Source organism: uncultured Tenacibaculum sp., from assembly GCF_947495995.1.
Taxonomy (GTDB): Bacteria; Bacteroidota; Bacteroidia; order Flavobacteriales; family Flavobacteriaceae; genus Polaribacter.
The window spans coordinates 1-115,343 of sequence record NZ_CANMAX010000008.1 but is presented as its reverse complement, the minus strand read 5'-3'; the positions used below and the strand labels follow the sequence as shown (position 1 = coordinate 115,343).

The following is a 115,343-nucleotide window of genomic DNA, read 5'->3' as shown; positions in this document are numbered from 1 at the left end:
TTTTTGGTAGTATTTTAACAGAATGGTGTTGTTTTTTTTGTATATTTAAAATGTAATAATCCAAATTCCCTTACTTATGCCAAGAGCAATGTTTGAATACACTAAAGTTGTGTTACAAAAAGTAAGCTTCAATACAGAACTTTTTTGTAAAGAATTAGAAAAAGCAATGAAAAGATTACTACCATACGAAGTCGATGAATTAGTTATTTGGTTAAGGCAGTATACTGCTAGCAGACCAGAACTTTATGTATGTATGGAAGTTATAGATAACAAATAAAAAAAAGAAGCTTTTAAAGCTTCTTTTTTTATTTACAATTAATATTTAATTCATTCTTCTATTTCTACGTTCTTTAAAACGTTTGATCATAGATTTATTGAAACGATGTTCTAAAATTTCTAACTTCAATACCTTTTTAGCAGGTAAGAAATTCATTAAATTGTTATGAAACGAAACTTTAATTTCTTCGTGTGAAGCTTTTATTTTATGAAATAACTTTAAATATTTCTTAGCTTCATCTTCACTAACATTTTCTAAACCTCCTGAAGATTTTATTTTATTACGTATATCTTCTTTTTCTTGTTTAAAGAGTTTACGTTTTGCTTTTTCGAACTTATTATATAAAGGCCAAAATTTTTCAGCTTCATTTTCAGAAAGGTCAAGATGTTCTGTAATAAAAGCTATTTTTTGAGCTTTCATTCTATCAGATCTATTATGCTTTTGTGCAAATCCAATTAAGGACAAGCTTACTAAACATATAAAAAGTATTTTTTTCTTCATTTTTATCTGGTTAATTTATTGTATTTCATCTAAAACTGATGAATTACCAATATTATCTAAATAATCTTCTATTCCGTTATTTTCAAACTCATAAGATACTTCCTCAGAAAAATCTTCATCATCAAGTAATAAAGCAAGATCATCTGTGGTAACATCACTATTTTCAAACCATTCATCAATAGTAACCATTGCCGTTTCTTCTTCACCTATATTTATAGTGTAATTAAAAGTAACTAGTAAAAGAATTGCGGCTGCAGCAGCAGAAGTAAACTGTATAATCCTTTTTCTGAAAGAAATTACTTTAAGATTACTTTTTTGTTCTTCATTTACTTTTGCTAAGATGGTTTCTTCTAAATTATCAAAATAATTACTAGGAGTTTCAAAACCACACTTTTCAGGTAGTTCTTCTACGATCATCTTACTGATAAGATCATTTTCCAAATCATTAAAATAATTTTTTGGAGTAGAAAAATCACCGTTTTTACCTATGTTTAGGTTTAAAAAATCTTCGTTATGTTGCTCTTTATTTTCCATTACTATTAGTAAGACTAAAAAAACACATAAAGGTTTAATTATAGTTTTTAATAAATTCTTGAATCTTTTTTACCGCATGGAAATAAGAAGCTTTAAGCGCACCAACAGATGTGTCTAAAACTTCAGAAATTTCCTGATATTTTAAATCATCAAAATATTTCATATTAAAAACTAATTGTTGCTTTTGAGGAAGTGTAGCTATAGCTTTTTGTAAGATCATTTGTATTTCATCTCCAGAAAACCAGTCATCACTTTTTAAATTCGAAACAGCTTGTTGTTTATATTCAGAAATATCTACATTGTTCTGTTTTGCTCTTTTGTTTATAAAAGTAATGGCTTCGTTAGTTGCTATTCTATACATCCAAGAATACAATTTGCTTTCTCCTTTAAAATTATCAATACTTTTAAAAATCTTTATAAAAGTATTTTGCAATACATCATCAGCATCATCATGTGATATTACTATTTTTCTGATATGCCAATACAGTCGTTCTTTGTATTGCGATATCAGATTTCGAAAGGCAGCTTCTTTCGTCGCTACATTTTGTAATTGCGATGCTAATGTAATTTCGTCAGTCAAATGAATTGGTTTTTCATTATGACCTTAAAATTAAGAAAAGGTTTAATCAAAAAATAATTATTTTCTTCGAGAATATCCAAATAAGCGTTTTTCAACAATCATTTCAGCAATTCCTGATGGTAATAATTCTTGCCATCCATCTTTACCTTCTTGAATCATTTTTAACACTTCTCTAGAGAAAATCGATAAAATTTCAGGATCGAATTCTTCGATATCTACAAGTCTACCGTTAATTTTAAAGAATTTATATAACTCTTTAATTCTAGGATGTACTTTTAAATTTCCTGAAGTAATGTATTCGTTGGTTTCTTTATCCTTATACGGATAAAGGTATATTTTAAGATCTTTATAGAATAACTTTCCGAAAGCTTCTAAAATACCACCACTTACGTTACGGTAATATTTCTCATCAAAGATTTGAACAAGATTATTTACTCCCATAGCAAGTCCCATTCTTTCTTTGGTAAATTCGCTAAAGTATTCTACTAGTCTATAGTATTCTTGATAATTTGTAATCATTACATTCTGACCTAATGAACATAATAATTCAGCACGGTCTAAGAAATCACGTTCATTAATTTCTCCTTCAGCTCTTAAATTACTTAAGGTAATCTCGAAAATAAATTGTGTTTTTTCTGGGTTTACCTTTTTCTCATTTAAGAATTTAACTTTAGACTTTTCGTACATATCCATGTTAACTTTAGTAACAGGTCTAAAGCTACCACGTAAGGCAAGAATATTCTTTTTATATAAAACTTGAGCAGGTAGTAAGTTATTTCCATCAGGACCAAACATTACAGCGTTTGTCATACCATTTTTAACAAGTTGTAAACTCATTAAACGATTATCAACATACATAAAACGCGGTCCAGAAAAGTTAATCATATCGATTTCTAACTTATCCTTATCAATATTATCGTAGAAAGATTTTAAAAGCTCTTTAGGGTTATCATTTAAATAAAAAGCTCCATAAATTAAGTTTACACCTAGTATTCCTAAAGTTTCTTGTTGCAATTTTGCTTCAGTTTCTTTAAAACGTAAGTGTAAAACGATTTCGTTATAATCTTCTAAAGGATCTAATTGGAAGCGAATACCAACCCAACCATGTCCTTTAAATTTCTTAGCGAAATCAATAGTTGTAACAGTGTTAGCATAACTGAAGAATAATTTTTCAGGATGCTTTTGACGATCTAATCTATCTTCAATTAAATTAATTTCATGCCTAAGCATTTTCTTTAATCGAGACTCTGTAACATAACGTCTATCGTCTTCAATTCCATAAATAGCATCAGAGAAATCTTTGTCATAAGCACTCATTGCTTTTGCAATAGTTCCTGAAGCTCCACCAGCTCTAAAAAAGTTTCTGGCAGTTTCTTGTCCAGCACCGATCTCAGCAAAAGTACCATAAATGTTAGCATTTAAATTAATCCTAAGCGCCTTCATTTTAGAAGTAGGTACACTGCTTATTTTTTGATCTCCCTTTAAGGTAATAGCCATTTTAGTTGTTTTTGTTTACGGTGACAAATGTACTGAAATTTGAAAGTACCAGTCAATTTTTATATTATTTTTGTACTAACAATGAATGATAAAAAACAGTTAAAAATTACATTTCTTGGTACAGGTACTTCTACAGGTGTGCCAATGATAGGTAGTAAGAATCCGGTTCGATATTCAGAAGACGAAAGAGATAAAAGGTTGAGATCTTCAATAGTAGTTTCATGGAAAGATGAAGGAGAAGAAATCAATTATATAGTAGATTGTGGTCCTGATTTTAGACAACAAATGATTAAAGCGAACATTGAGTCTATAAAAGGAATACTATTTACACACGAGCATGCAGATCATATTGCAGGCTTTGATGAAATAAGACCTTATTATTATAGGATGGGACCAGTTCCTATTTATAGTGATGACCGAGTTTTAAAATCACTACAAAAGCGATATGAATATATTTTTACTACTGAAAATAGATATCCTTCTGCTCCAGAAGTAAAATCAACTGTAATTTCAGAAAAAGATAGATTAAAATTTCACGGAGTAGATATTATACCTATAAAGGTAATGCATGGAGATTTACCTATTCTAGGTTATCGTTTCGGAAACATTGCATATTTAACGGATGTGAAATATTTACCAGAAGAAGAAAAAGAGAAGTTAAAGGGTTTAGATGTTTTGGTAACTACAGCTCTACGATTAGATAGTCATAAAACACATGCAACCTTAAAAGAAGCTTTAGAATTGGTTGAAGAATTACAGCCCAAACGAGCTTATTTTAGTCATATTAGTGAGCTTTTAGGTTTTCATGCAGAGATTGAAAAAGATTTACCAGAACATGTTTTTTTAGCGTATGATGGTTTAGAAGTATTCAGTGAAGAATAGTATAAGAATTTTCTTACTACAAATATTGGTTAATTAGCAGCGGATATAGATTTCATAATTTTCTTGATGATTAATGCTACTACTTTTGAAGTGTAAATAATTAATCAATTAAAAATATGAAAAAAGTTTTTTTAACAATTGCTGTGGTATTATTTGGATTAACAGCTAAAGCACAAAGTTCAAATGAAGGAGAAAATTCGCCAACTCAAAAAGGAAAGTTTATCATAGAAGCGAATACTGGTTCAGCGACAACTGGTAATACTGGTTTCTATTTAACTTCGGTAAACGGAAGTACAACATTTTCTGTAGGTTTAGACGGAGGTTATTTCGTTATGGATGATTTAGCTCTTAAAGGAGGTTTAGGATATAATGACGCCAATGAATCTTTTGTTTATAAAGTTGGAGCAGAATATTACATCGAAGGAACATTTCCAGTAGGAGTAGATTTTACAGGAACATCATTTACAGGAGGAAGTGCAAACTGGTTAGGAATTCAAGGTGGTTACGCTTATTTTATTGGAGATAAAGTAAGTATAAAACCAACGGTAAGATACAATATCGGATTAGACGATCAAGATGGAGTATTTCAAGGATTAATCGGTTTTGCTTTATACTTGTAAGAAAATTTAGAGATAATAAAAGTTTGTAAATAAAAAAGACCAACAAAATTTGTTGGTCTTTTTCAATGTATAAGTTTTTAATATTAATTATCTTCTAATGAGAAATTGATAGGGAAACCATATTTTACAGAAACTGGCTTACCGTCTTTCATTGCTGGAGTAAATTTTGGTAAGTTAGAAACAACACGAATTGCTTCATCGTTTAAAATTTTACCTCCTTTAGGACCTAAAGTTTTAATGTTTGTTACATTTCCTTTAGTGTCTATGATAAAACGAACCCAAACTTCACCTTCTTGCTTATTTAATAAAGCTTCATCAGGATATGCAAAATATTCTTGAATGTGCTTTATCATTTCGTCATTAAAACAATCTAATTGGTCTTTATTACCACTATTACAACTTGGGAAAGCAGGAATAGCATCAACAGTAGCGAATTTTTGAGCTTGTCTCAATTCTTCTCTTGATAAACTGTTTTTTAAAGCAGCAAGATTTGTTTTAATTTTTAAAGACTTACTAAGGTTAGTAGGATTTTGTACAGCAGAAATTCCAGAACTCCCTAGTTGGTTAGCTTCTGTAGCAGCATCTTTTTTTCTTCTTTTAAGAAAACGCTTTTTAGAAGCAGAAACTCTCACACTAATTTGTCTAGACTTTTTATCTTTTTTATTTTTTGTTTGCTTAACAGTACATTTAGTAATACTGTTTAAATCGTCAACTAATTTCTCGTCGGTATCACAAGTCTCATCTTGTTGAGCCCATGCCAAGGTAGATACCATCATCAGTGTTACATAAAATAATTTCTTCATAAGTTGGGATTTTTATTTACCTTAAAATTTTAACATCAATTTACATGCCAAATTTTAAGTTTAGACTGATTGTTATTTAAAAACTTACATCAAATTACGTAAATTTAAATCAAAAAAAGTGTTAAACCTCGATAAACGGTTGATTTTTAACTTTTATTGAGCAGATTCAATAGTTTATCGGCACTAAAAAATGGAGTGGTTTTTCCTGAATTAAGCTCAATAATTTCATTTTTTAATTGAGAATTTACCTCAGGATGCTCATAAAAACGTCTTTTTAATTCTTGTTCAATTGTAGAAAACAGCCAATGTTTGTTTTGAAGATTTCGTCTTTTATTGAAATACCCGTTTTCTTCTGATGATTTAATATAGTTTAAAATCATTTGATAGATTTCATCTATTCCAGAATTTTGAAGTGCACTTGCAGTTAAAACTTTAGGTTGCCATCCGTTTTCTTTAGGCGGATATAAATGTAATGCTCTATTGAATTCAACTTTGGCAATTTTAGCATTTTTTACATTATCACCATCAGCTTTATTAATTACAATAGCATCGGCCATTTCAATAATTCCTCTTTTAATTCCTTGAAGCTCATCACCAGCACCAGAAAGTTTTAGTAAAAGGAAAAAATCAACCATAGAATGAACGGCAGTTTCACTTTGTCCAACACCAACAGTTTCAATAATAATTGTATCAAAACCAGCAGCTTCACATAAAATAATACTTTCTCTAGTTTTTTGTGCAACTCCACCCAACGAAGTACCAGAAGGAGAAGGACGAATAAAAGCATTTTTATCAGTGACCAATTGTTCCATTCTAGTTTTATCTCCTAAAATACTTCCTTTGTTTATAGAACTACTAGGATCTACAGCTAATACAGCAACTTTTTTTCCAAGTTGTGTTAAATGTTTTCCAAAGCTTTCAATAAAAGTACTTTTTCCAACACCAGGAACTCCTGTAATACCAACTCGTACCGATTTATTTGCATAGGGTAAACATGCATTTAAAATTTCATTAGCCTTTTCTTGGTGCTTCTTATTTGTGCTTTCTACTAAAGTAATAGCGCGACTTAAAAATGTAATATCACCTTGTAAAATTTTAGCAACAAATTCTTCGGTTGTAGCACGCTTTCGTCTATTTAATTTTATTCTTTCAGCAGAATTCTTACTGGTAGTTTCTGGTTGAGAAACACCTTCTTTTTCTGATAGGTTTGATTTTGAATTATTTGCCATTAAACAAGGTATACATAATACTATTTGTAAATTTAGAAATAAAAAATTATTCAAAAATGCAACGCATAAAAAAATGTGTCGTCTTTAAGACAAGAAATCAATAAATGAAATCAACTAAACAGTTTCATCAAAAGCTAATAAATGCTTGTAAACGGCAAGATAAAAAAGCTCAACTAGAACTTTATAGAAGTTATAGTAAAGCAATGTTCTTGATTGCTCACAGGTATGTGAAAGATAAATTTATAGCAGAAGATGTTATGCAAGAAGCATTTGTAAAAGCATTTAAAAATATTAATAGTTACAAAGCTGAAGTTGCATTTGGAGCTTGGTTAAAAAGAATTGTGATCAACCAAAGTATAGATGAATTAAAAAGAAATAGATTAGAAATGGTTTCGATAAATGAAGAGGTATATCAAACTATTGATGAGAATGAAAGTTGGGAAGTTGATAATTCAATTACAACACAAATGATCATTGAAGCGATAAATAATCAGAAAGAAAAGTATCGATTAGTACTTACTTTATATCTATTAGAGGGTTACGATCATAAAGAAATTTCCAGTGTATTAGGAATTACAGAAGTAACTTCTAGAACACATTTAATGAGAGGTAAAAAATTAATAAAAGAATACTTAAAAGTTAAAAACTATGCCGAAAGATATTAGAAATTTAGTTGAAGACTTTCAAGAAGAAAATTTAGAGTTATCTAATAATCATGAAGATAGATTTTTAGATAAGTTAAACGAAGCTTTTCCAGAGAAAAGAAAATCATACAGTTGGCTTTACAAAGTGGCTTCAATTGTAGTTTTATTAGGTGTAGGATTAACATTCTATATAACTCAACCAGAATCTAATGGAGAAGAAGTAGAAGTTAAAGAAGAAATAAGTTTAGGAGACATTTCTCCTGAAATGAAAAAAATAGAAAACTATTACTTAACGGCTATTAATTACGAAATAGCCAGTTTAGATATTACATCAGAAAATAAGGCCTTATTAGATGAGTATTTTGAGAAGATAAGTAAGCTAGATGTTGATTATAAAAGGTTAAACCAAAAACTTAAAAAAGAAGGAATAACCAAAGAAACAATCAACTCGTTAATTACAAATCTTCAATTACGCTTACAACTTTTAATTCAGTTAAAAGATCAAATTAATGATTTACAACCTAAAGAAAATTCAAATGAGAATCGTATCATATAAAATAATAGGATTGATTTTAGTACTAGGTACTTTTCATCTACAAGGACAAAAAAAAGATAATGACTTTAAAGAGGAGTTTAATGTAAAATCAGATGTGGTAATAGATATTAATACTAGACATTCTGATATTCAAATTCATCCATGGAATAAAAACAAAGTTGTTGTTGAGGCATACATGATGGTTGAAGGAGAAGAAGTAACAGAAGAAATGAAAGATCATTTTTACGCTAAGTGGAATTTCGATGCTTTTGGAAACAGTGAAAAAATTACAATCAATTCGAGGTCAAACTCAAGGATAGACTTTAATACGTTTAATTTTGATAATCCTGATTATACATTTATTGTTGATGATTTATCAGATTTCTCTATAGGAAGTTTAGATGTATTAGACTCAATTGATTTTATCATGCCGCCTTTACCACCAGAGCCACCAATGTTTACAGGAGTTATAGCACCACCAGCTCCTCCTGCACCACCAATGTTCTTTTTTACAGAATTTGATTTTGATGAATACAAGAAAGACAAAGATTATTTAAAACGATGGAAAGAAGAAAATAAAGAAGCATTAGGGAAAAATGCTAAAGTTAAAGTAGGAGACAAGTTAATTTCAATTTCTACAGACGATTCAAATATTACAATGTCTGGTAGACAAAATGGTAAAAACGATTTAAAGTTTTTTATCGAAGAGCATGAAGCGCATCAAAAAGAAAGAGAGAAAAAGGCCAAAGAGTATCAAAAAAAGATGAAAGAGAAAATTGAAAAGCAATTGAAGAAGGCTGAAAAAGCAATGAAAAAGAATCGAGAAAAATTAGAAAAACAACTTAAGAAATTAGAGAAAAAGAAGAAAGAACGTATAAAAATTCAAAAACTTTTAAAAGATAGAAGTAAGTTGAAAGTTAAGCGATTAATTATAATTAGAGCTCCTAAAGATGCAAAATTTAATATGAATGTAAAATATGGAGAATTAAGTTTTGCAAAAAAATAAAAAGCAGTAAACAAACTATATAAAATTCAATTTTAAGGTTGGCGATTTTTTAATCATCAGCCTTAATTTTTTTAATACAATTTTATATGAGAATAGGTATTTAAAAAGTAGTGAAATTGATGTTTTAAATTAAACATTGTATCTAAAATGAAATAAGCGTAAGCCATTGATATTACTGTGATACATGTTTAATTTTAAACATTGCGAATTTGATGAATATTTAGAGAAACATAAAATTACTTTTTAAATAAAATTATGATTTAACTTCATTAAAAGTACCTATATTTACATTTCAAAATAGTGTAATCTAATGGAGCTATACAAAGAAAATCAACTAAAGATCTATAACTCACTTTCGAAGTCAAAAGAAGTATTTAAACCCGTAACAGAAGGGAGAGTAGGTATGTATGTCTGTGGTCCAACAGTATACAGTAATGTACATTTAGGTAACTTAAGAACATTCATGTCTTTTGACATGGTATTTAGATATCTTTTACACTTAGGTTATAAAGTAAGATATGTAAGAAATATTACTGATGCTGGACATTTAGAGAGTGATGCAGAAGAAGGAGAAGATAAGATAGCAAAGAAAGCACGTTTAGAAGAAATAGAACCAATGGAAGTTGTACAGCGTTATACTGTAGATTTTCATACCATAACTGCAAAGTATAATTTTCTTCCACCAAGTATAGAACCAACTGCAACTGGACATATTGTAGAGCAAATCGAAATGATTAAAGAAATCATGGATAAAGGTCTTGCTTACGAAGTTAATGGATCTGTATATTTTGATGTGCTTAAATACAATGAAGAAGGAAACAATTACGGAATTCTTTCAGGAAGAAATGTAGAAGATGCAATTCATAATACAAGAGCTTTAGATGGGCAATCTGAAAAGAAAAACCCACAAGATTTTGCACTTTGGAAAAAAGCAGATGAGCGTCACATTATGCGTTGGCCTTCACCTTGGGGAGAAGGATTTCCAGGATGGCATTTAGAGTGTTCTGTAATGAGTTCTAAATATCTAGGAGAACAAATTGATATTCACGGTGGAGGAATGGATTTAAAATTCCCGCATCACGAATGTGAAATAGCACAATCTCATGCTTGTTCAGGTGTTCAACCTGTAAACTACTGGATGCATGCTAATATGTTACTGTTGAATTCACAAAAAATGTCGAAATCAACAGGAAATAGTATTTTACCAGGAGAAATTTTAACAGGAGAAAATAAAGTTTTAAGCAAAGCTTTTGGTGCTGGTGTTGTACGTTTCTTTATCATGCAAGCGAACTACAGAAGTATTTTAGATTTTTCTAACGATGGATTATTAGCTTCTGAAAAAGGTTATAATCGTTTAATGGAAGCTGTATCATTATTAGATGCAATACAAACAGGAGGAAGTTCTTCTTTTGATGTTGCTAAATGGAAACAGGAATGTTATGATGCAATGAACGATGATTTTAATACTCCTATTGCAATAGCAAAACTTTTTGATGCTGTTAAGTTTATCAATCAATTAAAAGATAACAAAGCAACGATAACAGAAAGTGATTTGACTTTATTAAAAGAAACAATGAACGCGTTTGTATTTGATATTTTAGGATTAGTAAACGATGCTAAAGATGAAGGATCAAATAAATTAGATGGTACTGTAGAGCTTTTAATTAAATTAAGAAAAGAAGCAAGAGAAAATAAAGATTGGGCTTTATCGGATAAAATCAGAGATGAGTTGGCTGAGTTAGGAATTCAGTTAAAAGATGGTAGAGAAGGAACAACTTTTACTGTAAACTAGTCGTTTTGTTAAAAAAAATTCTCATCTTTCCGTTCGTGTTATTAATTCGTTTTTATCAAACGGCAATATCACCATTTACACCAGCTACATGTAGATACAATCCGACATGTTCTTCTTACACGTTAGAAGCATTAAAAAAACACGGGTTATTTTATGGTGGTTGGTTAGGAATAAAACGAATCTTTAGTTGTCACCCTTGGGGAGGCAGCGGTTACGATCCGGTACCAGAAAAGAAACCAAAAAAATAAAAACTGAACTTACTTACAATACATGAATTTTTTAGCAATTACTTGGAACCAGAATCCCGAAATCTTCAATATAGGAGGTTTTAGTGTTCGTTGGTATAGTTTAATGTTTGTAATAGCATTTATATTAGGAACACATTTGATGAAGAAAATTTATACAGAAGATAACATTTCTCATGATAAAATGGATCCTTTATTCATGTATACGTTTATATCTATGTTAGTTGGTATGCGTTTAGGAGAAGTTTTCTTTTACAGTTGGCCAGACTATCAAGATAATCTTTGGAAAATTATTTTACCTTTTGAAAAAAGAGAAGGAGCAGAAGCCTTCTTTGGTTTAATTAAAGGATGGAAGTTTACAGGAATTTCAGGATTTGCTAGCCATGGTGCTGCAGTTGCAATTCCAATAGCTTTATACTTTTATGCTAAAAAGCATTTACAAAAATCATGGTTGTTTATTCTAGATAGAATGGGAATTATGGTAGCTTTAGCTGGATTTTTCATTCGAATGGGAAATTTCTTCAATTCAGAGATTTATGGAAAACCAACCGGAACAAGTTTTGGAGTAATCTTTAAAAGAGCTGGAGAAAAATATCCTGTACATCCAACACAGTTGTACGAAGCATTTAGTTACTTAATTCTATTTTTTATTCTGTGGAGGTTATATTGGAAAACGGATAAAAAGAAGAAAGAAGGATATTTATTTGGTGTATTTATGATTGCTTTATGGTCGCTTCGATTCTTCATAGAGTTCTTAAAGAAACCACAAGTAGATACTAGAGAAGATTGGATTTTTATGTTCAATACAGGTCAAGTACTTAGTATTCCTTTAATCTTAATAGGAGTGTGGTTAATGTTCAGAAAGCCAAAAACTACGAGTTAGTTTCAATAATATAAATTAAAAAAATGCAGAAATACTTTTGATATTCTGCATTTTTTTTTGCTATTTTTCGTTATTGATTTTATCAACTAAATTTGAATTTTAGTTTATTATAGTTAATTTATTATCAGTGTAGATGAAGCGTAGTATTTATTTTCTTGTATTTTTTTCATTTTTAAATAGTTATTCTCAAGACAAAACAGAAAGACTATTAAAGAAGTTAGATGAGAATATCACTCAAGATGTACGCATTGCAGTTTTAGATACCTTAACCAATGAAATGATTCGAAGTAATCATCCCCAGCAATTACAATATTTACAACAATATGTAGATTTAAATTTGAAGATAGAAGATTACGATCAAGCTGCCCAAAAATCTAGGTTTGTTATTCAAAATTATATTAATAGAGGAAGTTTAGATTCAGCATCGTACACTATAAAAAGTTTACTTCAGTATAAAGGTAAATTCAAAAAGAAAAGTTCAGAAGCACATATATTATTGAAAAGAGCCGCTTATTTCTACAATAAAGAGCAATTAGATAGTGCTGCTTTAGATTATGATAGATCGGGGACACTTTTCTTAGCAAGTAAAGATTCTATTTTTGCTGCGGATTCACGTTTTTTTGCCGGACAAGTTTATTTTGATCAAAACAATTTTTTAAATAGTGTTCGACGTTTTGAAGAAGCGTATGAATTGTATAATAAACTAGGAGATGCTAGTTATGCAAACTATGCGTTAAATGAATTGTCGAGTTTATACGGTAAAAATGGTTTTCACGACAAAGCTATATATGAAAGAAAAAGAATCTTAGCAGGAGCCAAAGCTATGAAAGATCCTTTAGCTATTTCTTATGCGTATTCGCATTTATTCACTTCAAACATTAAGAAAAATGAAATCAATGAAGCTAGAAAGTATCTAGATTCTTTGACGGTAGCTTGCAAAGAAATTAAAAACGAAAAGAGACAAAATGGTTTTAATATTCAAGTTTCTAAACTGAACACAAAATATTATCTGAAGACAAAGAATTTAGATAGTATGTATAAACATTTAAAAGATTTTGAAAACAAACTTAAAGCTAGTGGAGGAGGTAATCAATTTAATAAGAATGCATTTTTATCTTATTCAGGTCAATATCACAAGGCAAAATCAGAATATCGTTTAGCAGAAAAATTCTATAAGAAATTATTAGACAAAGATAATAGGTTAGGCGATGTGCAATTGAAAATGCAAGCTAATAAACAGCTTTCTGAAGTGCTTGCTGTACAAAATAAATTAGAAGAATCGTATCAATATTTAAAAGCCTACACACAGGCAAAAGATGCAGAAGAAAGAAGAATTACAACAAATACTTTTCTATACTATCAGTCGGAGTTTGAAACTGAACGAAAAGATAACGAGATATTTAAAAATGAAACCGAAATTGCTCTACTTGAAAAAGATAGAAAGTTAAATGAGGCGAAAAGAAATATTTTATGGATCGTTTTAATAGCTGTATTGTTATTATCTGCTGTAGCTATTTATTTAATTTGGCTAAGAGGTAATTTAAAGCGTAAAGCTTTAGCAAAGAAATTAGAAAAGAATCAGAAAGATTTAGAAGAATTTACCAATCAACTTTTAGAGAAAAGTAAAGTACAAGAATCTTTAACACAAGAACTAGCCAAGTTAAAAGAAGAAATAGGAGAGCAGAAGTCTATCGTTAAAATACAAGACTTAACTACTACTCGAATTTTAACATCTGAAGATTGGTATGTGTTCAAAGAAAAGTTTACCAAAGTACATCCTACATTTTTTGTGAAGCTTAAGAATAAAGGTTATAAACTAACAAAGTCAGAAGAGCGTTTATTGGCTATGGAAAAATTGTATTTAGATACAAAGCAAATAGCATCTATGTTAGCAATTTCTGATGATAGTGTTGTTCGAAGCAGATCACGACTACGTAAAAAAGTAAATGCGCCTAAAGGAAGTTCAATTTTAGAATATTTAGAAGCTTCTTAACTTCATTTTAAGTTTTTGTTTATCAATGTGTAAAATAATTTGTCCGCTTTTTGTCCGGATAAATCCTGTCTTTTTTCACAGTTTATTTACTTCCTTTGTATTGTAATAACAGGCTAGTGATATTTTCATTGGTCGGGGGGAGATAAAAACTATTTACTATTAAACATTTTTATATGTTATTTACTAAAAAGAAACAGAGACGATACAAAGTTAGAAGGGCGAAAATCAAATTTTTACTATTACCAATTTTATATAAAGGAAGGTTTTTGTGGCTATCGCGAGTTAAGCTAGAAAAAGCTTTCAATGGATATAAAATGATGATTATAGGAATTGAAAGAGTTTAAATTGAAGGGAGTTTATTTTAAACTTAAGTGTCAAGATATTGTAATTATGTGTTTCTAAATAGAATATTCTTGGCACTTTTTCTTTTATAAAAACTTTCAATTATTAAAGTGTAGTTATTAAGATTTAATACTTAGTAAATAGTCATTTAATGCAGTTTCTTTCCCTAAATTTAATTTCTTTTTTAATCGAAAACGAGTTGATTTAACAGCTTCTAAGCTTGTATTCCTAAGATTCGCAATTTCTGTTCTAGACAATCCGATTTTAACATAAGAACAAATTTCAAGATCTGTTTTTGTAAGTGAAGGATGTGTAGTTTTTAATAGTTTTATGTAGTCTTTATGTAATACAGTTAAATGCTTTTTTAAAAGAATGATTTTTTCTTCTTCAAAATTACTGGATCTTAAATCACTTACGATTTGTTCTAAAGAAATGCTATGATGATCTGGCTTAAGATTAGCTAAATTTTCTTTTCTTTCAAGATCTAAAATTGTTTCGTTTTGTGAAAAACGTGATTCTTTTTCTGTTGGAAATAATTCATTATCCAACTGTTTAATTTCAGTAGACAATTGCATTTCCTTTAAACGAACTTTTTTCTTTCTTAAGTATCTAGTTATGTAGAGTATTGATACACTAATGATTAAAATAGAAATTAAGAGAAATACAGCATACAACTGTTTTTGTAATTTTTGATTTTTAGCTTCAATAACTAATAACTTTTGTTCTTCACTACTAAAAATACTATCCTTTAAGCGTTGTTGTTCTTGTTTGTACAAAATTTCGATCTCTTTAAGTTTTTTGGTGTTTTTTAAGTTGAAAATTTCGTTGTTAATTTCTGTATAGGCAACTACATCTTTTAGAGCTAAATCATACTCATCCATAGCTTTATAAATTTTACTCCGGATAACATATCCTGTATGAAGATTTTGTCTAGATTGTTCTTTATCGGCTAAATCAATAGAATTATTTACGTAACTAAGTGCTTTTTCATACTCTTTTAAACGTAAATATGAACTGGCAATATTTGCCTGTGTACTAATAATAGATCGCTTTTTTTTAATCTTTTTTACGTATTCTAAGTAATTTAAATATATAGTTAAAGCTTCTTGATGATTTCCTTGTGCGCCTAATAAAGTTGCTTTATTACTTAAAGCTTGTTGTTTACCTTCATAATTATTATCTAAATCAAAATATATTATAGCTTTACTAATGACATAAAATGCAGAATCGAGTTTATTTAATCTTTTATAGCTGCCAGACATCATATTGTAGTTATTGCCTAAAGCTTTAATTCTATTCTTTTTGGTATTGATTTCTATCGCTTTTTTAAAGTATTGAATCGATTTTTTATATTCTTTTTGAAATCGATTAACCATAGCGATATTATGGAATAGTGTAGCTATTTCTGAAGAATCGTTAAGTTCGGTGAATATATTTTTAGCAATTAAATAGTTTTCATAAGCAGCAATGTAGTTTGATTTCCTTCTTTGGTATATTCCTAATTGACTTAAGGCTTTTGCTTTTTGTCTTCGTTTATCATAATTTACATTTTTAAGTAATGTATGTATTGCATTATAGTACTCTTTTACTTTATTAAAATCTCTCCTCTTTTGATATTCTGATATTTCTAAAAGTGCTTCTATTTTTAAAGAATCTGTAGCAGCAATTTTAATGTTATGTTCTAATCGTACTAGCGTAGTATCTATCTCTTGTGAATAGAGGAGTAACGATTGGATAAGAAATATGAATACAATAGATTTTCGCATTTTTTTTTAAAGGTTTTTAGTATTGGCAAGTGTGTATGTTTTTTATGCTATAGAATAAATTATAAACGTTAGAAAAAAGAAGATCAGTTTAATATTTAAAACTGATCTTCTAACATAGTCCCTCTACTAATTAAAATCCTTCACCTGGAGCTTCAGGAGAAGAAGCTTGTGCTTTTTTAGGGTTAAGTATTAAATACGTACCTAAAGCAGTTAAAGCTGTGTATTTACCGTAATTACCTAATTTTTCAATGGCTTCTTTACGAGAAATTTTATTTTGTTCTTGATTTTTTTTCATGATTCTTATTAATATATTTTGCTACTATTCTAGAATGATCTTTTTACTAACTTCTGAAGTCTCAGATTGTAACTTAACGATGTAAATTCCAGATGATAAATTGTTTAAATTGATTTTTGAAGTTTGATTTGCTTCAATTGTAGTTGATGTTACTTCTTTTCCTAAAATAGAGTACACTTTTACATTTGCATTAGAAGTAACACCTGTGATTGTAATTTCGCTTTTCGTAGATTTGAAAATAGAAACAGTTTCGTTGTTTATAATCTCATCATCTGTACTTAAAACTTTAGCTGAAGTATGTAAGTAAAATCTTCCAGCACCATTAAGTTTCTCTTCTACTTTTACAGTAAAACCACCTTCAGTTAAATCTGTATAAGTGTTCGTTAATTTATCTTCAAGATATATATTCGAATCAGAAGGTAAATTGTTCATTTCTACAGAAAATACGATTTCTTTTCCTGCTTCAGCAACTACACCCACAGGAACAATAATTTCCTCATAGTTACTTATTGGTAAAGATTGAATTGTGAAATTATCTTCAGTATTTCCTTCAATTAATTTTGAATACACATCAAGATCAGCACCACCAAAGTTACCAACATCGTATCCTGCATCTAAACCTTTTGTTGCAGTTTCACTATATAAAATTCGAGTTGAAACTTTTGTAGCATCTGATGCAATACTTAATTTAATTTCAGTGTTTGAATTAGTAGTAACTAATCTTGTAGATGCTCCACCAGACACATCTAAACCTCTTTGAACTTTATTAAAAGCTACATTTCCTACACCAGTAGTAGTTCTAATAAAAAATCCTTGTCCAGGTGCTAATTTACTTTCAGCATCAGCTAATGTTTGAGCTGTGTATTTATTTTGAGTAGCATCCCAAGTATATACAGCAACGAAAGAAGAATCGAACTTAGCAAAGTTATCTTGTATAAAGTTAGCTCCAGAGTTTTCGTTAATTGGCATATACGCAGTATATGGATTACCAATAGCATTCCATTGATCTGCTGCAACAGTTTCTGTTACGTCACTTGTTTCAATAGTTCCCGTAAAAGAAACACTTCCGTCTGTAGCTCTAGAAATAGCATAACTCTTACCTAATTCAAATGTTAATGTTCCAGAACTTAAATCAGTTGTAGTATAATACACCCATTTTGCTCCATCAGCATTACTATCGTCATAATATGCAATAGCATATCTACTTGGAGAAACAGTATTGTTAATACGAATATCGTTTGCTGCATTTTCAGCAAAATCTTTAATACTTTGTCCGCTAACAGGAGCTGTAATAACATTCCATTGGTTTGCTAATAAACCATTTTGTTGAAATGTAACCTGACCAGAAGCTGAACCTTCTACAATAAAAACACTACTATTACTAGCACTTGCAGTTAAAGCAATTGTTCCACTATTGTTTAAATCACCGTTAACAGTTAAAGCTCCGTTTACATCAACTGTAAGATCAGCTCCAGAATCTATTGTTAAATCATTTACGCTAAGGTTACCCGTATTTAAAATAGGATCGTTAGCTACATCTGGAATAGTAACGTTATTTGAAGTACTTGGAATTGCAGAAGTATTCCAGTTAGAAGTAATACTCCAAAAAGCACTAGAAGCTCCAGTCCAATTTACATCACTAAATAAAGAAGCTCCAGTTGAGTCGTAAGAATCTCCAGTAATTTGTGTTCCAGGATGGTTTGTACAATCTGGAGAATTTGACCCAGATGTTGGTCCACAAGCTGTATAAAATTGATCTAAGAAAGTACCTCCGATTTCAAAAGAAACATTAGGATCTTTAGTTACGTCGTTATATTTTATTTTGATGCTGTATAAATGCGTAGGAGTACTAGTAACATTACTAGCCACACCAGAAACATTAAATGCATTAATACTAGCATTTTGTTGAAATGATGTAGATACTCTTGAGCTAATGTTATCATTTACAATAAATAAATTATAAGCTTCTAAAAATCCACCTCCGAAGCTAGTATCTAAAATACAACCAGTTGGAGTTTCCATTGAGAAATTACCACTAGCATGTACATTTTCACCAAAAGCTTCTGTATTGTAATTGAAGTAAAGCTGACCAGAACCAACTATGAAATCGGTATCTGAAGCTATATAAATATCTGCTTCATAATAATCATCTACACCATCATTTGTATTTCTTGCATTTACAAAAGTGAATGAAATGTTCTGTGCATAAGTATTGTAACTTATAAGACAGATTAAGAAAAGTAATAATTTTTTCATTTTAATATGGGTTATTTTAATACTAAGTTGATTTTATAATTTTTGAATGTTTATAATCTTCATAGACATTCCGTTGAATGATTTTTCTATTTTAACTCTAGTCAACCAAAAGAAATTTCCATGGTATCGTATTGGTAGATAAGTGAATTTTTTTGCCTCTTGTCGTACTTTAAATCTTTTGTTTTTAAATAATTGCATACTTCTAATTTTTAAAAATGAGTTCCTTTTCCTATGTTCATATTTAAAATATTTGTGATATCTGTATTCTGGATTTGCCCATTCATATCGTTATCTTCTCTTAAATAGCCAGAGTTTCCAAGTGTTTGAATGATCAGATTTATATCTGAAACTTGTACTTGTCCGTTTTCATCATTATCTCCAGAAACCATCGCGTAAATGTTATCGCCACCATTTTGATAAACCAGGTTTAAAGCACTATTGTTACCAGATACATTTGTAGGGTTTGTAAAATCTACATTTGTATTAGTTTGCGATAAGCTAATAGCACTAGCTGTAATAACAGTTAAGTGATTTCTATGCGTAATTGAAACATCGTAATCTCCAGCATTGTCAGGGAAAAATAGGGTAGTGGAGTTACGTATTGGGTCTAATATTTCTCCATTTCTTAAAACAAGAAAAGAACTAGAGTTTTTAATTATGGTATTATCTGATTTGTCTCTTAATTCAATTTGAATCCAATCAACAACTGCTTTTTCACCAGTTACATCAAAAAGAGATGCATCACATTTGATTTCAGTGTTGTATGGACTCGTAGTTGGAATGAGGTCTTGAGATCTTAAATCGTCTCTCATTAAGTTTTCTTCTCCAGTAACAGGAAGTGTCATTGGACCTTCTAAATATACCTTAGCAGTAAACTCAATAGCGCAAGCATTTAAAATATCATCAAAACTTGTGAAATTTCCACTATCAGCATAAAATGAAGTAAAATCTGGTTTTGTTCCGTACAAAGCATAGTTCACTAATCCACAAACATTTGTAGTATTAGGAATGTATAACGACCAGTAACTTACATTTACGTTTTTAAGCGAAGTAAGATTTACACTTTGTAAGTTGTTTTCCGCTAGATAAATATCAACAGCATCAGCATCAGCAGCATTTACAGAAGTTAAATTCTGTAAACCATCAACATTCAATAATCCGTTATTCGCAATATTAAAACGATCGATGTTTGTTAAAGATTCGAATCCGTTTAAAGAAGTCAAAGCAGTATTATTATTGATAACCAAAGTACCGATTGTTGTTATGCTTGGAAAGCCAACCATGTTACTAAGACCAGTATTTGTAAGCGTAAGTTTATTTAAAGTTGTAAGATTTGTAAGACCAGCTACAGAAGTAAATCCGCTACAATCTTTGATATATAGATTATCAAAATTTTGAAAATCATTTAATCCATTAAAAGATGAAAAAGAATTACAAGCATTAACACTTAAGTTATCTGTAGCATTTGCTTTTAAACCTGTAAAAGAAGTAAAGTTGTTACATGAATCTATAGTAATACTAAGAATGTTAGTAGCATTGTTAAGTCCTGTGAAATTTGTAAAATCACTAGAATCTTCTATTTGAATATTGTTGAAAGAGATTACATTATTTAATCCAGTAAAATCGGTTAACGAATTACAAGTATCAACAGAAATATTGTTTATAGAAGTTATGTTTTCTGCTCCTGTAAAATCTTCAATTATTAAATTTTTTAAAGAGAAACTAGTGTCAATAGCATCTAAAGAAGATATACCATTTAAAGAAGTTAAAGCTGTACAGTTTTCTATTTCAAAAGTTGAAACTTGTTCTAAATTACTTAACCCGTTTAAATTTATAACTGTTGAAAGTCCGCTTATTTTTAATCTAGTCAGATTTGTAACGTTTGGAAAAAAACTAAAGCTTGCTAAAGAAGATAAGTTTGTAAGAAATAGTTGATCTATAGTACTAATATTTTCAATTCCTTGTAATGAAGTAATATTGCTACTATTTTGAATTGTCAAGTTAGTAACTGTATTTAAGGAATTTAAATCATTAAGATTTAAAAGATTTGTTTCTGTTATAGATATGCTCTTTGCAGTAACAATATTATGTAAACCTTGAAGTGTAGATAAATTATTAAACCCTATAGTAATATTGAAATTTACATTTTCAAAATGGCTGAATGCACTTAAATTACTAAGACTATTATTATTACTTATAGTTAAAGAGTTTCCTATTGTTGTAACATTATCTAATCCTGAAAGTGTATTAAGAATATCATTACCTGAAATAGATAAACCATTACCTACAGTTTTTAAATTACTTAATTTAGATGTATCAGTTAATAGATCATTGTTGTTAATAGACAAAGAACCTCCTGTACTTTCAATACCAGCAAGTCCATTAAGGTTAGTTAATTTGGTACTTGATATTGATAATATATTTGTAACTGTTTTTATTTTGTTATTTAAAGCAGATACATCTGTAATATTATTTCCTGATATTACTAAATTTCCTGTAATAGTTTCGCAATTAGGATAATTAGCAATAAAGTCATTAATATCTGACTGAGATGTTAAGTACACAGAACCTGATGGACATTGTGCATTTACTGTTACGTTTAAAAAACATAATAGTAAAAATAAAAATGGTAGAACTCTTTTATACATCATCATACTAAATCTAATATTGGGTTGTTTGAATTGTTTGTTTAGAATTAAACTTGTTTACTTTTTCCTAAATTTTTAAGTACTAGATTCGAATTTTGGATCTGTTTATTCATATCTACATCATTTTTTTTGTAACCTGAAATTTCAATTTGTGAAATGGTAACGTTTATATCTGCATATTGGATTTTCGGGTTATTATTAATATTTCTAACTGGCATTGAATAAAAACCATCGCCCATGTTTTCTAAAGCAGAGTCCCCACCCTTTACGTTCACGGTCGAAGTAAAACCTAATGAAACCCCCATTTCATTCAGACATGATACCGTTTTGTAAGCTATAGTTAAGTAATTAATATGGGCGATAGAAACATAATAATTCCCTATCCAAGAATTTTCCGAAACAAGAGAAGTATTTGTAATACTTCTGTTCTTAAATAAAATTGATTTTTGAAATAAAATTTTACAACTTTCATTATCATTCGAAACATTTAATAATGGCTCAAAGTTTAGAAGAGGTACATTAGTATATCGTTTACTTATAACAATATTTATAAGAACGAATAAAATACTAAGTATGTAATTTTTTAATTTCATGTTATGTTCAACTATTTTGTTTTAAACATGGTGCAATAGTATTTGAAATTTTTAGTTTGAAAAAGAAAATAGGGGGTGCAAAAAGGGGTGCTAAATACTTAAGTAATTAATTATGAGTGTTTTATTTTTTTGTTACTGAACCTTTTGATGAACCCTAATTATGTGCTTTTTTTCAATTAAAGTATTTGTGTAGAATTCATAATAAAAACATTTTAAGTAAGATTTTACTTTCTTTTGAGTCTGAAATGAGAAGGTTTTAGAGTTTTAAAATTTGTTTTTACGTAGTAAAGAGATGTATTTTAAGAAATACAAAAACAATTTTTTAAAACAGTTTGATTTGGTGAAAAATTATTACGATTAAAATTGAAAATTAGATCATTTTGAAAAGTAACTATTCCTAGTTTTTTTATTACAAAAACAACAAGAGATAATGTAAATTTATAATTTACATTATCTCTTGTTGTTTACTTTTCTTTTTAGAATTGTTCTTTTTTATCAATTCAGTAATCTATTTTGAATTTATCTTAGTTACAATTTCCAGCTTGTATATCTGAAATTGTTGGATTATTAGCATTATTGCATACATGATATGATGTATCGATAGATCCGTTAATTATCAAATTTGATAAGGCACAAAAGTTTTGTAGATTAATGTTACCACCATTTCCTTGTCCGTTGCACGAGCCATAAGTTCCAATTCCTATCCAATTTACACTGGTTAAGTTTTCTAAACCATCTAAAGTTGTTAACGCATTATTATCTCTTATAAAGAGAGCATTTAAGGTTGTTAGATTAGTTAAAGTAGTTAGGTTTGTTAAATTGCTATTACTTTCTAACACTAAATATCCAGCCTTTTTTAAATTTTCTAAACCTGTTAATGCAATTAATGAATTGTTTTTCTTTAGATTGATACTACTGATTGTTACGGAACTGTTAGACAAAATAGTATCCATACCTTCTAATGAAATTAACGATGGACAATTTTCAATTTTAATATCAAAGTATGAATTAAAACTAGTTAAACCTTCAATGTTTTTAAATGATGAACAATCTTGAACATCAATTGAGTTAACAGATTGTAAGTTATCTAACCCAATAAAATTTTGAAGTAGTGGATTTCTTAACAAGTAGAAATCATAATCAATATTAACTAAATTAGATAAACCATTTAGCGTAGTTAATACATCACAATTATAAATAGCTAAAGATTGTATATCAGATATACTTTGCAGTCCATTAAGTGATGTAATAGTATCGTCGCTTAAATATAAATTGCCTGAAACAGATAAGTTTTCCAATCCTTCTAAAGAAGGTAACCCAGTACTTAAAAGATTAAAATTTTGTACTTTTTGTAAACTTGATAAAGGTTGTAAACTATTTAAAACTGCTCTAGCGCTGTTGTCTTCATGAATTGTTAAATCACCTTGAATTTCAGAATATCCAAAAAGTCCAAAGAAGTCTAATTCTTGTTGATTTTTAATCGTAACATTTCCTACATAAATTCCTCCAGTAGTATTTTCACATGAAGAGATAGTTCCTAGATCTGTAATTGAAGTTGAACTTAAATTTAAAAGTATTTCATTTGTTATGTTATTTGTATTCAAGTCAAAAACAATCATTGCATAATTAGCAGAATTACAATACAATAAATTTGTGTTTATTATTCCGTCAGTAATGTAGACTGAATTGTTAAAGTCAAAAGAATCTGAATTTTGATTATATATTACAGCATAACCATTCGTCATAGGATTTCCAGAACAATCTTTTATAGTTGCCTTTAAGGTTGCATTTGATAATTCTGATGATAATGAAGGAATTATTATTTGTACTGAGGTATCTGAATTATATGGCCCTACAGATTGTGAGTGTATTATTTCTGAGGCACAAGTATCATTTCCATAAATATCAATAGTTACTTGTTCGTTTTTAGGAAATAAACCACATTCTTCTCCAACATCATTTGTATATCCAGAGTAGATTAGTTGTCCAGTTAATTCCCTAGTAATTTCAAAATAGTGATTTGCAATAGGATTTATTGAATTTAGTGTTGTATTCTCATGTTGTACTGTAAAACACACATTGATATCATCGATAGGAACGTCACAATTCCACCATGTAAAATGAGAAACTTCAGCTATATATTCGTTTCCTACTTTAGTTGCGATTCCTTCTTCTTTCCAATAACCTACTTCTTCATCAAAATACCATAAAGGTATCTCAGTAGGAGGGTTTGGTGTACTTGTCGATACAGGAAACTTTAACACAGCAGGAGATGTTTCAGCAATATTTAATTCTTCTCCACTTGGAGAATATAAGTTTATCGCCAACATTCCATAAGTTTCCATTGCAGAGGCAGAACCATTTTCGCGTTGTCCAAATAACATACCTGGCATTTGAGTAAACGTTGATTCTTGATTAGGTGCCACATAATGAACAGAAACATTAACTTTTCCGTTATATGAATTACCATTTGAATCAATAAAATCACCTCCGAAGGTTACACTTGAACCATTTGATAAACTAACTTCTGCTGAATTACCAGAAGAAAAATCACCAACTATATTTTTTTTCAGTAAAGTAATTTGAACATCATTAGTACTATTAGTCTTTGGAACCAAGGCTCTGCTGGCTTGAATGTATCCATCTTTTGAAGCTTTTATAAAAGCAAAATTCTCATGAACAGAAACATTTGAGAATGTAAAAATTCCGTTATGATCTGTATAAGTACTTTCATTACCTATGGTTATTAAAACGTCTTTAATATTTTGGCCATTTTTGTCAACTACGTGTCCAAAGAAATTTGAAGTAATGCTAGCCCCAAAGTTAACAAGTGCAAATTCTTCATTTGTAACACTCTGATTGATTGATTCTACTGTAAAATCGTCATCTTTTTTACAGGATAATACGAGTATAAAAGCAACTAAAATTAACGTGATTTTTTTCATGTTTTGGGGATTAAGAATTATTAATTACAGTTACCAGATTGTATATCAGTAACTGATGGATTATTAGCATTGAATGTGTTATATAATGTGCCGTATGTTCCATTAATAAATAAATTAGACAACGCACAGAAGTCAGTAAGAGTTGAGTTCTGACTAAAACTTAAGTCTCCACAAGAGATTAAATTTTCTAAACCATCTAGAGTAGTAATATCAGAGTTAAAAGAAGCTATGCCACCAACTGAAGTTAAATTATTTAATCCCGAAAAAGAAGATATATTATGGGCACCAAATAAGATAAATTCATCTCCAACAGAAGTTAGGTTGTCTAATCCTGAAAAAGAAGTGATATATGTTCCTATAAAATTAAGACTTCCATGTATGGTTGTTAAATTGGTAAGATTTGTAATTGAAGTTAAGTTATCATTTCCAATAAAATTTAAATTTCCACCTAACGATGTTATATTATCTAGTCCAGATGTACTTGTTAAACTATCATTACCTCTTAACTCAATACTTCCTGAAAAATTTGTGATGTTTTCTAAGCCATCAAGCGTAATCAAACCATCACAATCATAAATATAAATATCACCCAAAATTGATAGATTGTTCAATCCTGTAAGTGATGTTGCAGAGATATGATGAATATTCAAATTTTCAATAGTATTTAATGAATTTAGCCCTGATAAGTCTGAAATATCATTAGTAAAACTACTTTTACCAATATTTAAATCTCCATTTATTTGACTATAACCTAATAGAGCAAATACATTAATAGCATTTTGATTTTCTAATGTAACATCTCCTTCATAAGTTCCTCCAATTATATTTCCACAACTGTTTAACGTTCCTAAATCAGTTATTCCAGGTTGTAATGTTATGGATGTTGCATTAGTTGATTGATTGGTATCTAAATCAAAAACGATGAAATTATAAGCATTAGCGCCACAATATGAAAAGTTATAATCAATAGTTCCTGAAGATATTGGAATGATAGTTTGCTCTGAAAAATCCAATGTATCTTCTTTGTACAGTAACATGTATCCGTTTGTTATTGGATTGTTAGTACAATTTGACACTGTACCGGAAATTTGAGATACGGATATTGTATTTGATAGGTTTGGTACTGAAACTGTTATGGAAGTGTCTGAATTATATGGACCATAAACTTGTGAATGCAATATTTGATCTTGACAACCATTTGTTGAGCCATAGATACTAATAGTTACTTCTTCGTGTTTAGGAAATATACCGCATTCTTCACCAGCATCATTTGTATATCCAGAATAGATTAGTTGTCCAGTTGTGTTTCGTCTAATTTCAAAAAAGTTATTAGCAATAGGATGTGTAGAATTTCCCACAGTATTTTCATATTGTAACGTAAAACACATATTGATATCATCGATTGGGATGTCGCAATTCCACCATGTAAAGTGTGTTACTTCAGCTACATATTCATTTCCTATTCTAGTAGCAGTACCTTCTTCTTTCCAATAACCAACTTCTTCATCAAAATACCATAATGGAATCTCAACTGGTGCATTTGGTGTACTTGTTGATATTGGAAATTTTAATGTAGCTGGGGATGTTTCAGCAATATTTAATTCTTCTCCAGTTAATGAATATAAGTTTACAGCTAGCATTCCATAGGTTTCCATTGCTGAAGTAGCACCATTTTCACGTTGTCCGAATAACATTCCAGGCATTTCAGTAAATGTTGATTCTTGATTTGGTTCTAAGTAATGAACAGAAACGTTTACTTCTCCGTTATATGGATTTCCATTTGAATCTATAAAATCGCCTCCAAAGGTTATACTTGAACCATTTACTAGATTTAATTCTGATGGATTTTCTGAAGAAATATTACTCACTATATTTTTTTCGAGTAAGGTAATTTGTACATCATTTGTACTATTTGAATTTGGAACTAAGGCTCTGCTGGCTTGAATATATCCATCTTTTGAAACTTTTATTAAGGCAAAGTTTTCATAAACAGTAGCATTGTTGAAAGTGAAAATTCCGTTATGATCTGTGTAAGTACTTTCATTACCAATGGTTATTAAAACGTCTTTGATATTTTGACCATCTTTATTAATTACTCGTCCAAAAAAGTTTGAAGTAATGATAGCCCCAAAATTGGCTATTGCAAATTCTTCATTTGTAATATTCTGATTGATTGATTCTACAGTAAAATCGTCATCTTTTTTACAGGATAATACGAGTATAAAAGAAACCAAAATTAACGTAATTTTTTTCATGTTTTGGGGATGTTTAGTTTAGATTTTATGTGTAATTAAAAAACTAATACCAATTGACCACTCTTTTATTGAATGTCAATTGGCATTAATTTTACAGGAATGAAGACAATTTAAAATTGTTCTCCTTTTCCAATATTCGGATTAAGTAAGTTATTGATATCAATATTCTGTACTTGTCCGTTCATATCTAAATCGGCTTTATTATATCCAGAAACTCCTAATAATTGAATAATTGCATTGGTATCGATATTCTGAATCTGTCCATTTTCATCAAAATCTCCAGAAAGTATTGCAAAAATTCCACTTCCCATATCAACTAGAGCATTGGTTCCTCCTAAAACCATATTTGTATCAGACGATAAGTCTAAAGAAGTTAAATTAGAAGATAAGCTTATTGGAGATGAGGTCATAATACTCAAATGATTCCTGTGTTTTATAACGATATAATAATTATCTGATGGAACATCGAAACTAAGTGGAGTATTACTGTCTGTAACATCAACAATATCTCCATCTCGTTGTAAAACTCCAGATTTTTGATCAATAACAATACTTGTGTCATCAGCATCTCTAAGTTCTACCCAAATCCAATCTACCATTGAATTAGAACCTGCATCATCTTCTTTAATAGCATCAGAAATAGTAGCGCCATCACTGTATGGTGTTGTAGAACCGTAAACACCTCCTAAAACACGTAAATCATCACGCATTAAGCTTTCTTCTCCCGTATTAGGATTTAGAAAAGCACCTTGTAAGTATACCTTTAATGCTAGTTGGATATCTCCACAATTTGTATCGCTATAACTGGTTCCATTGTCTTTATCAAACCACCAAGTAGTACTATATGAAGCATCATCAACTAGAACGCAGCTTAATAAATTTCCTCTAAGATGAATGTTTTCAATAGTAGTGTTATTACCACTCTTAAGATTTAAATAGGTTAGTTTGTTACCTGATAAGTTTAATTCTTTTAATGCAGTATTACTAGATAAATCAAGAGCAGTTAAGTTATTTCCTGCCATTCTTAATTCATATAACAAACTGTTCTTACTAAGATCTATAGTTGTAAAGCTATTATTACCGATATGTGCTGTTTCAAGTAATGTATTATTGGATAAATCAAGAGTCGATATTCCTGCATTATATGAAAGACGCAGATCAACTAATGCTGTATTTTTAGAAAGATCTATTGACGTTAGCGACATAGCATCTAATCTTAAATACTCTAATAAAGTTAAGTTAGTAAGATCTATACTTGTAGCACTATTATTTCCAACATCTAAAGAAGTAAGTCCTACGAAATCTTCAATTCCTGTAAAATCTGTGATAGATAAATTAGTTACATTTAACGTTGTAACTTCTTCAATTAATATAGTTGGAACCTGTCCATCATTTGAAATATCATCATAACCTAATCCTTCTAAGGCAGCTTCAAAATTAGTGTCTGGAATAGTAGTATAACGACAGTAACCATCGGTAAAACTTGTAGTACCATCAATATCTGTCCAATTTGTTTTACTGTATGTGGCATCGTCTACAATAATACAAGTTAAGTTAAGGTTGTCTTCAGCTCTAAAAGTAGTTACATTCGTATTGTTTCCGTTTTTCACATTTAAGTAACTTAAATTGGCATCATGTGCATATAAATTTTTCAAAATTATTTGCTTACTTAAATCTAAAGATGTTATACCTGTATCATTTACACGTAATGTTTCAATATTTGGATTATTACTCAAATCCAATTCGGTAATATTTGTGTTATCAACACGTAGTACTCGTAACACAGGATTATTAGAGAAATCAATAGTACTAATTTGTGTACCGTAGCATTCTACTGTTTCTAAATCAGGATGAACGCTGAAATCAAAAGAAGTAATATTCGTAGAATACCCCTTAAATTCGACCAGTTTTGTATTCTGACTAATATTTAAACTTGTTAATCCACCATTACCATTTACTAATAATTTACGTAGCGAAGTGTTCTTAGTAAGATCTAATGCGGTTAAGTTACTCCCCGCTAAGTTTAAAATTTCTAAAGCTGTATTTTTAGACAGATCAATTGAATTGATAGAGTTACTATCAGCAGTTAACGTTTTTAGAAGTGTATTCTTAGTTACATCTATAGCTGTTAAGTGATTCAATCTACAGTTAAGAGATGTTAAAGCTATAAAATCTTCAATTCCTGTTAAATCATAGATTCCTTTATTAGGTAGTGCTAAACTTGTTACTACTTCAATTAAAGCAGTAGGTACTTGTCCGTCACCAGAAATATCGTCATAACCTAAAGCTTCTAACTCTGTTTCAAAATTAGCATCAGGAATTTGTGTGTAACGACAACCTGTACTACTAAAATTAGCAGTGTCATCTATTCCCAACCAATTTGTTGTACTATAAGCAGTATCGTCAACATTAATACAGGTTAAATTAGTATTTCCAGTTGCAATAAAATCAGTAACATTAGCATTGTTACCATTTTTTACATTTAAACTAGATAAATTGTTGTTGTTTACTGTAATTGAAACTAGTTCTGTCTGATTGCTAAGATCTAAATCTGTAATAGAATTGTCTTGACACCAGAAAGATGTAAGCGCTGTATTTTTAGTAACATCAATTGCTGTTAAACTGTTACTACCACAACGTAAATCCAATAAAGCTGTGTTTAAGGATACATCTAAACTCGTAAGATTATTATTGTTACACTCTAAATAAGTTAATGCTGTGTTTTTTGAAACATCTAATGTAGATAAATCATTAAAAGAACAAACTAATATATCTAAATTTGGACTGTTACTTACGTTTAAGGTAGTAATAGGAGTGAACTTGGTAATTACTGAAGTTAAATTTGGATTGTTTGATAAATCTAAACTTGTAAACGAATTACTAGCACAATTCAATGTTTTTAAAGCTATAAAATCTTCAATTCCCGTAATATCAGCAATAGATTTGGCAACGATAGTTAAATCTTCAACAGTTTCTATTAAAGGAGTTGGTACTTGTCCATCACCAGAAATATCATCATAACCTAATGATTCTAAAGTAGCTTCAAAATTTGCATCAGGAACAGTTGTATAGTTACAATAAGTATCGCTAAAACTCGTAGTATCATCTACATCTGTCCAATTTGTGGTACTATAAGATGCATCATCTACTAAAACACAATTTAAACTTGGGTTATTTTCTATTCTAAAAGTAGTAACATTCGAGTTATTTCCATTCTTTACATTTAGTGAACTTAAACTAGTGTCGTGTCCCCACAACTGTTTAAATGTTATATTATTACTTAAATCTAGGCTAGCAATTCCTGTATTATTAATACGTAATGTTTCTAGTTTCGTATTATAGCTTAAATCTAAGACAGTAACATTTGTTTCATCTACACGTAGTGATCTTAATTCCGGATTGTTTGAAAGATCTATTGTAGATAAAGAGGTTCTGTAAGCTGAAAGTATTCTAAGCTCTGTATGAATACTTAAATCCAAAGTTGCTACACCAGAACTATATGTGTATAATTCTCTTAATTCAAGATTATTACTAAGATCTAAACTTGTTAAACCTCCATTTCCTTGTACCCAAAGGTCTCTAAGGTCTGGGTTGTTAGATAAATCTAGTGAAGTAATACTATTAGAACCAATATTTAAATTCCTTAACAAAATATTTTTAGAGACATCAATTGATGGTAAACTATTGTTATTAATGTATAAGTGTTCTAATACAACATTTTGACTCATGTCTAATGTAGTAAAATTATTACCCCTTGCGTTTAATGTAACCAATGCAGTAAAATCTTCAATTCCCGTTAATTCGTTAATTCCAAGATCGTTTACAGTTAATGAAGTTACTGTTTCAATTAAAGCTGTAGGTACTTGTCCGTCTCCAGAAATATCATCATATCCTAAAGTTTCTAATCTTGTTTCAAAAGTTGCGTCTGGAATAGCAGTATAACGACAATAGTTATTATTAAAACTAGCTGTTCCATCAATGTTTGTCCAATTTGTTGTACTCCAAGTTGCATCATCTACTAAAATACAAGTCAGTGAAGAGTTTCCTGTAGCAATAAAATCAGAATTAGGCATGTTGGTATTATTACCATTTTTAAGATTTAAATAGGTAAGGTTGTTATTCTCACACTCTAATCGAACTAATGCAGGATTGTTTGAAACATCTAAAGAAGTAAAATTATTATCTGCGATTCTAAGTTGTATTAAAGCTGGTAAATTAGAAACATCAATTGAGTTGAAGTTTACACGTTCAATTACAATTGTTTCTAATAACGGATTTTGAGAAACATCTAATCCAGTTAAAGCGGTATCTTGAAAAAATAGACTTTTTACGTTTGGATTATTACTAATATCGATACTTGTTAAGTTTGAACAAGCTCTTAAGTTAATCGTTTCTAAAAGAGGATTACTAGCTACATTTACGGTAGTAAATAAATTATCTCTTAAGTTGATAAATGTTAAATCAGGATTCTGACTTAGATCAATTGTAGATAATTGATTATACCTTCCTTCAATACTAATTAATTTTGAGATTGAACCTAAATTTAAAGTTGTAATATTATTGTTGTCGAAATTTAAATTCTGAAGATTAACATTACTACTTAAATCTAAACTTGTTAATACATTCGTTTCTACATTCAAATCTGTAAGTGCAGTGAAATCCTGAATACCTGTTAAATCAGCAATATTTTGGTTACTCACGTCTAACGAGGTAACAACTTTAATCAATGTTGTTGGTACTTGTCCATCATTTGCAATATCATCATAACCTAAAGTATTTAATGTAGCTTCAAAATTGGCGTCTGTAACAGTAGTGTATTCGCAATAAGATTCACTAAAAGTCATACCAGAATCAATATTTGTCCAGTTTGTAGTACTATAATTTGAATCATCTACAATTACACAACTCAAGTTAGGAGTGTTATCTGCATGGAATTGGGTAACGTTGGTGTTGTTTCCATTTCTTACATTTAAATACTCAATATTCGTGTTATTTGCATAAACTTGAATAAGTTTAGATTGATGACTTAAATCTAAAGTTGTGATATTAGTACTGCTCGCTCTTAAAATTCTTAATTCTATATTATTAGTTAGATCAAGTGATGTGATACCTGTGTTATGAACCTGTAACTGATCTAAAACTGTAAGATTTGAAACATTAAGGCTCGTTAAATTATTATTATTGTAAAGTTGAACATTTGTTAGAAGTGGATTGTTACTGAAGTCATAACTAGTAATATCTGTGTTGTAAGCATTTAATGAGTTTAAATTTGGATTATTACTAATATTTAAAACTGTAATATCATTATATAAAATATCTAATCGTTTTAACAAAGTATTATTAGAAACATCTATAGAAGTTAATTCATTAGCACCAATAATTAGCTTTTCTAATTTAGTGTTTTTTGATAAATCGATACTAGTGATATTATTGGCATTTGCTGTCAACTCTATCAATTCTGTATTTAAGCTAACATTAAGTGTTGTAAGACTATTTGATTGACAACTCAATGTTTCTAAAGCTATAAAATCTTCAATACCTGTTAAATTCGAAATATTTTTATTTGCTACACTTAAGGAAGTTATATTTTCAATAAAACTTGTTGGTACTTGACCATCACCCGAAATATCATCATAACCCAAGCTTTCTAATTCAGCTTCAAAGTTTGCATCAGGAATAGTAGTGTAATCACAGTACAATTGATTAAACGATGATGCAACATCTATATCTGTCCAGTTTGAAGTACTATATGTTACGTCATCTACTAGAATACAAGGCACAGGTGAACCAGCAGTTTCAAATGTTATAATATTTGTATTAGCACCATTTTTAATGTTTAAACTTGTAAGTGTTGTAATGTTTTCTGCAAGTAAATATTTTAAAGCTGTATTATTTGATAAATCTAATTCAATCAAATTGGTATTATCAATTTCTAAACCTGTCAGATTAATATTTGTACTTAAATCTAATGTTGTAATGTCAGAACCTTCTAAATCTAATGAAGTTAAGTTAGTGTTTGCACTTGTATCTAATGTAGTAAGACTACAATCTGTACACATAAATTGAGTTAAAGCTGTGTTATTAGAAATATCAAGTGAAGTTCCAGAGTATTGTATTCTAAAATCTTCTAGTGCCAAGTTTTTACTAACATCTATGGAAGAAAAATTATTATTTCCTTGCCTGATCCAAAGTACTTTTAAAGCGGTATTATTAGTTAAGTTAATGCTTGTTAAATCATTTTGATTTGCTTTTAATTCTTCAAGAGCGGTAAAATCTTCAATACCAGTTAAATCTGTTACACCTTTACTACTAATATTTAATACTGTAAGCGTTTCAATTAAAGAAGTTGGTACTCGTCCGTCACCAGAAATATCATCGTATCCTTGAGATTCTAATACTGCTTCAAAAGCAGCATCAGGAATTGTTGTATAGTTACAGTTCGTTTCACTAAATCGTGTAGTTGACTCAATATTAGTCCAGTTAGTTGTACTATAAGCTAAATCATCTACAAGTACACATAATATAGGCGTACCTATAATATCAAATGCGCTAATATTTGTATTGTTTCCGTTTTTGATATTCAATGTTGTTAGCGTTGTAATATCTTGTGCATACAAATATTTAAATGAAGTATTCTTTGATAAATCTAACGCTACTAAACTTGTGTTTTCTAGTTCTAGAATTTCTAAGTTAGTATTTGTGCTTAGATCAAGTGAAGTAACTGGAGTATCTTCAAGATCTAAATGTCTAAGGTTTGGATTACCACTAGTATTCAAAGTTGTAAATGTACAGTCTACACAAGCAAAGCGATCTAAGGCAGTAAGGTTAGAAATATCGATAGCACTAGTTAAAGATCGAATTTGAAGATCTTCTAATACTGGATTATTACTTACGTCAATAGAACCAAGAGAAGAACTACTTGTCATTTGAAACAATTTTAAAGCAGTGTTATTAGATAAGTCAACCGAAGTAATATTATTTCCGTTAGCTTTTAATTCTTCAAGTGCAGTAAAATCTTCAATACCAGTTAAATCTGTAATGCCTTGTCCAGCTAATTGTAATTCAGTTACTACTTCAATTAAAGGAGTTGGAACCTGTCCATCACCAGAAATATCATCATATCCTAGTGCTTCTAATCGAGCTTCAAAATTAGCATCTGGAATTGCTGTATAAGTTGCTTGATTTATAGTTACTGTTCCTAAATCTAACACACATGAACCATTGTTGAACGTAGCTTTTAAGTCGTAAGAGCCTACTCCAAGATTTGTAATTTCACCTGTAAGAGCATCGTCATTAAATACATAAGGATACGTAGAACCGCCATCAATACTGAATTTAATTTCAGATCGAGTCGCTTCATCATTAAAATTCACTTTTATAGTTCCGTTATTTTGACTAATGAATGTTCCTGTAACTTCAGTTATAGATGCTGTTGGAGTAATAGTACTTGCTAATGGTACAAAATGTACAGCTCCTGAATTTGAAGGGCTGTCGTCTTCATTTTGTCCTATCAATAGGTTAGGATAAGAAACAACTACAGCTCTGTTAGAAAATTCATCCCAACCAGAACCTGTCGTTAACTTTCCTATTTGCGTCCAATTGTTGGTTCCGTCATCTTTAAAAATATAAACTGCATCTCCATTGGTATTACCAGAACCCCAAGTTCCTACATATAGAAATCCATTTTCTAAAGCTACCGCACTTCCAAAACGCTGATCTGTAAAACTATCTTTATCATCATTTTGAATCATTACTCGATTTTCTTCTAAATAATCTCCATTGCTATCTGCTTTATATACATAAACCCTACCTTGATCAGCTTCTGTAGTACTGGACACTTCAAAATTCATGGCACCTATCGCTAAATAATCACCTTCTACATCCATCTCCCAACCGAAGGATTCCGAAGTTTCTGTTCCTCTTAATCTATGAGTACGTGACCAAGTTCCATCATTGGCTTGATCCCAAATTTGAACAGATCCCGCTGAAAATCTTCCTACTGAAGAATAGTCGTAAGGTCCTCCTACATAAGCACGACCGTCTTCTAGAACTACAGTTTCACCAAATCGAGCACCATCATATCCTGATTGTACTTGAGGCTCTAACTTTGTTTCGGTATATGTAAATGTATTTGTACCGTCATTTTCAAATAAATATGCACATCCTCCTGTACATCCTTTACGAGCTCCAATAAGGATTAAATCACCTTCAATAGCAACCGAAGTTCCAAAGCGATTGTCTGTAGCTCCATCACTAGGCTCAAAACGTGCTACTTGAGTCCATGTATTTACGCCATTATATTCAAATAAATAGGCTGCTCCGGTATCTACATCATTAGTATCTAATTGCGAACGTGCTCCAACAACTAAATAGTTTCCTTCTAGAGCTACATCTGAACCAAAATTATCACCTGTAAAACTATCACTAGCAGTTATAATAGCTTGTTGTGTCCAGTTTCCTGAACCATCGTTTATGAAGATATAAACTTTACCTGCTGCTTCAGCATTACTTCGTGAAGATACAGCTGCAATATTACCGTCTATTGCAACGCGTTCTCCAAATCTATAGTTTGAAGTAGCATCAGTTGCTTTAAATTTTGTTGCTCCAACACTAGTTGTTGTTACTGTACCTGAAAATTTAGTTTCGTCAAAAAGACATGTATTTTGACTATAACTAAATAGAGTTAATAACATTGTAATAAAAAGTATTCTTTTCTTCATGATTGCTTTACTGGGTTTGAATTCAAACATGATGCAATACTATTCTATTTTTGAGTTAGTGCAAAGAAATGAAAGGGTGCAAATAAGGGTGCAAAAAATGATTTCTCCTATTTTATAAGGGTTGTAGCGTTGTTTTTTTGCAACCTTAGATGGGGCTTAAAATGTTGGAAAAAGAAGGTTTTTTAAGATTTAAAGTGATTTGATATAATCATCAAGAGAATCTTTGGCTGTTAAGTTTAATTTCTTTTTTAATCTAAATCGAGTTGATTTTATAGCGTCAAGACTCGTTTTTCTTAAGTTGGAAATTTCTTTTCGAGAAAGTCCTATTTTAATAAAAGAACAAACCTCAATATCTGTTTTTGTAAGGTTAGGATGTAGATTTTTTAAGTTTTTCAAAAAATCATAATTCAAAGTTTCGATATTTTGTTTTAGAACTACAATTTTAGAATCTTCTATTTTATCGGCTTTTAAATCGGCTATTATACTTTTAAGAGTAACACCTTCTTCTTCATGAGAAAGTTTAGATAAATTTTCAGCAAGCTTTTCTTTAGATCTGAGATGAATTATGGTTTCAGTCAATAATTCATTTACTTCTTGTTTTTTGCTAGTAACCTCTGTATTTAAATCATTAATTTCATTAAATAATTGATCTTGTTTAATCTTATTTTTCTTTTTTATTTTTAAATACAACAGATATCCTAAATATAAAGTGAGTAAACCAACGATAGATATAATTATTAAACTAGCTAAATACAATTGTTTTTGAATTTCTTCTTTTTCTAATTGTAATTCTATCCTTCTTCTTTCTTCTGCATTAACTATGCTATCTGTTATTCGTACTTTTTCAAAAGAATGCGTCATTTCAATTTCTTTAAATTTTTTCGCATTATTTATACCGTTAATTTCCTTTTGAATTTTATTATATGTTGTTAAATCATTAAAGGCTAAATCAAATTTACCCGCTGATTTATATACTTCTCCTCTTATCTTGTATACATCATAAATACGGTTCATCATATTTATTTTTGTACCTAACTTTATTGCTTCATTTGCATATAACAAAGCTTTATCGTTATCATTTAATTGAAAATATGTTTCAGCAATTTTTTTACTCGTAATTGTTGCAGATAAATGCTTGTTAACACTTTTAGTATATTTTAAAAAATTGAGTTGTAAAGGAAGTGCTTCTTTATATCTTTTTTGATCTAATAATAAACTTGATTTATTACCATATACACCTTGTAGAACATCATGAGCTCCAGATAATTTTGAATGATAAATTCCTTTATCAAAAGCATAAAAAGCAGAATCTATCTGATTGATTTCTGCATAACATTTCGCAATATTACTATAATTAAGGCCTAATAATCTGTGGTTTTTATTATTAGTATTTGTTTTAATAGCCTTTTTAAAGTTAATAATTGCTTTATCACATTCATTTTTAAACTTGTACAACATAGCAATGTTTCCATAATTTACACCTAGATATATGGAATCATTTGTTTCAATAATAATTTTTTGAGCAGCCAAATAATCTTTTAATGCTCCAGAATAATCTAAAGACCTTCGTTTATATACTCCAGATTGAATCAGTAATGTTTTGTGGTGTTTTATGTTATTATAACTGTCTTTCTTAAGAATTTCTCTAATCTGTTGATGATATGTTGGAAGTTTATCTGTATTTCTACTTTTTTGATATGTTCCTAAATCTAAAAGATGTTGCACTTTTAAAGAATCATTAGGAGCATTATTAATTTTATTTTCAAAATCTATTACAACAGAATCCTTTTCTTGTGAAAAGGAACTCAAAAACATAAAGAAAAATATTATAATGAGTTTTTGCATTTACTTTAAATGGATTTTATGTATTCATCTAGTGATTGATCAGCACCAAGATTCAATTTCTTTTTTAATCTGAATCTAGTAGATTTTATAGCATCTAAACTCGTTTTTCTTAAGTTAGAGATTTCTTTTCGAGAAAGCCCAATTTTAATAAACGAACACACTTCAATATCTGTTTTAGTAAGATTAGGGTGTATGTTTTTCAAGTTCTTCAAAAATTCATAATTCAAAGACTCAATATTTTGTTTTAGAAATACAATTTTAGAATCTTCAAGTTTGTCTGCTTTTAAATCTGCAATAATACTTTTTAAAGAAACACCTTCTTCTTCATGAGAAAGCTTTGATAAATTTTCGGCAAGTTTTTCTTTAGATCGAAGGTGAATTATGGTTTCAGTTAATAATTCATTTACTTCTTCTTTTTTAGTAGTAACTTCTGAATTTAATTCAACAATTTCTTTTGATAAAGCTTTTCTTTTACGTTTAGCTCTTTTCCAGAAAACATAAAAAATCATAAATGCAATTAAAAGAGCAATTAGTAAAACTGCTAAAGTTAATCTTGCTTTTTGTTTTTCAATTTCTTTATCTTTTTCTAATAGTTCAATTTCTGTTTTCTTTTTAAAGATTTCCTGATCTTTACGCTCCGTTTCAAACTTAGATTGATAGTATAAAAAGGTGTTGTCTTTAATTAATTTATTATCTGCTTCTTCTAATTCTAAATAGGTGTTTAAATGCTCAAAAGCTTTTTTGTACTGACCCGTAGCTCCGTATACTTTGGCAATTTCTTTTTCTGCCTTTTTTACATTTTCTTCTTGTCCATTTTGTCCTTTAAGTGCTAGAACTTTTTTAAATGCATTTTCTGCCTTAGCATAATCTTTTTTTCGAACATATACTTTCCCTTGATACTCATAATTCATTCTTTGAAAGAAATCAGGAGCACTTGTTTTTTTAACCCAACCTTTGGCTTCTTCAAGATATTTTTCAGCTAGAGTAATATTATCTAAATCTAAATTATAGTCTACTTTTAAATTAGCTAAGAATAATTGAGATAATACCTTCTGCTGTTTGTTTGTTATACTATCAGAATAAATTGTTGTTGAATCTATGTATTTTTTTACGTCAGCATAATTTTTAGCTTTTTGACTGATTTTTGCTAAATTTCCATAGGCATAATATAAAGATTGGTAATCTTTATTTTCTTTTGCATTAGCTAAAACTCGTTTACGCTCAGCAATAGCTTTTTCAAGAAAACCGTTTTGAGAGTAAATACCAGCTAATTCTGATAATGTAAAGTTTTTATAAAAGTTGTCTTTTAATTCATCATATAACTTGTATGCGCTTTCGTAATAAGTAACAGCATTTAAAAAATCATCTGAATCATTATAAACTTGTGCAGCAAACAAACGAGCATCTGCAGCATTAATTAAGCCTTTATTTTCTTTAATAAAAATATCACCAGAACGCTTATAATCTGCTATTGCTTTTTTATACTGGTCTGTATTATAGAAATAACTCGCTCTTTTTAGTAATATATGTGCTTCTGTAGTTGGATCTTTGTAAAGTGGTAAATATTCTAACATTTGATCTACATAGTATTTTGTAGAATCTAGTTGAGAAATACTAGTAAAGTGTTCTATTAAAAAACGAGATTTGTTACCTAATTTATCATATTCTTTAAGCTCTTTAGCTAAAGCAAGATATTGCTTTAAAAATTTTACTTTTCTATCAGATCCTTCACGAATCGTCTTTTTGGTAATATCATTTAAAATTTCAAGCTGAGCCTTTTTGTCTGTAGTGTTTTGTAATTTCTCTGATAATTCTTCTACGGAATCTTGAGAGAAAATTTGAATGGTAAAAACTAAAAAGAAGATTGATAATAAAACTTGTTTGATCATTTGATATGCTTAAAATTAAAACATCCTTTTCATTTTCATCTTTAAACTCTTTTCCAATTGCAATATTAATACAAATAAAATTTAATTGTAAAGAATAATTTTTGATTGAAAAATAGAAAGATATATAAATCACTGAATCAAAATGAAAAAAAAAGTTAAAAGGTTAAAAAGAGTAGACGAATGTCTACTTTGTTTATGAGAAAATCATAATATAAAAGTTAAAATAAATAGAGGTCAAGTTTAAGTAGAGTAGGAAGATTGGTTGATTTAGATCCTCAAGATCCAGAAGATAATGAATTGGGGGATCAATGGAATGATGCTAATGTAGGTAATGGGTCTATATCATTAGGAAATTCTACTGCTGCAGGAACAAACACCATTGCTATTGGTGATTCAAATTTATTGACTTCTGCTGCAGGAGAGTCAATTGCCATAGGAAAAGGAAATGAAATTACAGCAAATACAAGTTATGCATTTGGTTTTGGAAATAGATTGAATGGTTTCGGTTCAGTAGCTGTTGGTTTTGAAAATATGTCTGCTGGATTAGCTGCGGTAGCAATTGGTTTTGTAACGCATGCAGGAAGTTATGCACAAACTACGGTTGGACTTAACAGTAAGGTTGTGGATGGAAATAAAAACACCTATGTTGCTACAGACCGTTTGTTTGTAATAGGAAATGGAACTTAATCATTACAAAGAAGTGATGCTTTAGTAATGCTAAAAAACGGTAATACTACTTTAAATGGAAAATTAACAATTGATGGAGATAACCAAGGAACTGGAACTTCATATACATTACCAGCACAAGATGGTACTGCAAATCAAATTTTAAGTACCGATGGTAGTGGAAATGTATCTTGGATAAATGGAAATAGTGGAGCAACTTCCTTTTCAACTACAAATAATTTAACTAGTAATGCTTCTGGAGATGTAACTACAGATGATTTTGTATTTGGTAGTACGCAGTTAGATAATGATACATCTACTTTGGTTGATGATTTTAGATTCTTTTTCGATAAAAGTAAAGGAGCTTTTAGAGCAGGTAGAGTATTTAATAGTGATTGGGATGAAGCAAATTTAGGACAATATTCAATTGCATTAGGAAGAGGAAATTTAGCATCAGAAAATGCATCTTTTGCTGTCGGAGAAAGTAATGTTTCTTCAGGATCTTCATCTATGGCTTTAGGAGAAGGAAATGAAGCAACAAATTATGCAGCTTTTGCAGCAGGTTATAATAGTATTGCTTCCGGGGATTCTTCTGTAGCAATGGGTGATGGAAGTAAAGCTACTGAACAAGATGCTGTAGCTATTGGAGAATCTAATCAAGCATCAGCAATTTCAAGTGTTGCAATTGGTAATAGAGCAGTTTCAGATAGTTATAGCCAGGTTTCATTAGGAATGAATAATACCGCAATTACTGGTAATTCGAGTCGCTTTGTTGCTACAGATCGTTTGTTTGTAATAGGAAATGGAACTTCATCTTTACAAAAAAGTGATGCTCTAGTTGTACTTAAAAATGGAAATACAACTTTAAATGGTTCTTTAACAATTGATGGAGATAATCAGGGTTCAGGAGCTTCTTATACATTACCTGCGCAAGATGGTACTGCAAATCAAATTTTAAGTACCGATGGTAGTGGAAATGTGTCTTGGAAAAATAATACAAATACAATTGGAAGTTACATAATGGGAACTCTAAATACTGCTAACGGTTGGGGGAACTATAATGCAGCATTTGGAGTAACCAACTTCCAAGATGTTCGATATAGACTAATAAATAATACAGTAACCTTAGAAGGTTTGGTAAGAAAAAATGTAGCGATAACTAATGGAGACATTATTATGACTTTACCTGTTGGTTACAGACCTGTTAAAACAAGAATTTTCTCTCTTCAAACAGAAAATGGAGCAATGAGAGTCGATGTTAATCCATCAGGAACAGTGGTTGTTGCAAGTGGATTTAGTGTAAATCAGAATTGGGTTTCTCTGGACGGAATAACATTTAGTATAGATTAAGTAACATATTAGTATTTTTATAACTCATTAAAAGAAAAGCATGAAACAAAAATTATTCTCAATTTTTACTTTAATTACGGTGTCAATTAATGCTCAGTCTCTAGAAAGATTTGTAGTAGCTTCTTCAGGCGGTTCATCATCTAATGGAACTTTTCAGATGGATTTCACAGTCGGTCAACCAGTAGGAAAGATAATAGAAAACTCAAATACAATAATAACACAAGGATTTCAACAATCGAGATCAAGTAGTAGTGTTCCTACGATTGAATTATCAGCTAGTTCAGATGGAACAACAGTAATCACAACTATTGGATACCGTAATACAGGAACTTTAGGTCTAGATCCTGGCTTCGATGTCGGTAATTTTGGAGGAGCAAGTTTTGATGTATATACACATTTAGTTGACGGTTCATCTACTGCTGATTTTACTTTTCAAACACTACCGGATTCAAATTATGAAACTATGGTTATTCCTGTTGGATTACAAGCAAATTCAGGAAAGGAAGTTGAGTTTTCTGCGAGCAATTCAAATTTACCAGCAGGATTACAGGTAGTTATTGAAGATAGAACATTAAATATTTTTACAATATTAGATGGAGTATCTACGTACACAGTGCAATTAACCAGTAATGAAAGCGGAATAGGTAGGTTTTATTTACATACTAGACCAGAAGAGGTTTGGGATGGGAGTACAGGTTCTGTTTGGAGTGAATCTACTAACTGGAGTACAGATATTACACCATTAGTTACAAGTAATGTTAGAATACCAAATGTAGCAAACAGTCCAGCAATTACAGCTACTGTAATTGAAGCAAATAATGTAACTGTTGAGAGTGCAGCTACTTTAGATATAAATGCTGATGGAGGAATTACAATCAATGGGAATTTCGACAATAGTGGAGCTGTCGCAATAGCATCGTCTGCCACAACAAGTGGAACTTTTATTGTAAAAGGAACAGCTTCTGGATCAGTAACTTTTGAGCGTACAGGATTACAAGCCAATAAATGGAGTTTAATCACAGCTCCGGTTTCTGGACAAAGCGTCAAAGAATTTGTAGAAAATGTAAATAACGATATTCGAGTAAATCTTACGGTAACTCCAAATCGTTACGCTGTTGCGTATTACGATGATACTAGAGCTGCCGGCTCTAAATGGGTATATTATACAGCTGATGATTTGACAACAAATGCAATTACATTTCAAAAAGGACAAAGTTATATCGTTTCTAGAGGAACAGATGGAGCAGTAAGTTTCTCAGGTACAGTAAGTACTTCAGATGAAACTATTAGTGTAAATGCAGATCAATGGAACGCTGTTGGAAATCCATATACAGCATATTTACCAGTTAACAATAATACTGATGTAAACTTTATTCAAGAGAACTTAAGTAAGTTCGATCCTGTGAATGTTGGAGTTTATGTTTGGGATAATTCTCAAAATAAATATGTAGCAAAAGGATTAATCGATGCCGCTACTTCTTTAACAGTCGGACAAGGATTTTTTATGAGAGTTAAAACAGGAGAAACATCAATTACTTTTAAAGAAAGTCAACGTTTACATGATGCTTCTGAAGTACAGGTTTTTTCAAGAGGAACAGAAACTCCTGTAATTACAGTTTTAGCAACTCAAAACAATGTTCAAGTAGACACTAAAATTAGATTTTCAAATTCTACATCTAAAGGTTTAGATCCAGGATATGATTTAGGAAACTTTGCTAGCGCTAATTTTGATGTGTTTACTCGTTTGTTAGAAGATGATAAAGAAAATGATTTTACAATTCAATCTTTACCAGAATCAGAAATATCAACTGCAATAATTCCTGTAGGAATTACTTCCGAAGCAAATCAAACTATAAAAATTTCTGCCAATGCAACTAACTTGCCAACAAGTTCTGGTGTGTATTTAGAAGATAAAGTAACAGGAGATTTTACTGCGTTACATAATGGTGCTGAATACACATTTAAAACAACTGAAAAATTAAACGGAATTGGTCGTTTTTATATTCATACAGCTGAAAGAGTTTTAACTGTTGATGATGAATTAGTAAATAATGAAGTTATCAATATTTTTAAATCAGGAAAACAAGAAATTACAATTGCAGGTATAACTACTAAAGAAGCAGTAAAAGTTCAGTTATTTTCAATTTTAGGAAGTGAAGTTCATAGTGAAACTGTTCAAGGAAATAATACTATAACTATTACTCCGAATACTATGGGAACTGGAGTTTATATTGTTAGAGTAGGAGTAGATGGAAAAGAAGTAAATAAGAAAATAATTATTGATTAATTGTTTAGATATAACATTTTGCAAATAAAAAATCCCACAGATAATGTGGGATTTTTTTGTTTTTTATAAAGAATAAAACTGTTTAAGCTTCTTCTTATCCATTATTGAACCGTATAATTCGTTCTTTCAAACTGACTTAAACGGAAAAAACCTAAAACTTCTTCATTAGGATCGTTTGCATTCACACAATTCCCTCTTAATTGTGCAGGAGTAGTTTGAAATGGTCCACCGCCACCTTGAGTTCCAGATTGCTGAATTAGCTGTTCAATATAAAAATAGAACTCTTCAGAAATTCCAAATACTTTAATATCAATTTCTGTTCCTGGAACATTTTTCTCGTCAAAATGTAAAACAAAAGCTTCGTTACCGTTTACAAACTCATCTCGAACAGAAGCTAATGAAGGCACAGCTAAGTTTTCTTGAATAAATTCACCTAAATAGTAATTTACTTCATTTGCAGGATCATCAAAAAGTACACGAACTCTATATTCATCTTCACTAAAACCATCTTCTTGAGTAACACTATTAATTTCAGTAAAACCAATTAATGTTTCCGAAGCTGTATAAGTTTCTCCGTTGTAAACAATAACTAAATTATAAACAGTACCAATTTCAGGATCAAAATTAGTGGTAGTATATTCTCCATTATTTTGATCATCAAAAATAAACTGAGCACCATCATTTTCTTTTGTAACAGTTACTGTTGCTCCAATTACAGGAACATTAGGATTGCTATCAAAAAACGCAGTAGAAGTACTTAATTTAATAGTTTGTTCGTTACCCGTTGTTCCTTTTTCCCAGTTAATAGAAGCTTCAACAACTAAACGTGGTCCACCGTTAGGAACATCAACATCAACAACATCAGTACAAGATGAAAAAATAGTACTGATTGCTATAAACAGGATATAAGTTAATTTTTTCATTGTTTTAAAATTTAAAGTTATAAGTTACTGAAGGCGTAATTCCGAAGATAGAAGTTCTTTCAGCTTCATTTAAACCAGATTGATTATTTACACCAAAACTAATTGATGCAGCATTTCTTTGTGAATACAAGTTATAAATACCAAAAACCCATTCTGCTTGCCATTTTCTATTTTTATTATTTCTAGGCTTTAAAGTAGCAGAAATATCTAAACGATTGTATGCAGGTAATCGATCTGCATTTCTTGTAGAATATGTAGGAATAGATAATCCATTATATTGAAATTGTCCGTTTGGATAAGTAACTGGACGACCAGTTTGGAAAACAAAATTCGCATTGAAAGTCCAGTTATCGCTTACTTTATAATTTCCAGTTACAGATAAATCGTGAGTTCTATCAAAAGGCGTGTTGTACCAATCTCCGTTATTTAAACCAGGTCCACCTGCACGTCCGCCTAATGTTCTTTGTTCAGATTTAGAAAGTGTATATGCAATCCAACCTGTTAAATCTCCTTTGTTTTTACGTAATAAAAATTCTAGTCCGTAAGCTCTAGCATCACCGTTTAAGATTTCTCTTTCAATAGTGTTTTGAGCAATTAATTCTGCACCATTAATATAATCTACACGATTTTTTACAGTTTTATAATAGGTTTCTGTTTCAATAGAATACGTATTATTTTTAAAGTTTCTGAAATAACCAATAGCATACTGATCGGCAATTTGTGGTTTTAAAAACTCTCCACTAGGAGCCCAAATATCTAAAGGTGTAGCAGAAGTTGTATTTGAAATTAAATGTAAATATTGCGCCATTCTATTATAACTGGTTTTAATAGATGACTTTTCATTTAATTGGTACGATAAAGCAAATCTTGGCTCAAAATTTCCGAAGCTAGCAATGCTTTCTTTATCTCCGTAAGTTATTTGTCCTGTAGGATTAGCACGTTCGTAAATTCCTAAAGTAGGATTATAAATTACAGGTAAATCGTTAGCATAAGTATTTAAAACCTGACTTCCAAATCTATTGAAATAACTGTAACGTAAACCATACATTGCAGTTAGGTTATTTGATATTTTGTGTTCTAAACTTGCATAAATTCCAGTTTCAACAGCGAACTTTTTATCTAAGAACTCTTCATTAATAGAAGAAGCAGGAGTAAGTTTACGAATTTCACCTGGATTAAACTTGTAATATATTCCGCTAACTCCAAAATCGAATTTTAGCTTATCATTTAAGTAATAATCGATATCATATTTTAAATTGTAATTATCGATACGCGATAACCAATCTAATCCAACAAATTCTAGTTGTAAATCGTAATTATATCGACTGTAAATAGCAGATAAGTTAGAGAATAACTTATCACTAAAAATGTGATTCCATCTTAAATTTGCTGATAAGTTTCCATAAGAGTTAAAGAAAGAGTTTTCAAATGTTACATCATCATTTCCGAAGTAAGTCGAGAAAAATAAACGGTTTTTATCATTAATTTGGTAGTTTGTTTTTAAGTTTAAATCATAGAATCCAACTCTATTTTCATTATTTGCTAGCGCAAGAAAAATATTAGCATAAGAAGCTCTACCTGCAACTAAGAAAGATCCTTTATCACCAAATAAAGGAGCTTCGGCCGTTAATCGACTTGATATTAATCCGATTCCACCAGTAAGTTTAAATTCTTTATTGTTTCCGTCTTTCTGACGAACATCTAAAACCGACGAAACACGTCCACCAAATTTAGCTGGAATTCCACCTTTATATAATTTTACATCTTTAATAGCATCGTTATTAAAAACAGAAAAGAAACCGAATAGGTGAGAAGCATTATAAATAATTGCCTCATCTAGTAAAATTAAATTTTGATCTTCAGCTCCACCACGGACATTAAACCCAGAAGCTCCTTCACCAGCATTAGTTACACCAGGTAATAATTGAATTGATTTAATTACATCAACTTCACCCAAAACAACAGGAATCTGTTTTATGGTTTGTGAGCTAATTTTAGTGACACTCATTTGTGGACTACGAAGATTTACTTTTTTGCTTTCTTCTGCACTAATCACAACTTCATCTAATATATTGGCGTCTTCGCTTAAATCGGCATTAAACTTTATGTTTTTGGTCAGTTCAATTTCTTTTTCAAGAGGTTTGTATCCAATGTAAGAAACACTTAACGTGTAATTTCCTTTTGGTGCGGTAAGTGAATAGAAACCATATTCGTTAGTTATAGTTCCTCTACTTGTACCTTTTAAAAACACGGTTGCTCCGAATAAGGTTTCACCGTTAGCTTTGTCTTTTAATGTACCACTAATAGTAAATTTATCTTGAGAAAAACTTAAGAGTGGAATTAAAAACAATATGATAATTGTATAAATTCTCATAGTTTGTTACTGCTTTTTTGAATGTATTATGTTTAACTTTTTTAGTTAAAATTTGAATAATTATTATCTTAAATAATCAGTAAAACAGTTTATAATGAATTGTTTAAAGTTGTTTAATGATTTTATAAGAAAACTTAAACAAAATTATACTATTAGTTGTTAGTATCAAAAATTGAAAGCTAAATTTTATATTAAAAAAATGTGAAATAATACATCTAAGTAAATGTTTCAATTGTATAAAATTTATAAGAAAAGTAAGTGAAATGTGGGTTTAATGAATATTTTGAATAAAATATTCTAGTTCTATTTCTTTAGGGATTTCTAATTTTTTTCGAATTCGATAACGAGCCGATTTTACAGAAGATAATGTCACGTTTCTAATATTCATAATCTCTTTAATGCTTAAATTCAGGTAGATAAGATTACAAATTTCACGTTCAGATTTTGTGAGTTGCGGATACAGTTTACTAAGTTTTAATTCAAAACCTTCGTTTTTAAGTTGTTGTTCTTTAGAGATTTCATCTAAACGTTTTTCAGTTCTTACCTGATGTTCAATTTGAGATAACATCGATTGGTATTGCTGTAAAAGTTCTTTTGAATTGTTCTGAGATTGTAGTTTTTTTACATTCAACAATAAATCTTCTTTAAAATCAGAACGCATTTTATGATCGGCTAATAATCGGTCAATCTTGTAGCGAAGGGAAACTACTTTTTCATTTAAAAGTTCAGTTTCTAATTCTTGCTCTTTAAGTTGATTTTGATATACTTTACGGCGTTGTCTGAAAAATAAAAACAAAACACTCAAACTAATTAAAGTTAGAATCAATAAAGCAGCATACAATTGTTTTTGTATACGTTGATTTTTAGCTTCAGCTTGCAATAGCTTTTTATTGGTTTCAAAACTAAGTTTATCTACAGAAAGTTTTTTATCCTCTTGATATGCTAGCTCCAAAGCAGCTATTTTTTCAATTTGTTTTAAAGAAAATACGGAGTCGTTATATTTTTTATACAAACGATACTTTTCTAAAGCTTTTTTATAATCGTTTTTAGCTTTATAAATTCTGTATCGATCTAAATTAATCAGAGAGATTATTTTTTTGTTTTCATATTGTTGACTAAGGATTTCAGAACTGTCTAAATAAATTAAAGCATTACGATATTCTTTTAATCTTCTATAACAAGTTGCTATGCTTTTATATGTGGTTGCTTTACGTTCTATTTTTTCAGACTTTGTGTATATTCCGAGATTTGTTTTTAAAATACTTAAAGCCTTGTTATATTGTTTTTTTGCTCGATATATTCTTGCATAAACAGTATTTACATCAGCTGTACGAATCTTATCATTTAATAAGTACAATTGAGCTTTATCTAGAGCTTCTATAGCTTTATCATAGTTTTTCTTCTTGTAATAAAAATTTCCATAGTTGTGTAAAGAAATTCCATAATCAATAGAGTCGTGTGTTCTTAAAGGAAGTGCTAATTCCATATAAGAAATAGCCTTGTCATATTCTCGTTTGGCAGAAAATAGCATAGCTATATTATGATAAGATCGACCAATTTTAGCTTGATCTTTACTTTGTTGTTTTACTTTTAAAGCTTTTAAGTAGTATTCTAAAGCGGTATCAAAATTACCTTTTCTTCGTTCTATAATTCCCAAACAATCGTAAGCCAAAGCAATCATTTCTTCCTTATTGGCGTAAGTGTAGTTTGAATTTAATTTATCTAAAGAGTTATTAAAATATTGCTGAGCTAATGTTGGATTAGAAGTGTCTGTTAGAATTCCTAAATCCATTGCATGCGTAACATAAAGAGAATCGTTTGATGCGTTTTTTAAAAGAAAAGTAATAGAATCTTTTTTATGTTGAAGTTGTTGTGCCGAAGCAAAAGACAGCACAAAAAAACATACGGGGATTAAAAAAAAACGAAATGTCTTCATAAGCCGCAATATCCGAATAAAATTGGAGATTTTCTAGTTTTGCGACCTTTTGCGACCACTAAAATTTGCATTTTTTAAAATGGTAAAATTCCTTTGCAATTCAATTAAATGAATTCAAATACGGTATTAAATGTCCGTTTTTTGTCTATCATTTTTTTAATAGACTTTTAGAACTAATCTATTTCTTTGAACTCAGTTTTTAAGTGCATAAAAACTATAAAAACCAATTTAAAAAACATAATCTCTATACCTCATCAAAATGAAAAAAAATTACCTCTTATTACTATCTCTTTTTCTCTTTATTAAAGTTTCAAATGCGCAATTTATTTTTAAAGTAGAAACTACAAAAGCCAATGAAACTTTTGTTATTCCTACTAAAGCTGGAGAAACCTATAATTATCAAGTATCATATACAAAAGGAGCTGGAGAATTACCTCGATTTGTAACCAGTAGAGGAAATACAACATTAACATTCGATAATCCAGGAATTCATACTGTTGAAATAAATTTAGTTCCTGGAGATTTCTTTAATGAATCTTACTTTCCAGCAATGTATTTCAATAAATCTGGGGATAAAGATAAAATAGTATCTATCGAAAAATGGGGAAATAACAAATGGACAACCATGGAAAATGCATTTGCAGGTTGTTCAAAATTAGTTATCAATGCTACAGATACCCCTGATTTAAGTTTAGTAACAAACATGTCTTTTATGTTTGAAGGAACCACAAATCTGGAAGATTTAAAAGATCGAATTGGAAACTGGGATATCGAAAATGTTGAAAATCTTACTGGAGTTTTTAAATCTTCAGGTTTTAATGAAAATATTAATAATTGGAACGTAAGTAATGTTCGTTTCATGGATTCTCTTTTTGAAGGAGCTTCTAATTATAATCAACCTTTAAATAATTGGACGACGACAAGTTTAGAGTACGCAAATGCTGTTTTTAGAGAAGCAATAAACTTTAATCAACCATTAAATAATTGGAATATGAGTTTGGTTAAAGAAATCGGACAAGTATTTCTTTTAGCAGAATCATTTAGTCAAGATTTAAGTTCTTGGGACATCAGTAACGTAACTGAAATATCACAAATATTTTTTGGATCAAAACTTAATGTAGCAGATTATGATGCTACCATTTTAGGTTGGTCGACTTTAAGTGCAGGTGAAACAGCTATTCCTTTAAATATAGAAATAGCAAATTCATCTTCAATGAAATATTGTGATTTAGAAGGAAGGTTGAAATTAATAAACGATTACAATTGGTCTTTTACAGGAGATATACATTCTTGTCGAGAAGAAGATAAGTTTATTACTACTTGGAAAACTAATGCAGATGGACTTTCAGGAATAGATCGAAGGAAAGTAACAATACCAACCGACGATTCTCATTATTATCACTATACAGTAGATTGGGGAGATGGAAATATCGTTAGTAATTACAATGGTAATGCTACGCATACTTACACAACTCAAGGAACTTATCAAATTAAAATTTTTGGAATTTTTCCAGCAATTAGATCTTTATCAAATTTGTCTAAAATGGCACTACAAATTGAATCAGTTGATCAATGGGGAAATATGGAATGGCAAACTTTTAAATCAGCATTTGATGGATGTAGAAATTTAGATGTTTTCGCAACAGACATTCCATACCTTTCTAATGTTACAGATATGTCATCAATGTTTTTTGAGTGTTTTAATCTCGGAAATGCTGGAACTATAGACTTTTCAGGATGGAATACGAGCAATGTAACTAACATGTCTAGAATGTTTTTCAGTGCAAATAAATTAACAAGTGCTAATATTGGAAATTGGAATGTTGGTAAAGTAACAGATTTTAATAACATGTTTTCAAGTGCATCAGTATTCAATGAAAACTTAAATAATTGGAATATTGGTGAAAATGTTACTGGTACAATAGATATGTCTGCTATGTTTCTTGGTGCAGGTAAATTTAACTCACCTTTAAATAATTGGGATGTAAGTAAAGTATATGATTTCATTTATACCTTCAGAGGAGCATTTGAGTTCAATCAAGATTTAAGTTCTTGGGATATTTCTAGTGGAACTGCTTTTATTGGAATGTTAGATGCTACTGCTTTATCCGTAGAAAACTACGATAAAACACTACAAGGTTTTGCAAGATTAGATGCTGGAGAAACTCAAATTCCTACCAATATTAGATTTGGAGCTTTAGAAGTTGGTTATGGAAATCCTGAGTACAGAGAAACATTAAAAAATACATACACTTGGACTTTTGAAGGTGATATATTTGAAGGAATAGAAGAAGAAAAGTTTATTACTACATGGAAAGTAGAAGCAGGAGATTTGTCTATTCCTATTTACACTTTTGGAGGAGCAACTTACAATTACACCGTAGATTGGGGAGATGGAACAATTGAATCTGGATTTACAGGTGATACTACACATACTTATGCAACTGCAGGAACGTATACTGTAAAAATTTATGAAGATTTTCCACAGATGTACTTTTTTAATCGTGATGGAAAAGAGAAGTTAATCTCTATCGATCAATGGGGAATACAAAAGTGGTTTAATCTAGATTTTGCTTTCTACGGATGTTCTAATTTAGAATTAAATGCTGATGATATTCCAGATTTATCCCAAGCAACTTCAATCGGAGCGATTTTTCAAAATGTTACAGCTTTTACAGATGCTAAAGACAAATTAAAAGATTGGGATGTAAGTACAATTGAAAGTTTTTCTTTTGCTTTTCAAGGTACAGCTTTCAATAGAGATATCAGCGGATGGAATATGCAAATGGCAGAAGCCATAGATTTTATGTTTGCAGATAATGCAGTGTTTAATCAACCTGTAGGAAATTGGACGTTCAATAATTTAAAAACAGCATCTGCAGTTTTTAGAAATGCAACTAGTTTTAATCAAGATCTTTCTAATTGGGACGTAAGTAAAGTTGATTTATTTGAGTTAATGTTTGAAAATGCCACTGCTTTCAATCAAAGTTTAGCAGATTGGGATATCAGTGAAATGCGTTTTATCAATAAAATGCTAGACAATTCAGGGATGAGTGTTGCTAACTATGATGAAACCTTATTTGGTTGGGCAGGTTTAGATGCTGGAGAAACAAAAATTCCTACTGGAATGGATTTCAATTCTACATCATTACAATATTGTAACGGAGCTTATGCTAGAAATCAATTAGCAACAGCGCATTCTTGGGCTTTTACTGATGGCGGACAATCTTGTGCTGAAGAAACAAAATTTATTACTACTTGGGAAACAACAGGAACTAATGAGAGTATACAAATTCGTACTTCCGGAAGTGGTTCTTATTATACGATTGAATGGGGAGATGGAGTAGTAGAAACAGATCGAGGAGGTAATTCTTCTCATACTTATGCAACTCCAGGTATATATACAGTAAAAATATCGGGAGCTTTTTCAAGATTATATACTAATAATTTCATTAACATAGGAAATAAGATGCTTTCTGTAGAACAATGGGGAACTGGAAAATGGCTTTCATTTGATAGAGCTTTTGAAGGTGCAGGAAATATTGTTATAAATGCCACTGATACTCCTAATTTATCGAATGTAACAAACATGTTCGAAGCTTTTAAAGATTGTAAAAAATTAGTTGATAATGGTGGACAAATGAAGAACTGGAATGTAAGTTCTATAGAGAATTTTACAAGTACTTTTCAAGGAGCAACTTTGTTTAATGAAAATTTAAGTGATTGGGATATTAGTAATATGAATAGTGCCAATAACATGTTAAGTGGAACAGCATTTTCTACTTCAAATTATGATAAAACAATTATTGGTTGGGCTACAATTCAAGGAGATGAAACTATTCCACAGAACATTAATTTAGGAGCAAATGGAATTAATTATTGCGTTTCAGGAACTGAACGAGATTTTTTAGCAAGTAATGGATGGAATTTTACAGATGCAGGGCAACAATGTAAAAGTCAAGATGCATTTATTACTACTTGGAGAACAACAAGTGAAAATGAAGAGATTATTTATCCAGGAGTTACCAACGGTAGAACTTATAATATCGATTGGGGAGATGGAACTTTAGAAACAGGAGTTACTGGAACTATTTCTCATACTTATTTAACATCAGGTGATTATCAAGTTAAAGTAACAGGAGATTTAACGTCATTCTTTATTAATGATTCACCAAACAACGATAATTTATTATCAATAGATCAATGGGGAAGTATTCGTTGGATGAGTTTAGCAAGAGCTTTTAATAATTGTAATAACCTAGTTCTTAAAGCTAATGATACACCTGACTTGACAAGTGTTACAAACATGAATTTATTGTTTAGTCATTCTGTTAATTTTGAAGATTTAGGAGGACGAATTGGAGACTGGGATGTTAGTAATGTTGAAGTTATGGGATATTTGTTTAGAGGCACTGCTTTTAATAGTAATATTAATAATTGGGATGTTCGTAAGGCTATTTTCGTCGGATATATGTTTGCAAACACGACTAAGTTTAATCAACCTTTAGATAAATGGAAATTTGAAAACACGAATAGTTTATCACTGATGTTTATTGGAGCAGAAGTGTTTAATCAAGATTTAAGTAGTTGGAATGTAAGTAGTATTGAGAGTTTTAGTAGTATGTTCGAAAATGCCAAAGCTTTTGATCAAGACTTAAGTAATTGGGACATTTCCAGCGCATTGAACATGACAGATATGTTTAAGGGAGTTACATTATCAAATGAAAACTACGATGCCATTTTAGAAGGTTGGTCTACTTTGGATAATGGAGAAACTCAAGTACCAATTAATGTCACTTTTCATGCAGGAGATAGTAAGTTATGTTTAGCAACTGATGCAAAGGCAATTTTAGAAAGTTCACCATATAATTGGACAATCACAGATGCAGGAAGTGATTGCGAAAATACAGTAGTGTGGTCTGGAGATACTGATATTACTTGGACAGATGCTGATAATTGGGAAGAAAATAATGTGCCATCAACTACAAACGATGTGTTGATTCAAGATGTAACAAATCAACCTGTAATTGACAATGGAGTAATTGCAGAAATGAATGATTTAACGATTAGAACTTCAGCAGGTTTAGAAATTTTAGAAAACGGAGGAGTTGTTGTAAATGGTGATTTAGAAACTGAAGGAGTTATTGAAATAAATTCAGCAACAAATACTAGTGGAACTTTAGTCGTAAAAGGAGAAACCAACGGAATAGTAAATTTTGAACGTTCTGGTTTATTAGCGAATAAATGGAGTTTAGTTACTGTTCCAGTTTCAGGTCAAAGTATTAAAGAGTTTATTGAAAATCCAGCAAATGATATTCGTGAAAATACCACTGTAACTCCGAATCGTTATGCTGTTGGTTATTATGATGATAGCAAACCAGCAGGATCAAAATGGACCTATTATACTGCAGATGATATTGTAACGAATACACTTACGTTTGAACAAGGTAGAAGTTACATTGTATCAAGAGTAACAGATGGTTCAGTAATGTTTACAGGAACATTAGAAACAAATGATGTGGTAATTCCTGTAAATGAAGATCAATGGAATGCAGTTGGAAATCCATATACAGCGTATTTACCAGTGAATAATAATGCAAACATAAACTTTATACAAGAGAATTTAGATAAGTTCGACCCTGTAAATGTTGCCGTTTATATTTGGGATAATGCTCAAAATAAATATGTAGCAAAATCTTTATCAGATCCGAACCTTTCATTAACAGTCGGACAAGGTTTCTTTATTAAAACGAACGTAGGTGTTTCTGCTTTAGATTTTAAAGAAAACCAGAGATTAACTGATGCTACAGGAGTTCAAACTTTTTCAAGACAGCAAAATGTACCAACAATTAAAGTTGTAGCATCTCAAGATAACATAGTTGTAGATACAAATATTAAGTTGATGAATTCTGCTACAAAAGGTTTAGATGCAGGTTTTGATATTGGAAATTTCGGTGGAACAAACTTCGATATTTTTACACGTTTAGTGGAAAATTCAACGCAGAAAGATTTTACAATTCAATCGTTGCCATATTCAAATGAAGAGGAAATCAGAATTCCTTTAGGAATAAAATCTGATGCTAATAAAGAAATTGAAATTTCAATTCAATTAGAAGCTTTTCCAGAAAGTTCAGAAGTATATCTAGAAGATACTGAAACAGGTGAGTTTATCAAGTTAGACAACACAAATTCATATACATTAAAAACTACTTCAGAAATTTCAGGAATAGGACGTTTTTATATACATCTAAAATCAAAAACATTAGATATTTCAGAAGAAACTTTAACTATTGAAAGCATCAATATTTTTAAGTCAGGTAAACAAGAAATTACTATTTCAGGAATTACATCTACAGAAAAGGTTTCAGTTAAAATGTTTTCGGTTTTAGGGAGCGAAGTTTTCAAAACGAATATTAAAGGAAATCTAAATATACGTTTTCAACCAACTTCAGTTGAAACAGGAATTTATATAGTTCAAGTAGAAATAGAAGGAAAGAAAATTAATAAGAAAGTAGTACTTGAAAAGTAATAATTTAAGGTCATTGCGATCCCTATGTTTCGGGAGAAGCAATCTGTAGATTTAGTAACAGAAATAATGTTTTTGAAAGAAATAAAAAGATTATTTCGTTGTTATCACACCTCGTAATGATGGATTTAATTCAGAATAAAATGAAGAAATTAAAACAAACCGAGCATAAAGAAGAAATCACAAGAAAAGAAGCGTTACAAAAAATAGGAAATTACGGAAAATATACAGCAATAACAGCTTTAGGAACCTATTTAATATTAAACCCTAAGAAAGCACAAGCATCTAGCCCTGAAGTACCAGGTAGCGGATTTTAGTTTCTTACAACATATAATACTATCCCTATTATGAAAAAACAATTAAAATTTAGTTTGTTATTACTCTTATTTATAGTGAGTAATATCCAAGCACAAACAAATAATCAAGTTAATGGAGCAAGTATAAGCCCAAATGAAAATACAGGAACAAATACTCCTGCTCCTTACGATAATAACATATTTTATGCTCCAGGGTCACAGATTTCTACAGGAGATTGGAATTTAATTTTAGGACCAGGAGCAGGTTCATCATTAACATCAAGCTTATATAACATCCTTATAGGAGGTATGGCAGGTGCTAATTTTAATAGTAGTGATACAGACAATATTGTACTAGGTGTTTTTACTGCAGATCAAACAACAAACAGTTCTGATAATATTTATGTAGGAAATTTTGTTGCTAGATATAATTCAGCAAGTGATAATGTAATTATAGGACATAAATCTGGATTGAATTTGGTTTCAGGTAGTGATAACACAATAATAGGAGAAGAAGCAGGAGAAGAATTAACTACAGGAGATCGTAATGTGTTTATGGGGGAAGATTCAGGAAGAAACACAACCACTGGTTCAAATAATGTGTTTATAGGCAGATATTCAGGATATAATAATACAACATCTTGGGGAAATACATTTGTCGGAGGTGAATCTTCTAGTTCAATTGATTTAGCTCTTCAGAATATAGATATTAACTATAGTCTATCTTCTCAAGGAAATTCAAGTGGTTATGATAATACAACTGGTGTTGGAAATACTTTTTTAGGTGCAGGTTCTGGTCAAGATAATGTTATTGGTAATGCGAATACTTTTTTAGGTTACGATGCAGGTGCAAACAGTACTAATTCTCATGGAAATACTTTTGTAGGTTATGGAGCTGGTTACGACAATAATAGAGTAAGAGGAACCAACGATTCTAACAGAAATACATATGTTGGAGCTGTAGCTGGAGGAAATAATAGATTAGGGTCTGATAATGTAGGTATAGGTTGGAATGCAAATTTTTTAAGTACTGGAGGTAACAATAGAAACCAACGTAACGTATTTATGGGGACTTCCGTTTTGGTTGATGGAAATGAAAAAGTTGTTATTGGTCATGATGCAGAGTCAAGAGGAAACAATAACGGAGCCATAGTTATTGGAGCATTTAGTAAAGTAAATCAACCATACTCGATAGCTTTAGGTCATAGTGTTAATGTTACTCAAAAAAATACAATGGCTTTAGGAGGAAACACAACAACAAATAGAGTAAGTGTTGGTATTGGTACAGTTGCCGCAAATCAAAATGCATCTTTAGAATTAGCAGATACAGACAAAGGATTTTTAGTCAATAGAGTTACTACATTACAAAGAACAGCTATGGAAACTACTGCGGCTAGTGGAAATGCATTAACAACTACAGATGCTGGTTTACAAGTGTATGATACTGATGTAAATGCACTTTTTGTTTGGAATGGAACAGCTTGGGTAAGTACAACTTCATCTAATACAGATGATCAAAAAGTTGATACATTTCAAATTACAGATAATAAAATAGAATTGTCATTAGAAAGTGATGGTGAAGCTGTCAAAACTGTTGATTTAGCAAGTTATTTGGATAATACAGACAATCAGGATTTAACAATTTCAGGAAACACATTAAGCTTAAGTAATGATGGAACTTCAGTAGATTTAGCGAAGTTTTTAGATAACACAGATAATCAAGATTTAACAATTTCAGGAAATACATTGAGTTTAACTAATGATGCGACTTCAGTAGATTTAGCGAAGTTTTTAGACAACACCGATGCTCAAGGAATTTCAATATTGAATAATGTTTTAAGTATTTCTGGAAATTCATCAAAAGTAAATCTAGCTTCATATTTGGACAACACTGATGAACAGGAATTAGATTTATCAAGCAATACATTAAGTATTTCAGGAAATTCAAAAACAGTTAATTTAAATAAATATCTTGATAACACAGATAGCCAAGATTTAATTTTATCTGGAAATACTTTGAACTTAAGTAATGATGCAACTTCAGTGGATTTAGCGAAGTTTCTAGATAATACCGATTCACAAGAATTAGATTTAACAAGTAATACATTAAGCATTTCAGGGAACTCAAAAACTGTTGATTTATCAAACTATTTAGATAATACAGACAATCAAGACTTAACAATTTCAGGAAATACATTAAGTTTAAGTAACGATGCAACTTCAGTAGATTTGGCAAAGTTTTTAGATAATACCGATTCGCAAGAGTTAGATTTAACAAGTAACACATTAAGTATTTCTGGAAATTCAAAAACTATTGATTTATCAAATTATTTAGATAACACAGATAATCAAGATTTAACGATTTCAGGAAACACATTAAGCTTAAGTAACGATGCTACTTCAGTAGATTTAGCAAAGTTTCTAGATAATACTGATGCACAGGAATTAGATTTATCAAGCAATACATTAAGTATTTCAGGAAATTCAAAAACAGTTGATTTAAATAAATATCTTGATAACACAGATAGCCAAGATTTAACTTTATCTGGAAATACTTTGAACTTAAGTAATGATGCAACTTCAGTGGATTTAGCGAAGTTTCTAGATAATACCGATTCACAAGAATTAGATTTAACAAGTAATACATTAAGCATTTCAGGGAACTCAAAAACTGTTGATTTATCAAACTATTTAGATAATACAGACAATCAAGACTTAACAATTTCAGGAAATACATTAAGTTTAAGTAACGATGCTACTTCAGTAGATTTAGCAAAGTTTTTAGATAATACCGATTCGCAAGAGTTAGATTTAACAAGCAATACTTTAAGTATTTCAGGAAACTCAAAAACTGTTGATTTATCAAATTATTTAGATAACACAGATAATCAAGATTTAACGATTTCAGGAAACACATTAAGCTTAAGTAACGATGCTACTTCAGTAGATTTAGCCAAGTTTTTAGATAATACTGATGCACAAGAATTAGATTTAACAAGCAATACTTTAAGTATTTCAGGAAACTCAAAAACAGTTGATTTAAATAAATATCTTGATAACACAGATAGCCAAGATTTAACTTTATCTGGAAATACTTTGAACTTAAGTAATGATGCAACTTCAGTGGATTTAGCGAAGTTTCTAGATAATACCGATTCACAAGAATTAGATTTAACAAGTAATACATTAAGCATTTCAGGGAACTCAAAAACTGTTGATTTATCAAACTATTTAGATAATACAGACAATCAAGACTTAACAATTTCAGGAAATACATTAAGTTTAAGTAACGATGCTACTTCAGTAGATTTAGCCAAGTTTTTAGATAATACTGATGCACAAGAATTAGATTTAACAAGCAATACTTTAAGTATTTCAGGAAACTCAAAAACTGTTGATTTATCAAATTATTTAGATAACACAGATAATCAAGATTTAACGATTTCAGGAAACACATTAAGCTTAAGCAACGATGCTACTTCAGTAGATTTAGCAAAGTTTCTAGATAATACTGATGCACAAGAATTAGATTTAACAAGTAACATTTTAAGCATTTCAGGAAATTCAAAAACAGTTGATTTATCGAGTTATTTAGATAATACAGATAATCAAGAGTTATCTTTATCTGGAACAACATTAAGTATTGCAAACGGAAATACAGTTGATTTAGCCAACTTACAAGACGGTACAGGAACAGATAATCAAGAGTTATCTTTATCTGGAAATGAATTATCAATTTCAGGAAGCACAAAAACAATAGATTTATCTTCTTTTGTAAATTCTGATCAACAAGATTTAACTTCAGCTACTTTATCAGGTACAACATTAACGATAGCGATTGAAAATGGAGCTTCTGTAGATGTTGATTTAGCTCCAATTTTATCGTCACAACAATCACAAATCAATAATTTGATTTCTCGTGTCGAAGAGATTGAAAAATGTGCATGTAGTGGTACATTAAGTGTTGGTGGAGTTACAAATAAAATCAACAAACCAATTTTATATCAAAACATTCCAAACCCTTTTAATGGTACAACGTCTATAAAATATTACGTTCCTCATCATTTTGATAAGTCAGCGATTGTATTTAGTAATACATCTGGACAAGTAATTGATACTGTAATGTTAAAAGAGAAAGGGGAGCAGGAGTTATATTTTAATAGCAGTTCACTACCAACAGGAATTTACTTTTACACACTGTATGTAAATGGTCATAAGATTGATACTAAAAAAATGATTATTGAATAAAATCATTCTTACATAAATTGAAACTCCTTTTAAGTAATTAAAAGGAGTTTTTTTATTGAATTCGTACAGAGATTACCATAGATGTTAAAGGTATTTCATCAATGGAAACAGTATCGTTGTCGCTAGGGAAATCTAAAATATAGTTTAGTTTGTCAATACGAATGATAACTCCATAAGTATTGTTGTTACGTATTTTGAATTCATGCGGAGAAAACTTTTTAATAATATCTTCAAAAGTAGTTCCTATATTAAATCCGTGTTCAGTAGAGAAGTTGGTTGTAGCAAGTTCAATACAACTTACAATTTCTTGATCTTTTAAAATTGAGTGAATAATAGCAACTCGTTGTTTTTTAGTATCTAAAAAATAGTATAGTTTTTTATTTTCATCTTTAAGTGTAAAAGGAAAATCTTCAATACGATCTTTAGAAATTTCACTTACAGCTGTACCTAAACGTATATCTAAAAAAGAACTTTTATTTTCAATGTAATAAGAGGTAGTTCCTTGACTGTTTCCAATTTGATTGCATAAAATGAAGAAGAAACAAAGTAGCGTAGTTTTTTTAATCATAATCAAATTTTACTGTTTTCATTTCAATAATAAACTAAAAAAACAAACAGTTATTTCACTGAAAATTTAATTTTCTTACGTCCATCATTAGAAAAATTAAAAACAAAAACTTATATTTAAAGAGTAAATGAAGTCTAATTTTATAATTAGACAGTGCATAAAGTGCCGACTTAAATTAAACCTCCTTTCATCTGTGTTTTTGTATTAAAAACACAATGTATACTTACTGTTCGTCTACACTTACATGCATTTGGTCTAAAAATATGTGCTTTGTCATATTGAGCTGGCTCAAGTTTTCATAATATGCACTACTTTTAGAGAAAAGCTTAGATTCAACCAAACAAAAAATTCCAGTGAATTTAATGTTTATTATATTTCTTATTAAATGATATGAAAACTTTACAACTACAAAGAACCCAAAATTCTGATTGGAAATATTTAAATGAAAAAATTACATTAAAGTCCCCTTTAGTTTTAGTTTTTGGAAAAAGGGAGTTACTTGAAGATGAAAATATTTATGAAGAGGTTAAAGGCCTTTTTAGTGATGGACATATTGTATTTGGATCAACTTCTGGAGATATTACTGATGAAAAAGTTGATAACGATAGTATAACCATTACAGCAATAGAATTTGAGAAAAGTAGATACGAAGTAAAGCGTTTAAATATTTTAGATTCTGGTGAAAAAGCGAATAGTTTTGATACAGGAAAAGAATTAGTAAGTGCTTTTTCTAAAGAAGGTTTAAAACATGTATTTGTAGTTTCTGAAGGAAGTTTTGTAAACGGAAGTCATTTAACTCAAGGAATGAATGAAGCTGCTGAGAATGAAATTCTAATCACCGGTGCTTTATGTGGAGATGCTGCTAAGTTTGAAAAAACAATAGCTTCGTATAATGAAAATCCTAAAGTAGGAGAAGTTGTAGCTATCGGATTGTACGGCGATTCATTAGAAGTTTCTTGTGCAATTAATGGTGGTTGGACTCCTTTCGGACCGGAACGAATTGTAACAAAATCTGAAGATAATATCTTATATGAGTTAGATGGAAAACCTGCATTAGATTTATATAAAAATTACTTAGGTGAAAAAGCAAAGGAATTACCAGGAGCCGCTTTATTATATCCTTTAAAAGTAAAGTCAGACAACGAGAATTATTCTATTGTTAGAACTATTTTAAATATTAATGAAGATGAGCAATCTATGATTCTTGCTGGAAATATTCTAGAAGGAGAACAAGTTCAGTTAATGATGACTCATGTGGACAACATTGTAAATGCATCAGAATCGGCTGCAGTATACGCAAATAAAGACAGAGAAAAAGAGGCAGAGTTAGCAATTTTAGTAAGTTGTATTGGTAGAAAGTTAGTATTAGACCAAAGAGTAGAAGAAGAAATAGAAGAAGTAATGGAAACCATAGGAAAAGATGCTACGATATGCGGAATGTATTCTTACGGAGAAATAGCTCCTTTTAACGGTGAGAAAAAATGTCAGTTACATAACCAAACCATGACCATAACTTTAATAAGTGAATAAAGAATGAATTCTCTTTTAAAAAGGCAGATTAGAAAATATTTACCAGAGAATTTACAGAATAGTCCAGAACTAGAAGCTTTTTTAGATGCTGTAAATAAGTCTTATACAAATTCAGACAATCAGTTTTCTATGCTTCAAAGAGCTACCATGATAAGTTCAGAAGAGCTTTCTGAGGCTAGTGAAAAATTGAGAAAAGAAACCGATAAACAAAGAGAAATAATTTCTAAGCTTAGGAACGTAATTAACACACTTAAAGTGTATGAATTAGAAAAAGACGATTCCTTAGAAAATACTTCAACATTAAAATTAGTTGATTTTATCGATCATCAAACAAAAGAGATTCTGAAAATTAATCAGCTAAAAGATAAATTACTGGTCAGTTTAGAAAAGCAAAATGAAGAATTAAACGAGTACGCTCACATGGTTTCTCATGATTTAGTTTCTCCACTTCGAAATATAGAAACTTTAGTTCATATGCTTGCTGAAGATTATGGTAATGAAATTCAAGATGATGGATTAGCCAAATTAAAAATGATAAGTGAAAATGTAGAACGAATCGATGTTTTAGTAGGTGCAATTAGAAATTATTCATCAATTAAAGTTCAAGCGAAAAAACAAACAGATTTAAGTATTCATAGTTTATTAGATGATACCATTGAAGAACTCAATTTATGTAAAAGTATCCGTATAAAAATTGTTAATGAATTGCCTGAAATTAAAGGAGAAGCACATAGTATTTCTCAACTTTTTATCAATTTAATAGACAATGCTATTAAGTTTAATGATAAAGAACTAAAAACTGTAGAAATAGGATGTAAAGAAGAAGAACATTTTTGGGAGTTTTATGTAAAAGATAACGGAAACGGAATCGAAGAAGCTTATATAAATAATGTTTTTATGGCATTTTATAGGTTGGAAAACGATTATCAATCTGCAGGAATGGGGTTATCTACAGTGAAAAAAATCGTTGATATGTATGAAGGTAGAGTATGGGTTGAATCTAAACCAGATTTGGGTTCTACGTTCTATTTTACAATCAAAAAATAATATCGAAAACAAAGATTTTACTTCATTTTCGATATGGTTTATCAACAAAGAAAAATTATTCAATTGTATACAAAGGCAATTTTTAGAGTTGTAGTCTTTGTAAAAGCTCTTTTAATATTTCATCTTCTTCATCTAAAAGATAATCTTTAATTACAATGTCAGGTATTACACCTTCTGGTTTTTCACTGCCATTTACACGAATCATTTTTCCTTTAGATACTTGTACTTTTATTCCTGTTTTTGGTAGATTAAAATAAAATACTGAAGCTATTAAAGAAGGATATTCAGCAGTTTCTTCTCCTACGATTTTTCCAAAATTATAATCTTGAATTTGCGCTGCAGTTACTGTTGCTTGAGAGTGTGATTGTCTGTTGACTAATACATAAACATCTCCTTTAAATGTAAGATTTTTGGGTTGAGGTAGTGTTTTGTCAAAAGTGTAAGTATAACGTTCTCCATCGGTATGACTAAAAATTGATTTCCAATAATTACTTGAGTTTTTCTTTGTTAACCCAGTTTCTTTTAAAAGTTTACTAGTTCTTAATGTAAATGAACTGTTCCATGTAAAAGGTTTATCAGCAATGTAAGAAACCATATAATCACTAAAAACATTATCGCCACCAGAATTATTTCTTAAGTCAATAATCAATTTGTTACTTTTATTATTCAGAATTTTAGCAAATGATTCTTTTATAAATAATTTGAATTTCTCTAAATCTCCATCGAAACTTCCAGGATTTAAATACGCAATTTCATCATAGAATTTTAAAGTCATTTCAGCATTTAAAACTCTTGTTCTTACGTTTTCAAAACCTTCCATAAGTGGAACTGCTTTAATAGTGTACTTTTTTTCTTTTCCGTTTTGTTTAACTCTAATATTGAAGGTATCTATCTTTCCAAAAATTTGCCAATAATACCTTGGTAAACTGTACATTTCAATTTTGGTGTTTTTCATCAATCTGCGTTCTCCTGAAACTTGAGGATAAATTTGATCTAAAATCTGATTTATAGAGCGATCATTGATACTCAAAATTTCATCACCGGGTTTTATATCAGTATTGTTAGACCAGTTTTTTCTGATTAATGGTTTATTTCCTTCAAAAGCAATTTCTAACGGAAATAAGGTTGCATTTTCAGAATTCGCATACTTCATATATTCTGAGCCAGGAAAATCAATATTAGTATGTCCGTTATTAACAAGTACTGATAATTGTTGTAGTATTTTTGTCGCTTCTAAAAGGTTGTATGAATCTTTTGAGATTTTACTTTTAATATGATGAAATCCTTTTTCGAAAGCTTGTTGAGATACTGTTTCATAAATATCATATTGCGATTCAATAAGAGCTTTTTTTAAGTAGGCTAAATCTTCATAAAGATCTTGTTTACTGAATTTATCTTGTCCTTGTATTTGTAAAACTTGTAGTAATAATAAAACGAAATAGTATTTAAATTTCATGTAGTGTTTTGTATAATTTTATTCCGCAAAATTAAGTGTGAAAAGTGTATGAGTCGTCCGAATGCTTCTATTAGGACTAGTTTTTTGATTTTTTAATGTATTGACTAGGTGTTAATTGTGTTGTTTTTTTGAAAACACTATTAAAAGTTGACTTAGAATTGAATCCGCATTCATAAGCTAAACCTAAAACAGAAAGTTTTTCAAGATTAGAAATATGTATTCGTTCTTGAAATTCTTTAACTCTGTATGAATTGATTAAATCGTAAAAGTTCTTTGAGCAATTTTGATTTATTTTTAAAGAAACCTGTTTAGGTTTCATGTCTAGTAATTCTCCCAACTTACTTAAATTCAAATCTGAGTTTAAATACGGTTTCTGATTGCGCATAAGCAATTCCAACTTTTCTAAAAACTCGGTATCTTTTTTAAATGTATTCTTTGCTGAAGTTTTGTTTAGTTCATTAACATTAAAAGAAGAAGTTTTTTGATTGTTTAAGTATCCTTTAAAGCCAATCCATGTGCAGCACAAAGCAAGTATAACAAAACTTGGTAAAAAGTAATATTCTCGTAAACTTCTATCGAAAACAAATCGATCTATTTCAGTAATAATATTCCAGAATATATGATACGAAGCATAAACTAAAATGGGAATTTTTAACCAACTATATGATCGTTGATCTATTTTAGAATAGTATTGTTTTAAAAGCTTTTCATGTCGATAAAGAATTCGAAGAGATACAATACTATAAATCAAATTAGATAATATTCCGATCCATTGTTGTGTCAAATACACATAAGTAATATTTGGCATTGGTTCAATGTATAAACCGTCAGCTCCGTTTCTGTAAAAAGGTGTTCTATAAAATAGAAACTCTAAAACTAGAGGAACAAAATGAATAAAATTTTTCTTGGTAAACTTGAAAGACGGCTTGGTAACACTTAACGTATAAAAATACAATGCAGGTCCCATTCCGTAGAGTAATTCTAACTGTACATATCTGAAAATATGCATTAAGTTAAAGTCTTTTAATACATTAACTAAGACTATGTTTATAGCCATAATAGCATAAAAGAAGATTAACATTGCTAAGAATTTATTAGCTAAAATTTTAGGTTGTTTCTTTAAAATAAGAATGCCTAAAATGATGGCTTGAAAAGCAAAAACACAAATTATGGTAAATAAAATGGAGTTTGAAGTAATCATTTAGTCTTAACAAATAGAAAGAATTCTAGTTTAATTATAGAGAACTAAAGTAGAGAATAAGAATGATTTTTGAGGATTTTTAAAAGAAAAAGGAGTGATAATTATTTATCACTCCCTGCAGAATCGATAGAACTCGATACTTAATTAAAACGATCTTTATTTAATTTGAAATTTCAGGATTGTACGTATCTACTAAACTAGAGACTTTTAATTCTTTTTTGAAGTCTGCTAAAGTTTTGAAGTTACCTTTTTGAATAGTAATTGTTTTCTCTGTATTTGGTTCCATGGTAAAATAATTGTCCGAGAAATTTTCATCAAAGTTTCCAGATGCAAAAACACCGATGGCTAATTTTTTAGTTTTAAAACTAACAATATATTCAGTTTCATTTTCAGAAACATCAAAAGTAATTTCTGGTTGAGGTAATGTTAAAGTTTTAAAAGGAACTAAATAATGTTGTTTTTTAGCAACAGTAGTTTTACCAACTTTTAATGAAGCACTTAAGTAAGCTGTTTTCCATTGTGATGAGAATTCTTCTAATTTTTCTTTTGAAATAGAAAGATAACTTTTAGAAGCATTAGCTTCTATTTCGATACTTTCATTCCAAGATGTGATAACTTGTCCATCAAAACTTAATAAGTCTACCTTTAATTCACCTTTTTGATTTGCTAAATCATCAGTAGCGATAAAAACGTTTACTCCATTTTCTTTTTTATCGAAACTAACAATCGTTTTTTTAAAAGACTTTTTCACACCATAATGTAAAGCTTTCCATTTTCCGTAATAATCAATACTAGACCAAGAAGCAACTGGCCAACAATCGTTAATTTGCCAATATAACGATCCCATACAACGGTATCTATTTTTTCGATGTGCTTCAATTCCAGTTGTAATTCCGTAAGCTTGTAATAAATGACTCACATGTAAAAAGCTAGCAAAATCTTTAGGCTTTTTATAATGTCTTAACATATATTCTTCAATAGTACCGTTTCCAATACTAGAACGCTGATGCGATTTCATTACTTCTGAAAAAATATCATGATCTTCTGGAATAGTATATTTATTTACAGTAGCCAATTCTGGAAAAGATTGAAAACCGAATTCCGACATAAATCTTGGAATCTTAATATTATAATTTTCAAATGGTTCTTTTCCCCACCAAACGCCCCAATAATGTGCGTCTCCATCGGTATGAGATTCAGGAACTCCTAATTCACTACTTGGCGAAGAAGCCCAATATTCTCTATCTGAATCGTAACCTTTTACAGCTTCTGGTAAAACTTTATGAAAAATATCTGTATAAGCTTTCCATATAGTATTTGCTGCTTTTTCAGATTGTTCTTTAGTTACTTGTTGTTTCCAACCCCAACGTTCCCAAGCTGATAAAACTTCATTATTTCCACACCATAAAGCAATAGAAGTATGGTTACGTAATCTTTTAATATTATCAATAGCTTCTTGTTTTACACTTTCAAGAAAATCGTCGTCACCAGGATACATTGCACAGGCAAACATAAAATCTTGCCAAACTAATAATCCTTTTTGATCACATAAATCGTAAAAGGCTTTGCTTTCATAAACACCACCTCCCCAAACACGAATCATATTCATATTAGCGTCTTTTGCTGAATTCAAAATATGCTCGTAGTTTGATTGTTTTACTCGAGGTAAAAAGATATCCTGCGGAATATAATTTGCACCTTTCATAAAAGTAGGTTTCCCGTTTACAGTGAAGTAAAAAGAGCTTCCAATACTATCTTTTTCACGAATTAATTTTATAGTTCGTAAACCGATTTGATGTGATTTAGCATCTGAATGATTTTTATGACTTACTTTAACTTTTACGTCATATAAATGCTGTTCTCCCATACCATTTGGCCACCAAAGTTTCGGATTCTTAATTTCAAATGGAATGGTAAATGTATTCTTGTTTATTACTAAAGGTTTTTCTTCTGTTTTCACTAACGTGTCGTTTACAAAAATCTCAAAAACACTTTTTTCAATTTCTTTTGAACTATTAATTTCTATTTCTGCTGAAAGTTTTGCTGTTTCTCCTATGTTTTTTTGACGAATAAATACATCGTCAACTTTAAAGTTATCCCAACTTCTTAAAATCACAGATCTCCAGATTCCTGAAGAAACTAATCTTGGTCCCCAATCCCAACCGAAATGATATCCAGCTTTTCTAGAAAATATACTTACTTTTTTCTCTCCTTCAACTTTCCCAATCTTTGCTAAATCGTTATCAGAAACTGTAATTTCATAATCGATAGCATCATATTTTTCAATTCCTTTTTTTATTGGAGATTCTAATATTACACGTAATTCGTTTTTACCTTCCTTTAGATAAGGTTTACAATTAATGGTATATCTTCTGAACATATTATCAGAAGTCATAATTTCTTGATCGTTTAGAAATACTTTAGAATAGGTGTCAATTCCTAAGAATTCTAGCTCAATATTTTCTTTAGAAAAATCTTCCTTAGAAATTTCGAAACTCGTTTTATATTCCCAATCACTTTTATCGATCCATTGTACATCGTGTTCGTTTAATCGATAAAAAGGATTTTCAATGTCTTTGTTGGCAAGTAAATCTGTATGAACTGTTCCTGGAACTGTAGCGTTTTTCCATAAGGTATCGTTAGCCTTTTTGAACGTCCAATTTTCATCAAGTTTCATTTCTTTTACGATTGATTCTTTACATCCGGTTAGTAACACTAGTATAGCAGATACAAAGAAGAATTGGGTTAATTTCATTATTTGGTGGTTTGTTGTATGGTTGAGCTAATAAATATATGTAAAACCAGTTACTTAAACTTTTAATATTCTCGCATTATTTGAACAAAAATTAACTTGATAAAATAAGGAAAAACCTTATTCAAATAGTATGAATAAGGTTTTCAATTTAAAAATAAAGAAGTATCGTCTTAGTTATAAGTACTCTTTAACTTTTTCCAATTTTTGTTGGCAACTTTCACAAGTTTCTTATCATCGTTTTCTTTTAACCATAATTGTTTAGCGTCTAGTTCTACATTGTTAAGGAACAAATAATATTTACCGTTGTACACTAGAAACTTATTTGGGTCTACTCTAAACTTAGCTCCTGCATAAGTACCAAAAGCACAATATCCCCCGTACTGTGGAAGGTACTTCGCAGGATTCTTATCAAAAGTAGTTTTTTGTTGAGTTGACGTGAAATAATACACAACACCTTCGTGAGTAGATTTGTAATTTTTATTTCCTCTTTGTGCTAAGTTTAAATCTAAGTAAGAAACCGGACTATAACCTTGCAAAGCGATATTACTATTGTCGATATTATTAGCTTTTTTGTCTTGACTAAATGCTGAAATACTTAAAAGAAATAATCCAGCGATTGTTAATGATTTTAAAATTTTCATAATGTTATAATTTTTAATTTGTGATTTGAGTTATTAAATGTTTGTTTGAGGTTTGTGTGCGCTTACAACTAGTAAAACAGTAGCTCCGTTAATCCAATAATAGAAGGCATCGATTCCTTCAAAAGAAAAAAGAAATGGAACGAGTACAAATGTTAGTCCGACTAAAAAATCTACAGCTAAGTGAAGTTTGTACGACAATACTCTAATAATGCCTAAGTGATGATCGGTAAGAACAGTTAAAATAAAAGCAGCTATACCTGTAATTACTGAAATCCAAAGTGCTAAAGGGTTTGTTTTTCCTAGTTCTAAAAAGAAAGGCAATGCAATTAGTGCTATTGCTACAGGATAATCTAAAAATGCGTGAATTCTTTTAGTAACAAATTTCATAGTATTTACTTTTAGTTAGCGTTAAAATATGCTTCGCGTATCACTTGTCCTTCAGCATTCCATTCTCTTTGAATGATTTCATGCCAGTAGATTTTTGATCCGTCTTTCATATCAAAATCAAAAGTGAATTCAGATGCAGAGCTGTTACCATCAATAATAGAATTATGATGTGTAATACCATTTACATTAGCAATTGCTCCTAAAAAGCCTTCCATTTTTTCAACCATTTGCGATTTTGTGTTCGTAGTTGAATTTGAATAATCTGAAGTTGCAGCATTATCTGCGAAAAAAGTTTTTACTGCGTTTACAATATCTCCTTGAGATACCATTTCATCTATACGTTGTACTTGATCTTTAATGTTCATTTTAAATAATTTTAAATGCGTTGTTATTCTGGTACAAAGATCAATCAGAAGTAGGAGGAAAGAGGTACAAAAAAGGAGCTACCTATTGTACTTTTTTAAAAAGTCGGTTGGTGTAAGTTTGGTATGAAGTTTAAAAAATGAAGAAAAATGATTGGCTTCTTCAAAGCCTAAGAAGTAAGCAATGTTTTTAATTTTATCGCCTTGTAAAAGTAATTCTTTTGAAGTTCGAATGATTTCTTGACGAATTAATTGTCCCATAGAAGCATTTAAATTCTGACGAACTTTTTTAGCTAATGTCTTTTCAGAAATATGCATTTGATCTGCATAAAAAGAGAGTTTTTTTTCTGAAGTGTGAAATTCTTGTATGAGTTTAAATAAATCATTTTCGAAATGATCATCTAACTGATATCCTATTTCATCTCGAAATTCACTTGGAGTGATTCCTGTATTTTTCTTGAAGTTTTTATTGAAGTAAGCAACGTCTTTATAACCTTGTTCGTAAGCAATTTCCTTAATTGAACTATCTGTAAAAGCAATCAGTTTTTGGTCTTCGATTAGACGTTTCTTAGTTTGTAGTTTTTTTACAGTAACCCCAATTTTATTCTTTAATAAATAATTTATATTCTGATTATTCTTACTTATTTTTTGAACGAGTTCGCTTACGGAAAGATGATTTTTAAATTCTTGATCGATAACTTCCTTTACATCAAAAATAACTTGATATTCTTTTTTGTCAGCATTAAAAGGATTTTGCCAGTACCACTGATTGATGGAGATATCAATAATATCTTTTGGAGATGAAAAAATAGTGTTTTGTAAGTATTCTTGACAATTTTTACATTCTAAATAATCAATATATCCAAGAGAAATTAGGTGTTTAAATAGAATTCTTACATCTTGACTTTCGAATAAAACCTGATTGTCAAATTCTATTTTTCGAACTGTAAAAGAATCTGATGAGAATTTAATGTATTGTCCTTTTTCTAAAAAGATAAGTTTATCATCCCAATTCAAATAGTTTTTAAAATCCACTTGAATAGTTCCTTGTCCTTCCATGATATGAAAGAGCGTGTAGGATTCAATAAAATAAATCTTATTGATTTCGGGACTAAACTTAGAAACCATTGTCTTTTAAATTTAAACTAAAAGTAAAATTTTAAAATTAAAACTTCATTTTAAGCTTAAAGTTCAATACACGTCCAGTCATAAAATTAGGAATTCCAAACTGTGTTTTACTAAATACATCTCTTACCCATGTATTGGTAATTGAATTCTGAATATCAAACATGTTGAATAATTCAAGACCAGCAGTTAATTCTTTAAAGTTTTTCAAAAATCCATTAGTAGTTTTTTTATTTGTATCTACAAAAATGTAAGAAACTCCAATATCTGCTCTTCTATAATCACGTAATCTATTCTGAAAGTCATAAGGATCAGCATAAGCAGGAGCTCCACCAGGAACACCAGTATTATAAACAAGGTTTAAATATGCTTTTAAATCAGGTAAATTAGGAACGTAGTCTTGGAATAATACACCTAATTTTATACGTTGATCTGTAGGTCTTGCTATATAACCACGGTTTTGAATATTTTCTTCTGTTTTTAAGAATCCTAAACTTACCCAGCTATCACTTCCCGGAACAAATTCACCATTCAATCGAACATCAAATCCATAAGCAAAAGCATCGGTAACATTATCAGCACGATAACGAATACGAACATTATCGATAGAATATGCATTAACATCACTTAAATCTTTGTAATAGAGTTCTGTGGTTAATTTAAAAGGTCTGTTCCATAAAGTAAAACTATAGTCATTACCCAATACCATATGAATTGATTTTTGAGCTTTTACATTCGGATTTACCTGTCCGTTAAAATCTCTCAATTCTCTATAAAAAGGAGGTTGAGCGTATAAACCACCAGATATTCTGAAAAGCATATCACTTTCCCAGTCTGGTTTTATTGCAAATTGAGCTCTCGGACTAACTATAGTCTGACTTTTAGAAGCAATTCCAACTGGATTTACAGACCAATGTTGTGCGCGTACACCAACATTAAACCAAACTTCGTGATCGTTCCAAGTTGTTTTTCTACTAAATTGAATAAATCCAGAAAAACGTTGCGTATCTACTTCATTATTTGCTCTTACTGTTTGAAAAGGTTCAATAGGTCCAGTAAATGGTACATAAGGCTGCTCGTTAATGAAGTTAGTTGTTGGCGGACGTACAGAAAAACCAACGCTATCAATAACTTCCCATTCACGAATACGATCTTTAATGTTTTCTGTTTGAAATTTTATACCAGCTCTCCATTCATTATTCCCGTCTTTTAAAACTCCACGAACTTGAGCACTAGTAATAAGTGCATCTAAATCGTTTCTTGCATGATTAATTTGTGAACCTATTCCTTGAGTAAATTCTGCTTCTCCGAAATTCTCATCTCCAATATTAGTGTTTACTTCACCCAAACGATAAGCAGCTGCAATATCAAAATGCTCTTCTTCTTGAGTATTAAATGAAGAAAGTGTACCTGTTAATTTTAAATCATCTGAAACTTGATAATCTACAGAAACAGCTCCGAATAAAGTTTGAAAAGTATCTTCTTCTTGACCTTGATAGAAAACAGTTAATTCAATAGGATCTGCTACAGTACCAAAACGCGTACTTCTTCGTAAAGGCTTGTAATCGTAGTTGTTTAAAGAAAAGTTACCTAAGAAATTAATATCTACTTTATCATTTAAACTATAAGTAACCAATGTTTGAATATCCGTAAAATTCGGATTGAAATCAGCTTCGATCTGTTTAGAATTTACTAATAAACTATTGTCTCTATATCTAGCACTAATTACAGCGCTTAACTTCTTATTTAAGAAAACATCTTCAACCGTAATATTTCCACCTAATAAACTTAAATCAATTTGAGTTTGAAATTCTTGAGGCTTTCTATAAGTAATGTCTAACACAGAAGATAATTTATCACCATATTTAGCTTGAAAACCACCAGCAGAGAAATTGATATTTTGTACTAAATGTGTATTGATAAAACTTAAACCTTCCTGTTGGCCAGAACGAATTAAAAACGGGCGATATATTTCTATACCATTAACATATACTAAATTCTCATCGAAATTTCCACCTCGAACATTATATTGAGTACTTAACTCATTATTGTTATTAACTCCAGGTAATGTCATTAAAACATTTTCAATACCAGAATTAGGTCCGATACTCGTTTCTACTGTTTTTATATTAATGTCTGTAATACCTTGTGCTTCTTTCTTTCTATTTTTTACTATTACTTCCTCTAAATCCTGACTCTTAATAGTCAAAGTAGGAGAGAAGGTGATCGTTCTTTTTCCTCTTGTTGTAAACTTTTTACTGATAGTTTTATAAGAAACATGAGAAAATGTAACTAATACAGTTTTACGAACAGGAATTTGAAATTCATAAAATCCGTTTTTATCAGTTGTTGTTCCTTGTCCTAAATAAGCAATAGCAACACCTTCAATAGGATCGTTAAATTTATTTGTGATTTTTCCTTTTACTGTAGACATTTTCTGTGCAAATATCAAAGCAGGAAATAAAAGGGTAAATAGAAGTTTTTTCAAAATGATTTATGGTTTACGATAGAACGTTTTGGAAATGGTTTCAGTATTCCCAACATTATCAGAAACTACAATTTTAAAGATATGTTTGCTACCAACCAATTTTTTATCGGAAAAATCGTAGGTTAAAATTCCTTTTTTGTGATTGTACTCCATTAAAATCCATTCATTATCAATATAACCTCGAAAATCTTTGATTCCAGATTCTTCATCTTTAATCTTAACTTTTAAAGTTTTATTCTTAGTAATCCATTGTTGATCTGCAAAGTTGATTAATGAAATCTTTGGTTTAATAGAATCAAATTTTAATGTGTAGCTACCTAAAGTTTTTTGATTGGTATATACTTTATTTTCTTTCTTTTTTGTAGAAACGTGTTTAGGGTATTTCTTCTTAGTTACGTTAGCAATATAAACTTGTTGCTTTTCTGTAGCAGTAAGGTGAGAAGTATTAAATGTTAACGTAAACCTTTTATCTAAAGGAATTGTAGGTTCATGAATTTTTGCAATTCCATCTTTTACTTCAAAATCTAAATAACAATCGTGATAGAAAGACTTTTTAGGAAAAGCTATACTTACTCCATCTTGTTCAAATTTATTAAAGTTGGCAGCAGTAATTTTATAGTTTGTTGTGTCTTTTTGAGTTTCAATTTTGTTTTGAGCCACACCCTTTATTGGAATTCTTAATGTTGATGCATTTCCATTAAAATCTTTCGCTATAATTTCAATATTATAACTAGAAAAAGGTTCTATAGTTAATCGTCCTTCATTTACTAAGTTTTCATATAAACTTAACTTGTTTTTCGAAACTCTGTGTGTCTTTTGAAATCTCTTTTTATATTTTCCGTAGTGATCGTAATCAATTAATAAATTGATGTATTTGCTTTCAGCAAAAGAAAAAGTTTCTACATCATGATAATATACACGTTGACCGTTAACATGCATTTCTAAACTATAAATTCCATTTCTATTCATGGCTCCATCTTGGCGATCAAAAGTACTTACGCCTAAACCAATTGTTCCATTAGCTAAAATTCGTTCAGAAACATATTTTCCATTTTCTAATTTTTTAATAGGAATAACAGATTTTAAATTAGAATTATTAACTCTAGCAGCACTATCTAAAGGAAATGCCATTAATTTTTCAATAATAGGATGACGAGTATCTTTTACTTCTAAACCAAAGTGTAACGGGTTAATAATTCTATCAGTTTTAGAATCTCTAATTTCATAATGCAAATGAGGTCCGCCAGAGCTTCCAGTATCACCTGAATAACCAATAATTTCACCTTTTTTTACAGGAAATTTTTCTTCATCAGGAAATAAGTTACCTGTGTAGTAACTTTTCTTTTTGTACTGAATACTCTTCACGTACTTTTGAATCTTTGGAGCAAATCTTTGTAAATGTGCAAATACAGTTGTATGCCCACTAGGATGTTTTACATATAAAACTTTTCCAAATCCATATTGAGCAACTTTAATTCTAAATACATAACCGTTAGCAGGAGCTAAAATAGGTATACCTTCTTTTTGTTGAGTTTTTAAATCAATACCCGAGTGAAAGTGATTACTTCGTAATTCTCCAAACGTACCAGCTACAACAACTGGTATTCCCATAGGTTTAGCAAAGTAACTCTTTGAATACTTTTTTTGAGCAAAACCTAAACTAACAACAAACAATAAAATTAAAGTATAATAATGTTTCAAAGCATATCTATTTACCAACGAAAGTACTAAAATTATACCAAAAATCTATTGCGCTGATAATTAGGTTTATTGATAAAAAACAAGTAAAGAGTTGTAATTTTTAATTGATATTGTTAATTTTGTAGAAATAGTTTATTTTCACTATTAAATGAGCAATACTATAGAAGCTATTCATTTACTGGAAGTTAAGTTGAAAGACTTGTTAGTGAGATACGAATTTCTTTTAGAAGAGAATGAAGTTTTACTAAAGCAAAATGGAGAGCTCCAAATGTTATTGAGTGAGAAGCAGAGGCAGTTAGAAGATCAAAAACAAAAATTTGATGTATTGAAGGTTGCTAAAACTATGGAAGGCAGTAATGAAGATTCGAGAAATACAAAACTCAAAATAAATGCTTTAATTCGAGAAATAGACAAATGTATTGTCCTCTTGAATTCGTAAAAGTTCTTTAAAATGAATAAAATAAAAGTTAATGTAATTATTGCAGGTAGAACATATCCGTTATTGGTGAATACAACAGAAGAGGAAGAGGGTATGAGAAAAGCTGCAAAAAACATTAACGATCTAATTTTAAGTTTTGAGCAAGACTATGCAGTTGCAGATAAACAAGATGTATTGGCCATGTGTGCATTACAGTTTGCTTCGAAACTAGAAATTAATACGATTAAGGCATCAAATGAGTCTGAAGAAATAACAAAAAAAGTAAGTGAGTTAACTAATTTATTAGCAGCTCATTTAAAATAAGTTCATTACATAGTAAGTAAGATACTGCCTACATTAGTACATAAGTTTAATAAACTCAACACTATATCTTTAAAAAGAATGAGTCTTGGTTAGTAAAGCGCGCCGTTAACTCGGATTCTTGATCAACCAGTTAGTTCTAAACCTGTTTTTAAGGAGTTTATAAAACCATACTAATGTGGGCTTTTTTTATAAATAAATATATATAATCAAATCATTGATATGGAAGATTTAGTTGTACCAATCTTGTTAGGAGTAGTTGGTATCATAGTTGGTTTTATTGTGGCGAAGGTGTTAGAGAAGTCTAAAGCCAACAAATTATTAAGAGAGACGAATAGAGAAGCAGAGAATATTTTAAAAGAAGCTAAAGTAGAAGCTGAGGCTATAAAAAAAGATAAAATCTTACAAGCTAAAGAGAAATTTATCGAGTTAAAATCTGAGCACGAAAAGGTGATTTTAGCTAGAGAAAAGAAAATGTCTGATGTAGAAAAGAGAATACGAGATAAAGAATCACGAGTATCTTCTGAACTAGACAAAAACAAAAAACTTACCAAATCTTTAGAGAAAAAAGAAGCTGATTACGATTATAAATTAGACTTTTTAGATAAAAAAGAATCTGAAGTAGAAAAATTACACAAGCGTCATGTTGATATGTTAGAGCAGATTTCTGGTTTTTCTGCAGATGAAGCTAAAACAGAATTAGTAGCATCATTAAAGGAAGAGGCAAAAACTGATGCTATGAGCTTTATTCAAGAAACTATTGAAGAAGCTAAAATGACTGCACAACAAGAAGCAAGAAAAGTAATTTTAAACACAATTCAACGAGTAGGAGTAGAGCAAGCAGTAGAAAACTGTGTATCTGTATTCAATCTTGAATCTGATGATGTTAAAGGTAGAATTATTGGTAGAGAAGGAAGAAACATTAGAGCTTTAGAAGCTGCAACAGGTGTAGAAATTATTGTTGATGATACTCCAGAAGCAATTATTTTATCTTGTTTTGATCCTGTAAGAAGAGAAATCGCACGTTTATCTATGCATAAGTTAGTAACTGATGGTAGAATTCACCCAGCGAGAATTGAGGAAATTGTAAAGAAAACTCAAAAACAGATCAATCAAGAGATTATAGAAGTTGGAAAACGTACTGTAATCGATTTAGGAATTCATGGTTTACACCCAGAATTAATAAAAACTGTTGGTAGAATGAAGTATCGTTCTTCTTACGGACAAAATTTATTACAACACTCGAGAGAAGTAGCAAACCTTTGTGGAATTATGGCTGCTGAAATGGGATTAAATGCTAAAGCTGCTAAAAGAGCTGGTTTATTACATGATATAGGTAAAGTTCCTGAAACAGAAAGTGAATTACCTCACGCTTTATTAGGAATGCAATGGGCAGAGAAGTACGGAGAAAAACCAAATGTTTGTAATGCAATTGGAGCTCACCACGACGAAATCGAAATGAAAAGTTTAATTGCACCTATTGTACAAGTTTGTGATGCAATATCAGGAGCGAGACCAGGAGCAAGAAGACAAGTTTTAGATAGTTATATCCAACGTTTAAAAGATTTAGAAGATATTGCTTTCGGATTTAGTGGTGTTCAAAAAGCTTTTGCGATTCAAGCAGGTAGAGAGTTAAGAGTAATGGTAGAAAGCACAAAAGTAAATGACGAGAAAGCTGCTGAATTATCATTTAATATCTCGCAGAAAATCCAGAATGATATGACATACCCTGGACAAGTTAAGGTAACTGTAATTAGAGAAACTAGAGCTGTAAATGTAGCTAAGTAATTCTCTAATCAAACAATAAATTTAAAAGTACGAGTATTAATTTGCTCGTACTTTTTTGCTTTATATTTTCGCGCAGAATAAATTTAAAAATTGTTAATTATGAAAAAAAGATTTTCTTTTTTATCTTTTCTTGTGCTTGTATTATTTCAAATAGCACAAACAAACGCTCAATCTTCTAAATATGGTGTATCTGCAGGATTTCATGATATGACCTTAAAAGCTAGTGTAAGTGGTTTTGGTACTGGATCAAGTGGTGCTTCTGGATATTATGTAGGTTTTTATGGAGAGTTTGGCTTATCTGAAAAAATTTTATGTTCAACCAGAACTTCAATTTTCTCAAGTATTTAGTGGAGATTCCGATAATACACAAACTTCAGAGACTCTAACATTGCCTGTGTTATTCAAATATTTTGTTGCAGAAAAATTTAATTTACAAGCTGGACCTACGTTTGATTTATTTTTAGGAAACGAATCAGAGGTTTCTGATTTTGGTATTGGACTTGCTTTTGGTGGTGCATACGTTATTAACGATAAAATATCACTAACAACAAAATATTCTCTAGGATTGAATAATAGAACAAGTGGTGTGAATGTTGCAGATCCATTGCTTGGTAACTTAGAGGTAAGTTCAAAAATTGACTATTTTCAATTTGGATTAACTTATAATTTCTAATAGAAAATATATAAATATAAAAAAGCCGCTTTTAAAGCGGCTTTTTTATATTTATATAGTAGATAGTTTATCTACGTCTATTTTTTCTTGGATTGTTATTACGTCTTCTTTCAGATGATTGACCAGAAGAGTTGTTGTTACTTTTGTTTATAGTTCTACCAAAACCTCTATTTCCACCTCCAGAAGATCTATCAGAACCACCACTTCGTCTTCTTGAAGATGATGATCTTCTTCTTCCTTTTCTTTCTTTAGTAATCTCGATGTTTACATTTCTACCATTAAATTCAGGACGACTTTTTTCAAAGGCTTCTAATGTAAATGCTTCATAGTTATTATCGATCTCAAAGAAAGAGAATGTATCTAAAATATCAATAGCACCAATTTCTACGTTTTTATCAATTCCTTGTTCGTTAATTAATCCCATTAATTTAGCTGGGTTTAATCTATCTTTTCTTCCAAGATTGATAAAGAAACGAGTCATGTTATCACTAGACATTCTACTTCCTCTTCCTGAAGAACTATCTCTATCGCGACCTCTGTCATTAATTTTATTTAAATCAGGAGCGTTTTCGTAATACGATAAGAAGGAATTGAATTCAAGTGAAACAAACTTCTGAATTAATTCTTCTCTAGAAAAACTACTTAATTTTTCATAAATGCTAGGTAAGAAACTATCAATTTCAGCAGAGTTTACCTCAGATTGCTCAATTTTATCAATTAAATGGAACAATTGCTTTTCACAAATTTCTTTACCAGTTGGTATTGGAGTTTGAACAAATTTCTTCTTTAAAATTCGTTCAATTGGAGATAATTTACCTCTTTCTTTTCTATTCACTAATGCTATAGAAACCCCTTTATTACCAGCTCTACCAGTTCTACCACTTCTGTGGTTATAGTTTTCTATTTGATCTGGTAACTTATGATTAATAACGTGAGTTAAGTTATTTACATCTAAACCACGAGCAGCTACATCTGTAGCGACAAGCATTTGAATGTTTTTCTTTCTGAATTTCTCCATAACACTATCTCTTTGATTCTGAGATAAATCACCATGAAGTGCATCAGCATTATAACCGTCTTGAATTAATTGATCAGCAATTAATTGTGTTTCTCTACGTGTTCTACAAAATACAATAGCGTAGATGTTAGGATTAACATCAGCTACTCTTTTTAAAGCTTCGTATCTTGTTTTTTCAGTAACATTGTAATATTCGTGTGTAACGTTATCAGAACCCTGATTTTTTTCACCAGAAGTAATTTCTACAGGATTGTGCATGTAATTTCTAGCAATAGCTTCTACTTCACGTGGGAAAGTTGCAGAAAAAAGTAACGTTTGTTTCGTGTCTGGAGTAGCTTCAAGAACTTTATCAAGTTCTTCTTTGAATCCCATATTTAACATTTCGTCAGCTTCATCTAAAACTAACCAATTAACGTTATCTAATTTTAAAGCTCTTCTTCTAATTAAATCTACAGTTCTACCTGGTGTACCAACTACGATTTGAACTCCTTTTCTTAATTGCTTAATTTGTTGTTCAATGTTAGCACCACCATAAACAGTAGTAACATTTAATTTAGGGATGTACTTTGTAAAGTCTTCTATGTTTTTTCCTATCTGTACCGCTAATTCACGCGTAGGAGATAAGATAATTGCTTGAGTTACCTTGCTGTTTTCATCAGCTTGTTCAACAATTGGTAAGCTAAATGCAGCTGTTTTACCAGTTCCTGTTTGTGCAAATGCTTTTAAATCTTCTTTTGAAGAGATAATTTGCGGAACAGCTTTTTGTTGTATTAAAGTTGGAGTAACGTAACCTAAGTCTACTAAGGCCTTATTGATAGGTTCTTTTAAACCTAAATCGGAAAATGTAATCGACATAATGTGAATTTAGACGAATTCACAGATGCCCTACCCATGAATTCTAAAATAATATTTAATTTTTTGGACGCGGCAAAAGTAATGAATAAAAAGTAATTATCTGATATAAAGATAAATTAATGAAGCTCAGTGATTTGTTTTTCTAATTTTTTAGAAGATAAAGCACAAAAACCATTAACAACAATTCCTTTTTTATTAACTAAAACCATTCTAGGATACTTGCTACTAAGAAACTCGTGAGCATTACTTTCTTTGTTCAGGTAAAATTGATGTTTTATATCTAATTTCTTGATATATTCATTTTTATGATTCTCGATGTTAACTACTAAAAATTGAATTTCTGGATTTTTAGTAATTAAATAGTTCATTCTAGAAGCTACCCAATTATCAGGTGAAATATCTTTATTTCTAAAGTATATAACTGTATTATTACCTTTAATAATATCTTTTATATCTTCTATTGAGCCTTGAGGTGTATGTATACTAAATTGAGGTAAACGTTTATTTTTTTGAATATGTTTTACATCAGATGATAATCTAGCGATAAGATCTTTGTCAGAATCGTTAGAAGAAAATTCTCTAAAAAGATTGTATGCTTTTTTGTTTAATCCACAACTCTTCTTTGAATAAAAATGGCGTATGATAGATTCTTTTAATAATCTGTTTTTTAAATCTGCAGCTTCTATCTTATCATTAACAGTTTCTAAAACAGAAATAGTAAATTCATCACTATCATCTTTAATATTCTTAGCATATACGTCATAATAAATATTATTGTCTACGTATTTTTTGTATGCAGGGAAAAAGATTAAAGAATCTCCATTGATACTAATGTTTTGTCTATGTGAAATAAAATTTTTTTCATTTATACTGTCAGGTTGATCTTTTAATCTATTGTTGATAGCATAAGTTTCTAATTTAGAATATAAAGGGTAGTATAAAAGAATCTTTAATACATCTATATAATTTTCTGAAATATCAGTAGATCTAGTTTTAAATTCTTCAAGATATTCATCTTTATGTTTTTTTAATGAATCTACAGCTTCCAAGAAAAGATCAGGTGAAAGTTTATTAAGTTTATAAAAATCTTTTCTTTGTTTTTCGTTGATTAAGAAGTTTTCTATTAGCGCATTATTTTTTTCAGCATTACTACCACTAAATACCAAAGATTCATCGAATGCCCAAGTATTCAAACGCATGAGTAAACTATCTTGAGGCTCTAAATAAATGTGTTGAGTTTCTGGTCCGTGTCTAAATAAATATAAGCCACTTTTAATATCACTAAGTTTACCAGAGAATGTATTGTCTTTATTAAGTTTTATAGAGTCTATTACTTCAATCTTACTATTGTAGAGTATGACAAAATCACTTTTGGGATGTATAATTTTACCACCAAAATAGGTGTACTTTTCATCCTTCGAAGTAGCACAACTAATTAAGAAAATCGAAATTAAAGGTACTAAGTATTTAATCATATTTTGTGTGAAAAGTTGTAATTATCAGCGATCAAAAATAGAAATAAGAGTTAAATCTTGATGTTAATGCGATGTTAATATTCATAAAAAAACTACTATTTATATCGATAATAATTAGCAAGTAATGCAATAAAAGTTCAGAGTTTTTATACTTTTGCATCGAAATTTAAAAATTGAAAAATGTTATCAGTTTCTAATCTATCAGTTCAGTTTGGAAAAAGAGTGTTATTTGATGAGGTAAATACAAAATTTACTCAGGGAAATTGTTACGGAATTATCGGTGCCAATGGAGCTGGTAAATCTACATTCTTAAAAATATTATCTGGAAAAATGGACCCAACTTCTGGTCATGTTCATTTAGAACCAGGAAAGAGAATGTCTGTTTTATCACAGGATCACTATGCGTTTGATGAATATCCTGTTTTAGAAACAGTTGTAATGGGTAACAAAGACCTGTATAAAATCAAAAAAGAAATTGATGCTCTTTATGCAGATTATTCAGATGAAAATGCTGAAAAGATCGGAGAGTTACAAGTTCAATTTGAGGAAATGAACGGTTGGAATGCTGATTCTGAAGCTGCGGCAATGTTATCTAATTTAGGTATTAAAGAAGATTTACACTATTCTTTAGTAAAAGATTTAGATGGTAAACAAAAAGTACGTGTGTTATTGGCACAAGCTTTATTTGGAAGTCCTGATGTATTAATTATGGATGAGCCTACCAATGATTTAGATTTCGAAACTATTGCTTGGTTAGAGAACTTTTTAGCAAATTACGATAATACAGTAATTGTTGTATCTCACGACCGTCACTTTTTAGATGCTGTTTGTACACATATTTCGGATATTGATTTTAGTAAGATTAATCACTATTCAGGAAACTATACATTCTGGTACGAATCTAGTCAGTTAGCAGCTAAACAAAGAGCGCAGCAAAACAAGAAAGCAGAAGATAAAAAGAAAGAATTAGAAGAATTTATCCGTCGTTTCTCTGCGAACGTTGCTAAATCAAAACAGGCAACATCTCGTAAGAAGATGATTGAAAAATTAAATGTTGAGGAAATAAAACCATCAAGTAGAAGATATCCTGCAATTATTTTTGAAAGAGATAGAGAAGCTGGAGATCAAATTTTAAATGTAGAAGGTTTATCAAAAACTGATGTTGAAGGAGAGTTATTATTTTCTAATATAGATATCAACTTAAATAGAGGAGATAAAGTAGCTGTTATTTCTAAAAACTCAAAAGCAACTACAGCTTTTTACCAAGCTATAGCTGGAAATGAAGATGCTGATTCAGGAAAATATAGCTGGGGAGTTACAACTACACAATCGTATTTACCTGCTGATAACTCTGAGTTTTTCCAAAATGGAGAATTAAACTTAGTAGATTGGTTAAGACAATATGCAAAAACTGAAGAAGAGCGTGAAGAAGTATTTTTACGTGGTTTCTTAGGAAAGATGATTTTTTCTGGAGAAGAAGCTTTAAAGAAAAGTAATGTATTATCTGGAGGTGAAAAAGTACGTTGTATGTTGTCTAGAATGATGATGACTAGAGCTAATATTTTAATGTTAGATGAGCCAACAAACCATTTAGACTTAGAATCTATTCAGTCGTTAAATAACTCATTAATTAATTTTAAAGGAACTGTTTTATTTACAACTCACGATCACGAGTTTGCTCAAACGGTTGCTAATAGAATTATAGAAATCACTCCAAATGGAGTTATAGATAAGTATTCGTCTTTTGATGAATATTTAGATGATCCTAAAGTTAAAGAACTGAGAGAAAAAATGTACGAATAATAAAAAAGGAAGCTTTTCAGCTTCCTTTTTTATTTTCTAATCGGACTTATAATTTCAACATCGCTAAAAGCAATGGCTCCTCTTATAATTCCGTCAATATTACTTTTTAAAGCCTCAATCAATTGCATTTTCAATTGAGATTTATGATAAATTAAACTAACTTCTCTTGCTGGTGGCGGAGTATTAAACTCTCTTAAATAACCTTTGTCTTCTTCATTTAAGTCTAAAGTATTTAAATAAGGAAGTAAAGTCATACCCAAACCGTCTTTAGAAAGTTTAATAAGTGTGTCGAAACTTCCGCTTTCTAAATGAAACTTCTTTTCATCATCTTTTTTATTCATTTTACATAAGTTGATCACACTGTTTTTAAAACAATGTCCATCTTCTAAAAGTAAAACATCTTCTAGCTCTAAATCTTCAACGTCTAATTTTGATTTAGAAAATAAACGGTGTTCATTTGGAATTAAACCTACAAATGGTTCGTAATATAAAACACGTTCTTTAATTGCTTCGTTTCCTAAAGGTGTTGCAGCTATGGCAGCATCAATATAACCATCAGTTAATTTGCGTATAATTTCATCTGTAGTTAATTCTTCAATAATCAATTGAACTTTAGGATATGTTCTTGTAAAGTTTTTTAAGAACATTGGTAATAAAGTAGGCATTACAGTTGGTATAATTCCTAATTTAAATTCACCACCTATATATCCTTTTTGTTGATGAACAATATCTATAATTCGATTACTTTCATCAACAATAACTTTAGCTTGTTCTACTATTTTTTGTCCAACTGGTGTAAGTTCAATAGGTTTCTTTGAACGGTTAAATATCTTAGCATCAAGCTCTTCTTCTAGTTTTTGAATTTGCATACTTAACGTTGGCTGTGTAACAAAACAATGTTCAGCGGCAATTGTAAAGTTCTTATGTTCAGCAACAGATAAAGTATATTTTAACTGTGTTATAGTCATTCTATAATAATTTTCGATAAATATATTAAAACTATCAATTATGTTGATAGAAGATTCAGTTTATTTTCGAATAATTTTGTGGTAAATACTTACAAGAATTATGGATAAAACAATAATAGGATTAGATAAAACAAAATCAGAAAAGTTAGTACAAGAATTAAATGAGTTATTAGCTAACTTTCAATTATACTATCAAAACTTAAGAGGATTGCATTGGAATATTAAAGGAAAAAACTTTTTCGAATTGCATACCAAGTTTGAAGAACTGTATACCGATGCTCAATTAAAGATAGATTTAATAGCAGAACGTGTTTTAACATTACAAGGAGAACCTTTACATACGTTTGAAGATTATATTAAGAATAGTACAGTTCCGGTAGGAAAAAGTATAAGTAATGATGAAAAAGCTATTGCTTTAGTAGTGAATTCATTAACAGCATTACTTAACATTGAGCGTAACATACTGGAAACATCAGACGATGCAAATGACGAAGGAACAAATGCAATGATGAGTGATTTTATATCTGAACAAGAAAAAACAGTTTGGATGTTAAACGCATGGTTAACCGTTTGATATTAAATAATTAAAGATTTGTTGAGATCGTTTGTTTTTCATAAACAAACGGTCTTTATTTTTATATATAATTATGTAAAATGCACTTATTTATAACAAATCTAATTATTAAAGTTTACTTGATGTAGGTAACTTTTTATTAAAAAGAAATTAAAATAGGCATCACCAAAACTTTAAATGTGTGTCCTTGTTTTGCACGGTAAATATTAATTAACAAAACTAAATAAGGACTAAAATGAAAAAAATCAAACTTAGTATAGCTGCTTTATTAGCACTTACAGTTTCTTTTACTACCTTCTATTCTTGTCAAGATGGGGAAAACGGAGTAGATGGGTTAAATGGTCAAAACGGACAGGATGGTCAAGACGGTGCAGATGGTGCCGATGGTCAGAACGCAACTGCTTTCTTAAACGAGTCAATAACTCCAAACTTTTTAAAATTAAGAAGTGAATTTGCTTCAGCTTCAGTAACACCAATTTTATCTTCTGAAGATGTAATTCCAGGTGCTCCAGATTTTATTTATGGATCTATGGCAGATGGTGCTGGTTTATTAAAGAATGGTAATGGTACTTTTACTTTAATTAACAATATCGAAGCAGATTATTCAATTGCTAGAATTACATTAACTAAAGATTTAAAACCAGCTAAAGGTGAGTACATCTTAAATGCTGCTGCAACTGCTGAAACTGCTCAGTGTTCAGGTTCTATGATTACTCCAGAAGAACATGGTTTCGGACCATTATACTTATCTGGAGGTGAGTGGGGAGGATCTTCAAAAGGAGTTTTCGCTACAAATCCATACAGGCCAGCTACAGATGCTAGTACGCCAAACATGTTACCAGCTTTAGGGCAGTGGTCTACTGAAAACGCTGTTGCATTACATAAAGATGCTTTCCCAGGAAAAACTGTTGTTTTTATTGGAGATGATCAAGGAGATAACTTTGTGCCATCTGGTCACTTAGGTATGTATGTTGGTGATCAAGGAGATTTATCAACTGGTAAATTATACGGATTAAGAGTTACTACTGCTGGAGTTGATTATGAAGTTGACATGGCTGAAGGAACTGAATATGATGTTGAGTTCGTTGAGTTAGTTGAAACTGAAATCGCTGCTTTAGATGCTGAATGTAAAGCTAAAGGAGTTATGGGATTCTCTCGTTTAGAAGATATCGACTGGAGAAGAGGTTCTGCTACTAACAACAGAGAAATTTATTTTGCTGTAACTGGTAGAGATAAGCCAGACTTAGTAGGTAAAGGAACAATTTCTGGACGTATCTACAAAGTAACAATGAATGGTACTGATCCAACTGGTGCTGGAAAAATCACTTGTGTTTTAGATGGTGATGTAGTAGGAGGAAAAGCTCAAGAATTCCTTTCTCCAGATAACATTTTAGTTACAGAAAACTACGCTTATATTCAAGAAGATCCAGCAATTACTCCAACAGGAAATAAATTACACTATGCTAGATTATACCAATATAACTTAACAACTGGAGAATTAAAAGTTGTTTTAGAGTGTGATCAAGTAGCTGCTGCTGCTCAAGGATATGGTGCTGCAGATAGAATGTGGGAAATTACAGGTATGATCGATGTTACTGATTTAGCTAACAACGGAGAGAATACATTCTTATTAATTACTCAAAATCACGGATGGGAACCAGCTGACGGAACTTCATTTACAGATCCAATGGCTAACCCAGATTTAAGTAGAAGAAAAGAAGGTTCTGTATTACACGTAGTAACTGGATTAGAAAGATAAAATATGAAAGACATATTAAGTCGAGCTAAGGCATACCTTTGTGTATGTCTTTTGCTTTTGACAATAGCATGTAAAAAAGAACAAAAAGAGTATAAAGTTGTTGAAGGACTATCTGCCGATTTAACAACGTTATATGTAAATCATTTGACAAAATCTTTTGAAAGTTTAGATCAAATGAAAGGTAAATCTTTACCAGAACAAAAAGAATTATATGCTGTTGCAAGAAAGTATTTTAAGCTGTTAGAACCAATTTTAGCATATACAGATAGAAATAATTATAAGTCATTAAATGCTCCAAATATCATTCAGGTTAAAGGAGAAGAAAGTAAAGACACTAAAATAATGACACCAATAGGTTTTCAGGTTATAGAAGAAAACTTATATGAAGATGAAATAGATGCTGAAACTTTAAATAGAGCTATTAATGTAACTAGTGCAAGGTTAAAATTAGTAAAAGGTAATGTGGCTTTAAATCTAAAAGATTATCATATTATTTGGTTAATTAGAGATCAAATTACTAGAATAGCAACTACAGGAATTACTGGATTTGATTCACCTGTTTTAAATGAATCATTAAATGAAAGTGCCTTAACGTATAAAACAATTGCAGATATTATTAAAGCGAATGCTCCTAAATTCAGTACTCCTGAAAAAATGAATGCATTCATAAAATCCATAGAAGCTGCACAACAAGATTTAAAACACGATTATGAAACTTTTGATCGTTTCAGCTTTATAAAGAATCATATCAATAAACAGTTAAAGTTATTAGTTGAGATCCAAAAAGATTGGAAAGTGAAATTTCCTTTTGAAATGGCATTATCTAACGATATGACGTATTTGTTTTCTGATGATGCAATTAATATGGATTATTTCTCTGATCATCTAAGCGACACTACAAAAATTGATCAGAAAGTAGCTTTTGGAAAAGAATTGTTTAACGACACATCGCTTTCTAAAGAATATAATATGGCTTGTGCTACTTGTCATGTTAAAGATTTAGCTTTTACTGACGGAAGAAAAACTTTTGATGGAAATCAAACCAGAAATACACCAACAGTAGCTTATGCAGCTTATCAAAGAGGTTTTTTTATGGATTCTAGAGCTGGAAGTCTAGAAGGTCAAGTTGTAGGTGTAGTTAAAAATCACAATGAATTTAACATGACTATGGATTCTGTTGTGTCTAGAGTATTAAAGAACGATTTATATAAACAAAAAGTTCAAGATTTATATGCAAGCAAGCGTTTAGATTTTAATATTCGTCACGCGATTGCTTCGTACATAAGAACTTTAAATAAGTTCAATTCAAAGTTTGATAGAAATATCCGCGGAGAAGAAAACACACTTACAGAAGAAGAAAAGTTAGGGTTTAATTTATTTACAGGGAAAGCTTTATGTGCTACTTGTCATTTTGCTCCTGTTTTTAACGGAACTGTGCCTCCGAATTATAAGGATACAGAGTTAGAGTTTATTGGAGTTCCACAAACTACAGATACTATAAATGCTAAACTTTCTGAAGATTTAGGAAGGTATAATATTTTTAAAACTGAAGAGCGTAAACATTTCTTTAAAACGCCCACAGTAAGAAATATAGCAAAAACAGCTCCTTATATGCATAATGGTGTGTATACTACTTTAGAGGAAGTAATGGATTTCTATAATAAAGGTGGAGGAGCAGGTTTGGGAATTGCTAATGATTATCAAACTTTACCATTCGATAATCTTAAGCTTTCCAAAAAAGAGATTAATGCTGTAATTGCATTCATGAAAACTTTGACAGATGAAGAATATTAATTAATACTTCTGAAGCAAATTTCCAAAAATTTAAAAGCCTCATGTTTTAGTTGCATGAGGCTTTTCTTATTTATCTGATAGGTAAATCACTCAAATAATCAGTAGAAAAATTAGTCCAATTGTATTTGTCTTTTAAAAACTTAGCTGGATTTTTACAAATATCTCCACCTTTCCATCCCCAAGGAGCATTCGCTCGGTTATCTCCATTACCATTATCTCCAACAAAAGAAGCTCCAGCGAAAGTTAAAGGATTATTTCTTTGAAGCCATAAACTATTCTCTAAAGCAATAAGGTTATAGTTGATATTTTGTGGTAAATTTCTTGAATTCTTATCTGGACTCACACCTGGTTGACCATTGTAATAATATTTAATGTAAGAACCGTCTTTATCTGATGAACCTTGATAAGCTCGCATTCCGTGGCCTTTAGCTTCTATATAAAGTTGTGGTTGTTTATCTTCTAATAAGATCTCATTTTTATTATAATCGTAAATAGAAGAATGCCAAATGGTTTGTGCATTTATAATATCACCAAATTCTCCATTTTCTTTTCTGTCTGCAGTAATAAGAATGCCTTCCATGTCATTTTCATGAGAATCTAAAGAGCATAAAAAAGGAACATCTGTCCAATCTCTCGGATGATATACAGCGTATAAAATGAAGTAATGTGTTTTGGTATAAGTCACATAATAGTATACATACGGAATAAGCTTTCCGTTATCTCTACCAGAAACCATATTTTCCCAATTGTTTTTAGTATTCCAGTCTCCATCATAATTTACAGCCGTAATCCAATCTGCAGATCCACTTTTAGATTGGTTTCTACATAATCCATCTGTAGTATCAACATCTTGAAAAAATACAGGAGCATAGTGAATAGCTATTTGATGATCTGTTTTTTCATTTTGTCTATCCAATAAAGTGGGAGTAAATTCAGAATTTTCAGTAAGAATTTCATCATTACAAGAAATGCATAAAACGCATAATACAAATAAGTAGCTTACATAGTTTTTTGTTGTTTTCATTGATTTAAAATAAGAGGTTAAATAAACAATGATACCTAAAAAAGTATGACTTAAGATTAAATAAAAGTTAGAGTTTTGTATCTAAAAAGAAGTATTCATGTAAAGAAAAAAAAGAAATTATGTAATTTTAAAAACATACTACGACTAAGTAGGATAAACTATATCAAAAAATGAAAAAACTAATCTTACTTTCGGCATTATCATTAGTTGTAATGTCGTGTAAACAAGAAGCAAAAAAAGAAGTTGAAACTCAGCCAAAGCAAGAAGTAAAAAAGGAAGATAACTTTCCGAAAGCTTTAGGTGAAGTTTTTGAAAAACATGGAGGTATCGATAAGTGGCGAAAAGCTAAAACGATGTCTTACAACGTAAATAAGCAAGACCACACTATTGATCTTCATACAAGAAAAACATTAGTACAAGGAGAAAATTTTTCTTTAGGTTTTAATGGGAAAGATGTTTGGTTAAGCCAAAAAGATTCTACAGCTTTTACTAGTAATCCTAAGTTTTATTACAACTTGTATTTCTACTTTTATGCGATGCCTTTTGTTTTAGCTGACGATGGAATTACATATTCTGAAGTTGATCCAATTGAGTTTGAAGGAGTAAAATATCCAGGTTATAAAATTTCTTATGGATCAAATGTAGGTACTTCTCCAGATGATAATTATTTTATTTATTTTAACCCAGAAAACAAGCAAATGGAATGGTTAGGATATACGGTAACTTACTTTACAAAAGAGCCTTCTGAGAAGGTTAGCTTAATCAGATATAATGATTGGGAAAATGTTAACGGTTTTATTTTACCAAAATCTATAACTTGGTACAAAAAAGATGATAAAGGTGTACCAAGTGAACCAGCAAGAGATCCAATTGCATTCTCTTCAGCATCAGTAAGTCAAGCGCCTTTAGCAGATAGTTTTTTTGAAAAACCAGTCAACAATTAATAACTAAAGAATTAAACACATGGGAAAAAAGTATATATGGAAAAAAGAGTACACAATGGTTTTGTTAGCAAATTTAGTGTACATTGTCTTCTTTTTAATTATTACAAACATATATACCAAATAACATTCTCATGCAAACTTTAGATTGGATTGTACTATCAATAACTTTATTGTTTATTGTGCTTTATGGAACTTGGAAAACAAGAGGAAGTAAAGATGTAGAACAATATATTAAAGGAGGAAACGACACAAAGTGGTGGACTATCGGTTTGTCTGTTATGGCAACACAAGCTAGTGCCATCACTTTTTTATCTACACCAGGACAAGCATTTCATAGTGGAATGGGATTTGTTCAATTTTACTTTGGTCTTCCGATAGCCATGGTAATTATATGTTTGGTATTTATACCAATTTATCACAAACTTAATGTGTACACTGCTTACGAATATCTAGAGAGCAGATTCGATTTAAAAACCAGAACATTAACAGCAATTTTATTTTTAATTCAAAGAGGTTTAGCTGCAGGAATTACCATTTTTGCACCTGCTATTGTTTTATCGGCTGTACTAGGATGGGATTTAATCACCTTAAATATTATTATCGGACTTTTAGTAATTATCTATACAGTTAGTGGAGGTACAAAAGCTGTAAGTGTTACGCAAAAACAGCAAATGGCTATCATTTTTGCAGGTATGTTTATTGCGTTTTATCTTATTTTACAATACTTACCAGATGGAATTACTTTTTCTGAAGCATTAAAGATTGCAGGAGCAAGTGACAAAATGAAAGTATTAGATTTTTCTTGGGATTTAAATAATCGTTACACGGTTTGGACAGGTTTCTTAGGTGGTACGTTTTTAATGTTATCTTACTTCGGAACTGATCAGAGTCAAGTACAACGTTACCTTTCAGGAAAATCGGTTCGTGAAAGTCAGTTAGGTCTTATTTTTAACGGATTATTAAAAGTACCAATGCAATTTTTTATTCTATTGGTAGGGGTAATGGTATTTGTTTTTTATCAGTTTAATAACTCGCCATTAAACTTTAATCCGAAAGCTCAAGAAGCAATAGCTAAATCAGAATATGTAGATCAATATAAAGCTCTTGAAGAAGAACATAAAGTAATTGAAGTTGTAAAAAGAAGTATGTTAGAAAACGGAATAACAGAAAATAATACAGCTAGATTACAAGAATTAAATGAACAGGATAAACAGATAAGAGAAAAGGCTAAATTATTAATTAATGAAGCAGATAAAGATGTAGAAACTAATGATAAAGATTATGTTTTTATCCATTTCATTTTAAATAATTTACCCAAAGGTTTAATAGGTTTATTACTAGCAGTTATCTTATCTGCAGCAATGTCTTCAACAGCGTCAGAATTAAACGCCTTAGCTTCAACAACTGCAATAGATTTATATAAAAGAAATGTAACTTCAGAGAAAAGCGACCAACACTATGTAAGTATGTCGAAATGGTTTACATTAGGTTGGGGTATTTTGGCAATTTTAGTGGCTTGTGTGGCGAACTTGTTCGATAATTTAATTCAATTAGTAAATATTATCGGATCAATATTCTACGGAAATGTATTAGGAATATTCTTACTAGCATTTTTCTTCAAGTTTGTAAAATCAAATTCCGTTTTTATAGCCGCAATAATCACGCAAATTATAATAGTTATAGTTTGGTATATAGATTTATTGCCTTATTTATGGCTAAACGCTTTAGGTTGCGGATTAGTTATGCTTATTGCATCTATAATTCAAGGAATCAATCCTTCAGAAGAAAATCCAGAATTAAACATTGAGAATATAGGAGAATAGTATTATTCTGTAAATTCTACATACAATTAGCTTCGAAAGTATTTCGAATAATATATTAGTTTATAAAACTATGTATGTATAAAGAAATTAATGAATATCAATTTTTTGATGGAGTAAATAGCTATAATGTCAATAAGAGTTACGACAATTGGTTATCTTCAATTGAGTATAATATTTATATCAAATCTCATGTTAAAATAGAGAAAACTCAAATAGATTTATTTGGTAGTAATACTAAGAAAATACAGCGTTTCTTTTTGCAAAATAAAGAGTTGTTTTCACAGTTAAACCAGACATTAAATTTTGTTATTGAAGAAAAAGAAGATCAAGTTAGAATTTACAAGAAGAAATTTAGTCAAGAAGATTACTATGTTGTTAATTCTATAATTAATAAAAAGTCTTATATAATCTTTTATAGCTTAGGAGGAAGTAAATCTGTTGAAAATATTACAATCCACAACGTTTTTATCAACGCTTCAAGATAAAGAAAAGTCCTTTATCAAAATTTTTGAAACATATTCTTAGAAAATAAAAAAACTCGAATTCTATGAATTCGAGTTTATACTTTTAATTTAATTGAGATATATTAAGCTCCCCATTCTTTAAGAGAGTCTTTATTTAATTTGATATAATCTTCATTTCCAGCTTTTTCAGCATGCATTAAAGAAGCCTTTGCAGCTTTAATAGCACCTTTCTTATCACCAGCTTTAGCGTGGATTAAAGACTGCTTACGTAAGAACCAAAAACGAGGTCTGTCGTTAGTCATTTCTACAGCTTTGTCAATCCATTGTTGTGCTTTAGCGATATCTTTACCTTCATCCATATAGTAAGATGCAGCAGCATAATAATCGTTAGCAGCAGGTCCAGCCATTACTTGATCAATACTAGCAGAAACAGCTTTATCAGTTGGAACGTCAAACTTAATACCAGCATAAACGTTTTCCCATAAAATTCCTAAAACAGCAGAACCATTTTTAACATCATCAATAGTAATTGTAAATGTTTCAATAGTCATTGGCATTTTTTCAACTTTAGCAGTTGTAGTTAAAGCAACTTTAGAATCGTCAAATTTTCTTGGAGTTCCCCAGTTGTTAGTATCGCTGTAGAACATTACTTCCCAAGAAGAAGCACCTGGCTTAGTAAAGATAGCATAAGAACCTTTCTTTAATGCCTTACCACCAATAGTAACATCATCACTAAAAGTAACAATAGTATTCTTGTTAGCTCCAGTTCTCCATAATTTTCCATAAGGAACTAAATTTCCAAAAACTTTTCTTCCTTTAACACCTGGTCTAGAGTATTCTACTTTAACTTCAGTTAAACCAACTGTTTGCTCTAATTTAGCAGAAGGACTAGGTTGAGGTGTCTTAATTTGTGCATTACTTGATAAAGTTAGCGAAGCTACAAATAAGCTTAAAAGTAATTTTTTCATGTTGATAAAAGTTTGTTTTTGTATTTCATAAAATTACGGCTAAATGAAATGATAAATGTTAACAAAAACTTAAAATACGAGATTGTATCTTTGCTGTCATGAAAAAATACATATCAGAATTTGTAGGAACTTTCGCACTTATTTTTTGCGGAACTGGAGCAATGACAATCAACGAAGTAACGAACGGATCTATTGGTCATGTTGGTATAGCAATTACTTGGGGGCTAATAGTTATGGCAATGATTTATGCTTTTGGTGAAATCTCTGGAGCACACTTTAATCCAGCTGTTTCTATATCTTTTGCTTATGCAAAGAAATTTCCTTGGAAAGAAGTACCGAAATATATTGTAGCTCAAATTTTAGGAGCAGTAGCAGCCAGTTTGTTATTGTTGTTTTTGTTTCCTGAAAGTGAATTTTATGGAGCAACCATTCCTTCAACAGACGCTATGCGGGCTTTTGTACTAGAATTATTACTTACATTCTTTTTAATGGTTACTATTATTAATGTTTCTACTGGAAGTAAAGAAGTAGGGGTGATGGCTGGTATTGCCATTGGTGGAGTTGTTTTGCTAGAAGCAATGTTTGCTGGACCAATAACCAAAGCTTCTATGAATCCTGCTCGTTCTATAGCACCAGCTTTAGTTTCTGGACATTTAGAGCATTTATGGTTATATATCGTTGCACCTATTATTGGAGCATTATTAGCTGTTGCTACTTGTAAGTTAGTAAAAGATGATAATTGCTGTGATGAAGGTTGTTAAATACTGAAAAGCAAAAGCATATGATATCTTGTGTTACGGGTTGATTAGGATTAAAATAATACAAGAAAAAAACTGTTAGTATAACAAAAAGAGATTCTAAATTATCCGTTTAGTACGAAATACAAGATTTTTTTCATGACCTTTTCCATCCAAATAGATGATGTTCAATTCGATATTTTCAGTATGTATTAACTCTCTTATTTTTTCTATTGTTTTAAATTTATTAACGGAGACAACCTCATAACCATTTTTTATCTGACTTTTATCTGTTTTATCTACATCAATAAAAAGGAGTTTATTTTTTTTCTTAACTATGAAAAAAGGTGTGCACAAATATTGAAAGGGTTTACTGTAAAAGTTGTTTCGTTTGTAATAAGCTTTGTTTTTTTTATAATCAAAAACCCAATTATATCTAGATATAATTCTATTACCTATTAATCCCATTTTTCCTAATTTACTTTTTGAAAAAAGAGTAGGAACATCGTTAAAAGTTTCGTTTAGGAAACTCATAGAAGCCACTGAAGTTAAAAAGGTTTTATGATGCCCTCCAATATCAGTACCAGTTTTCTCTTTTTTGGGTTCTAATTTCGATAAAATCTTATTTTTTTTAACAAACCTTCTACTTAAAAAGAAATTTCCTCCATATCCAGTATCAATAGACATTTTTCCTTTAATTACTTTCCCAGTTTCTAATTTCATTGTGGTATTAATTTCAGGAATACCATCTTTAGTGGAAAAAAAGAATGTATTATAACCTTGTGTGTTAAAATTAGAAATAGTGTTAGCAAAAGACATAGATTTTGTATTGAAATCTATTTTAATAACTAATGAAGATAATAGTTGAGATCCAATTATTCCGTCTATTTTAGTATCAAAATAATCAGAGATTTTTGATAAATCAACAGTTCCTGTGGTTAAGTTCTTGATAGTAATTTGATCACTTAATTTTAAGTTATTTATAGTTGTAATATAACCACCAGAATTATTTGAAACTCCATTGTATGTAATTCTTCCATTATTTGGAAGATTTAAATTTTGGGCTACTTTTTTATCAATTAATGTTATTTCAGCTCCAGTGTCAAGCATGAAATTTAACAAACGATTTTTTATTTTTACCTTAAAAACAATATAATTACGAAAAAGTTCAAAAGGTATTGAATTTGATGGAACTAGATCTTTTTGATCTTTGCTATTATCTGAAATGTGTTTAAGTTTTATAATATTTATTTCAGAAAATTTTCCCGATTCATTTAGAGTAAACGTGAAATCGTTTTTATGAGATTCCATTTTTAATCTTACCTTAATCTTATTGTTGATTTTTTTAATGGCTTTGTAACTGTAATTTTTGGATAACTCTACATTATTAGAAATAGTTTTAATTATTTCATCAACCCTATCTTTACCATAGCCAGAAATTAATATATCATTACTTAATAATTCTTGTGTCTTAATATTATCGCCAAGTGTGAGATATTTAAAAAGAAGTCTTATGTTTTCTTTCGCCATTATTTGGTAATTAAGCTGTTTTTTCTTTTGAAAAATAGCTTGACAATTAATAGAAAAGAAAATTGTAGCTATAAAAATGGTGAGCTTTATACGATGATTCATTTTCATTTTTTTATAAAACTACATAAAATTAATGAAAACCCTTTTGTACAGAATCGTAAGTGTGGTAAAAAAAGTTATAAGTACTATTGATACTTTTTCTTTCTTAAATAGTTGAAAACAAACCCGAATGCTAATAAAAGAGAAATAGGTAAAGCAATATTAAACAATTGCCAAAAGCTCTTTTCTTTGTACGCTCTTTTCTTATCTAAAACTCGAAGTTGAACAGATTTATTTTTTAAATCTATTAACCCGTTGTCATCTAAAAGGTAATCAATAGTATTTACGAGAAAATCTTTATTCCCAAAACGCTCTTGAGTCCATTTATCAACTCCTAAATCGTAAGGTTTACCCTTTAATAATTGATTTTTACCAATGTCTCCATCTGCAATAACAACCATTTTATTTGGAATAGATTTTTCAATATAACTCTTAGAATCAAAAGGTTTAGTTCGGCTACGATATGCAGATTCAAATTCACCTTCTAATAAAACAGCTAATAACTGACTTCCAGCAGCATATTCTTCTTGCTTAGGTTCATCTGTAATACTTTCTAACTCAATAATTTTAGGAGTTCCAGAAAGTTTTGTCAAAATAGAACTGACTAGTAAAGGTGTCTTTTTGATATTTTTTTGAAGTGTGTCTAATTGAGTTGCAAAACGTAAACGGATTGGAAGTACATTTTTTGTAGTTGGGTGATTTGGATTTCCAATCACTAAAGGATGATAAAACCAACTAAAGTTTTCAAATTGAGTTTGATTTCCAGCATTTCCAGCAGCTAAAGTAAGTTTAGATGCATTTAAATCTTGAACTAATTTATTGTTAACTCGAACTCCATAACTAAATAAAAGATCTGTCAAATTTAAATCTCTAGGAAACGCTAACATTTTTCCTTGATTGTATAAACTATCTGTATCTGCACTTAAATTATCGATCATCCATAAAGTTTTACCACCATTCATAATATATTGATCTAATGTCAATTTTTCTTGAGCGGTAAATTTCTTTGTTGGTTTAGCAATAATCGATAAATCGAATTTCTTTAATTGTGCTAATGTTTTTTCAGGATCATTTTTTACAGAGTCTAACGTAAATTTTGCAAGCCTGTATTTCTGACCTAATTCACTTAAGAAGCTATATAGTTTTATATCTTCAAGCTGACCAATTCCTGATAATAATGCAATAGTCTTAGGTTGCTCTTGTGTGATAAGTTGAATTCCATTTGCAAAAGAATGCTCTAAAGAAGCAACGGCATTTTCTAGTTGTTCTTCTTGAGTTTTAGCTAAAGTATTTGGTAATAATGATATTTTTTGAGAACGATTTTTGTAGAACAATTCAGCCCAAGGGAAAATAATAGCTTCAGAAAGTTTTCCGTCTTCTTCAACAGTTAACTGACTTGGCATCATGCCATTTTTAATTAACTCTTCACGAATATCATCTGGATTTATAAAACGAAAACGAACCTTTTTATTTTCAGCTTCTAGTTCTTCTAAAAATTGACGTGTTTCAATTTGTAAACGTTGAAATTCCGAAGGAAATTCTCCTTCTAAATATACATTTACAATTAAATCTGTATCTAATTCATCTAATAAATTAGTGGTAATATAAGATAACGTATATCGTTTGTCTTTAGTTAAATCGAAACGTTTGAAAAAAGAGTTGCTTAAGATGTTTACAAGTAAAACTCCTACAAGTACAAATATGATCTGTTTTAAATTCTTATTCATTTTCTAAGCGTGTTTTAGTGATGAATAAAAAGATGAATGTGATACTAACAAAATAAATTAAATCTCTAGTGTCAATCACTCCTCGGCTAATACTTTTAAAATGCTCGTTAAAACCAAAATTTCTAATGTAATAATCAGAACTCGTTAATAGGTTAGCAATAGAATCGAAACCGTAGAACATAAAGAATGAAATTACAATTCCTAGGATAAAAGCAATAATTTGATTTTTAGAAAGAGTAGAAGTAAATAAACCAATTGCAGTATAAGCAGCTGCAAGAAAAAGTAAACCAAAATAAGAACCTAATAAACTTCCTGTGTCTAAATTTCCTACAGGACTTCCCAATTCACTAATTGTGTAAACATAAGTAAGTGTTGGTAATAGCGCAATAAGAACCAATACTAATGATGCAAAGAATTTACCTAATACAATTTGCCAAGTCGTTAATGGTTTGGTTTTTAAAATTTCTATAGTTCCTAAATTATATTCATCAGCAAAACTTTTCATGGTTATTGCAGGAATTAGAAATAAAAATAACCACGGAGCTAAATAGAAAAATGAATTTAAATCGGCAAAACCAGCATTTAAAACATTAAAATTATCATTAAAAACCCACAGGAATAAACCATTTACTAATAAGAATACGCCAATAACCAAATAAGCTATTGGTGATCCAAAGAATGAATTCAGTTCTTTTTTTAAAATTGATTTCAAATGCTTTAATTTTTAGGAATACAAAGAATTAGCAAAGGCTAATTTAATTAGTCCAAACTTACAACTTTATCAACACTCCAAGCAAGAGGCTTATCGTTAAAAAAAACTTTAGTTTCTGCCCAGATAGATTTAAATAACTCAGAATTTCTATAATTTTCTAAATCTTGTTCTTCATTCCAGTAACTGTAAGTAAAGAAAATATTAGGTTTTGTTTTATCTCTGTATAATTCTAATAAACGACAACCAGGTGAGTTTCGTATATATTCTTTCTTCTTATCGAAATTAGCTAAAAAAGTTTCGATTTTTTCTGGCTGAAAGCTCATTTTAACAATGCGTACAAACATAGTTTTTCTATTAAACGGTTGTGAAATCAGGTTTTTCTTCTTCATGAAATTCCACAGAAATAGTATCTCTATAATGTAAACCGAGTAGAGAAGAAGCTCCTCCTACAGTTTTTAAATTACTTCTGTAAATAGCAATTTCTAGATAACCAGCAGTATTAAATAAAGCGAGTTTATTACCATCGTACTGGCGAATATCTTCTGTAGAAAAATCTACAATCTCATTATATTTTTTGAATATCTTTTTAAAAGTATATCGTCTAGCAGTAACAGTAAATTCTCTTCCTTTTCCAATTTCTTCAAAAGCTTTTTTACTGATATTACTAATTACATTACCATAATTATCAATATAAATAACGCCTCCAACAATAAGATTACGATCTTGATTTACTTTTGGTTGAATTTCTACTAGTTTCTTATGCGATTTAATTTCTTTTCCAATCACATCTAATTTACCACCTCTAGCTATAAAAGTTGCAACTTTTACAAATACATCGAGTACAGGAAAGCTAGTTTCTATATGATCGTGAATATTAATTTCTACAATCTTTGTAGGTTGTACTTCAGAAGCAATCATACAAATTACACCGTTATCCGGACAAATAAAATAATGTCCATCTAACTCTAAAGCAATATGTTTATTCTGTATACTTAACTCAGAATCAACACCAATAATATGAATTGTTCCTTTAGGAAAACTCTTGTATGCATTTTTTAATATATACGCAGTTTCAGTAATATTAAAAGGAGTAATATGATGCGTAATGTCTACAATTCTTGCTTCAGGTAACTCAGAGTATATTTCACCTTTAACAGCACCAACAAAATGATCCTTAAGGCCAAAATCAGTAGTTAAAGTAATTAGCGACATGTAATGCTTTAATTGTTAATTATTTTGTGAAAAACTCTAATGAAATTTAAGGCAAAGCTACATAAATGAATAAAATAATTACTACATTTAAACATAATAAAATTAAAAATTATAGCATTTGAACGAAAGAGTAATTGAACTAACGGAAATTAATCCTAAAGAATTCTTTGGAGCACAAAACAGTACAATTTCCTTATTAAAAAGTTATTTCCCTAAAATTAAAATTGTAGCTAGAGGTAATCAATTAAAAGTATATGGAGATCCTGAAATTTTAGACGAGTTTGAAAAACGATTAGAACGTTTAATAAAGTACTTCAATAAATATAATAAGTTAGATGAAAATAGCATTGAACGTATTTTAACTTCTAATGGTAAAGAAGAAGACGAAAGAAAGTTTGGCGATAAAAGTGATATTCTAGTTCATGGGGTAAGTGGTAAAATAATTAAACCACAAACAGAGAATCAACGTAAAATGGTTCAATTAATGAAAGAGAACGATTTATTATTCGCTGTCGGTCCTGCAGGAACAGGTAAAACCTATACTGCGGTAGCTTTAGCAGTTAAAGCATTAAAAGAAAAAGACGTTCGACGAATTATTTTAACACGTCCTGCTGTTGAATCGGGTGAAAATCTAGGGTTTTTACCAGGAGATTTAAAAGAAAAGTTAGATCCTTATATGCAACCATTATATGATGGTTTACGTGATATGATTCCTTCGGAAAAATTACAAGCTTATATCGAAAACGGAACAATTCAAATTGCTCCATTAGCTTTTATGCGTGGTCGTACTTTAGATAATGCCTTTGTGATTTTAGATGAAGCACAAAACACTACACATGCACAAATGAAAATGTTTTTAACTCGTATGGGTAGAAATGCAAAATTTGTGATTACTGGTGATCCTGGACAAATAGATTTACCTCGTAAACAAGTTTCTGGTTTAAAAGAAGCTTTATTAGCCTTAAAAAATATTGAAGGTGTTGGACAAATTTATTTAGACGATAAAGATGTAGTAAGACACAGATTGGTAAGAAAGATTATTACTGCTTATAAGAGTATAGAAACCGAATAATTTTGATTTTTAAAAAACTAAGTTTACAAGAGAATTTCTATGTTTTATACGTTTACTTTATTCTGTTAGGAATAGTAAGTGACGCGCTTTTTTATGCCGTGTTAGGAATTAAATATTTAAACTATGTATCTATTTTAGATGCTTTAATATCTCCTTTTAGTTTACTGACAGATAGTTTAAAGTTAACGCTTATCTTACTTACCTGTTTCTTTCTATTATATAAGTATGTAACTAAATGGTCGTATGCATTCCACAAAAAGTATAAACACAAAAAGTGGTATGGAAAAATGCATAACTTAGAACGTAGAGAAAAAGCATTTAAAGATTTAGAAGAGAAAAAAGGATTAGCTGAAGGATTACTGTTTTTGTTTTTTCTTTTGTTTGTTTCCTTGAGATTAGGAATGGGGTTAGGAAGAAATCATAAAATCAAAACAAAAGAAATTAAACCTAATTATAAATTGATATTTAAGGATAATTCTCAAAAAGACGTACAAGTTATCGGTCAAAATAGCTCGTTTATATTTTATGTTGAGCAAAAAGAAAAAGTGGTTTCTGTGACACCAATTTCCGATAATATTAAGCAGATAAAAAGAATTCCTAAAAAAGATTAAAAAGTTTACTTTTGCGGTTTACAACAACGCAACAATGAATACAATAAACGAAACAAACTTCAATTTTCCTGGGCAAAAGTCAGTTTACAAAGGAAAGGTAAGAGAAGTCTATAATATAAACGATGAGCAATTAGTAATGATTGCTTCCGATAGATTATCTGCTTTTGATGTAATTATGCCTCGTCAAATTCCTTTTAAAGGTCAGATTTTAAATCAGATTGCTACTAAGATGATGAATGATACAGCTGATATTGTTCCGAACTGGTTAATGGCTAATCCAGATGAAAATGTAGCTGTTGGTCATTTATGTGAGCCTTTTAAAGTTGAAATGGTTATTCGTGGATATTTATCTGGTCATGCAGCACGTGAATATAAAGCAGGAAAAAGATTGCTTTGTGGTGTAGTTATGGTTGAAGGAATGAAGGAAAATGACAAATTTCCAGAGCCAATTATCACGCCTTCAACAAAAGCCGATAATGGTGAGCACGATGAAGATATTTCTAGAGAAGATATTTTAGCAAAAGGAATTGTTTCTGAAGAAGATTATATAGTTCTTGAAGATTACACAAGAAAATTATTCCAACGAGGAACTGAAATTGCAGCGAAACGCGGGTTAATTCTAGTTGATACAAAATATGAGTTTGGTAAAACAAAAGATGGTAAAATTGTATTGATAGATGAAATTCATACACCAGATTCTTCTAGATATTTCTATGCAGATGGTTATCAAGAAAGACAAGATAAAGGAGAAAAGCAAAAACAATTATCGAAAGAGTTTGTTCGTCAATGGTTAATTGAAAACGGATTTCAAGGTAAAGATGGACAACAGATTCCTGAAATGAGTGACAAAAAAATCCTTGAAATTTCTAATCGTTACATAGAATTATATGAGCAAATTACAGGAGAGAAATTTGTGAAGGCAAATACTGAGAATATTTCTGAAAGAATAGAAAAAAATATCACAGCATATTTAAAATAAATAAAAAGAGAAGTTGAAAAAACTTCTCTTTTTTTGATTCCGGGGAGAATTGAATTTTTTATTCAGGCATTACTACGCTGTCTATAGCATGAATAATTCCGTTACTAGCAGAAACATCAGTAATAATTACTTTAGAAATATTTCCTTTAGCGTCTTTCAAAAGAACATTTCCATCTTTGATCATTGCAGTTAATTCGTTTCCTTGAACTGTTTTAATTACAAATTTTCCACCATTAGCTTTTATAGCTCCTACTACTGCTTTAGCATCAAACTTTTCAGCAACAACATGGTAAGTTAAAATAGAAGTCAATAATTTTTGGTTTTCTGGCTTTAAAAGAGTTGGTATAGTTCCTTCTGGTAATTTTGCAAATGCATCATTTGTTGGGGCAAATACTGTGAAAGGTCCTTTTCCACTTAAAACATCAACTAATTTTGCTGATTTTACAGCAGCTACTAATGTGCTAAAGTTTTCGTTAGATGCAGCTACACCAACAATAGTTTTAGCTTCCTTTTTGTTTACTTCTTTTTTTACAGGATCAGTTGTAGGCTCATTGTTATAAGCGAAAACTAAAGAAAAAGAGAATAAAAATAGTAATACTAAGTTTTTGGTTTTCATGATTTTAGATTTAAATTTTTTACGAAGTTATGGCTTAACTAAATATAAAATGTTTAATATTTTATTAAAAAGATTAAACAAAAATATTTTTATCTTTGATTTCAGAAAATTTGAACTAATGATTTCTAAAAAAGATATACGTCCAGAATTGAATTTATCATCTTTAACACCTGATGAAAACTTTCAAAACAAAGTATTGCGACCAATTTTAAAATTGCAACACGATATTTTAATACTGACATTTAAAAACTGGTGTATAAAGCTAAAAGTAAAACTATCGGATATTAAAAAAGATAACTTTCGAGAGTTTTTAGACAAATCGTTCTCTAAAAATATTGTTATTAGAAATCTTATCCTTGGAATAATAATAGGACAGTTTACTTCTGATGAATTTTTAGAATATCAAAAAAATGCTTCAGAATATAATCGAAGAATATTTACCATGGCTAAACAAAGACTTTTTGATAGTTTTGATGAAATTAAGAAAGACGGTAATTCATGAAAGCAGCTTCAATAAAAACAATCAAAGACGAATTAAAACATAAAACTTCTTCAGAATTATTAGAATTGTGTCTTACATTAACTCGTTTTAAAAAAGAAAATAAAGAATTGCTAACGTATTTATTGTTTGAAGCTCACGATGAAGATAGATATATTGAAACTGTAAAATTAGAAATAGACGAAATGTTTAGTGACATAAACACGAAAAGCTTTTTCTATGTCAGAAAGAGCGTTCGTAAAATCTTGACTTCAATAAAAAAACAAATTCGTTATTCTAAAAAGAAAAGTACAGAGGTAGAGTTATTATTGTATTTCTGTTTAAAACTGAAACATTTTAAACCTTCAATAAAAAGAAGTCCGAGACTTCAAAAAGTATTCGAAACTCAAATTCGATTAGCTAAAAAAGCAATGCTGACTTTACACGAAGATTTACAATACGATTACAATATGTTGTTAGAAGAGATTGAGAATTAAACTACTTCTATGTAATTATTCGATATGTCTAATAAATAAGCTTTTTTACAAGAATAAAAGAGTTAAAATTATTAATTATTGCTTTTCGATTTAAACTGTATTTTTCTTAAGATTTGTTACTAAATATTATTGATGTTCTAATAAAAACAATAAATTTATGGAACAAATAAATCGAGCATGAGTAACTACCATATAAAAAACTTAGAAGAATATTTTCAAGTATATAGAAGATCAGTAAGAAACCCAGAAAATTTTTGGGAAGAAATTGCTGAAGAACATTTTCTTTGGAGAAAAAGATGGAATAATGTTTTAAGTTGGGATTTTACTAAGCCTGAAGTAAAATGGTTCGAAGGAGCAGAATTAAATATTACAGAAAATTGTATCGATCGCCATTTAGTAACTAGAGGCGAAAAAACAGCAATACTTTTTGAACCTAATAATCCAGACGAAGCTGCAGAACATATTACATATCGCGATTTATACAAAAGAGTAAATAAATTAGCTAATGTTTTAAAATCAAAAGGAATTAAAAAAGGAGATCGTGTTTGTATCTATTTACCAATGATTCCAGAACTTGCTGTTTCTCTTTTAGCTTGTGCAAGAATCGGAGCGATACATTCCGTTGTTTTTGCTGGTTTTTCTTCTACAGCATTAGCTACAAGAATTAATGATGCCGAATGTAAAATGGTAATTACTTCAGATGGTTCTTACAGAGGAAGCAAAACGATAGATTTAAAAGGTATTGTGGATGAAGCTTTAGAAGAATGTCCTTGTATAGAAAACGTTTTGGTTGTAAAAAGAATCAATTCAGAAATAAATATTGTTGAAGGAAGAGATCAATGGTTACAACCATTATTAGATGAAGCTTCAGATGAATGCGAAGCAGAAATTATGAATGCAGAAGATCCTCTTTTTATACTGTATACTTCTGGTTCTACAGGAAAGCCAAAAGGAATGTTACATACAACAGCGGGTTATATGGTATATACTGCGTACACATTCAAAAATGTTTTTAAGTACAGAGAAAATGATGTGTATTGGTGTACCGCAGATATTGGTTGGATTACAGGCCATAGTTACATTGTATACGGACCGTTAGCAAATGGAGCAACAACTGTAATGTTTGAAGGAGTTCCTAGTTACCCAGATTATAGTCGATTTTGGCAAATTGTTGAAAAACACAAAGTAAATCAGTTTTACACAGCGCCAACAGCGATTAGAGCATTAGCAAAAGAAGGTTTATCTCATGTAGAATCAAGTGATTTATCATCATTGAAAATTTTAGGAACCGTTGGAGAACCTATTAATGAAGAAGCTTGGCATTGGTACGATGATAATATCGGGAAAAGAAAAAGTCCAATTGTAGATACATGGTGGCAAACAGAAACTGGTGGAATTATGATTACTCCGATTCCTTTTTCTACACCAACAAAACCAACTTACGCAACATTGCCATTTCCTGGAATCCAACCTGCATTAATGGATGCTGAAGGAAATGAAATTAAAGGAAATCAAGTAGAAGGACGATTATGTATCAAATTTCCTTGGCCTTCAATGGCGAGAACAATTTGGGGAAATCATGAACGCTATAGAAATACATATTTCTCAACTTTTGAAAATAAATATTTTACAGGAGATGGAGCTTTACGAGATGAAGTTGGTTATTATAGAATTACGGGTAGAGTAGATGATGTGATTATTGTTTCGGGACATAATTTAGGAACCGCTCCAATAGAAGATGCAATTAACGAACATCCTGCTGTTGCAGAATCAGCTATTGTTGGGTTTCCACATGATATTAAAGGAAATGCATTATATGGTTATGTGATTTTAAAAGACACAGGTGAATCTCGTAATCATGAAAACTTAAGAAAAGAAATTAATCAAATTATAACCGAGCAAGTCGGACCAATTGCAAAATTAGATAGAATTCAGTTTACACAAGGATTACCAAAAACACGTTCCGGAAAAATCATGAGAAGAATTTTAAGAAAGATTGCTTCAAATGATATTAGTAATCTAGGTGATACGAGTACTTTACTAAATCCAGAAGTCGTTCAAGGTATAATAGATGAGGTTTTAGTGTAAACTATTTAGCGCTATCTTATGTTTAGAACTGTATTAAATAATTCTTAAAAGGAACATAGCTACTTTCGGGTAGCTATTTTTTTTGTAACTTATTTACCTCAATTATAAACCAACAAATAAATGCCAACCTATAATCTAAAAATCAACGGTGAATTGGTTACAGTTACTGCCGATTCAGATACCCCTTTACTTTGGATATTAAGAGATGAATTAAATTTAGTAGGAACAAAATTTGGATGCGGTATAGCTCAATGTGGTGCTTGTACTGTTCATTTAGATGGCGTAGCTACTAGAAGTTGTCAATTACAAGTCTCTATTTTAGATAAAGAAGAAATTACAACTATAGAAGGACTTTCCAAAGAAGGAGATCATCCTTTACAAGAAGCTTGGAAAGAAGTTGATGTTCCACAATGCGGATATTGTCAAGCTGGACAAATTATGACTGCTGCTTCTTTTCTAAAAGAAAATCCAAATCCTACTTCAACAGAAATTAGAGAAGCAATGCATGGAAACATTTGTAGGTGTGCATCGTATAACAGAATAGAAAAAGCTGTAGCTGTAGCTGCTAAAAAAATGTCTTAAATCTAATTATCATGAGTACAGAACAAAATAATATCAGATTTAGTAGAAGAAACTTTTTAAGAACTTCAGCGCTAGCAAGTGGAGGAATGTTAGTTGGTTTTAATTTATTCACGGCATGTAAACCAGAAGCAAAACCAGCTGTAGATATTGCAAATTTAAATTTCAACGATTTTAATGCTTTTATCAAAATAGCAGATAATGGTTATGTAACTATTTTTTCTCCAAATCCAGAAATTGGTCAAGGAGTAAAAACGGCAATGCCAATGATTATTGCTGAAGAATTAGATGTAGAATGGGATAAAGTGCATGTTGCACAAGCAAAATATAACAAGAAAGAATACAAACGTCAGGTTGCAGGAGGAAGTCAGTCAATTCGTTTTGGTTGGGATGCATTACGTCAAACAGGAGCTACTACAAAGCAAATGTTAATTAATGCTGCTGCTGCAAAATGGGGAGTTGATGCAAACACTTGTAAAGCTTCAAAAGGAATTATAACAAATGCAAACGGAGATACATTAGGTTATGGAGAAGTTGTAAGTGAAGCAGCTGCTTTGGAGGTTCCAGAAAATGTAACTTTAAAAAAGCCATCAGAATATACGATTATAGGAAAAGATGCTTTAAATGTTGATTTAGATAACATTGTTACAGGTAAGCCTTTGTTTGGTTTAGATTATAAAGCTGATGGAATGGTGTATGCTTCGGTACTTCGTCCACCGGCATTCGGACAAAAATTAGAGAGTTTTGATGATGTTGAAGCTAAAAAAGTAAATGGAGTTTCAGATGTAATTAAGTTTGGAGATAAAATAGCTGTAATTGGTTCAAATACTTGGGCAGCTATGAAAGGTAAAAAAGCATTGAAAGCTGTTTGGAGTGACGATCAAAATTTAGAAAGTACCGTAGATCATAACAAAGAATTGATTGAGATTTTAGACGGAAAAGAATTTGATACCAGAAGAGAAGATGGAAATGTAAAGAAAGCTTTTGCAGAAGCAGATAAAGTTTTAGAAAGAACTTACGATTCTCCTTTCTTACCTCATAACTGTATGGAACCAATGAATTTTTACGCTAATGTTACAGCTGAGAAGATTCATTTAGTTGGACCAATTCAAACACCGCAATGGACAGCTGGTAGAGTTGCTCAGTTATTGAAAAGAAAAGAAGAAGAAATTGATCTTGAAATGACAAGAATGGGTGGTGGATTTGGAAGAAGATTATATGGTGATTTTGCTCTAGAAGCAGCTGAAATCTCAAATCTAGCTAAAAAACCAGTGAAAGTTGTTTTCTCTAGAGAAGATGATATGACAGATGGAATTTATCGTCCGGCAATTAAATATAGAATTGCAGCATCAATTAAAGGTGGAAAATTAACAGGATATCATTTAAAAGAAGCAGCGATTAATAGTAATATGTACGATTTAATTCCGAATTTCTTTCCTGCAGGATGTATTCCGAATTATAAAGTATCTACAAAAAGTTATAAGAGTGATATCACAACAGGAGCATGGAGAGCTCCGTATACAAATTTCTTAGCTTTTGCTGAACAAACTTTTTTTGATGAATTAGCTGAAGAATTAAAGAAAGATCCAGTTGAGTTACGATTAGAATTATTGCAGAATGTAAAAGGTTCTAAAGATGAAAAGATCGAGTACTCAGGAGAGAGAATGGAGAATACGATAAAATTAGCCGCTGAAAAATCAAACTGGAAAGAACAAAAAGAAGGAGTTTTTAAAGGTTTTGCTGCTTATTATAGTCATAATACGCATGTTGCCGAGGTTGCCGAAATAGAAATGAAAGATGGTTTACCTGTTGTGAAGAAAATTACTGCTGCTGTAGATTGCGGAATTTTAATTAATCCAACAGGAGCGATTAATCAAATTCAAGGAGGAGTTTTAGATGGAATCGGTCATGCTATGTATGGAGATTTATCTTTTGAGAACGGAAAACCTTCGCATAAAAATTTCGATACTTATCGTTTAATTAGAATGAATGAAACGCCTCAAGTAGATGTTCATTTTGTGAAAAATGAATTGTCACCTACAGGACTTGGAGAACCAGGATTGCCACCAGCTGGTGGTGCTGTAGCAAATGCAATCTACAAAGCACTAAAAAGTAGACTTTATAAACAGCCTTTTATTAAAGAGTTTAATGCTGATAAAAGTGAAGTTTTAAGTTAAATTATTAAACATATTAAATATAAAAGATGTCTTTTTTAGACATCTTTTTGTATTTTAAGATGAGTATTTAATAAAATTAAAAATTACGAAAACGTTTTTCATTTTTCTGGTGTAAACGCAGGATTTGCTAAAATGTTAAATTGATAAAAAAATAATACGAAATCGTTTTTTTATCGATACAAATTTTACGAATTTGTTAAAATATTGATTTTATTGATACAAAAACGACCTTTTATTGAGAAAAAAAATCAAATTGATTTAACTTTGGAGGATAACAAATCAAGAACAAATTACAACAAAAAACGAGGAATGAAAATCAACAAAGTTTTAGTAGCGAATCGAGGGGAAATTGCAATTAGAGTTTTTAGAGCCTGTGTAGAAGTAGGTATAAAAACCGTTGGAATTTACACCTATGAAGATCGATATTCTTTACACAGGTACAAAGCAGATGAATGTTATCAAATTGGTGACGACAACGAACCTTTAAAACCTTACTTGGATATTGATGCTATCATTAAGGTTGCTGTAGAGAATAATGTAGATGCGATTCACCCAGGATATGGATTCTTATCTGAGAATGCAGAATTCGCACAGAAATGTGAAGACAACGGAATTATTTTTGTCGGACCAAAAGTTTCTGTTTTAAAAGCTTTGGGTGATAAAATAACCGCTAAAGAAGTAGCAGTAGCAAACAATGTTCCTATTATTCAAAGTAGTGATAAGGATTTAACTTCTGTTGAAATTGCATTAGAGGAAGCTGAGAAAATTAGTTATCCTGTAATGTTAAAAGCGGCTTCAGGTGGTGGAGGTAGAGGTATGAGAGTAATTCGTAATGCCAATGATCTTAAAAAAGCTTACCCAGAAGCGCAAAGAGAAGCGTTAAACGCTTTCGGAGACGATACAGTTTTCTTAGAAAAGTTTGTTGAAAATCCAAAACATATCGAAATTCAAATTGTAGCCGATACTCATGGAAACATGGTACACTTATTTGAAAGAGACTGTTCTGTGCAAAGAAGATATCAAAAAGTAATTGAAATTGCTCCGTCTTACGGATTACCACAAGAAATTAAAGATAACTTATATCAATATGCATTAGATATTTGTGGAGCTGTTAATTATAACAATATTGGTACTGTCGAATTTTTAGTTGATGAAGATAATAGTATCTATTTCATTGAAGTAAATCCTAGAATTCAGGTAGAGCATACAGTTACTGAAATGGTAACAAATATTGATTTAGTAAAAACACAGTTATTTATAGCTGGAGGTTATAAATTATCAGATACACAAATAAAAATACCAAGTCAAGAATCAATTGTTGTAAATGGTTATGCTTTACAATGTAGAATTACTACTGAAGATCCAGCAAATGATTTCAAACCAGATTATGGTGTTGTAACGACTTATAGAAGTGCTTCTGGATTTGGAATTCGTTTAGATGCGGGTAGTATTTATCAAGGAGTGAAAATTTCTCCATTCTTTGATTCAATGCTGGTAAAAGCTTCTGCAAGAAGTAGAACTTTAGATGGAGCATGTAGAAAGATGTTACGTGCTTTGATAGAGTTTAGAGTAAGAGGTGTAAAGACTAATATTGCTTTTTTACAAAATATTTTAAAGCATGAAACTTTTAGAGAAGGAAAAGTAACGGTTAACTTTATTAAAAATGAACCTAAACTTTTTGAATTTAATGAGCCGAAAAACAGAGCAAATAAAATAATTAACTTTTTAGGAGAGGTAATAGTAAACGGAAATCCTGATGTTAAAAAGATCGATCCGACTCACAAATTTCCAACACCTAAAATACCTGCATTTTCTAAATTAGAAAAGCATCCAAAAGGAACCAAAGATTTATTAACTGAATTAGGCCCAGAAAAATTCGCAGAGTGGTTAAAGAAAGAAAAGAAGATTCACTTTACTGATACTACCATGCGTGATGCGCATCAAAGTTTATTAGCAACTAGAATGCGTACTATAGACATGCTAAAAGTAGCAGAAGGTTATGCGAAAAATTTCCCAGATATCTTTAGTATGGAAGTTTGGGGAGGAGCAACTTTCGATGTTTGTATGCGATTTTTACAAGAAAATCCGTGGGAAAGACTTGCATTACTTCGTGAGGCAATGCCTAATGTATTATTACAGATGTTAATTAGAGGTTCAAACGGAGTAGGTTATACCGCTTATCCAGATAATTTAATTGAAAAGTTTGTAGAAAAGTCTTGGGAAACAGGTGTAGATGTGTTTAGAATTTTCGATTCATTAAACTGGATGAAATCTATTGAACCATGTATTAAACATGTTCGAAATAAAACTCAAGGTTTAGCAGAAGCTTCTATTTGTTATACTGGAGATATTTTAAATCCAAGTAAAACAAAATACGATCTTAAATATTATATTCAATTAGCAAAAGATATTGAAAATGCTGGTGCTCATATTTTAGGAGTAAAAGATATGGCTGGTTTATTAAAACCAAAAGCAGCTTACGAATTAATTTCAGCATTAAAATCAGAGATTAATATTCCAATCCATTTACATACACATGATACTTCTTCAATACAATCGGCTTCTTATTTGAAAGCAATTGAAGCGGGGGTAGATGTTGTTGATGTTGCTTTAGGTGGATTATCAGGATTAACTTCTCAACCAAACTTTAACTCTATGGTTGAAATGTTACGTTTCAATGAAAGAGAAAATCCGTTAGATGCACAAAAACTTGCAGAATATTCTAATTACTGGGAAACAGTAAGAGGATATTACTATCCATTCGAATCTGGATTAAAAGCTGGAACAGGAGAAGTGTACGAGCATGAAATTCCTGGTGGACAGTATTCTAACTTAAAAGGTCAAGCAATTGCTTTAGGTTTAGAAGATAAGTTTACAGAAGTTACAAAGATGTATGGTGAAGTAAACCAAATGTTTGGAGATATTATTAAAGTAACGCCAAGTTCTAAAGTTGTAGGAGATATGGCGCAATATATGATTAATAATGATTTAACTACTGATGATGTTTTAGAACGTGGAGAAACAATTTCATTTCCTCAATCTGTAATTGGATTCTTTAAAGGAGATTTAGGTCAGCCAGTAGGTGGTTTCCCTGAGAAATTACAAAAGATCATCTTAAAGAATGAAAAGCCTTATACAGAAAGACCAAATGAACATTTAGCGCCTATTGATTTTGAAAAAGAGTTTGCTGAATTCAAAGAGAATTTCTCTAAAGGAATGGGACGTGATTTAGAGGTTACAGATTTCTTATCATTTAAATTATATCCAAAAGTATTTACAGATGCATACAACAAGCATTTGAAGTTTGGAAATGTAATGAATATTCCAACTAAAAACTTCTTCTTCGGATTAGATGTAGGAGAGGAGATTATGGTAGATATAGAATCAGGAAAGAAAGTATTAATTTCTTTAGTGCATAAAACTGATGCCGATGAAAACGGTAATGTAACAGTTTTTTTCAAAATTAATGGTCAAATGAGAGTTGTTGCTATCAAAGACAATTCAATTACTGTTGATAAAGTGGAAAATGTAAAAGTAGATTCAAATGATGAAAATCAAATTGGAGCGCCGTTACAAGGATTATTATCTTCTGTTTTGGTAAAAGAAGGAGATATCGTACAAGAAAATCAACCGTTATTTATAATCGAGGCCATGAAAATGGAAACTACAGTTACCGCTGTACACAGAGGAATCATTGAAAAAGTTCACTTATCAGGAGGAACTTTAGTAGATACAAATGATTTGGTAATAAAAATAAAGTAAGTCTTAGTTAAGTTTTTGATATACCCTTAAAAAAACTTAGTTTTGCTGTCCAAATATGTAATGTTAATATGGTAAGTGATTTATTTGATAGAATTAAGAGTGATAAAGGGCCTTTAGGTAAGTGGGCCGATAAAGCCGAAGGATATTATGTTTTTCCAAAATTAGAAGGACCTATTTCAAATAGGATGAGCTTTAATGGAAAACCTGTAGTTACTTGGAGTATTAATGATTATTTAGGTTTAGCAAATCATCCGGAAGTTTTAAAAATAGATGGAGAAGCTGCTCACGAACACGGTATGGCTTACCCTATGGGAGCTAGAATGATGTCTGGTCATACTAAATACCATGAGCAGTTAGAACAAGAATGTGCAGAATTTGTTGGTAAAGAAGCTTCATACTTGGTAAACTTTGGTTATCAAGGTATGGTTTCGGCAATCGATGCTTTAGTTTCTAAAGATGATATTATTGTTTATGATATGGATACACATGCATGTATTATCGATGGAGTTCGACTACATGCTGGGAAGAGATTCGTATATAGACATAATGATATAGAAAGTTGTGAGAAGAACTTAAAGCGTGCTACAAAAATGGCTGAGAAAACTGGAGGAGGTATTCTTTTAGTTTCTGAAGGTGTTTTTGGAATGCGTGGTGAGCAAGGTCGCTTAAGAGAAATTGTAGCTTTAAAAGAAAAATACAATTTCAGATTATTAGTAGATGACGCTCATGGTTTCGGAACATTAGGTGAAGGTGGAAGAGGAACTGGTTTCGAGCAAGGAGTTCAAGATGGTATCGATGTGTACTTTGCAACTTTTGCAAAATCGATGGCTGGTATCGGAGCATTTTTCGCTGGAGATAAAGATGTAGTTCAGTACTTACAATATAATATGCGTTCTCAAATGTTTGCAAAGTCTTTACCAATGCCAATGGTAAAAGGAGCTTTAAAACGTTTAGATATGATTCGTACAATGCCAGAGCTTAAAGATGAGTTATGGGATATTACGAATGCTTTACAATCTGGATTAAGAGAAGCTGGTTTCGATTTAGGAACTACACAAACATGTATTACTCCTGTATATTTAAAAGGAGATATACCAGAAGCTATGGCTATGGTTCACGATTTACGAGAAAATCATGGTGTTTTCTGTTCTATTGTGGTGTATCCTGTTATTCCTAAAGGAATGATCATTTTACGACTAATACCAACTGCACGTCATACTTTAGATGATGTATCGGAAACTATAACAGCATTTACTGCAATACGTGAAAAGTTATCCAACGGAACGTATAAAAGAATAGCAGAAGCTATTATGACAGCATAAAAAACAAAAACTCGTGATATCCATCACGAGTTTTTTAATTAAAAACAATAACTTTGGAATCGTATTTGCGTTTATCGAATCATGAAAAAGTTTTTTTTACTTCTTATTTTAATTTCTTTTAATCTTGATGCTCAAATCAAAGATTCTATCCCAGATTTTTCTGAAGATTATTTCTTAGTGAAAGATGGAGACACATTAATGATAAAGTTAGAAGAGGTTCCTGTGTTGCCAAAACATAAATTCAAATCACGAGTTGATATGAATTACTATTATTGGTTTCGTAAGAAGGTTTTTAAAGCATATCCATATGCTGCTTTAGCGTCAAAGCGAATTGATAGTTTAAAATTACGATTAAACAGAATCGAATCGAAGAGAAAGAAGCGCAAATATGTTAAGCGCGTTCAGAAGTATTTGGAGGAGGAGTTGACTGATCAGATAAAGAAGATGACACGTACTGAGGGTCGTTTACTGATAAAGTTGATTCATCGTCAAACAGGCAAGACCGTTTTTAATAACATTAGGGAGTTTAGAAGTGGATGGAAAGCATTTTGGTATAACACTACAGCCAATGTTTTTAAACTATCTTTAAAAGATGAATATCATCCTGAATCTGTAAATGAAGATTATTTAATAGAAGATGTTCTGCAGAGAGCATTCATAGATGAGTCATTAGAACCACAGCCTTCAAAACTAGAAATAGATTCTTATAAGATTTTAGAGAGTAGGAGAGGAGAGATTAATGTAGAAAAGTATAAGGAGATGTTTGCTAAGATGCGTAAAAAACGCAAGAAGAAGAAAAAGAAGAAGTAATTCTTGGGATAAAAAGAGATAAAAAGTACTTCATTTATTTATTTTTTGATGTTTTAAAGAAACATTGACATTACTTAAAATCCCTTCATTTTCTATTATTATTTTTAGTTTGTTTATTTAGTTCAAAAAAGTCAAAATCACAAATCGTTGATTAGTTGTTTATTATGAAAAACTTTCAAAAAAAGTGTAATTTTTTGGTTTAAAAGTTTGGTGGGATTGAAAAG

83 protein-coding genes and 1 other RNA gene are annotated in these 115,343 nt (G+C 30.2%); 43 read left to right on the top strand and 41 right to left on the bottom strand.

The window, feature by feature from the left end; genetic code table 11:
* The first annotated feature begins 76 nt into the window (after window positions 1-76).
* Window positions 77-277, top strand: a complete 201-nt coding sequence (locus tag Q1A15_RS17530; RefSeq protein WP_299627123.1) for a hypothetical protein — start codon at window positions 77-79, stop codon at window positions 275-277.
* 45 nt (window positions 278-322) lie between these two features.
* Here the strand turns inward: Q1A15_RS17530 and Q1A15_RS17525 are convergent, their stop codons facing one another.
* From Q1A15_RS17525 to Q1A15_RS17510, 4 genes are read right to left on the bottom strand one after another with little or no spacing between them, the layout of a single operon-like run.
* Complete coding sequence (locus Q1A15_RS17525; protein ID WP_299627121.1) at window positions 323-778, bottom strand: hypothetical protein; 456 nt, start codon at window positions 776-778, stop codon at window positions 323-325.
* Between the two features lie 15 nt (window positions 779-793).
* Window positions 794-1,312: a hypothetical protein gene (locus Q1A15_RS17520; protein WP_299627119.1), complete on the bottom strand. Its 519-nt coding sequence runs from the start codon at window positions 1,310-1,312 to the stop codon at window positions 794-796.
* A gap of 34 nt (window positions 1,313-1,346) precedes the next feature.
* Window positions 1,347-1,892 carry an RNA polymerase sigma factor gene (locus Q1A15_RS17515; RefSeq protein WP_299627117.1) on the bottom strand — a complete coding sequence of 182 codons (546 nt, stop codon included), beginning with the start codon at window positions 1,890-1,892 and terminating at the stop codon, window positions 1,347-1,349.
* 57 nt (window positions 1,893-1,949) lie between these two features.
* Window positions 1,950-3,389 carry a TonB-dependent receptor gene (locus Q1A15_RS17510; RefSeq protein ID WP_299627115.1) on the bottom strand — a complete coding sequence of 480 codons (1,440 nt, stop codon included), beginning with the start codon at window positions 3,387-3,389 and terminating at the stop codon, window positions 1,950-1,952.
* Window positions 3,390-3,470: 81 nt separating this feature from the next.
* On the opposite strand from Q1A15_RS17510, the gene Q1A15_RS17505 reads away from it, so the two are divergent.
* Window positions 3,471-4,271, top strand: coding sequence for an MBL fold metallo-hydrolase (locus tag Q1A15_RS17505; RefSeq protein ID WP_299627113.1), 801 nt, complete (start codon window positions 3,471-3,473; stop codon window positions 4,269-4,271).
* A gap of 116 nt (window positions 4,272-4,387) precedes the next feature.
* A complete protein-coding gene (locus tag Q1A15_RS17500; RefSeq protein ID WP_299627111.1) occupies window positions 4,388-4,891 on the top strand; it encodes a hypothetical protein in 504 nt (167 codons plus the stop codon).
* Window positions 4,892-4,974: 83 nt separating this feature from the next.
* Here Q1A15_RS17500 and Q1A15_RS17495 read toward each other — a convergent pair whose 3' ends face one another.
* Window positions 4,975-5,694 (bottom strand): energy transducer TonB, encoded by a 720-nt coding sequence (locus Q1A15_RS17495; RefSeq protein WP_299627108.1) that lies wholly within the window; start codon window positions 5,692-5,694, stop codon window positions 4,975-4,977.
* Window positions 5,695-5,840: 146 nt separating this feature from the next.
* Window positions 5,841-6,923 carry a methylmalonyl Co-A mutase-associated GTPase MeaB gene (meaB, locus tag Q1A15_RS17490; RefSeq protein ID WP_299627106.1) on the bottom strand — a complete coding sequence of 361 codons (1,083 nt, stop codon included), beginning with the start codon at window positions 6,921-6,923 and terminating at the stop codon, window positions 5,841-5,843.
* A 104-nt stretch (window positions 6,924-7,027) separates the two neighbouring features.
* Here meaB and Q1A15_RS17485 point away from each other — a divergent pair, with 104 nt between their 5' ends.
* The 7 genes from Q1A15_RS17485 to Q1A15_RS17455 all read left to right on the top strand — a co-directional run bounded on the left by Q1A15_RS17485 (window position 7,028) and on the right by Q1A15_RS17455 (window position 14,021).
* Window positions 7,028-7,588, top strand: a complete 561-nt coding sequence (locus Q1A15_RS17485) for a sigma-70 family RNA polymerase sigma factor (RefSeq protein ID WP_299627104.1) — start codon at window positions 7,028-7,030, stop codon at window positions 7,586-7,588.
* Window positions 7,572-8,123, top strand: coding sequence for a hypothetical protein (locus Q1A15_RS17480; RefSeq protein WP_299627102.1), 552 nt, complete (start codon window positions 7,572-7,574; stop codon window positions 8,121-8,123). The genes Q1A15_RS17485 and Q1A15_RS17480 overlap by 17 nt, the downstream gene beginning before the upstream one ends.
* Window positions 8,104-9,108, top strand: coding sequence for a hypothetical protein (locus tag Q1A15_RS17475; protein ID WP_299627100.1), 1,005 nt, complete (start codon window positions 8,104-8,106; stop codon window positions 9,106-9,108). The genes Q1A15_RS17480 and Q1A15_RS17475 overlap by 20 nt, the downstream gene beginning before the upstream one ends.
* Before the next feature lie 310 nt (window positions 9,109-9,418).
* The gene (cysS, locus tag Q1A15_RS17470; protein WP_299627098.1) at window positions 9,419-10,900 is read left to right on the top strand and encodes a cysteine--tRNA ligase; all 1,482 of its coding nucleotides are present in this window, start codon (window positions 9,419-9,421) and stop codon (window positions 10,898-10,900) included.
* A 5-nt stretch (window positions 10,901-10,905) separates the two neighbouring features.
* Window positions 10,906-11,148, top strand: coding sequence for a membrane protein insertion efficiency factor YidD (yidD, locus tag Q1A15_RS17465; RefSeq protein ID WP_299627096.1), 243 nt, complete (start codon window positions 10,906-10,908; stop codon window positions 11,146-11,148).
* 22 nt (window positions 11,149-11,170) lie between these two features.
* Complete coding sequence (gene lgt / locus Q1A15_RS17460) at window positions 11,171-12,028, top strand: prolipoprotein diacylglyceryl transferase (RefSeq protein ID WP_299627094.1); 858 nt, start codon at window positions 11,171-11,173, stop codon at window positions 12,026-12,028.
* Window positions 12,029-12,161: 133 nt separating this feature from the next.
* Window positions 12,162-14,021 (top strand): hypothetical protein, encoded by a 1,860-nt coding sequence (locus Q1A15_RS17455; protein WP_299627092.1) that lies wholly within the window; start codon window positions 12,162-12,164, stop codon window positions 14,019-14,021.
* A gap of 461 nt (window positions 14,022-14,482) precedes the next feature.
* Here Q1A15_RS17455 and Q1A15_RS17450 read toward each other — a convergent pair whose 3' ends face one another.
* From Q1A15_RS17450 to Q1A15_RS17400, 11 genes are all read right to left on the bottom strand, one after another.
* The gene (locus Q1A15_RS17450) at window positions 14,483-16,129 is read right to left on the bottom strand and encodes a tetratricopeptide repeat protein (protein WP_299627090.1); all 1,647 of its coding nucleotides are present in this window, start codon (window positions 16,127-16,129) and stop codon (window positions 14,483-14,485) included.
* A gap of 130 nt (window positions 16,130-16,259) precedes the next feature.
* The gene (locus Q1A15_RS17445; protein ID WP_299627088.1) at window positions 16,260-16,424 is read right to left on the bottom strand and encodes a hypothetical protein; all 165 of its coding nucleotides are present in this window, start codon (window positions 16,422-16,424) and stop codon (window positions 16,260-16,262) included.
* A 24-nt stretch (window positions 16,425-16,448) separates the two neighbouring features.
* Window positions 16,449-18,680, bottom strand: coding sequence for a T9SS type A sorting domain-containing protein (locus Q1A15_RS17440; RefSeq protein WP_299627086.1), 2,232 nt, complete (start codon window positions 18,678-18,680; stop codon window positions 16,449-16,451).
* Between the two features lie 33 nt (window positions 18,681-18,713).
* Complete coding sequence (locus tag Q1A15_RS17435) at window positions 18,714-18,878, bottom strand: hypothetical protein (RefSeq protein ID WP_299627084.1); 165 nt, start codon at window positions 18,876-18,878, stop codon at window positions 18,714-18,716.
* Between the two features lie 11 nt (window positions 18,879-18,889).
* Window positions 18,890-21,334, bottom strand: coding sequence for a hypothetical protein (locus Q1A15_RS17430; RefSeq protein ID WP_299627082.1), 2,445 nt, complete (start codon window positions 21,332-21,334; stop codon window positions 18,890-18,892).
* A gap of 41 nt (window positions 21,335-21,375) precedes the next feature.
* Complete coding sequence (locus Q1A15_RS17425; protein ID WP_299627080.1) at window positions 21,376-21,921, bottom strand: hypothetical protein; 546 nt, start codon at window positions 21,919-21,921, stop codon at window positions 21,376-21,378.
* 524 nt (window positions 21,922-22,445) lie between these two features.
* Window positions 22,446-24,866, bottom strand: a complete 2,421-nt coding sequence (locus tag Q1A15_RS17420) for a carboxypeptidase-like regulatory domain-containing protein (protein ID WP_299627078.1) — start codon at window positions 24,864-24,866, stop codon at window positions 22,446-22,448.
* A 20-nt stretch (window positions 24,867-24,886) separates the two neighbouring features.
* Complete coding sequence (locus tag Q1A15_RS17415) at window positions 24,887-27,121, bottom strand: carboxypeptidase-like regulatory domain-containing protein (RefSeq protein WP_299627076.1); 2,235 nt, start codon at window positions 27,119-27,121, stop codon at window positions 24,887-24,889.
* Window positions 27,122-27,231: 110 nt separating this feature from the next.
* Window positions 27,232-35,841 carry a hypothetical protein gene (locus Q1A15_RS17410; protein ID WP_299627074.1) on the bottom strand — a complete coding sequence of 2,870 codons (8,610 nt, stop codon included), beginning with the start codon at window positions 35,839-35,841 and terminating at the stop codon, window positions 27,232-27,234.
* Between the two features lie 189 nt (window positions 35,842-36,030).
* A complete protein-coding gene (locus Q1A15_RS17405; RefSeq protein WP_299627072.1) occupies window positions 36,031-37,656 on the bottom strand; it encodes a tetratricopeptide repeat protein in 1,626 nt (541 codons plus the stop codon).
* A 35-nt stretch (window positions 37,657-37,691) separates the two neighbouring features.
* A complete protein-coding gene (locus Q1A15_RS17400) occupies window positions 37,692-39,575 on the bottom strand; it encodes a hypothetical protein (RefSeq protein WP_299627070.1) in 1,884 nt (627 codons plus the stop codon).
* A 258-nt stretch (window positions 39,576-39,833) separates the two neighbouring features.
* On the opposite strand from Q1A15_RS17400, the gene Q1A15_RS17395 reads away from it, so the two are divergent.
* The 3 genes from Q1A15_RS17395 to Q1A15_RS17385 are packed head-to-tail and all read left to right on the top strand — an operon-like array spanning window position 39,834 to window position 43,878.
* A complete protein-coding gene (locus Q1A15_RS17395; protein ID WP_299627068.1) occupies window positions 39,834-40,262 on the top strand; it encodes a hypothetical protein in 429 nt (142 codons plus the stop codon).
* A gap of 27 nt (window positions 40,263-40,289) precedes the next feature.
* Entirely contained in the window at window positions 40,290-41,591 is a 1,302-nt protein-coding gene (locus Q1A15_RS17390; protein WP_299627066.1) for a hypothetical protein, read from the top strand.
* A gap of 40 nt (window positions 41,592-41,631) precedes the next feature.
* Entirely contained in the window at window positions 41,632-43,878 is a 2,247-nt protein-coding gene (locus Q1A15_RS17385; RefSeq protein WP_299627064.1) for a T9SS type A sorting domain-containing protein, read from the top strand.
* 101 nt (window positions 43,879-43,979) lie between these two features.
* Here Q1A15_RS17385 and Q1A15_RS17380 read toward each other — a convergent pair whose 3' ends face one another.
* The 3 genes from Q1A15_RS17380 to Q1A15_RS17370 form a co-directional block, all read right to left on the bottom strand.
* Window positions 43,980-44,801 carry a DUF4249 domain-containing protein gene (locus Q1A15_RS17380; RefSeq protein ID WP_299627062.1) on the bottom strand — a complete coding sequence of 274 codons (822 nt, stop codon included), beginning with the start codon at window positions 44,799-44,801 and terminating at the stop codon, window positions 43,980-43,982.
* Window positions 44,802-44,805: 4 nt separating this feature from the next.
* Window positions 44,806-47,175 carry a TonB-dependent receptor gene (locus Q1A15_RS17375; RefSeq protein ID WP_299627060.1) on the bottom strand — a complete coding sequence of 790 codons (2,370 nt, stop codon included), beginning with the start codon at window positions 47,173-47,175 and terminating at the stop codon, window positions 44,806-44,808.
* A gap of 271 nt (window positions 47,176-47,446) precedes the next feature.
* Window positions 47,447-49,111, bottom strand: a complete 1,665-nt coding sequence (locus Q1A15_RS17370) for a tetratricopeptide repeat protein (RefSeq protein ID WP_299627058.1) — start codon at window positions 49,109-49,111, stop codon at window positions 47,447-47,449.
* Window positions 49,112-49,370: 259 nt separating this feature from the next.
* On the opposite strand from Q1A15_RS17370, the gene Q1A15_RS17365 reads away from it, so the two are divergent.
* From Q1A15_RS17365 to Q1A15_RS17355, 3 genes are all read left to right on the top strand, one after another.
* Window positions 49,371-55,640, top strand: coding sequence for a BspA family leucine-rich repeat surface protein (locus tag Q1A15_RS17365; RefSeq protein WP_299627056.1), 6,270 nt, complete (start codon window positions 49,371-49,373; stop codon window positions 55,638-55,640).
* Window positions 55,641-55,780: 140 nt separating this feature from the next.
* Window positions 55,781-55,954, top strand: a complete 174-nt coding sequence (locus Q1A15_RS17360; protein WP_299627054.1) for a hypothetical protein — start codon at window positions 55,781-55,783, stop codon at window positions 55,952-55,954.
* 30 nt (window positions 55,955-55,984) lie between these two features.
* Window positions 55,985-60,181, top strand: a complete 4,197-nt coding sequence (locus Q1A15_RS17355) for a T9SS type A sorting domain-containing protein (RefSeq protein WP_299627051.1) — start codon at window positions 55,985-55,987, stop codon at window positions 60,179-60,181.
* A 52-nt stretch (window positions 60,182-60,233) separates the two neighbouring features.
* Here Q1A15_RS17355 and Q1A15_RS17350 read toward each other — a convergent pair whose 3' ends face one another.
* A complete protein-coding gene (locus Q1A15_RS17350; protein ID WP_299627048.1) occupies window positions 60,234-60,749 on the bottom strand; it encodes a hypothetical protein in 516 nt (171 codons plus the stop codon).
* 390 nt (window positions 60,750-61,139) lie between these two features.
* On the opposite strand from Q1A15_RS17350, the gene Q1A15_RS17345 reads away from it, so the two are divergent.
* The gene (locus Q1A15_RS17345) at window positions 61,140-62,279 is read left to right on the top strand and encodes an FIST N-terminal domain-containing protein (protein ID WP_299627045.1); all 1,140 of its coding nucleotides are present in this window, start codon (window positions 61,140-61,142) and stop codon (window positions 62,277-62,279) included.
* Window positions 62,280-62,282: 3 nt separating this feature from the next.
* Window positions 62,283-63,326: an ATP-binding protein gene (locus tag Q1A15_RS17340; RefSeq protein WP_299627042.1), complete on the top strand. Its 1,044-nt coding sequence runs from the start codon at window positions 62,283-62,285 to the stop codon at window positions 63,324-63,326.
* Window positions 63,327-63,408: 82 nt separating this feature from the next.
* Here Q1A15_RS17340 and Q1A15_RS17335 read toward each other — a convergent pair whose 3' ends face one another.
* The 9 genes from Q1A15_RS17335 to Q1A15_RS17295 all read right to left on the bottom strand — a co-directional run bounded on the left by Q1A15_RS17335 (window position 63,409) and on the right by Q1A15_RS17295 (window position 75,442).
* A complete protein-coding gene (locus Q1A15_RS17335; RefSeq protein ID WP_299627039.1) occupies window positions 63,409-64,782 on the bottom strand; it encodes a S41 family peptidase in 1,374 nt (457 codons plus the stop codon).
* A 76-nt stretch (window positions 64,783-64,858) separates the two neighbouring features.
* Window positions 64,859-65,983, bottom strand: coding sequence for a helix-turn-helix domain-containing protein (locus tag Q1A15_RS17330; RefSeq protein WP_299627036.1), 1,125 nt, complete (start codon window positions 65,981-65,983; stop codon window positions 64,859-64,861).
* 160 nt (window positions 65,984-66,143) lie between these two features.
* Window positions 66,144-68,738, bottom strand: a complete 2,595-nt coding sequence (locus tag Q1A15_RS17325) for a glycoside hydrolase family 2 protein (protein ID WP_299627033.1) — start codon at window positions 68,736-68,738, stop codon at window positions 66,144-66,146.
* A 170-nt stretch (window positions 68,739-68,908) separates the two neighbouring features.
* Window positions 68,909-69,379, bottom strand: coding sequence for a YHS domain-containing (seleno)protein (locus Q1A15_RS17320; RefSeq protein WP_299627030.1), 471 nt, complete (start codon window positions 69,377-69,379; stop codon window positions 68,909-68,911).
* 33 nt (window positions 69,380-69,412) lie between these two features.
* Complete coding sequence (locus Q1A15_RS17315) at window positions 69,413-69,766, bottom strand: hypothetical protein (RefSeq protein WP_299627027.1); 354 nt, start codon at window positions 69,764-69,766, stop codon at window positions 69,413-69,415.
* A gap of 11 nt (window positions 69,767-69,777) precedes the next feature.
* On the bottom strand, window positions 69,778-70,131 hold the full coding sequence (locus Q1A15_RS17310; RefSeq protein ID WP_299627024.1) for a hypothetical protein: 354 nt from the start codon (window positions 70,129-70,131) through the stop codon (window positions 69,778-69,780).
* A gap of 78 nt (window positions 70,132-70,209) precedes the next feature.
* The gene (locus Q1A15_RS17305; protein ID WP_299627021.1) at window positions 70,210-71,256 is read right to left on the bottom strand and encodes an AraC family transcriptional regulator; all 1,047 of its coding nucleotides are present in this window, start codon (window positions 71,254-71,256) and stop codon (window positions 70,210-70,212) included.
* A 37-nt stretch (window positions 71,257-71,293) separates the two neighbouring features.
* Window positions 71,294-73,741, bottom strand: a complete 2,448-nt coding sequence (locus Q1A15_RS17300; protein WP_299627018.1) for a carboxypeptidase-like regulatory domain-containing protein — start codon at window positions 73,739-73,741, stop codon at window positions 71,294-71,296.
* Between the two features lie 6 nt (window positions 73,742-73,747).
* On the bottom strand, window positions 73,748-75,442 hold the full coding sequence (locus Q1A15_RS17295) for a M23 family metallopeptidase (RefSeq protein ID WP_299627015.1): 1,695 nt from the start codon (window positions 75,440-75,442) through the stop codon (window positions 73,748-73,750).
* A 148-nt stretch (window positions 75,443-75,590) separates the two neighbouring features.
* On the opposite strand from Q1A15_RS17295, the gene Q1A15_RS17290 reads away from it, so the two are divergent.
* From Q1A15_RS17290 to Q1A15_RS17265, 6 genes are all read left to right on the top strand, one after another.
* Window positions 75,591-75,881: a hypothetical protein gene (locus Q1A15_RS17290; protein ID WP_299627012.1), complete on the top strand. Its 291-nt coding sequence runs from the start codon at window positions 75,591-75,593 to the stop codon at window positions 75,879-75,881.
* A gap of 12 nt (window positions 75,882-75,893) precedes the next feature.
* The gene (locus Q1A15_RS17285) at window positions 75,894-76,184 is read left to right on the top strand and encodes a cell division protein ZapA (RefSeq protein ID WP_299627009.1); all 291 of its coding nucleotides are present in this window, start codon (window positions 75,894-75,896) and stop codon (window positions 76,182-76,184) included.
* A 53-nt stretch (window positions 76,185-76,237) separates the two neighbouring features.
* Window positions 76,238-76,343, top strand: a non-coding RNA gene (gene ssrS, locus Q1A15_RS17280) — 6S RNA.
* A 60-nt stretch (window positions 76,344-76,403) separates the two neighbouring features.
* Window positions 76,404-77,969 (top strand): ribonuclease Y, encoded by a 1,566-nt coding sequence (gene rny, locus Q1A15_RS17275; RefSeq protein WP_299627006.1) that lies wholly within the window; start codon window positions 76,404-76,406, stop codon window positions 77,967-77,969.
* Window positions 77,970-78,068: 99 nt separating this feature from the next.
* Window positions 78,069-78,317: a hypothetical protein gene (locus Q1A15_RS17270; protein WP_299627003.1), complete on the top strand. Its 249-nt coding sequence runs from the start codon at window positions 78,069-78,071 to the stop codon at window positions 78,315-78,317.
* Window positions 78,250-78,642: a hypothetical protein gene (locus Q1A15_RS17265; protein ID WP_299627000.1), complete on the top strand. Its 393-nt coding sequence runs from the start codon at window positions 78,250-78,252 to the stop codon at window positions 78,640-78,642. Before Q1A15_RS17270 ends, Q1A15_RS17265 begins: the two co-directional genes overlap by 68 nt.
* Window positions 78,643-78,709: 67 nt before the next feature.
* On the opposite strand, the gene Q1A15_RS17260 is transcribed toward Q1A15_RS17265, so the two are convergent.
* Window positions 78,710-80,515, bottom strand: coding sequence for a DEAD/DEAH box helicase (locus Q1A15_RS17260; RefSeq protein ID WP_299626997.1), 1,806 nt, complete (start codon window positions 80,513-80,515; stop codon window positions 78,710-78,712).
* Window positions 80,516-80,631: 116 nt separating this feature from the next.
* On the bottom strand, window positions 80,632-81,990 hold the full coding sequence (locus Q1A15_RS17255; RefSeq protein ID WP_299626994.1) for a hypothetical protein: 1,359 nt from the start codon (window positions 81,988-81,990) through the stop codon (window positions 80,632-80,634).
* A 180-nt stretch (window positions 81,991-82,170) separates the two neighbouring features.
* Here Q1A15_RS17255 and Q1A15_RS17250 point away from each other — a divergent pair, with 180 nt between their 5' ends.
* Complete coding sequence (locus Q1A15_RS17250) at window positions 82,171-83,793, top strand: ATP-binding cassette domain-containing protein (protein ID WP_299626991.1); 1,623 nt, start codon at window positions 82,171-82,173, stop codon at window positions 83,791-83,793.
* A 29-nt stretch (window positions 83,794-83,822) separates the two neighbouring features.
* Here Q1A15_RS17250 and Q1A15_RS17245 read toward each other — a convergent pair whose 3' ends face one another.
* Window positions 83,823-84,761: a LysR substrate-binding domain-containing protein gene (locus tag Q1A15_RS17245; protein WP_299626988.1), complete on the bottom strand. Its 939-nt coding sequence runs from the start codon at window positions 84,759-84,761 to the stop codon at window positions 83,823-83,825.
* A 100-nt stretch (window positions 84,762-84,861) separates the two neighbouring features.
* Between Q1A15_RS17245 and Q1A15_RS17240 the strand changes: the two genes are divergently transcribed.
* The 3 genes from Q1A15_RS17240 (at window position 84,862) to Q1A15_RS17230 (ending at window position 88,888) form a co-directional block, all read left to right on the top strand.
* Window positions 84,862-85,335 carry a Dps family protein gene (locus tag Q1A15_RS17240; protein WP_299626985.1) on the top strand — a complete coding sequence of 158 codons (474 nt, stop codon included), beginning with the start codon at window positions 84,862-84,864 and terminating at the stop codon, window positions 85,333-85,335.
* A 235-nt stretch (window positions 85,336-85,570) separates the two neighbouring features.
* Window positions 85,571-87,094: an alkaline phosphatase PhoX gene (locus Q1A15_RS17235; protein ID WP_299626982.1), complete on the top strand. Its 1,524-nt coding sequence runs from the start codon at window positions 85,571-85,573 to the stop codon at window positions 87,092-87,094.
* A 3-nt stretch (window positions 87,095-87,097) separates the two neighbouring features.
* Window positions 87,098-88,888 (top strand): cytochrome c peroxidase, encoded by a 1,791-nt coding sequence (locus Q1A15_RS17230; protein WP_299626979.1) that lies wholly within the window; start codon window positions 87,098-87,100, stop codon window positions 88,886-88,888.
* Window positions 88,889-88,958: 70 nt separating this feature from the next.
* On the opposite strand, the gene Q1A15_RS17225 is transcribed toward Q1A15_RS17230, so the two are convergent.
* Window positions 88,959-89,912 carry a hypothetical protein gene (locus tag Q1A15_RS17225; protein WP_299626976.1) on the bottom strand — a complete coding sequence of 318 codons (954 nt, stop codon included), beginning with the start codon at window positions 89,910-89,912 and terminating at the stop codon, window positions 88,959-88,961.
* Window positions 89,913-90,082: 170 nt separating this feature from the next.
* On the opposite strand from Q1A15_RS17225, the gene Q1A15_RS17220 reads away from it, so the two are divergent.
* The 3 genes from Q1A15_RS17220 to Q1A15_RS17210 all read left to right on the top strand — a co-directional run bounded on the left by Q1A15_RS17220 (window position 90,083) and on the right by Q1A15_RS17210 (window position 93,164).
* Window positions 90,083-90,856 carry a DUF6503 family protein gene (locus Q1A15_RS17220; protein WP_299626973.1) on the top strand — a complete coding sequence of 258 codons (774 nt, stop codon included), beginning with the start codon at window positions 90,083-90,085 and terminating at the stop codon, window positions 90,854-90,856.
* A 131-nt stretch (window positions 90,857-90,987) separates the two neighbouring features.
* Window positions 90,988-92,679: a sodium:solute symporter gene (locus tag Q1A15_RS17215; protein WP_299626970.1), complete on the top strand. Its 1,692-nt coding sequence runs from the start codon at window positions 90,988-90,990 to the stop codon at window positions 92,677-92,679.
* 74 nt (window positions 92,680-92,753) lie between these two features.
* On the top strand, window positions 92,754-93,164 hold the full coding sequence (locus Q1A15_RS17210; RefSeq protein ID WP_299626967.1) for a hypothetical protein: 411 nt from the start codon (window positions 92,754-92,756) through the stop codon (window positions 93,162-93,164).
* A gap of 101 nt (window positions 93,165-93,265) precedes the next feature.
* Here the strand turns inward: Q1A15_RS17210 and Q1A15_RS17205 are convergent, their stop codons facing one another.
* Window positions 93,266-94,111 (bottom strand): DUF2911 domain-containing protein, encoded by an 846-nt coding sequence (locus Q1A15_RS17205; protein ID WP_299626964.1) that lies wholly within the window; start codon window positions 94,109-94,111, stop codon window positions 93,266-93,268.
* Window positions 94,112-94,209: 98 nt separating this feature from the next.
* On the opposite strand from Q1A15_RS17205, the gene Q1A15_RS17200 reads away from it, so the two are divergent.
* Window positions 94,210-94,872: an MIP family channel protein gene (locus Q1A15_RS17200; protein ID WP_299626961.1), complete on the top strand. Its 663-nt coding sequence runs from the start codon at window positions 94,210-94,212 to the stop codon at window positions 94,870-94,872.
* 96 nt (window positions 94,873-94,968) lie between these two features.
* On the opposite strand, the gene Q1A15_RS17195 is transcribed toward Q1A15_RS17200, so the two are convergent.
* The 5 genes from Q1A15_RS17195 to Q1A15_RS17175 form a co-directional block, all read right to left on the bottom strand.
* Entirely contained in the window at window positions 94,969-96,480 is a 1,512-nt protein-coding gene (locus tag Q1A15_RS17195; protein ID WP_299626958.1) for a retropepsin-like aspartic protease, read from the bottom strand.
* Window positions 96,481-96,563: 83 nt separating this feature from the next.
* Window positions 96,564-98,204, bottom strand: a complete 1,641-nt coding sequence (gene gldG / locus Q1A15_RS17190) for a gliding motility-associated ABC transporter substrate-binding protein GldG (protein ID WP_299626955.1) — start codon at window positions 98,202-98,204, stop codon at window positions 96,564-96,566.
* Window positions 98,197-98,916, bottom strand: a complete 720-nt coding sequence (gldF, locus tag Q1A15_RS17185) for a gliding motility-associated ABC transporter permease subunit GldF (RefSeq protein ID WP_299626952.1) — start codon at window positions 98,914-98,916, stop codon at window positions 98,197-98,199. Before gldF ends, gldG begins: the two co-directional genes overlap by 8 nt.
* A 47-nt stretch (window positions 98,917-98,963) precedes the next feature.
* Window positions 98,964-99,260 (bottom strand): antibiotic biosynthesis monooxygenase family protein, encoded by a 297-nt coding sequence (locus Q1A15_RS17180; protein WP_299626949.1) that lies wholly within the window; start codon window positions 99,258-99,260, stop codon window positions 98,964-98,966.
* Window positions 99,261-99,270: 10 nt separating this feature from the next.
* On the bottom strand, window positions 99,271-100,128 hold the full coding sequence (locus Q1A15_RS17175) for an SAM-dependent chlorinase/fluorinase (protein WP_299626946.1): 858 nt from the start codon (window positions 100,126-100,128) through the stop codon (window positions 99,271-99,273).
* A 118-nt stretch (window positions 100,129-100,246) separates the two neighbouring features.
* Here Q1A15_RS17175 and Q1A15_RS17170 point away from each other — a divergent pair, with 118 nt between their 5' ends.
* The 3 genes from Q1A15_RS17170 to Q1A15_RS17160 are packed head-to-tail and all read left to right on the top strand — an operon-like array spanning window position 100,247 to window position 102,790.
* The gene (locus tag Q1A15_RS17170) at window positions 100,247-101,200 is read left to right on the top strand and encodes a PhoH family protein (RefSeq protein WP_299626943.1); all 954 of its coding nucleotides are present in this window, start codon (window positions 100,247-100,249) and stop codon (window positions 101,198-101,200) included.
* Window positions 101,201-101,202: 2 nt separating this feature from the next.
* Window positions 101,203-101,811, top strand: a complete 609-nt coding sequence (locus tag Q1A15_RS17165; RefSeq protein WP_299626940.1) for a hypothetical protein — start codon at window positions 101,203-101,205, stop codon at window positions 101,809-101,811.
* A gap of 34 nt (window positions 101,812-101,845) precedes the next feature.
* Window positions 101,846-102,790 (top strand): phosphoribosylaminoimidazolesuccinocarboxamide synthase, encoded by a 945-nt coding sequence (locus tag Q1A15_RS17160; protein ID WP_299626937.1) that lies wholly within the window; start codon window positions 101,846-101,848, stop codon window positions 102,788-102,790.
* A gap of 58 nt (window positions 102,791-102,848) precedes the next feature.
* On the opposite strand, the gene Q1A15_RS17155 is transcribed toward Q1A15_RS17160, so the two are convergent.
* The gene (locus tag Q1A15_RS17155) at window positions 102,849-103,406 is read right to left on the bottom strand and encodes a fasciclin domain-containing protein (RefSeq protein ID WP_299626934.1); all 558 of its coding nucleotides are present in this window, start codon (window positions 103,404-103,406) and stop codon (window positions 102,849-102,851) included.
* Between Q1A15_RS17155 and Q1A15_RS17150 the strand changes: the two genes are divergently transcribed.
* The 8 genes from Q1A15_RS17150 to Q1A15_RS17115 all read left to right on the top strand — a co-directional run bounded on the left by Q1A15_RS17150 (window position 103,405) and on the right by Q1A15_RS17115 (window position 115,119).
* Window positions 103,405-103,908 carry a glyoxalase gene (locus Q1A15_RS17150; RefSeq protein ID WP_299626931.1) on the top strand — a complete coding sequence of 168 codons (504 nt, stop codon included), beginning with the start codon at window positions 103,405-103,407 and terminating at the stop codon, window positions 103,906-103,908. The genes Q1A15_RS17155 and Q1A15_RS17150 overlap by 2 nt on opposite strands.
* The gene (locus tag Q1A15_RS17145; protein ID WP_299626928.1) at window positions 103,905-104,381 is read left to right on the top strand and encodes a hypothetical protein; all 477 of its coding nucleotides are present in this window, start codon (window positions 103,905-103,907) and stop codon (window positions 104,379-104,381) included. Before Q1A15_RS17150 ends, Q1A15_RS17145 begins: the two co-directional genes overlap by 4 nt.
* 177 nt (window positions 104,382-104,558) lie before the next feature.
* Window positions 104,559-106,469 carry an acetate--CoA ligase gene (gene acs, locus Q1A15_RS17140; protein WP_299626926.1) on the top strand — a complete coding sequence of 637 codons (1,911 nt, stop codon included), beginning with the start codon at window positions 104,559-104,561 and terminating at the stop codon, window positions 106,467-106,469.
* Window positions 106,470-106,589: 120 nt separating this feature from the next.
* Complete coding sequence (locus Q1A15_RS17135; RefSeq protein ID WP_299626924.1) at window positions 106,590-107,051, top strand: (2Fe-2S)-binding protein; 462 nt, start codon at window positions 106,590-106,592, stop codon at window positions 107,049-107,051.
* Window positions 107,052-107,062: 11 nt separating this feature from the next.
* Window positions 107,063-109,225, top strand: coding sequence for a molybdopterin cofactor-binding domain-containing protein (locus tag Q1A15_RS17130; RefSeq protein WP_299626922.1), 2,163 nt, complete (start codon window positions 107,063-107,065; stop codon window positions 109,223-109,225).
* Window positions 109,226-109,534: 309 nt separating this feature from the next.
* Window positions 109,535-112,987 carry a pyruvate carboxylase gene (locus Q1A15_RS17125; protein ID WP_299626919.1) on the top strand — a complete coding sequence of 1,151 codons (3,453 nt, stop codon included), beginning with the start codon at window positions 109,535-109,537 and terminating at the stop codon, window positions 112,985-112,987.
* A gap of 68 nt (window positions 112,988-113,055) precedes the next feature.
* On the top strand, window positions 113,056-114,309 hold the full coding sequence (locus tag Q1A15_RS17120; protein ID WP_299626916.1) for an aminotransferase class I/II-fold pyridoxal phosphate-dependent enzyme: 1,254 nt from the start codon (window positions 113,056-113,058) through the stop codon (window positions 114,307-114,309).
* Window positions 114,310-114,390: 81 nt separating this feature from the next.
* On the top strand, window positions 114,391-115,119 hold the full coding sequence (locus Q1A15_RS17115; protein WP_299626913.1) for a DUF4294 domain-containing protein: 729 nt from the start codon (window positions 114,391-114,393) through the stop codon (window positions 115,117-115,119).
* The last annotated feature ends 224 nt before the right edge of the window (window positions 115,120-115,343 follow it).

Coding starts and splice junctions, on each gene's coding strand:
- Q1A15_RS17530 (WP_299627123.1), top strand. CDS start 77: ATGCCAAGAGCAATGTTTGAATACACTAAAGTTGTGTTACAAAAAGTA.
- Q1A15_RS17525 (WP_299627121.1), bottom strand. CDS start 778: ATGAAGAAAAAAATACTTTTTATATGTTTAGTAAGCTTGTCCTTAATT.
- Q1A15_RS17520 (WP_299627119.1), bottom strand. CDS start 1,312: ATGGAAAATAAAGAGCAACATAACGAAGATTTTTTAAACCTAAACATA.
- Q1A15_RS17510 (WP_299627115.1), bottom strand. CDS start 3,389: ATGGCTATTACCTTAAAGGGAGATCAAAAAATAAGCAGTGTACCTACT.
- Q1A15_RS17505 (WP_299627113.1), top strand. CDS start 3,471: ATGAATGATAAAAAACAGTTAAAAATTACATTTCTTGGTACAGGTACT.
- Q1A15_RS17500 (WP_299627111.1), top strand. CDS start 4,388: ATGAAAAAAGTTTTTTTAACAATTGCTGTGGTATTATTTGGATTAACA.
- Q1A15_RS17495 (WP_299627108.1), bottom strand. CDS start 5,694: ATGAAGAAATTATTTTATGTAACACTGATGATGGTATCTACCTTGGCA.
- meaB (WP_299627106.1), bottom strand. CDS start 6,923: ATGGCAAATAATTCAAAATCAAACCTATCAGAAAAAGAAGGTGTTTCT.
- Q1A15_RS17485 (WP_299627104.1), top strand. CDS start 7,028: ATGAAATCAACTAAACAGTTTCATCAAAAGCTAATAAATGCTTGTAAA.
- Q1A15_RS17480 (WP_299627102.1), top strand. CDS start 7,572: ATGCCGAAAGATATTAGAAATTTAGTTGAAGACTTTCAAGAAGAAAAT.
- Q1A15_RS17475 (WP_299627100.1), top strand. CDS start 8,104: ATGAGAATCGTATCATATAAAATAATAGGATTGATTTTAGTACTAGGT.
- cysS (WP_299627098.1), top strand. CDS start 9,419: ATGGAGCTATACAAAGAAAATCAACTAAAGATCTATAACTCACTTTCG.
- lgt (WP_299627094.1), top strand. CDS start 11,171: ATGAATTTTTTAGCAATTACTTGGAACCAGAATCCCGAAATCTTCAAT.
- Q1A15_RS17455 (WP_299627092.1), top strand. CDS start 12,162: ATGAAGCGTAGTATTTATTTTCTTGTATTTTTTTCATTTTTAAATAGT.
- Q1A15_RS17450 (WP_299627090.1), bottom strand. CDS start 16,129: ATGCGAAAATCTATTGTATTCATATTTCTTATCCAATCGTTACTCCTC.
- Q1A15_RS17445 (WP_299627088.1), bottom strand. CDS start 16,424: ATGAAAAAAAATCAAGAACAAAATAAAATTTCTCGTAAAGAAGCCATT.
- Q1A15_RS17440 (WP_299627086.1), bottom strand. CDS start 18,680: ATGAAAAAATTATTACTTTTCTTAATCTGTCTTATAAGTTACAATACT.
- Q1A15_RS17435 (WP_299627084.1), bottom strand. CDS start 18,878: ATGCAATTATTTAAAAACAAAAGATTTAAAGTACGACAAGAGGCAAAA.
- Q1A15_RS17430 (WP_299627082.1), bottom strand. CDS start 21,334: ATGATGATGTATAAAAGAGTTCTACCATTTTTATTTTTACTATTATGT.
- Q1A15_RS17425 (WP_299627080.1), bottom strand. CDS start 21,921: ATGAAATTAAAAAATTACATACTTAGTATTTTATTCGTTCTTATAAAT.
- Q1A15_RS17420 (WP_299627078.1), bottom strand. CDS start 24,866: ATGAAAAAAATCACGTTAATTTTAGTTGCTTTTATACTCGTATTATCC.
- Q1A15_RS17415 (WP_299627076.1), bottom strand. CDS start 27,121: ATGAAAAAAATTACGTTAATTTTGGTTTCTTTTATACTCGTATTATCC.
- Q1A15_RS17410 (WP_299627074.1), bottom strand. CDS start 35,841: ATGAAGAAAAGAATACTTTTTATTACAATGTTATTAACTCTATTTAGT.
- Q1A15_RS17405 (WP_299627072.1), bottom strand. CDS start 37,656: ATGTTTTTGAGTTCCTTTTCACAAGAAAAGGATTCTGTTGTAATAGAT.
- Q1A15_RS17400 (WP_299627070.1), bottom strand. CDS start 39,575: ATGATCAAACAAGTTTTATTATCAATCTTCTTTTTAGTTTTTACCATT.
- Q1A15_RS17390 (WP_299627066.1), top strand. CDS start 40,290: ATGCTAAAAAACGGTAATACTACTTTAAATGGAAAATTAACAATTGAT.
- Q1A15_RS17385 (WP_299627064.1), top strand. CDS start 41,632: ATGAAACAAAAATTATTCTCAATTTTTACTTTAATTACGGTGTCAATT.
- Q1A15_RS17380 (WP_299627062.1), bottom strand. CDS start 44,801: ATGAAAAAATTAACTTATATCCTGTTTATAGCAATCAGTACTATTTTT.
- Q1A15_RS17375 (WP_299627060.1), bottom strand. CDS start 47,175: ATGAGAATTTATACAATTATCATATTGTTTTTAATTCCACTCTTAAGT.
- Q1A15_RS17370 (WP_299627058.1), bottom strand. CDS start 49,111: ATGAAGACATTTCGTTTTTTTTTAATCCCCGTATGTTTTTTTGTGCTG.
- Q1A15_RS17365 (WP_299627056.1), top strand. CDS start 49,371: ATGAAAAAAAATTACCTCTTATTACTATCTCTTTTTCTCTTTATTAAA.
- Q1A15_RS17360 (WP_299627054.1), top strand. CDS start 55,781: ATGAAGAAATTAAAACAAACCGAGCATAAAGAAGAAATCACAAGAAAA.
- Q1A15_RS17355 (WP_299627051.1), top strand. CDS start 55,985: ATGAAAAAACAATTAAAATTTAGTTTGTTATTACTCTTATTTATAGTG.
- Q1A15_RS17350 (WP_299627048.1), bottom strand. CDS start 60,749: ATGATTAAAAAAACTACGCTACTTTGTTTCTTCTTCATTTTATGCAAT.
- Q1A15_RS17345 (WP_299627045.1), top strand. CDS start 61,140: ATGAAAACTTTACAACTACAAAGAACCCAAAATTCTGATTGGAAATAT.
- Q1A15_RS17340 (WP_299627042.1), top strand. CDS start 62,283: ATGAATTCTCTTTTAAAAAGGCAGATTAGAAAATATTTACCAGAGAAT.
- Q1A15_RS17335 (WP_299627039.1), bottom strand. CDS start 64,782: ATGAAATTTAAATACTATTTCGTTTTATTATTACTACAAGTTTTACAA.
- Q1A15_RS17330 (WP_299627036.1), bottom strand. CDS start 65,983: ATGATTACTTCAAACTCCATTTTATTTACCATAATTTGTGTTTTTGCT.
- Q1A15_RS17325 (WP_299627033.1), bottom strand. CDS start 68,738: ATGAAATTAACCCAATTCTTCTTTGTATCTGCTATACTAGTGTTACTA.
- Q1A15_RS17320 (WP_299627030.1), bottom strand. CDS start 69,379: ATGAAAATTTTAAAATCATTAACAATCGCTGGATTATTTCTTTTAAGT.
- Q1A15_RS17315 (WP_299627027.1), bottom strand. CDS start 69,766: ATGAAATTTGTTACTAAAAGAATTCACGCATTTTTAGATTATCCTGTA.
- Q1A15_RS17310 (WP_299627024.1), bottom strand. CDS start 70,131: ATGAACATTAAAGATCAAGTACAACGTATAGATGAAATGGTATCTCAA.
- Q1A15_RS17305 (WP_299627021.1), bottom strand. CDS start 71,256: ATGGTTTCTAAGTTTAGTCCCGAAATCAATAAGATTTATTTTATTGAA.
- Q1A15_RS17290 (WP_299627012.1), top strand. CDS start 75,591: ATGAGCAATACTATAGAAGCTATTCATTTACTGGAAGTTAAGTTGAAA.
- Q1A15_RS17285 (WP_299627009.1), top strand. CDS start 75,894: ATGAATAAAATAAAAGTTAATGTAATTATTGCAGGTAGAACATATCCG.
- rny (WP_299627006.1), top strand. CDS start 76,404: ATGGAAGATTTAGTTGTACCAATCTTGTTAGGAGTAGTTGGTATCATA.
- Q1A15_RS17270 (WP_299627003.1), top strand. CDS start 78,069: ATGAAAAAAAGATTTTCTTTTTTATCTTTTCTTGTGCTTGTATTATTT.
- Q1A15_RS17265 (WP_299627000.1), top strand. CDS start 78,250: ATGGAGAGTTTGGCTTATCTGAAAAAATTTTATGTTCAACCAGAACTT.
- Q1A15_RS17260 (WP_299626997.1), bottom strand. CDS start 80,515: ATGTCGATTACATTTTCCGATTTAGGTTTAAAAGAACCTATCAATAAG.
- Q1A15_RS17255 (WP_299626994.1), bottom strand. CDS start 81,990: ATGATTAAATACTTAGTACCTTTAATTTCGATTTTCTTAATTAGTTGT.
- Q1A15_RS17250 (WP_299626991.1), top strand. CDS start 82,171: ATGTTATCAGTTTCTAATCTATCAGTTCAGTTTGGAAAAAGAGTGTTA.
- Q1A15_RS17245 (WP_299626988.1), bottom strand. CDS start 84,761: ATGACTATAACACAGTTAAAATATACTTTATCTGTTGCTGAACATAAG.
- Q1A15_RS17240 (WP_299626985.1), top strand. CDS start 84,862: ATGGATAAAACAATAATAGGATTAGATAAAACAAAATCAGAAAAGTTA.
- Q1A15_RS17235 (WP_299626982.1), top strand. CDS start 85,571: ATGAAAAAAATCAAACTTAGTATAGCTGCTTTATTAGCACTTACAGTT.
- Q1A15_RS17230 (WP_299626979.1), top strand. CDS start 87,098: ATGAAAGACATATTAAGTCGAGCTAAGGCATACCTTTGTGTATGTCTT.
- Q1A15_RS17225 (WP_299626976.1), bottom strand. CDS start 89,912: ATGAAAACAACAAAAAACTATGTAAGCTACTTATTTGTATTATGCGTT.
- Q1A15_RS17220 (WP_299626973.1), top strand. CDS start 90,083: ATGAAAAAACTAATCTTACTTTCGGCATTATCATTAGTTGTAATGTCG.
- Q1A15_RS17215 (WP_299626970.1), top strand. CDS start 90,988: ATGCAAACTTTAGATTGGATTGTACTATCAATAACTTTATTGTTTATT.
- Q1A15_RS17210 (WP_299626967.1), top strand. CDS start 92,754: ATGTATAAAGAAATTAATGAATATCAATTTTTTGATGGAGTAAATAGC.
- Q1A15_RS17205 (WP_299626964.1), bottom strand. CDS start 94,111: ATGAAAAAATTACTTTTAAGCTTATTTGTAGCTTCGCTAACTTTATCA.
- Q1A15_RS17200 (WP_299626961.1), top strand. CDS start 94,210: ATGAAAAAATACATATCAGAATTTGTAGGAACTTTCGCACTTATTTTT.
- Q1A15_RS17195 (WP_299626958.1), bottom strand. CDS start 96,480: ATGAATCATCGTATAAAGCTCACCATTTTTATAGCTACAATTTTCTTT.
- gldG (WP_299626955.1), bottom strand. CDS start 98,204: ATGAATAAGAATTTAAAACAGATCATATTTGTACTTGTAGGAGTTTTA.
- Q1A15_RS17180 (WP_299626949.1), bottom strand. CDS start 99,260: ATGTTTGTACGCATTGTTAAAATGAGCTTTCAGCCAGAAAAAATCGAA.
- Q1A15_RS17175 (WP_299626946.1), bottom strand. CDS start 100,128: ATGTCGCTAATTACTTTAACTACTGATTTTGGCCTTAAGGATCATTTT.
- Q1A15_RS17160 (WP_299626937.1), top strand. CDS start 101,846: ATGAATACAATAAACGAAACAAACTTCAATTTTCCTGGGCAAAAGTCA.
- Q1A15_RS17150 (WP_299626931.1), top strand. CDS start 103,405: ATGATTTTAGATTTAAATTTTTTACGAAGTTATGGCTTAACTAAATAT.
- Q1A15_RS17155 (WP_299626934.1), bottom strand. CDS start 103,406: ATGAAAACCAAAAACTTAGTATTACTATTTTTATTCTCTTTTTCTTTA.
- Q1A15_RS17145 (WP_299626928.1), top strand. CDS start 103,905: ATGAAAGCAGCTTCAATAAAAACAATCAAAGACGAATTAAAACATAAA.
- acs (WP_299626926.1), top strand. CDS start 104,559: ATGAGTAACTACCATATAAAAAACTTAGAAGAATATTTTCAAGTATAT.
- Q1A15_RS17135 (WP_299626924.1), top strand. CDS start 106,590: ATGCCAACCTATAATCTAAAAATCAACGGTGAATTGGTTACAGTTACT.
- Q1A15_RS17130 (WP_299626922.1), top strand. CDS start 107,063: ATGAGTACAGAACAAAATAATATCAGATTTAGTAGAAGAAACTTTTTA.
- Q1A15_RS17125 (WP_299626919.1), top strand. CDS start 109,535: ATGAAAATCAACAAAGTTTTAGTAGCGAATCGAGGGGAAATTGCAATT.
- Q1A15_RS17120 (WP_299626916.1), top strand. CDS start 113,056: ATGGTAAGTGATTTATTTGATAGAATTAAGAGTGATAAAGGGCCTTTA.
- Q1A15_RS17115 (WP_299626913.1), top strand. CDS start 114,391: ATGAAAAAGTTTTTTTTACTTCTTATTTTAATTTCTTTTAATCTTGAT.